Source organism: Lysobacter antibioticus (assembly GCF_001442535.1).
GTDB classification, from domain to species: Bacteria; Pseudomonadota; Gammaproteobacteria; order Xanthomonadales; family Xanthomonadaceae; genus Lysobacter; species Lysobacter antibioticus.
The window spans coordinates 396399-511490 of sequence record NZ_CP013141.1 but is presented as its reverse complement, the minus strand read 5'-3'; the positions used below and the strand labels follow the sequence as shown (position 1 = coordinate 511490).

General features: G+C 64.4%; 98 protein-coding genes, 1 tRNA gene and 2 pseudogenes (2 of these 101 running past the window's edge). 50 read left to right on the top strand and 51 right to left on the bottom strand.

Annotation, left to right across the window (positions count from 1 at the left end; all coding sequences use genetic code 11):
• Positions 1-194 carry the 5' end (the start) of a glucose-6-phosphate dehydrogenase gene (gene zwf / locus GLA29479_RS02125; RefSeq protein WP_057970639.1) on the bottom strand. The gene continues 1324 nt to the left of window position 1, outside the view, so only the first 194 of its 1518 coding nucleotides appear in the window; the start codon lies at positions 192-194; the stop codon falls past the left edge of the window.
• A 149-nt stretch (positions 195-343) separates the two neighbouring features.
• Here zwf and GLA29479_RS02120 point away from each other — a divergent pair, with 149 nt between their 5' ends.
• Genes GLA29479_RS02120 through nagA form a run of 3 tightly spaced genes read left to right on the top strand, consistent with a single transcriptional unit; the run spans position 344 to position 3284 of the window.
• A complete protein-coding gene (locus GLA29479_RS02120; protein WP_057970638.1) occupies positions 344-1096 on the top strand; it encodes a GntR family transcriptional regulator in 753 nt (250 codons plus the stop codon).
• Positions 1097-1131: 35 nt separating this feature from the next.
• Entirely contained in the window at positions 1132-2142 is a 1011-nt protein-coding gene (locus GLA29479_RS02115; protein WP_057920262.1) for an SIS domain-containing protein, read from the top strand.
• Positions 2143-2150: 8 nt separating this feature from the next.
• Positions 2151-3284, top strand: coding sequence for an N-acetylglucosamine-6-phosphate deacetylase (gene nagA, locus GLA29479_RS02110; RefSeq protein ID WP_057970637.1), 1134 nt, complete (start codon positions 2151-2153; stop codon positions 3282-3284).
• A gap of 77 nt (positions 3285-3361) precedes the next feature.
• Here the strand turns inward: nagA and GLA29479_RS02105 are convergent, their stop codons facing one another.
• A complete protein-coding gene (locus GLA29479_RS02105) occupies positions 3362-4252 on the bottom strand; it encodes a DMT family transporter (protein WP_057970636.1) in 891 nt (296 codons plus the stop codon).
• Positions 4249-4860: a class I SAM-dependent methyltransferase gene (locus GLA29479_RS02100; RefSeq protein ID WP_057970635.1), complete on the bottom strand. Its 612-nt coding sequence runs from the start codon at positions 4858-4860 to the stop codon at positions 4249-4251. Before GLA29479_RS02100 ends, GLA29479_RS02105 begins: the two co-directional genes overlap by 4 nt.
• A 359-nt stretch (positions 4861-5219) precedes the next feature.
• Here GLA29479_RS02100 and GLA29479_RS25145 point away from each other — a divergent pair, with 359 nt between their 5' ends.
• Positions 5220-5774: a hypothetical protein gene (locus tag GLA29479_RS25145; RefSeq protein ID WP_169795602.1), complete on the top strand. Its 555-nt coding sequence runs from the start codon at positions 5220-5222 to the stop codon at positions 5772-5774.
• Between the two features lie 13 nt (positions 5775-5787).
• Here the strand turns inward: GLA29479_RS25145 and GLA29479_RS02095 are convergent, their stop codons facing one another.
• Positions 5788-6363: a GNAT family N-acetyltransferase gene (locus GLA29479_RS02095; protein ID WP_057970634.1), complete on the bottom strand. Its 576-nt coding sequence runs from the start codon at positions 6361-6363 to the stop codon at positions 5788-5790.
• A gap of 135 nt (positions 6364-6498) precedes the next feature.
• Positions 6499-6852 carry a hypothetical protein gene (locus GLA29479_RS02085; RefSeq protein ID WP_144436313.1) on the bottom strand — a complete coding sequence of 118 codons (354 nt, stop codon included), beginning with the start codon at positions 6850-6852 and terminating at the stop codon, positions 6499-6501.
• Between the two features lie 283 nt (positions 6853-7135).
• Between GLA29479_RS02085 and GLA29479_RS02080 the strand changes: the two genes are divergently transcribed.
• On the top strand, positions 7136-10843 hold the full coding sequence (locus GLA29479_RS02080) for an indolepyruvate ferredoxin oxidoreductase family protein (protein WP_057970632.1): 3708 nt from the start codon (positions 7136-7138) through the stop codon (positions 10841-10843).
• Between the two features lie 87 nt (positions 10844-10930).
• On the opposite strand, the gene GLA29479_RS02075 is transcribed toward GLA29479_RS02080, so the two are convergent.
• From GLA29479_RS02075 to GLA29479_RS02065, 3 genes are read right to left on the bottom strand one after another with little or no spacing between them, the layout of a single operon-like run.
• A complete protein-coding gene (locus tag GLA29479_RS02075; protein ID WP_144436312.1) occupies positions 10931-11179 on the bottom strand; it encodes a hypothetical protein in 249 nt (82 codons plus the stop codon).
• A gap of 18 nt (positions 11180-11197) precedes the next feature.
• Entirely contained in the window at positions 11198-11968 is a 771-nt protein-coding gene (locus GLA29479_RS02070) for an anti-sigma factor family protein (RefSeq protein ID WP_057970631.1), read from the bottom strand.
• A complete protein-coding gene (locus GLA29479_RS02065; RefSeq protein ID WP_057970630.1) occupies positions 11965-12504 on the bottom strand; it encodes a sigma-70 family RNA polymerase sigma factor in 540 nt (179 codons plus the stop codon). The genes GLA29479_RS02070 and GLA29479_RS02065 overlap by 4 nt, the downstream gene beginning before the upstream one ends.
• Before the next feature lie 142 nt (positions 12505-12646).
• Here GLA29479_RS02065 and GLA29479_RS02060 point away from each other — a divergent pair, with 142 nt between their 5' ends.
• Both GLA29479_RS02060 and GLA29479_RS02055 read left to right on the top strand, forming a co-directional pair.
• On the top strand, positions 12647-13741 hold the full coding sequence (locus tag GLA29479_RS02060) for a catalase family peroxidase (RefSeq protein ID WP_057970629.1): 1095 nt from the start codon (positions 12647-12649) through the stop codon (positions 13739-13741).
• A complete protein-coding gene (locus GLA29479_RS02055) occupies positions 13738-14322 on the top strand; it encodes a cytochrome b (protein WP_057970628.1) in 585 nt (194 codons plus the stop codon). Before GLA29479_RS02060 ends, GLA29479_RS02055 begins: the two co-directional genes overlap by 4 nt.
• A 6-nt stretch (positions 14323-14328) precedes the next feature.
• Here GLA29479_RS02055 and GLA29479_RS02050 read toward each other — a convergent pair whose 3' ends face one another.
• The 3 genes from GLA29479_RS02050 to GLA29479_RS02040 all read right to left on the bottom strand — a co-directional run bounded on the left by GLA29479_RS02050 (position 14329) and on the right by GLA29479_RS02040 (position 18663).
• Positions 14329-14625, bottom strand: a complete 297-nt coding sequence (locus tag GLA29479_RS02050) for a putative quinol monooxygenase (RefSeq protein ID WP_057970627.1) — start codon at positions 14623-14625, stop codon at positions 14329-14331.
• Positions 14626-14669: 44 nt separating this feature from the next.
• A complete protein-coding gene (locus GLA29479_RS02045) occupies positions 14670-16568 on the bottom strand; it encodes a M61 family metallopeptidase (protein WP_057970626.1) in 1899 nt (632 codons plus the stop codon).
• 418 nt (positions 16569-16986) lie between these two features.
• Positions 16987-18663: an NAD(P)/FAD-dependent oxidoreductase gene (locus GLA29479_RS02040; protein ID WP_057970625.1), complete on the bottom strand. Its 1677-nt coding sequence runs from the start codon at positions 18661-18663 to the stop codon at positions 16987-16989.
• Positions 18664-18901: 238 nt separating this feature from the next.
• On the opposite strand from GLA29479_RS02040, the gene GLA29479_RS02035 reads away from it, so the two are divergent.
• Positions 18902-20491, top strand: coding sequence for an OpgD/OpgG family glucan biosynthesis protein (locus tag GLA29479_RS02035; protein ID WP_057970624.1), 1590 nt, complete (start codon positions 18902-18904; stop codon positions 20489-20491).
• A gap of 201 nt (positions 20492-20692) precedes the next feature.
• Here the strand turns inward: GLA29479_RS02035 and mnmG are convergent, their stop codons facing one another.
• The 3 genes from mnmG to GLA29479_RS25915 form a co-directional block, all read right to left on the bottom strand.
• On the bottom strand, positions 20693-22582 hold the full coding sequence (gene mnmG / locus GLA29479_RS02030; RefSeq protein ID WP_057919558.1) for a tRNA uridine-5-carboxymethylaminomethyl(34) synthesis enzyme MnmG: 1890 nt from the start codon (positions 22580-22582) through the stop codon (positions 20693-20695).
• A gap of 602 nt (positions 22583-23184) precedes the next feature.
• Positions 23185-23724 (bottom strand): hypothetical protein, encoded by a 540-nt coding sequence (locus GLA29479_RS02025; protein ID WP_057919559.1) that lies wholly within the window; start codon positions 23722-23724, stop codon positions 23185-23187.
• Between the two features lie 84 nt (positions 23725-23808).
• Positions 23809-23931, bottom strand: coding sequence for a hypothetical protein (locus GLA29479_RS25915; protein WP_257720581.1), 123 nt, complete (start codon positions 23929-23931; stop codon positions 23809-23811).
• 14 nt (positions 23932-23945) lie between these two features.
• Between GLA29479_RS25915 and GLA29479_RS25140 the strand changes: the two genes are divergently transcribed.
• From GLA29479_RS25140 to GLA29479_RS01980, 10 genes are all read left to right on the top strand, one after another.
• Positions 23946-24110, top strand: a complete 165-nt coding sequence (locus GLA29479_RS25140; RefSeq protein ID WP_169795601.1) for a hypothetical protein — start codon at positions 23946-23948, stop codon at positions 24108-24110.
• Positions 24111-24459: 349 nt separating this feature from the next.
• Positions 24460-25134 carry an ABC transporter ATP-binding protein gene (locus GLA29479_RS02020; protein ID WP_031373636.1) on the top strand — a complete coding sequence of 225 codons (675 nt, stop codon included), beginning with the start codon at positions 24460-24462 and terminating at the stop codon, positions 25132-25134.
• Entirely contained in the window at positions 25118-26122 is a 1005-nt protein-coding gene (locus GLA29479_RS02015) for an HlyD family secretion protein (RefSeq protein WP_082638215.1), read from the top strand. Before GLA29479_RS02020 ends, GLA29479_RS02015 begins: the two co-directional genes overlap by 17 nt.
• Positions 26119-27102, top strand: coding sequence for an HlyD family secretion protein (locus tag GLA29479_RS02010; protein WP_057970622.1), 984 nt, complete (start codon positions 26119-26121; stop codon positions 27100-27102). Before GLA29479_RS02015 ends, GLA29479_RS02010 begins: the two co-directional genes overlap by 4 nt.
• Complete coding sequence (locus tag GLA29479_RS02005) at positions 27099-28439, top strand: efflux RND transporter periplasmic adaptor subunit (protein WP_211265025.1); 1341 nt, start codon at positions 27099-27101, stop codon at positions 28437-28439. Before GLA29479_RS02010 ends, GLA29479_RS02005 begins: the two co-directional genes overlap by 4 nt.
• Entirely contained in the window at positions 28436-29686 is a 1251-nt protein-coding gene (locus tag GLA29479_RS02000) for an ABC transporter permease (protein WP_248842783.1), read from the top strand. The genes GLA29479_RS02005 and GLA29479_RS02000 overlap by 4 nt, the downstream gene beginning before the upstream one ends.
• Before the next feature lie 122 nt (positions 29687-29808).
• Positions 29809-30798 (top strand): pyridoxal-phosphate dependent enzyme, encoded by a 990-nt coding sequence (locus GLA29479_RS01995; protein ID WP_057970621.1) that lies wholly within the window; start codon positions 29809-29811, stop codon positions 30796-30798.
• 234 nt (positions 30799-31032) lie between these two features.
• Entirely contained in the window at positions 31033-31833 is an 801-nt protein-coding gene (locus GLA29479_RS01990; RefSeq protein ID WP_057970620.1) for a V4R domain-containing protein, read from the top strand.
• A gap of 116 nt (positions 31834-31949) precedes the next feature.
• Positions 31950-32699 (top strand): MHYT domain-containing protein, encoded by a 750-nt coding sequence (locus GLA29479_RS01985; protein WP_057970619.1) that lies wholly within the window; start codon positions 31950-31952, stop codon positions 32697-32699.
• Between the two features lie 222 nt (positions 32700-32921).
• Positions 32922-33350 (top strand): ketosteroid isomerase-related protein, encoded by a 429-nt coding sequence (locus GLA29479_RS01980; protein WP_057970618.1) that lies wholly within the window; start codon positions 32922-32924, stop codon positions 33348-33350.
• Between the two features lie 44 nt (positions 33351-33394).
• On the opposite strand, the gene GLA29479_RS01975 is transcribed toward GLA29479_RS01980, so the two are convergent.
• The 6 genes from GLA29479_RS01975 to bioB all read right to left on the bottom strand — a co-directional run bounded on the left by GLA29479_RS01975 (position 33395) and on the right by bioB (position 38988).
• Positions 33395-34387 (bottom strand): multidrug resistance efflux transporter family protein, encoded by a 993-nt coding sequence (locus GLA29479_RS01975; protein ID WP_057970617.1) that lies wholly within the window; start codon positions 34385-34387, stop codon positions 33395-33397.
• Positions 34384-35295, bottom strand: coding sequence for a malonyl-ACP O-methyltransferase BioC (gene bioC, locus GLA29479_RS01970; RefSeq protein WP_057970616.1), 912 nt, complete (start codon positions 35293-35295; stop codon positions 34384-34386). The genes GLA29479_RS01975 and bioC overlap by 4 nt, the downstream gene beginning before the upstream one ends.
• Positions 35296-35301: 6 nt before the next feature.
• Entirely contained in the window at positions 35302-36105 is an 804-nt protein-coding gene (gene bioH / locus GLA29479_RS01965) for a pimeloyl-ACP methyl ester esterase BioH (protein WP_057919569.1), read from the bottom strand.
• A 160-nt stretch (positions 36106-36265) separates the two neighbouring features.
• Positions 36266-36709: an ACT domain-containing protein gene (locus GLA29479_RS01960; protein WP_057919570.1), complete on the bottom strand. Its 444-nt coding sequence runs from the start codon at positions 36707-36709 to the stop codon at positions 36266-36268.
• Positions 36706-37938, bottom strand: coding sequence for an 8-amino-7-oxononanoate synthase (gene bioF / locus GLA29479_RS01955; RefSeq protein ID WP_057919571.1), 1233 nt, complete (start codon positions 37936-37938; stop codon positions 36706-36708). The genes GLA29479_RS01960 and bioF overlap by 4 nt, the downstream gene beginning before the upstream one ends.
• 18 nt (positions 37939-37956) lie before the next feature.
• Entirely contained in the window at positions 37957-38988 is a 1032-nt protein-coding gene (gene bioB / locus GLA29479_RS01950) for a biotin synthase BioB (RefSeq protein WP_057919572.1), read from the bottom strand.
• 97 nt (positions 38989-39085) lie between these two features.
• Here bioB and GLA29479_RS01945 point away from each other — a divergent pair, with 97 nt between their 5' ends.
• Positions 39086-39952, top strand: coding sequence for a ComF family protein (locus GLA29479_RS01945; RefSeq protein WP_057970615.1), 867 nt, complete (start codon positions 39086-39088; stop codon positions 39950-39952).
• A 164-nt stretch (positions 39953-40116) separates the two neighbouring features.
• Complete coding sequence (locus GLA29479_RS25135; RefSeq protein WP_169795600.1) at positions 40117-40254, top strand: hypothetical protein; 138 nt, start codon at positions 40117-40119, stop codon at positions 40252-40254.
• A 673-nt stretch (positions 40255-40927) separates the two neighbouring features.
• Here GLA29479_RS25135 and GLA29479_RS01940 read toward each other — a convergent pair.
• From GLA29479_RS01940 to ubiA, 4 genes are all read right to left on the bottom strand, one after another.
• Entirely contained in the window at positions 40928-42652 is a 1725-nt protein-coding gene (locus GLA29479_RS01940) for a M64 family metallopeptidase (protein ID WP_057970614.1), read from the bottom strand.
• Positions 42653-43513: 861 nt separating this feature from the next.
• On the bottom strand, positions 43514-44941 hold the full coding sequence (locus tag GLA29479_RS01935) for a short-chain fatty acid transporter (protein ID WP_057919575.1): 1428 nt from the start codon (positions 44939-44941) through the stop codon (positions 43514-43516).
• A gap of 139 nt (positions 44942-45080) precedes the next feature.
• The gene (locus GLA29479_RS01930) at positions 45081-45626 is read right to left on the bottom strand and encodes a Rid family hydrolase (RefSeq protein ID WP_057919576.1); all 546 of its coding nucleotides are present in this window, start codon (positions 45624-45626) and stop codon (positions 45081-45083) included.
• Positions 45627-45767: 141 nt separating this feature from the next.
• Positions 45768-46679 carry a 4-hydroxybenzoate octaprenyltransferase gene (ubiA, locus tag GLA29479_RS01925; RefSeq protein WP_057919577.1) on the bottom strand — a complete coding sequence of 304 codons (912 nt, stop codon included), beginning with the start codon at positions 46677-46679 and terminating at the stop codon, positions 45768-45770.
• A 276-nt stretch (positions 46680-46955) separates the two neighbouring features.
• Between ubiA and GLA29479_RS01920 the strand changes: the two genes are divergently transcribed.
• A tRNA-Arg gene (locus GLA29479_RS01920) sits at positions 46956-47032 on the top strand.
• A gap of 308 nt (positions 47033-47340) precedes the next feature.
• Here the strand turns inward: GLA29479_RS01920 and GLA29479_RS01915 are convergent.
• On the bottom strand, positions 47341-48096 hold the full coding sequence (locus GLA29479_RS01915) for a hypothetical protein (protein WP_144436311.1): 756 nt from the start codon (positions 48094-48096) through the stop codon (positions 47341-47343).
• A gap of 293 nt (positions 48097-48389) precedes the next feature.
• Between GLA29479_RS01915 and GLA29479_RS23435 the strand changes: the two genes are divergently transcribed.
• The 8 genes and pseudogenes from GLA29479_RS23435 (at position 48390) to GLA29479_RS01885 (ending at position 58608) form a co-directional block, all read left to right on the top strand.
• Positions 48390-48848, top strand: coding sequence for a hypothetical protein (locus tag GLA29479_RS23435; RefSeq protein WP_237051707.1), 459 nt, complete (start codon positions 48390-48392; stop codon positions 48846-48848).
• Positions 48845-52630, top strand: coding sequence for a peptidoglycan-binding protein (locus GLA29479_RS24225; RefSeq protein WP_144436310.1), 3786 nt, complete (start codon positions 48845-48847; stop codon positions 52628-52630). Before GLA29479_RS23435 ends, GLA29479_RS24225 begins: the two co-directional genes overlap by 4 nt.
• Positions 52631-52818: 188 nt before the next feature.
• Positions 52819-53766 carry a hypothetical protein gene (locus GLA29479_RS24220; RefSeq protein ID WP_144436309.1) on the top strand — a complete coding sequence of 316 codons (948 nt, stop codon included), beginning with the start codon at positions 52819-52821 and terminating at the stop codon, positions 53764-53766.
• A 536-nt stretch (positions 53767-54302) separates the two neighbouring features.
• A pseudogene (locus GLA29479_RS01900) lies at positions 54303-55470 on the top strand (IS3 family transposase).
• 86 nt (positions 55471-55556) lie between these two features.
• Positions 55557-55919: a hypothetical protein gene (locus tag GLA29479_RS24215; protein ID WP_144436308.1), complete on the top strand. Its 363-nt coding sequence runs from the start codon at positions 55557-55559 to the stop codon at positions 55917-55919.
• Positions 55920-55953: 34 nt separating this feature from the next.
• On the top strand, positions 55954-57039 hold the full coding sequence (locus GLA29479_RS01895) for an IS30 family transposase (RefSeq protein WP_082638210.1): 1086 nt from the start codon (positions 55954-55956) through the stop codon (positions 57037-57039).
• 387 nt (positions 57040-57426) lie between these two features.
• Positions 57427-58134 carry a hypothetical protein gene (locus GLA29479_RS01890; RefSeq protein WP_144436307.1) on the top strand — a complete coding sequence of 236 codons (708 nt, stop codon included), beginning with the start codon at positions 57427-57429 and terminating at the stop codon, positions 58132-58134.
• A gap of 165 nt (positions 58135-58299) precedes the next feature.
• Complete coding sequence (locus GLA29479_RS01885) at positions 58300-58608, top strand: hypothetical protein (protein ID WP_057919664.1); 309 nt, start codon at positions 58300-58302, stop codon at positions 58606-58608.
• Between the two features lie 174 nt (positions 58609-58782).
• Here the strand turns inward: GLA29479_RS01885 and GLA29479_RS01880 are convergent, their stop codons facing one another.
• Entirely contained in the window at positions 58783-60318 is a 1536-nt protein-coding gene (locus GLA29479_RS01880; RefSeq protein ID WP_057970611.1) for a hypothetical protein, read from the bottom strand.
• A gap of 439 nt (positions 60319-60757) precedes the next feature.
• Here GLA29479_RS01880 and GLA29479_RS01875 point away from each other — a divergent pair, with 439 nt between their 5' ends.
• On the top strand, positions 60758-61480 hold the full coding sequence (locus tag GLA29479_RS01875) for a hypothetical protein (RefSeq protein ID WP_057919666.1): 723 nt from the start codon (positions 60758-60760) through the stop codon (positions 61478-61480).
• A gap of 712 nt (positions 61481-62192) precedes the next feature.
• Here the strand turns inward: GLA29479_RS01875 and GLA29479_RS01870 are convergent.
• Entirely contained in the window at positions 62193-63422 is a 1230-nt protein-coding gene (locus GLA29479_RS01870; RefSeq protein WP_057919667.1) for a DUF4189 domain-containing protein, read from the bottom strand.
• 1356 nt (positions 63423-64778) lie between these two features.
• On the opposite strand from GLA29479_RS01870, the gene GLA29479_RS26230 reads away from it, so the two are divergent.
• The 3 genes from GLA29479_RS26230 to GLA29479_RS01855 all read left to right on the top strand — a co-directional run bounded on the left by GLA29479_RS26230 (position 64779) and on the right by GLA29479_RS01855 (position 67161).
• Positions 64779-65411, top strand: coding sequence for a YbbD-related protein (locus GLA29479_RS26230; RefSeq protein WP_486624443.1), 633 nt, complete (start codon positions 64779-64781; stop codon positions 65409-65411).
• A 176-nt stretch (positions 65412-65587) separates the two neighbouring features.
• The gene (locus GLA29479_RS01860) at positions 65588-66655 is read left to right on the top strand and encodes a serine hydrolase domain-containing protein (RefSeq protein ID WP_169795599.1); all 1068 of its coding nucleotides are present in this window, start codon (positions 65588-65590) and stop codon (positions 66653-66655) included.
• 119 nt (positions 66656-66774) lie between these two features.
• Positions 66775-67161: a hypothetical protein gene (locus GLA29479_RS01855; RefSeq protein ID WP_144436306.1), complete on the top strand. Its 387-nt coding sequence runs from the start codon at positions 66775-66777 to the stop codon at positions 67159-67161.
• 225 nt (positions 67162-67386) lie between these two features.
• Here the strand turns inward: GLA29479_RS01855 and GLA29479_RS01850 are convergent, their stop codons facing one another.
• Complete coding sequence (locus GLA29479_RS01850) at positions 67387-70089, bottom strand: CshA/CshB family fibrillar adhesin-related protein (protein WP_169795598.1); 2703 nt, start codon at positions 70087-70089, stop codon at positions 67387-67389.
• 518 nt (positions 70090-70607) lie between these two features.
• Between GLA29479_RS01850 and GLA29479_RS01845 the strand changes: the two genes are divergently transcribed.
• Both GLA29479_RS01845 and GLA29479_RS01840 read left to right on the top strand, forming a co-directional pair.
• Positions 70608-70982: a hypothetical protein gene (locus GLA29479_RS01845; RefSeq protein WP_057970606.1), complete on the top strand. Its 375-nt coding sequence runs from the start codon at positions 70608-70610 to the stop codon at positions 70980-70982.
• 135 nt (positions 70983-71117) lie between these two features.
• On the top strand, positions 71118-71885 hold the full coding sequence (locus GLA29479_RS01840; protein WP_057970605.1) for a hypothetical protein: 768 nt from the start codon (positions 71118-71120) through the stop codon (positions 71883-71885).
• Positions 71886-72027: 142 nt separating this feature from the next.
• Here GLA29479_RS01840 and GLA29479_RS01835 read toward each other — a convergent pair whose 3' ends face one another.
• Positions 72028-72765 carry a hypothetical protein gene (locus GLA29479_RS01835; RefSeq protein WP_057970604.1) on the bottom strand — a complete coding sequence of 246 codons (738 nt, stop codon included), beginning with the start codon at positions 72763-72765 and terminating at the stop codon, positions 72028-72030.
• A 108-nt stretch (positions 72766-72873) separates the two neighbouring features.
• Positions 72874-73044 (bottom strand): hypothetical protein, encoded by a 171-nt coding sequence (locus tag GLA29479_RS25675; protein WP_248842782.1) that lies wholly within the window; start codon positions 73042-73044, stop codon positions 72874-72876.
• Between the two features lie 663 nt (positions 73045-73707).
• Between GLA29479_RS25675 and GLA29479_RS23420 the strand changes: the two genes are divergently transcribed.
• Positions 73708-75960, top strand: coding sequence for a prealbumin-like fold domain-containing protein (locus GLA29479_RS23420; protein WP_169795597.1), 2253 nt, complete (start codon positions 73708-73710; stop codon positions 75958-75960).
• Between the two features lie 1301 nt (positions 75961-77261).
• Here GLA29479_RS23420 and GLA29479_RS01825 read toward each other — a convergent pair.
• The 5 genes and pseudogenes from GLA29479_RS01825 to GLA29479_RS01810 form a co-directional block, all read right to left on the bottom strand.
• Entirely contained in the window at positions 77262-77462 is a 201-nt protein-coding gene (locus GLA29479_RS01825) for a hypothetical protein (protein WP_057970602.1), read from the bottom strand.
• A gap of 5 nt (positions 77463-77467) precedes the next feature.
• On the bottom strand, positions 77468-77821 hold the full coding sequence (locus GLA29479_RS01820) for a YkgJ family cysteine cluster protein (RefSeq protein ID WP_057970601.1): 354 nt from the start codon (positions 77819-77821) through the stop codon (positions 77468-77470).
• 52 nt (positions 77822-77873) lie between these two features.
• Positions 77874-78083, bottom strand: a pseudogene (locus tag GLA29479_RS01815) (alkylphosphonate utilization protein); the annotation flags it as partial.
• 77 nt (positions 78084-78160) lie between these two features.
• Positions 78161-78403, bottom strand: a complete 243-nt coding sequence (locus tag GLA29479_RS23415; protein WP_082638207.1) for a hypothetical protein — start codon at positions 78401-78403, stop codon at positions 78161-78163.
• A 25-nt stretch (positions 78404-78428) separates the two neighbouring features.
• On the bottom strand, positions 78429-78809 hold the full coding sequence (locus tag GLA29479_RS01810; RefSeq protein ID WP_057919679.1) for a hypothetical protein: 381 nt from the start codon (positions 78807-78809) through the stop codon (positions 78429-78431).
• A 285-nt stretch (positions 78810-79094) separates the two neighbouring features.
• On the opposite strand from GLA29479_RS01810, the gene GLA29479_RS01805 reads away from it, so the two are divergent.
• Positions 79095-79358 (top strand): helix-turn-helix domain-containing protein, encoded by a 264-nt coding sequence (locus GLA29479_RS01805; RefSeq protein WP_057919680.1) that lies wholly within the window; start codon positions 79095-79097, stop codon positions 79356-79358.
• Here GLA29479_RS01805 and GLA29479_RS01800 read toward each other — a convergent pair.
• The 4 genes from GLA29479_RS01800 to GLA29479_RS01785 all read right to left on the bottom strand — a co-directional run bounded on the left by GLA29479_RS01800 (position 79344) and on the right by GLA29479_RS01785 (position 83640).
• The gene (locus GLA29479_RS01800; RefSeq protein WP_144436304.1) at positions 79344-79940 is read right to left on the bottom strand and encodes a hypothetical protein; all 597 of its coding nucleotides are present in this window, start codon (positions 79938-79940) and stop codon (positions 79344-79346) included. The two genes, GLA29479_RS01805 and GLA29479_RS01800, sit on opposite strands and share 15 nt — an antisense overlap.
• 106 nt (positions 79941-80046) lie before the next feature.
• Positions 80047-80526, bottom strand: coding sequence for a hypothetical protein (locus tag GLA29479_RS24210; protein WP_144436303.1), 480 nt, complete (start codon positions 80524-80526; stop codon positions 80047-80049).
• 617 nt (positions 80527-81143) lie between these two features.
• Entirely contained in the window at positions 81144-81365 is a 222-nt protein-coding gene (locus tag GLA29479_RS01790) for a hypothetical protein (RefSeq protein ID WP_057919686.1), read from the bottom strand.
• Positions 81366-81840: 475 nt separating this feature from the next.
• Positions 81841-83640 (bottom strand): S8 family serine peptidase, encoded by a 1800-nt coding sequence (locus GLA29479_RS01785; RefSeq protein WP_169795596.1) that lies wholly within the window; start codon positions 83638-83640, stop codon positions 81841-81843.
• A gap of 878 nt (positions 83641-84518) precedes the next feature.
• Here GLA29479_RS01785 and GLA29479_RS01780 point away from each other — a divergent pair.
• Entirely contained in the window at positions 84519-84971 is a 453-nt protein-coding gene (locus tag GLA29479_RS01780; RefSeq protein ID WP_057970597.1) for a PA2169 family four-helix-bundle protein, read from the top strand.
• A gap of 348 nt (positions 84972-85319) precedes the next feature.
• Here GLA29479_RS01780 and GLA29479_RS01775 read toward each other — a convergent pair whose 3' ends face one another.
• Entirely contained in the window at positions 85320-86276 is a 957-nt protein-coding gene (locus GLA29479_RS01775; RefSeq protein ID WP_082638205.1) for an alpha/beta fold hydrolase, read from the bottom strand.
• A 1092-nt stretch (positions 86277-87368) separates the two neighbouring features.
• Between GLA29479_RS01775 and GLA29479_RS01770 the strand changes: the two genes are divergently transcribed.
• Complete coding sequence (locus tag GLA29479_RS01770) at positions 87369-89075, top strand: putative bifunctional diguanylate cyclase/phosphodiesterase (RefSeq protein ID WP_082638204.1); 1707 nt, start codon at positions 87369-87371, stop codon at positions 89073-89075.
• Positions 89076-89853: 778 nt separating this feature from the next.
• A complete protein-coding gene (locus GLA29479_RS01765) occupies positions 89854-92646 on the top strand; it encodes a winged helix-turn-helix domain-containing protein (RefSeq protein ID WP_057970596.1) in 2793 nt (930 codons plus the stop codon).
• A 130-nt stretch (positions 92647-92776) separates the two neighbouring features.
• On the opposite strand, the gene GLA29479_RS01760 is transcribed toward GLA29479_RS01765, so the two are convergent.
• Positions 92777-93340 carry a hypothetical protein gene (locus tag GLA29479_RS01760; protein WP_057919691.1) on the bottom strand — a complete coding sequence of 188 codons (564 nt, stop codon included), beginning with the start codon at positions 93338-93340 and terminating at the stop codon, positions 92777-92779.
• A 387-nt stretch (positions 93341-93727) separates the two neighbouring features.
• The gene (locus GLA29479_RS25130) at positions 93728-93901 is read right to left on the bottom strand and encodes a hypothetical protein (protein WP_169795595.1); all 174 of its coding nucleotides are present in this window, start codon (positions 93899-93901) and stop codon (positions 93728-93730) included.
• Between the two features lie 253 nt (positions 93902-94154).
• Between GLA29479_RS25130 and GLA29479_RS01755 the strand changes: the two genes are divergently transcribed.
• The 6 genes from GLA29479_RS01755 (at position 94155) to GLA29479_RS01735 (ending at position 103092) form a co-directional block, all read left to right on the top strand.
• Positions 94155-96275: a right-handed parallel beta-helix repeat-containing protein gene (locus GLA29479_RS01755; protein WP_057970595.1), complete on the top strand. Its 2121-nt coding sequence runs from the start codon at positions 94155-94157 to the stop codon at positions 96273-96275.
• Positions 96276-96774: 499 nt separating this feature from the next.
• Positions 96775-99618: a TonB-dependent receptor gene (locus GLA29479_RS01750; RefSeq protein ID WP_082638203.1), complete on the top strand. Its 2844-nt coding sequence runs from the start codon at positions 96775-96777 to the stop codon at positions 99616-99618.
• 450 nt (positions 99619-100068) lie between these two features.
• The gene (locus GLA29479_RS01745; RefSeq protein WP_057970593.1) at positions 100069-100527 is read left to right on the top strand and encodes a hypothetical protein; all 459 of its coding nucleotides are present in this window, start codon (positions 100069-100071) and stop codon (positions 100525-100527) included.
• Positions 100524-100877 carry a hypothetical protein gene (locus GLA29479_RS24205; RefSeq protein WP_144436302.1) on the top strand — a complete coding sequence of 118 codons (354 nt, stop codon included), beginning with the start codon at positions 100524-100526 and terminating at the stop codon, positions 100875-100877. Before GLA29479_RS01745 ends, GLA29479_RS24205 begins: the two co-directional genes overlap by 4 nt.
• 520 nt (positions 100878-101397) lie before the next feature.
• Positions 101398-102018, top strand: a complete 621-nt coding sequence (locus tag GLA29479_RS01740; RefSeq protein ID WP_144436301.1) for a flagellar basal body L-ring protein FlgH — start codon at positions 101398-101400, stop codon at positions 102016-102018.
• 306 nt (positions 102019-102324) lie between these two features.
• Positions 102325-103092, top strand: coding sequence for a class I SAM-dependent methyltransferase (locus GLA29479_RS01735; protein WP_057970591.1), 768 nt, complete (start codon positions 102325-102327; stop codon positions 103090-103092).
• Between the two features lie 265 nt (positions 103093-103357).
• Here GLA29479_RS01735 and GLA29479_RS01730 read toward each other — a convergent pair whose 3' ends face one another.
• The 4 genes from GLA29479_RS01730 to GLA29479_RS01715 form a co-directional block, all read right to left on the bottom strand.
• Positions 103358-104635, bottom strand: a complete 1278-nt coding sequence (locus tag GLA29479_RS01730) for a clostripain-related cysteine peptidase (RefSeq protein ID WP_057970590.1) — start codon at positions 104633-104635, stop codon at positions 103358-103360.
• Between the two features lie 822 nt (positions 104636-105457).
• A complete protein-coding gene (locus GLA29479_RS01725; protein ID WP_169795594.1) occupies positions 105458-105934 on the bottom strand; it encodes a DUF4019 domain-containing protein in 477 nt (158 codons plus the stop codon).
• Between the two features lie 73 nt (positions 105935-106007).
• A complete protein-coding gene (locus GLA29479_RS01720; protein WP_057970588.1) occupies positions 106008-106847 on the bottom strand; it encodes an OmpA family protein in 840 nt (279 codons plus the stop codon).
• Positions 106848-106926: 79 nt separating this feature from the next.
• Positions 106927-108603: a YadA family autotransporter adhesin gene (locus GLA29479_RS01715; RefSeq protein ID WP_082638200.1), complete on the bottom strand. Its 1677-nt coding sequence runs from the start codon at positions 108601-108603 to the stop codon at positions 106927-106929.
• On the opposite strand from GLA29479_RS01715, the gene GLA29479_RS24200 reads away from it, so the two are divergent.
• The 3 genes from GLA29479_RS24200 to GLA29479_RS01705 all read left to right on the top strand — a co-directional run bounded on the left by GLA29479_RS24200 (position 108589) and on the right by GLA29479_RS01705 (position 110135).
• Positions 108589-108960 (top strand): hypothetical protein, encoded by a 372-nt coding sequence (locus GLA29479_RS24200; protein WP_144436299.1) that lies wholly within the window; start codon positions 108589-108591, stop codon positions 108958-108960. The two genes, GLA29479_RS01715 and GLA29479_RS24200, sit on opposite strands and share 15 nt — an antisense overlap.
• A gap of 526 nt (positions 108961-109486) precedes the next feature.
• Entirely contained in the window at positions 109487-109807 is a 321-nt protein-coding gene (locus tag GLA29479_RS01710) for a hypothetical protein (RefSeq protein ID WP_057919702.1), read from the top strand.
• Between the two features lie 97 nt (positions 109808-109904).
• The gene (locus tag GLA29479_RS01705) at positions 109905-110135 is read left to right on the top strand and encodes a DUF6289 family protein (RefSeq protein WP_057919703.1); all 231 of its coding nucleotides are present in this window, start codon (positions 109905-109907) and stop codon (positions 110133-110135) included.
• 177 nt (positions 110136-110312) lie between these two features.
• On the opposite strand, the gene GLA29479_RS01700 is transcribed toward GLA29479_RS01705, so the two are convergent.
• The 4 genes from GLA29479_RS01700 to GLA29479_RS01685 all read right to left on the bottom strand — a co-directional run bounded on the left by GLA29479_RS01700 (position 110313) and on the right by GLA29479_RS01685 (position 113597).
• Positions 110313-110987, bottom strand: a complete 675-nt coding sequence (locus GLA29479_RS01700) for an SRPBCC family protein (protein ID WP_144436298.1) — start codon at positions 110985-110987, stop codon at positions 110313-110315.
• Between the two features lie 93 nt (positions 110988-111080).
• Positions 111081-111644, bottom strand: coding sequence for a hypothetical protein (locus GLA29479_RS01695; RefSeq protein WP_144436297.1), 564 nt, complete (start codon positions 111642-111644; stop codon positions 111081-111083).
• A gap of 298 nt (positions 111645-111942) precedes the next feature.
• Positions 111943-112809 carry an MBL fold metallo-hydrolase gene (locus GLA29479_RS01690; protein ID WP_057970584.1) on the bottom strand — a complete coding sequence of 289 codons (867 nt, stop codon included), beginning with the start codon at positions 112807-112809 and terminating at the stop codon, positions 111943-111945.
• Complete coding sequence (locus GLA29479_RS01685; protein WP_248842881.1) at positions 112806-113597, bottom strand: MBL fold metallo-hydrolase; 792 nt, start codon at positions 113595-113597, stop codon at positions 112806-112808. The genes GLA29479_RS01690 and GLA29479_RS01685 overlap by 4 nt, the downstream gene beginning before the upstream one ends.
• Positions 113598-113763: 166 nt before the next feature.
• Between GLA29479_RS01685 and gcvA the strand changes: the two genes are divergently transcribed.
• On the top strand, positions 113764-114690 hold the full coding sequence (gene gcvA, locus GLA29479_RS01680; RefSeq protein ID WP_144436296.1) for a transcriptional regulator GcvA: 927 nt from the start codon (positions 113764-113766) through the stop codon (positions 114688-114690).
• Between the two features lie 81 nt (positions 114691-114771).
• On the opposite strand, the gene GLA29479_RS01675 is transcribed toward gcvA, so the two are convergent.
• Positions 114772-115092 carry the 3' portion of a cupin domain-containing protein gene (locus GLA29479_RS01675; RefSeq protein WP_211265024.1) on the bottom strand. The gene runs 96 nt beyond the window's last position, so 321 of the gene's 417 nt are visible here — the last part of the coding sequence; the start codon falls outside the window, past its right edge; it ends in the stop codon at positions 114772-114774.

Below are 115092 nucleotides of genomic sequence, written 5' to 3'. Positions count from 1 at the left end.
CTGCGCTCGTCGCGGGCGATCGCGACGATGCGGGTGCCGGCGACGATCTGGCCGTCGACATAGCGGTGGAACAAGGCGGGCAGGAGCTTGCGCAGGGCCAGGTCGCCGGTGCCGCCGAAGATCACCAGGTCGAACGGGGCCAGCGGCGCCAGATGCGGGGCGTGGGAGGGGGTCGGCACGGAGTAGACACTCATGGGCGGGCTCGGACAGGTCTCGTTAGGAACCATACCAGTAAAGATACCAGTAAGATACCACTTCGACAAATTATCCATTTTTCAATCATTTACGCAGGCGAATCAGACACTTGTTGCCGCCAGTGGTCTGCGACTGGTATCTTTTTGCCATGCAGCCCTATTTGGTCAGCGAGTTCCGCCGCCAGAGCGACGCCCGACGCGCGCCGGCCTATCAGCACCTGCGCCGGTCCCTGCAGCACGCGATCGAAAACGGCGAACTGACCGCCGGCCAGGCCCTGCCGGGCGAACGCGAGCTCGGCAAGCTGCTCGACCTGTCGCGGGTGACTGTGCGCAAGGCCATTGCCGGGTTGGTGGCCGATGGGCTGTTGGTGCAGCGCCAGGGCGCCGGCACCTTCGTCGCCGAGCGCATCGTCAAATCGTTCTCGCGCCTGACCAGCTTCACCGACGACCTGCGCGCGCGCGGGCTCGACCCGCGCTCGACCTTCCTCGAACGCAGCCTCGGCGAGGTCACGCCGGAAGAAGCGATGGCCTTGAACCTGTCGCCGGGCGCGGGCGTGATCCGTTATTACCGCTTGCGCACCGCCGACGGCGTCGCGCTCGCGCTCGAACGCACGGTGGTGCCAGCTTCGGTGATCGCGCATCCCGACTTCGTCGAGAACTCGCTGTACGAAGCCTTCGCCAAGCTCGGCATCCAGCCGGCCCGCGCCCTGCAACGGCTGCGCGCGATCGCCTTCGACGCCGAACAGGCGCGGCTGATGAACCTGCCCGAAGGCGCCCCCGGATTGTTCATCGAGCGCCGCACCTTCCTCGACGACGGCCGCGTCGTCGAGTTCACCCGATCCTTCTACCGCGGCGACGCTTACGACTTCGTCGCCGAACTGCAGAGCGAACCCACGCCGTGACCACAGACACCCTGCTCGACGCCACCAGTACGCGCATGTACGCCGAGGCGCAGGAAGCCGGCGATGCCGTCGCCCGCCAGTTCGCCGCCAACGCCGACATCGTCGACGACCTCGCCGAGCGCCTGCACAAACATCCGCCGCGCTTCATCGTCACCTGCGCGCGCGGCAGTTCCGATCACGCCGCGACCTACGGCAAGTACTTGTTCGAGACCCAGCTTGGCTTGGTCACCGCCTCGGCCTCGCCTTCGGTCGGCTCGGTCTATGCGATCCAGCCCAAGCTCGACGGCGCCCTGTTCGTGACCGTGTCGCAATCGGGCAAAAGCCCGGACCTGGTGCGTAACGCCGAGATCGCCAAGGCCGCCGGCGCCCATGTCGTCGCCCTGGTCAACGTGACCGACTCGCCCCTGGCGCAGATCGCCGACACCGTGCTCGGCCTGCACGCCGGCCCGGAAACCAGCGTCGCGGCGACCAAGAGCTATCTGTGCTCGTTGGCCGCGCTGCTGCAACTGACCGCGCGCTGGAGCAACGACGCCGCCCTGTTCAACGCCGTGCACGCCCTGCCCGACGGCCTGCGCGAGGCTTGGCGCCAGGACTGGTCGCCGCTGGTCGACGGCCTGGTCGATGCGCACAACCTGTTCGTGGTCGGCCGCGGCCTCGGCCTCGGCGCAGCCCAGGAAGCCGCGCTCAAGTTCAAGGAAACCTGCGGCCTGCACGCCGAGGCCTTCAGCAGCGCGGAAGTGCGGCACGGGCCGATGGCGATCGTCGGCCCCGGCTTCCCGGTGCTCGCCTTCGCCCAGGACGACGGCACCGGCGACGGCACGGTGGCGGTGGCGCGCGAGTTCCGCTCGCGCGGTGCGCCGGTGTGGCTGGCCGCGCCGGGCGTGCCCGGCGGCGACGTGTTGCCGACCGCGCGCTCGGTGCATCCGGCACTGACCCCGCTGCTGACCGTGGCGAGCTTCTACAAGGCGGTCAACGCCTTGTCGGTGGCGCGCGGGCACAACCCGGACCTGCCGCCGCATCTCAACAAAGTCACCGAAACGGTCTGAGGCCCAGCATGTCCGCCACCGCGTTCGTCAACGGCCGCGTGCTCAGCGAGCGCGGCTTCGAGTCCGACCTGACCGTCATCGTCGAAGAAGGCCACATCGTCGCGGTGTTGCCGGGCCCCGCGCCGAGCGGCGCGCAAACCGTCGACCTGCACGGCCAGTACCTGGTGCCGGGCTTTATCGACACCCAGGTCAATGGCGGCGGCGACGTGCTGCTCAACGACACGCCCACGGTCGACGGCATTCGTCGCATCGCCGGGGCTCATCGCCAGTACGGCACCACCGGCCTGCTGCCGACCCTGATCAGCGACGACGTCGAGGTGATGGTCGCGGCGATCGACGCCGTGCGCGCAGCGATCCAGCAAGGCGTACCGGGCATCCTCGGCATCCATCTCGAAGGCCCCTACCTCGCCGCCGCGCGCAAGGGTGTGCACAACCCGGACAAGTTCCACACCCCGGACGAGGCAGAACTCGACCGGATCGCCTCGCTCGGCGTCGGCAAGACCATGCTCACCCTCGCGCCCGAACGCTTCGCCAACGCCACCCTGCAGGCGCTGGCCGCGCGCGGCGTGCTGGTCTGCGCCGGCCACACCGCCGCCGACTACGAGCGCCTGCGCGACGCCTTCGCCCACGGCGTGCGCGGCGTGACCCATCTGTTCAACGCCATGACCCCGCTCGGCAGCCGCGAACCCGGCGGCGTCGGCGCCTGCATCGAAGATCCGCACAGCTGGTGCGGCGTGATCGTCGACGGCGAACACGTCCACGACGCCTCGCTGCGCATCGCCATCGCCGCCAAACCGCGCGGCAAGATCATGCTGGTCACCGACGCGATGCCGCCGGTCGGCGGCACCCAGGAAGACTTCGTCCTCTACGGCGAAACCATGACCTGTCGCGACGGCAAGTGCACCACCGCCACCGGCACCCTCGCCGGCTCCGCGCTCGACATGGCCAGCGCGGTACGCAACACCGTGCAGCGCCTGGGCCTGCCGCTCGACGAAGCCTGCCGCATGGCATCGACTTATCCGGCCGAGTTCCTCGGCCTGGAGCATGAGCTGGGGCGCATCGCACCGGGCTATCGCGCCGATTTAGTCGTGTTGGACGACGAGTTGCGGGTGACCGGCAGTTGGATCGGCGGGTTGGCGTAACCGCCGCGCGCCCGCGTCGCTAGAACCGAACCCGCCGCAGCGATGCGGTACGTCGGCGATGCACTCGACGACACCCCTCAGTCGCCCTGCTCGATCGGATCGGCACGCGATGGCTCGCCAGGCGGGCTGCGCGTGGTGGCCAGGAACGAGCCCAGCAGCACCAGCACGAAGCCTGCGCACATGCCGTAGGTGAGCGGCTCGTGCAGCAGAGTCACGCCCAACAGCAAGGCCACCAGCGGATTGACATAGGTGATGACGGTGGCCCGCGCCGGCCCCGCCTCGGCGATCAGTGCGAAAAACAGCAGGAACGCCAGCGCGGTGCAGACCACACCCAATATCGCTACCGCTCCGGCCGCCTCGATCGTGATCTGCGCCGGCCATGCGCTGAGCATGAAGGGCAGGTAGGCCATCGCCGCCAACGCCAGCGAAGCGGCGATGACGCCCAACGGCGGCACATCGGACAGGTAGCGGCTGATGATGATCGGGCCCAGGGCATAGCCCAATGCGGTCGCGAGTGCGGCCGCCATCGCCCAACCGTTGGACACGTCGATGTCCAGGCCCACCAAAGCGCCTACGCCCGCCAGGCCGACGGTAAGCCCCACCAGCCGGCGGCCATCCAGCTTCTCGTGACCGCTCAGGGCCATCAGGCCGGCGGTCATCACCGGCACGGTGGCGATCAACAAACCGGCGGTGGAACTGTTGATGCGGGTCTCGGCATAGCCCAGCAACCACCACGGGATGCTGATCTCCACCACGGTGAATGCGAGCAAGGGCCGCCAGTGAGACAGCAGCGGCCGCAACGCGCCGCGTGCCGCCGCTATCGGCAGCAACAGCGCCGCGCCGATGAGCGTGCGCCCGAACGCGACCGACACCGGCGACACGTCGGCGACGGCGATCCGGATCAACAGATAGGGCACACCCCAGATCACGCCCAAGGCGAGGAACAACCACCAGGCGCGCCGGCTCATCGCGTCCTCCGGGCGAGCACGGTGCGCCAGGGGCCGTCCCTGCCGTCGAAGCGCGACGCCCAGTCGATCGCGAAGCCCGCACGACGCAGACGTTCGTCCAGCCCCGCCTCCGACCACAGCACCACCCGATAGTCGCCCGAGTCGCCGTGCTCCCAGAACTCGCCTTCGCCCAGCGGGTACGACAGCAGCAAAGCCCCCTCGGGGACCAGGGCCTGGGCCAGCTTGCGCAGCACGCCATCCATATCGCCGCGTTCGAAGTGCTGCAGCACGCACAGCATCAGGACGCCGGCATAGCGCCCCTCGATTGCGTCGGTGAGCAGATCGAACACCTCGGCCCGGCGGCCGCGCTGCACCTGGAATTCGCAGAAGGCCCGGGTCACGTCGGTGCGATGGACCGGCACCGCGAGCCCCTCCAGGAAATCCGCATCCCATCCGGGCCCCGACCCGATCTCCAGCACGCCGTCGCCGGACGGCAGCGCATCGGCGAGCCGCCGCAGCGCCTCCGCCCCCGCCACCGACGGCTGCCGCGACACCGAGGCGGCATAGTCGTGCGCGCATTTTTCGTAAGCGGCGACGGTACGGCGGTTATTGGGCTGAGACGATGCCATCGGAACGTTCTCCTGCGGTCGAGCCGTGTTGCCGACGCGCCATATAAACATACGGCGAGGCCGCTGGTTATGCCGACCTTATCGAAAGGCGCCGGGTCGCCATCGCGGTCTGCGCCGCGGGCATGGAGGGGTGCGGTCGATATCGACGCGAGACCGAAGCGGCGCGGTCGCGACTTGCGTCGCTCCTACCCAAGAGCGGGCGCGAACCACCAACCGTTGCCGTTGCCGTTGCCGTTGCCGTTGCCGTTGCCGTTGCCGTTGCCGTTGCCGAGATTTTGATCCGCTTTGCCGCTTTACCGGTTAAGTGGAGACCCGGAGGGCGCCGCACAGGACGTGCGGCGTTTTCCGATAAGACAGGGATGTCTTATCGGAAAATCCCGGCGCAGGCTGCGCGCTCGCAGGGGAGCTTCGTCAAGGAAGGCCTTTTCTTTGGTTATCTTTCTTTTGGGCCAGCAAAAGAAAGTAACCCGGCCGCGTCAGCGGACGGAAGCTTTGCTTCTGCTTCAGGCTTTTCAAAGACCAAGATCAAACGCCTAAAGCTTCCGCCACTAAAGCGGCGGGTTACTTTCTTTTGTCATAAGCAACAAAAGAAAGGTAACCAAAGAAAAATGCTTTTCTTTGAATCAAGAGCCCGCACGAGCGTTGCCGACGCAGGGATTTTTCATACGGGACATCCTTGTCCCGATGAAAAACGGCCTGCATCCATGCAGGCCGCCCTCCGGGTCTTCGGTTGCCTTCGCGAGCGCGAAGCTGCGCACAGCAACAGCAACAGCAACGGCAACGGCAACGGCAACATCTACGGCAACGACTTCTGTCGCTTGGCCTCGCCTCGCACGCCGACCGCGTGGACGAGCGCGGTCGCGACTTGCGTCGCTCCTACCCTGGGGTTACATGGGGCGACGACGCGAACATGAAACAACGCGCTTCCTACCCTGAAGCCACCTTGCGCCGCTGCGCCTGCCAATCGCTGCGCAACAACGCATACAAAGCCGTATCCGAAAATACGCCCTGCACGATCCAGCGCTCGCGCAGATAGCCCTCGCGCACGAACCCCTGTCGCTCGATGCTCTTGGTCGAGGCGGTGTTGCGCGGGTCGATGTCGGCCTCGATGCGGTTGAGGTCCATCGCCTCGAAACCGAAATCGATCAGCGCCGGCAGGGCTTCGCACATGTAACCGCGCGACCAGGCCGACACGGCCAGGGCATAACCGATTTCGGCGCGGCGGCAAGGCGGGTCGAGATTGAACAAGGTGCAGGTGCCGATCAGCGCGCCGTCGTCGACCCGCTGCAGGCCGAGGCGGAGGAAGTGGCCGGCGGCCATCGCCTCGCGGTCGCGGACGATCTGCGCATCGGCTTTCTCGATCGAATCCCACGGCGGCGAGCTGCCGTAACGCATCACCTCGGGATCGGCATAGATCGCCATCAAGGCGCCGGCATCGGCGGCGGCGAGCGGTCGCAACAACAAGCGTTGCGTGGACAGGACGACTTGGTCGAAGGCGGTCATGACGCAACTCTACCTGCTCGGCGATGCGGCTCCCAAACGCGGTGCAGTGTCTTGCGACTCAGCGCTCAGCGGCGGCGATCATCGCGATCCGCTCATCGAAATCGACGCGGTCGCGACATCCGAACCGATCCGGCCCTACTCGACCGCAGCCTCGGCCCGCATCGCGCCGCAAGCGGCGCAGTGACTCGCGCGCGGCGTGCGCAGCGGCTTGCCGCAATGCGCGCACGGCGGCCCGTACAGGGACAGACGATGGTGACGGATGGCGTCGGGCTTGGTTTCGAGCTGCCCGGTCATCCGGTAATACAGCTTGAGCGCGCCGCGGCCATGCGGCCGGGCCAAGGCAGTCTGCAGCGAGCTCGCCGTCGAGACACGGTAACGCTGCACTTCGGCGACGGCCTCATCGAGGGCCGGCGCCATCCGCTCCCATTCGGGTTCGGTCAGCATCGGCACGACGCGATCGCAGCGCCAGCAGTAAAGGTCTTGAGCCACAGGCTCTCCGGAGGGGCGCCCGACAACGAGGCTCGAAGCCGCGCGATGCTGCTGAACGGCGCGGCATCCGTCAATCTCCCCGGCAATACGCCCTGGTACGCCGGCACGGCGGCCGCGCCGACCGTCACACTCGACCGGGCTCACCGCCCGGCTCACGGCGCGATTGGGCCCAAAGGCTATAATTCCGAGTCTTTGCTCGGGCCCCGGCGCGCCACCGCCGTCCCGGCCGGGATGCCGTCCCGCCCCGCCAGCCAACCCGCGGCACCGCCGCGAGAGCCCGCCCATGACCAGCACCGCAGAACTCAGCTCGCCTTCGTCGGCTGCATCTCAACTCAATGCAGCCGACCTGACCAACAGCGTCCTCGATCCGGACTATTCGCTCGATCACAAGTACACCCGTCAGGAAGGCCGCATCTACCTGAGCGGCGTGCAGGCGCTGGTGCGCCTGCCGCTGATGCAGCGGCTGCGCGACCAGGCCGCCGGCCTCAATACCGCCGGCTTCATCTCCGGCTACCGCGGTTCGCCGCTGGGCGGCTTCGACCTGGAGCTATGGCGCGCGCGCAAGTACCTGGAAGCCTCCGGGGTGAAGTTCACCCCGGGCCTCAACGAGGACCTCGGCGCGACCATGGTCTGGGGCACCCAGCAGACCAACCTGTTCCCCGGCGCCAAGGTCGAGGGCGTGTACGGCATGTGGTACGGCAAGGGCCCCGGCGTGGACCGCACCGGCGACGTGTTCAAGCACGCCAATGCCGCCGGCACCAGCAAGTACGGCGGCGTCCTGGCCCTGGCCGCGGACGACCACGCCTGCCGCTCCTCGACCCTGCCGCACGGCTCGGAAGGCGAGTTCACCAGCGCGATGATGCCGATCCTGAACCCGGCCGGCGTGCAGGACATCCTCGACATGGGCCTGATCGGCTGGGCCATGTCGCGCTTCACCGGGCGCTGGGTCGGCTTCAAGACCATCGCCGAGACGGTCGAATCCTCGGCCTCGGTCGACGTCAATCCGCTGGCGCTGCAGATCGTCACCCCGGACGACTTCGTCATGCCGCCGGGCGGCCTGAGCATCCGCTGGCCCGACCCGCCGATGGACCAGGAAATGCGCCTGCACCAGTACGCGGTCAAGGCCGCGCAGGCCTTCGCCCGCGCCAACGGCATCGACCGCACGGTGATCGATTCGCCGAACGCGCGCCTGGGCATCATCACCACCGGCAAGAGCTATCTCGACGTGCTGCAGGCGCTGGAGTACCTGGGCCTGGACGAACGCGCCTGCTCCGACCTCGGCATCCGCGTCTACAAGGTCGGCATGACCTGGCCGCTGGAACCGGTCGGCCTGCGCGCGTTCGCGCGCGGCCTCGACGACATCCTGGTGGTCGAGGAGAAGCACGCCTTCATCGAAAGCCAGATGAAGGAGTCGATGTACAACTGGGACGGTGAGCGCCGTCCGTCGATCGTCGGCAAGTACGACGAGAGCGGCGAGTGGATCCTGCCCTCGACCGGCGAGCTGACCCCGGCGCGCATCGCCGGCGTGATCGCGCGGCGCATCCAGCGCTTCCACAACTCCGAGCACATGGAAAACGTGCTGCGCTGGATGGCCGAGAAGGAAAGCGAACTCGCCCTGCCGCGCGCCTCGTTCCCGCGCGTGCCGCATTACTGCTCGGGCTGCCCGCACAACACCTCGACCGTGGTGCCGGAGGGCTCGCGCGCGCTGGGCGGCATCGGCTGCCACTACATGGTCACCTGGATGGACCGCGACACCAACACCTTCACCCATATGGGCGGTGAAGGCGTGACCTGGTCGGGCCAATCGGCGTTCACCGACACCGAACACGTGTTCCAGAACCTCGGCGACGGCACCTATTTCCACAGCGGCTCGCTGGCGATCCGCCAGTCGGTCGCCACCGGCGTCAACATCACCTACAAGATCCTCTACAACGACGCGGTCGCGATGACCGGCGGCCAGCCCGTCGACGGCACCTTGTCGGTGCCGCAGATCGCCCACCAGGTGCGTTCGGAAGGCGTGCACACCATCGTCCTGCTGTCGGACGACATCGCCAAGTGGAACAAGCGCGAGATCTTCCCCAGCGACATGGAGTTCCATGACCGCAAGGAACTCGACGCAGTGCAAAAGCGCCTGCGCGAGGTCAAGGGCACCAGCGTGCTGATCTTCGACCAGACCTGCGCGACCGAGAAGCGCCGCCGCCGCAAGCGCGGCAAGATGGTCGACCCGCAGAAGCGGGTCATGGTCAACACCCTGGTCTGCGAAGGCTGCGGCGATTGCGGCAAGAAGTCGTTCTGCGTGTCGGTGCTGCCGAAGGAAACCGAGTTCGGCCGCAAGCGCGAGATCGACCAGTCGAACTGCAACAAGGACTATTCCTGCGTCAACGGCTTCTGCCCGAGCTTCGTCACCGTCGAAGGCGGCGGCTTGAAGAAGAAGAAAGGCTCCTCGGCCAAGGACCGCCTGCAGAACCTGCCGGCGCCGCAGCTGCCGGCGCTCGACACGCCCTGGAACATCCTCATCACCGGCGTCGGCGGCACCGGCGTGGTCACGATCGGCGCCCTGCTCGGCATGGCCGGCCATCTGGAAGGCAAAGGCGCGAGCGTGCTCGACCAGACCGGCCTGGCGCAGAAGGGCGGCGCGGTCACCACCCACATCCGCATCGCCAAGACCCCGGCCGACATCCACGCCGTGCGCATCGCCGCCGGCGAGGCCGACCTGGTGCTCGGCTGCGACATGGTCGTGGTCAACGACTACTGGGCGCTGTCGAAGGTGCGTGCCGGCCGCAGCGCGGTCGTGCTCAACACCTACGAAGCGATGCCGGGCACCTTCACCACCCGCCCCGACATGCAGTTCCCCGCCGCCGACATCGTCGCCGCGGTGCGCCAGGCGCTGGGCGGCGAAGAGCCGCTGCTGGTCGATGCGACCCAGCTCGCCACCGCCCTGCTCGGCGACGCCATCGCGACCAATCTGTTCATCCTCGGCTACGCCTGGCAGCGCGCACTGGTGCCGATCTCGTTCGATGCCCTGATGCGCGCGGTCGAGCTCAACGGCGCCGCGATCGAGATGAACAAGACCGCGTTCGCCTGGGGCCGCCTGGCCGCGATCGACCCGAAAGCGGTCGCCGAAGCCGCCGGCCTGGTGCGCAACGCACCGACCGCCGCCGAAGCGACGCCGCACGCCCTGCCGCACCTGGCGCCGGGCGAATGGGAAGGCAACGAATGGGGTGCGACCTCGGCCCCGCGCGCGACCCGCAACGAAGACGAACTGCGTCATGTGCCTGCGAATGCCGACAGCGACAACGTCGCCTTCCTGCCGCTCGACGACCTGCGCCTGTCGCGTTCGCTCGACGAGTTGATCTCGCGCCGCGTCGCCTTCCTCACCGAATACCAGGACGCAGGCTACGCCAAGCGTTACGCCGACTTCGTCGCCAAGGTCCGCGCGGCCGAGCAGGCCAAGGCGCCGGGCTCGACCGATCTGGCCGAGGCGGTGGCGCGTTATTCGTTCAAGCTGATGGCCTACAAGGACGAATACGAAGTCGCGCGCCTGTACACCAGCGGCGATTTCCAGCGCAAGCTGGAGCAGCAGTTCGACGGCGACTACAAGCTCAAGTTCCACCTCGCGCCGCCGCTGCTGGCCAAGAAGGACGACCAGGGCCGCCTGATCAAGCAGGAATTCGGCCCCTGGGTGTTCACCGCGTTCAAGTGGATGGCGAAGTTGCGCAAGCTGCGCGGCAGCAAGCTCGACATCTTCGGCTACACCGAAGAGCGCAAGATGGAGCGCCAGCTGATCGCCGACTACGAGCAGACCGTGACCGGCCTGCTGGCGACCCTGGACGGCGGCAATGTCGATCTCGCCGCCGAAATCGCCAGCGTCCCGGAACACATCCGCGGCTACGGCCACGTCAAGGAAGCGCACCTGCACAAGGCCAAGGAGCGCGAGGCCGAGTTGCTGAAGGAATACCGCAACCCGCTGCGGATCGTACAGGCGGCCTGAGCCTCGCCGGCGTCAAACAAAAAGCCCCGCATGCGGGGCTTTTTGTTGCGCGCGAAGTTGATCGCGCCGATCGGGGTTCAGCGCGTTTCAGCTGCTGAAGCGGCGATCGATCTCGCTCGCCAGATCCTGCACTTTCGACGACTCGGTCGGCATTTCCGATTCGTGCTGCGAGGCGCGGACCAGTTCGATCCGCGCGGCTTCCAGGGTGGGATCGTGGTAGTGCGCGATCGTGAAGCGGCGCCAGTCCTGCTGCGTCGCCATGCCTTCCGCCAACGAGCGTAGAAACGTTCCGAACGCGTTGCGCGTTTCCTGCATATCCGTAGAAATCATCGTCATGGCCTTTCCTGAGTTCTGTCAGATCGCGCCATCCAGCGCGCGCCTGACGACATCCGCCGATTCCCCACTGCTCACCATCGCATAGTTGTACCCCCCGCGCGACCAGTACTGTGTGAGCAGGTCGCCGTCGCGGCGGTCGCCGCGCGCCAGCAGGTATCGGCGCGGCCCCGGCGGCCGGATATAGAAGCTGATTGCGTTACCGCCGGCGTCTTCGTAGACGACCAGGGCGGCCGCGCCCTGTTCAGTCGCAAGCAGGCGTGCGCCGACCTGGCGGAACCCGGCCCCGCTCAGATCGGGCAGGCGCATCGGTTCGCGGAAATTCGCATCGAGCCAGCCTTGCAGATCGCCGCCGCGCGCCGCCCGATCGGGCCGCAGATCGTGGCGCGAGGCGAACAAACGGTGCGCCGCGATCGCATCGCCCATCGGCGCCATCGAGGCGTACGCCGCCGCGGTGCGATTCGATTCCTGGCCGCGCCATTCGCGTATCTGCCATCCGCCGATGCCGCCGGCGCCGAGACTCAGCAGCACCGTCGCCGCGATCGCGTAGCGCGCGTTGCGCCTGCGTGCGAGACCCGCGCGCAGGCGCGCCGGATCGAGTTCGCCCGGCGGCGCCAAGGCGTCGCCCACCAACGCCGCGCGCAGCAATTGCGCGTCGCGCTGCCAGGCCTGTATTTCGGCGGCGCGTCCGGGATGGCGCGCGAGCCAATCCTCGACCGCCTCGCGACGCTCGCCGTCGAGCAAGCCGTCGACATAGGCGTGGAGGTCGTACTCACTCGGTGTCGTGGTCATGGGGTGGACTTCGCTCCGGAAGGCGTCTTCAACAATCTCAGCGGCGGAACCGGGGTTTCGCCATCGCTGAGCCGGCGCAGGGCGTCGCGTGCGCGCGACAAACGCGACATGACCGTGCCGATCGGTATCTGCAGGATATCGGCGACCTCCTGGTAACTGAGTCCCTCGACCGAGACCCACAGCAGCAGGCTGCGTTGCTCGACCGTCAGGCCTTGCATCGCCTCCAGGGTCGAGCGGGCGACGACTTCGCGCTCGGCCGACGGCTGGCTGTCCTGTGATACGCCGAGCCGCGACAACAGACCGGCATAGCGTTGCGAGCGGCGTTGGCCATCGAGGAACTGGCGGTACACGATCGCGAACAACCACGGCCGCAGCGCCTGCGCGTCGCGGCGCTTGCTCCAACCGGAAATCGCCCGTTCCAGCGCGGCCTGGACCAGGTCGTCGGCGGTATGCGGATCGCGGGCGAGCCAGCGCGCGAACCGCCGCAATGAGGGCAGCTGTTCGCGCAGGGCGCTGTCGAGGTCGCTGGCGGGCATGAGCGGTCCGTGGACGCAGGTCGGGGGATCTCTAAGTGGGACGCCGCTGGCCGCAGTTTATTCCGCGAGCTCGGGAATAAACCTCGCCGGCGTGCGTCGTACCCACACAACCCCGCCCCGCGTCCCCAACCCGAGCGCCCGCATGTCCTCGCCCACGCCACCGCCAGACCCGACCGACCGCCCCCTTCGACCGCCCTTCCCGCTCGCACGCTGGGCCCTGATCGCCGCCGCCGTGACCGGCGTCACCGCCGCGTTCGGCTATGTCGGTGGTTGGCTCGACCCGCACCGTCTTACTCCGCAGCGCATCGTCGACCGCCTGCAGGTCAACGGCGGCCTGCATCCGGGCTATCGCCGCAACCACGCCAAGGGCGTCTGCGTGATCGGACATTTCGACAGCAACGGCCAGGCCGCCCGCTATTCGAAGGCGGCCTTGTTCGCGCCTGGCCGCACCCCCTTGGTCGGCCGCTTCGCGATTCCCGGCGGCAACCCGCATGCGCCGGATTTCGGTGTGCCCATCCGCAGCCTCGCCCTGCGCCTGACCCAGGCCGACGGCCAGCAGTGGCGCACCGGCATGAACAGCATGCCGGTGTTTCCGGTCGCCACGCCGCAAGCGTTCTACGAACAACTGGCGGCGGGGCGGCCCGACCCCGCCACCGGCAAGCCCGACCCGGCCAAGCAAGCGGCGTTCTTCGCCGCGCACCCGGAAACTTCAGCGTTCCGCGCCTGGGCCAAGAATCACAAACCGTCGGCGAGCTACGCCACCGAGACCTACTACGGTCTCAACGCGTTCTACTTCGTCGATGCCGCAGGCACTCGCCACGCGGTGCGTTGGCGTGTCGTCGCCGACAACGGCCCCGAAGGCGTCGCGCCCGCGCCGCCGCCCGAGGATCTTCTGGAGAGCGAACTCAGGCGACGGCTGGCGCAAGCTCCGCTGCGCTGGCGCCTGCTGGTGACCCTCGGCCAGGCCGACGACCCGACCGCCGATGCGACCCGCATCTGGCCGCAGGACCGTCCGGAGATCGACGCGGGCAGCGTCGTGCTCGAACGCAGCGAGCCGCAGGCGCAAGGCGCGTGCCGCGATATCAACTTCGATCCGCTGATCCTGCCGGCGGGCATCGCCGGGTCCGACGACCCGCTGCTGCCGGCGCGCTCGTCGGCCTATGCCGAATCCTATCGTCGCCGCACCGCCGAGCAGGCCGGCGGCGCCGCCGTTCACGCACAGGAACCACATCGATGAATCGCGATACCGAATTGTTCTGGTGGCCGGCCCGCGTGCTGCATTGGCTGATGGCGGCGATGGTGCTGACGATGCTGTTCGTCGGCGTGGGTATGGTCGCCAGCGTCTCGGCGCGCCACAGCTGGCTGCTGGCGCTGCACAAGCCGCTCGGCGCGGCGATCCTGGTGTTGGCGGTGCTGCGTTTGATCCTGCGCCTGTGGCGCGCGCCGCCGTCGTTGCCGGCCGATCTGCCGGCGTTGCAACGCATCGCCGCGCAGGCCTCGCATTGGCTGTTGTACGCGTTGATGCTGGCCTTGCCGCTGGTCGGCTGGGCGATGCTCTCGGCCGGCGGCTATCCGGTCATGCTGAGCGAGAGCCTGCGCCTGCCGGCGATCGCGCCGTTCGATGCCGACTGGTTCGCGGTCCTGCGCGGGCTGCATCGGGTATTGGCGTATTCGCTGTTCGGTTTGATCCTGCTGCACGCCGCGGCGGCGCTGTACCACGGCCTGATCCGCCGCGACGGCGTGCTGCGCAGCATGCTGTGGCGACGGCGCGCGGCGACGCCAACCGCGGAAGCGCCGACGAAGCAGGACTCGACCTGATCAGTGTCAGCCGCCCAGACCGTGGCCGCCGACCGGCTCGGTCTCGTGGTGTTCCTCGAAACCGGCGATGATCGGCTTCGCCTTCGCGATCGCGGCCTGCACCGACGGCAAGGCCAAGGAGGCGCGATGACTGTCCTGGCTGTCCCAGACTTCGCTGATCCAGATCGCATCGGCGTCCTTGGGGTCGCGCGCGACCACATAGCTGAGGCAGCCGGGCATGGCATCGATGCCGTCGAGCAGGATCGCGATCAGGGCATCGCGCTGGCCGGCGGCGGCTTTCATCTTGCCGATCAATCCGTACATGGTCCGGGTCTCCTGTTGAACATCGACGATGACGAAGTATCGCTCTACTTCGGCGCGTAGATCTTCGACAGACGATCCGGCGTGCCCTCGATGCGTTCCAGCTTCGGGTACTTCAGGCCTTCGCGGTAGTCGATGCGCACGGTCTTGATGGCATCGCCGTTCTTGATCAGCAACTCGATCGGGTGCTGACCGTCCTTGGCCGCGGTGATCGCGTCCTTGAGCCGTTCGCCGTTGCTCGCATAGCCGTTGACCGCGAGCACGGTGTTGCCCGGGGCGATGCCGGCGTCGAAGGCCGGGCCGTCCCAGCGCACGCTGTTCACCGAGGAATCGCCGTTCGACACGCTCATGCCGAGCGAATAGGTGAGATCGACCGCCTTGCGCTCGCCCTCGGCGAGTTTCTGGAATTCGCCCGGCGTGTCGGTGAACACCAGTTTCCAACCGCTCGCGGCCAGGCCGTCGACCGGCGGCGCGTTACCGTCGATGCGCTCGCGCAAGAACGCGGCCCAGTCGAAGGCGGCTACGCCGTTGAGCGCGGCGACCACGTCCTCGAATTCGTAGGGCTTGACCCGGTAGTCGCCGTTCTCGCCGGCGAAGAACACGCGGGCGAAATCGTCGAGCGAACGCTTGTCGCCGCTGAGCGTGCGCAGCTTGGCGTCGACCGCCAGCCACACCAGCTGCCCGCCCTGATAGTAATCCTCGCTGAGCTGATAACTGGCATACGACTTGGGCCGGCGCTGGGCGATCACCGGGTCGTAGGTGGTGTCTTGCAATGCGCGCCAGGCCAGGCCGGGACGGTCGTGGCTGTAACGCGCGGCGACCTGCGCCAGCGCTTCGCGCGCGAGTTCCGGCTTCCACAACCCCGAACGCGCGGTCAGTACATAACCCCAATACTGGGTCTGGCCCTCGTAGACCCAGAGCAGGCTGTCGCTGAGCGGGACATTGAAGTTGGGCGCGGCGATACCGCCCGGGCGACGGTACTTGCCGTTCCAGGAATGGGCGAATTCGTGCGCGAGCAGATCGCGGTTGATGGCGCTGCCGCCGTCCCAACCGGTGAAGTAGTCGACGTCCAGACCGTTCTCGCTGGAGCGGTGATGCTCCAGGCCGATGCCGCTCATCTGGCCCGACAGCGAGAACAGGAAATCGTAGCGATCGAACGGACGCGAGCCGAACAATTTGAACGCCTGGCTGACCAGTTCGCGATGCAGCTTGATCTGCTCGGGCTTGGCTTCCAGGTACTTGGCCGCATCGGCGACCACGTTCAGGCGCACCGGCGTCTTCGCATCGGCAGCCAGATCGATCTGCTTGAAATGGCGCCCGGCGAAGACCGGCGAATCGAGCAGAGTGTCGAACGGCACCGCGCGGTAACGCAGGCTGTCGCCCTGGCGCGAGTCGAGCTCGAGCGCGGTGCCCGCCTGCCAACCCGCCGGCAGTTTCAGGCTCGGCACGATCTGGATGCCGCGCGCGTAATACCCGGCCGGATACAGCGCAACCTGGTTCCATTGCACGTTGAGCATGTCCGCGGTCATCACCACCCGGCCCTGGTTGCCGCCGGTCGGGGTAAGCATGTCGAAGCTCGCTTCCAGCTCGCTCACGCCCTCGGGCACGACCAGCTTGAAGGCGTAGACGTCGAGCGGATCGCGCTGCCAGGCGATGGTCTGGCCGTTGCCGCGCAGGCGCAGGCCGGCGAGCTTGTCGATCGGCCCGGTCGGCGAATGGTTGCCCTGGATCCACTGCGGAAACAGCAGGGTCAGCGCGCCGGGCTGCACCGGAATGCGTTGGCGCACGTGCAGTACGCGCCGCGCCAGGTCGGTCGCATCGACGTCGAGCTGCAAGGTGCCCGGATAAGGCAGGTCGCGCGGCGCGACGGTCTGGGCGCCCGCGTTCGAGAACGGCAGGAGCGCGGCGATCAGCAGGGGCAGGACGGCGTGGATCGTACGAACCATGGAAGACTCCGGCGACGCGACACGGGCGGGATCCCGCATCCTACCCATCGCGTCCGCCCTGCCCCCTGCCATTCGGCATGGCCGGACGCCGTCGGGCGCGGTCGACCGATTGCGCACATGGCTTGCGCAATCGGGGGACAGGACGCGGTGGCGGGACGAAACACGGAATCTTTGGATCCTGCGCGGGCGAGAAGCCAGGGCTTCGCTGAAGCAGAACGCTGAAGTCTCTGGATCCCCGCCTACGCGGGGATGACGGGCTGGGAGGAACATTGCACAGCCCACCTACCGTCGTTCCCGCGAAGGCGGGCTCCGCTTTACTTCGGCGGAGCCGAATACCCAGGGCTTCATCCAGGCCGAACCATCCGGTCTGCGGGCTCGAATCGCACCAGAATCGGACCGCCGCCGCTTTGCGCGCGCCTCAGGCTCGGCCGAGGCCGGCCATGATGCTCAGCGCCACCGCCTCGGCGGTCTTGATGCCGTCCACCGCCGCCGACAGGATGCCGCCGCCATAGCCCGCGCCTTCGCCGGCCGGGAACAGGCCGCGGGTGTTGAGGCTGTGGCCGTCGGGGCCGCGGGTGATGCGCACCGGCGAGGAGGTGCGCGTCTCCACGCCGGTCAACATCGCATCGGGCATGGCGAAGCCCTTGAGCTGCTTGTCGAAGGCCGGCAGCGCTTCGCGTATCGCCGCAATCGCGTAATCCGGCAACGACGCGCTCAAGTCGCTCAGACGCACGCCCGGCGTGTACGAGGGCTGCACCGCGCCGAGCGCGGTCGAAGGCCGCCCGGCCAGGAAATCGCCGACGGTCTGGCCCGGCGCTTCGTATTCGCCGCCGCCCAGGGCGAAGGCCTGCGCCTCCCAGTGCCGCTGCAGGGCGATGCCGGCGAGCGGACTGCCACTGTCGTCGTAGGCCTTGTAGTCCTCGGGGGTGATGCCGACCACGATCGCGGCATTGGCGTTGCGTTCGTTGCGCGAGTACTGGCTCATGCCGTTGGTGACCACCCGCCCGGGTTCGCTCGCCGCCGCGACCACGGTGCCGCCGGGGCACATGCAGAAGCTGTAGACCGAACGGCCATTGCGGCAGTGATGCACGAGTTTGTAGTCGGCCGCGCCGAGAATCTCGTGGCCGGCTTGCGGCCCGAAGCGGGCGCGGTCGATCAGCGACTGCGGATGCTCGATGCGGAAGCCGATCGAGAACGGCTTGGCCTCCATGAACACGCCGCGCTCGTGCAGCATCGCGAAAGTGTCGCGCGCACTGTGGCCGACCGCGAACACGACATGATCGGCGCGCAACTCGCCGCCGTCGGCGAGGGTCACGCCGCGCAACTGCCCGTCTTCGATCAGCACGTCCTCGACCCGCTGCGAGAAACGGATCTCGCCGCCGAGCGATTCGATGGTCTCGCGCATGTTCTCGACCATCGAGACCAGGCGGAAGGTGCCGATATGCGGCTTGCTGACGTAGAGGATTTCCTCCGGCGCGCCGGCCTTGACGAACTCGGTCAGCACCTTGCGGCCGTGATGCAGCTTGTCACTGATCTGGCTGTAGAGCTTGCCGTCGGAGAAAGTGCCGGCGCCGCCTTCGCCGAACTGCACGTTCGACTCCGGATTGAGCACGCGCTTGCGCCACAGGCCGAAGGTGTCGACGGTGCGTTCGCGCACCGCCTTGCCGCGTTCCAGGATGATCGGGCGGAAGCCCATCTGCGCCAGGATCAGGCCGGCGAACAGGCCGCAGGGGCCCATGCCGATCACGATCGGGCGCAGCGGCAGCGCCTCCGGCGTACGGGCGACGAATTTGTAATCGGTGTCGGGGGTCGGCAGCACCTTGCCGGTGTCGCCCGCGCCCTTCTTCGCATCCTCCACCGGCACCGCGGTTTCGGCGGCCTGCAGGCGCTGCAGGATCTCGGCCTCGCGCGGCGTGTCCACGTCGATCGAATAGATCAGCACGATGCCGCCGCGCTTGCGCGCGTCGTAGCTGCGCTTGGCGATGGTGTAGGCGGTCAGTTCGTCCGCGGCGATGCCGAGGCGGGCAAGGATGGCGTCGGTGAGCGCGCTGGCCGGGTGGTCCAGCGGCAATCGGAGGTCGGTGAGTCGAAGCATGGCGATATTCTAAGAGGCTTCGGCCGCGGGCGGTTTTCGGCGGGCGTGGCCGGGCGATGGAAGCCGTGGCGATGCCGACTCTGCTGCCCTCGCCCCAACCCGCTCCAGTCCGCGGAAGAAGGAGCCGAAAGCCGGCCGTCCTCCCTGGCGAGGCGGTGCCTCAACGCCGGCATAACCAACGCCGCGCCGCTATTGGCTAGCATGTTCAGTCCTGTTGCCACGACGTCGCCTTCCCCCAATGATCCGACGCCAGTTCCTCAAATCCGCGGCCGGCACCCTGGCCACTCTCGGCCTGCCGTTACCGGCGCTCGCCTGGGCCGCGCCCGGTACGACCAAGCTCGGCCCGGCCCGGCCCTTCGATTTCGCCGCGCTCAAGGGCCAGGCCCGCGCGCTCGCCGAACGCGCCTACGCGCCGCGCAGCACCACCCTGCCGCCGGCGGTGGAAGCGATGAACTGGGACCAGTACCAGTCGATCCGTTTCCGCCGCGACCACGCCCTATGGGCGCAGGACGACACCCGTTTCCTGGGCCAGTTCTTCCACCTCGGCCTGTTCTTCAAATCGGCCGTGCGCATGTACGAGGTCGACGGAGGCCAGGCCCGCGAGATCGTCTACGACCCGGCGATGTTCGACCGCGCCCGCAGCGGCCTGGACGGCAAGCCGCTGCCGGCCGACCTGGGTTTCGCCGGCTTCCGCCTCAACACCCGCAAGGACCCCGAGCGCGACTTCGCCGCCTTCCTTGGCGCGAGCTATTTCCGCGCGGTCGGCGGCGAAGGCCAGTACGGCCAGTCGGCGCGCGGCCTGGCCATCGACACCGGCACCGGCCGCGCCGAGGAGTTCCCGGATTTCACCGCCTACTGGCTGGAACGCCCGAACCCGCAGTCGGACACCTTGGTGGTCTATGCGCTGCTCGATTCGCCGAGCATCGCCGGCGCCTACCGCTTCGCGATCACCCCCGGGGATGTGCTGTTGATGGACATCGATTGCGCGTTGTATCCGCGCAAGACCATCGAACGCATGGGCCTGGGCCCGTGCACGAGCATGTACCAGGTCGGCGAGAACGACCGCCGCATGGACTGGGACTGGCGTCCGGAGATCCACGACACCGACGGTCTGGCGATGTGGACCGGCAGCGGCGAATGGATCTGGCGCCCGCTGTGCAACCCGACGCAGTTGCGTTTCAACATGTTCGCCGACGACAACCCGCGCGGCTTCGGCCTGCTGCAGCGCGACCGCAACTTCGACCATTACCAGGACGACGGCGTGTTCTACGAGAAGCGCCCCTGCCTGTGGGTCGAACCCAAGCAGGGCTGGGGCGCGGGCTCGGTGCAGTTGGTGGAGATCCCGACCGTCGACGAATCCTTCGACAACATCGTCGCGTTCTGGAACCCGCGCGCCAAGCCGCAGCCCGGGCAGGAACTGCTGTTCGGCTACCGCCTGTACTGGGGCGCGATGCCGCCGGCGACGCCGAAGCTCGCTCACTGCGTCGCCACCCGCACCGGCCTGGGCGGCCGCATCGGCTTCAAACGCGATTACTTCTCCTCGCGTTTCGCCGTCGACTTCGCCGGCGGCCCGTTGGCCGAGCTGGCCAAGCGCAATGCGACGGTCGAGCCGGTGTTGCAGATCGGCCAGGGCAAACTCGAAACCGTGTCGTGCCGGCCGCTGCACGAGATCGGCGGCTACCGGGTGATGTTCGACGCCGTCCCGCAGGGCGACTCGACCGAACAGATCGATATGCGCTTGTTCCTCAAGGACGCCAGCGGTGCGCTGAGCGAGACGTGGTTGTATCAGTGGTCGCCGCCGGCGAAGAGCGAACGCAAGCTGTATTGAGCGGCGGCGCCGCGGAAGGCACAAGCAACAGCAAATCCGCCCTACCCCCTTCTACAAAGGGGGGAACGGCAAGAGCGTCTTGCCGGTCATCGGACTCGACCGCGAATCCGGAACCCCGAATCGGGAATCCCGAATCCCGAGTCCCGAGTCCCGATTCCCGATTCCCGATTCCCGATTCCCGATTCCCGATTCCCGAGAGTCTCAAGCCACCCGGGCCCGCCGCGCTCGCGTCAGGTGCACCAACAGCAGCGAGATCGCCGCCGGGGTCATGCCGGGGATGCGCTGCGCCTGGCCCACGGTCTGCGGGCGCACGCGCTCGAGTTTCTGCTGCGCTTCCGCCGACAAGCCGCGCACCGTGGCGTAGTCGAATTCGCCCGGGATCGGCGTGCTCTCGTTGCGCTGCTGGCGCTCGATCTCGTCGCGCTGGCGGTCCAGGTAACCGGCGTACTTGACCCCGATCTCGACCTGCTCGGCGACCTCGGCCTCGGCCACCGCCGGGCCCAGCGAGGGCACGCTCATCAGCTGGGCGTAGTTGATCTCCGGCCGCTTGAGCAGATCGCGGGCGCTGCTTTCGCGGCTGACCTCGATGCCCAGGGTCTGCGCGATCTCGCGGCCGAGCGCGTTGTTCGGCGCCGCCCAGACCGAGGCCAGGCGCGCGTTCTCGCGCTCGATCGCCTCGCGCTTGCGCGCGAACGCGGCCCAGCGCGATTCGTCCACCAGGCCAAGCCCGCGGCCGGTTTCGGTCAGGCGCAGGTCGGCGTTGTCCTCGCGCAACTGCAGCCGGTACTCGGCGCGCGAGGTGAACATGCGGTAGGGCTCGCTGGTGCCGTGGGTGATCAGGTCGTCGACCAGCACACCGATATAGGCCTCGTCGCGGCGCGGGCTCCAGCCCTCGTTGCCGGCGACGAAACGCGCGGCGTTGACGCCGGCCAGCAGGCCTTGCGCGGCGGCCTCCTCATAACCGGTGGTGCCGTTGATCTGGCCGGCGAAGAACAGGCCGGCGACGGCCTTGGTCTCCAGGGTGGACTTGAGCCCGCGCGGGTCGAAGAAGTCGTATTCGATCGCATAGCCGGCGCGGGTGATGTGGGCGCGCTCGAAGCCGCGGATGCTGCGCACCAGGTCGAGCTGGACATCGAACGGCAGCGAGGTCGAGATACCGTTCGGGTAAATCTCGGCCACGTCCAGGCCTTCGGGCTCGACGAAGATCTGGTGGCTGGCCTTCTCGGCGAAACGCACCACCTTGTCCTCGATCGAGGGGCAGTAGCGCGGGCCGATGCCTTCGATCTGGCCGGTGTACAGCGGCGAGCGGTCGAGGGCGCCGCGGATGATCTCGTGGGTACGCTCGGAGGTGTGGGTGATCCAGCACGACACCTGACGCGGATGGTCGGCCTGCGTGCCCAGGAAGGACATCACCGGACGCGGATCGTCGCCCGGCTGTTCTTCCATGACCGCGTAATCTAGGCTGCGGCCGTCGATGCGCGGCGGCGTGCCGGTCTTGAGCCGGTCGACCACGAACGGGCCTTCGCGCAGGCGCGCGGCCAGGGCGATCGCCGGCGGGTCGCCGGCGCGACCGGCGGCGTAGGTGGTCTGGCCGACATGGACCTTGCCGGCGAGGAAGGTGCCGGCGGTCAGCACCACTGCCGGCGCGACGAAGCGCAGGCCGGTCTGGGTGAGCACGCCGGTGACGCGGCCGGCGTCGAACTGGATGTCGTCGACCGCGGCCTGGAACAGGGTCAGGTTCGGCTGGGCCTCGACCGCACGGCGAATGAAGCTGCGATACAGCGAGCGGTCGGCCTGGCAGCGTGTGGCCCGCACGGCCGGGCCCTTGCTGGCATTGAGCCGGCGCCACTGGATGCCGGCGGCGTCGGCGGCGCGCGCCATGATCCCGCCGAGGGCATCGATTTCCTTGACCAGATGGCCCTTGCCGATGCCGCCGATCGCCGGGTTGCAGCTCATCGCCCCGACGGTCTCGACCGAATGGGTCAGCAGCAGGGTGCGCGCGCCGGCGCGCGCCGACGCCAGCGCGGCCTCGGTGCCGGCGTGGCCGCCGCCGACCACGATCACGTCGTATTGGAAGAAGGATTCGTTCATCGGTTCAAGGCACCACGGTCGCACCGTCGTCGGAAGCGACGCTCAGGACGCAGATTTTAGGCCAGACGGCGGGTCGGCCGTCTTCACCCGGGCTTGGCACACTTCATGCTTGGGTACTAAGTGCACCTTGCGGGGCAGGCGCATGACGCCGGCTGGAATTGGAACAGGGGCTGGCCAAGCGCTCGCGGGGGAAGCTGGGGGGCCGAATGTCGGGGGACATTCGGCCCCTTTTTATTGCCTGTCGTTTGGGCCAGGCATCGGCACCGGCAGCGCCGGTCGCCCTTGGACGCATCGCCGCGGCACTCGCCGGCGGACGACTAAGTTATTGATCAAAAACGAAAAGGCGCGCGTGGATACGCGCGCCTTTCGTGTTTCCCCGGAATCCGGGGGAATGGGCGCCGACGCCTGACAAGGACGGAACAGGGGGGATCCGTGATTCCTCGCCAGGCGCCGACATAGAAGCCTTGCTTACCGAAAACGTCCAAATGCGACGTAAGCGGTCAGTAGCGGTAGATTGCTGTCACTTCCGCCTGAACGCAAGTGCTCGCCATTCCAAATCCAGCGTCTTGCCGGGGCCGGCCTTCACATCGGCTAGATTCCGTTCAGCGTTCGACATCCTTCCAGGCCCGTCCGCCGTCCCGACGGGTCGACGGGGGCGCGTCCGCGCGCGGGCGCATTACGTCCTGCATGGCACGGGGCTGCGGCATGGCCCGGGGCTGCGGCATGCTGCGCGGCTGGGAAACGGCGCCAGGGTTGTTGGGCGCCCAGGCGCCGCCACCGACCGGGTGCGCGTCGCGCCACGGAATGCCGCGCGAGGGCTGGTTGGTCTGCGGCGGGCGGTGGCCCGGCGGACGGTGCGGGCGGTGGTTCGGGTAGTAATAGCGCGGGTAGGGCTGCGGGTAGTAACCCGGGTAGCCATAACCGCCGCCGTAGTAGCCCGGGTAACCGTAGTTGCGATAGCGATAGGCATCGCCGTACGGGTAATAGCCGTAACCGTAGTTCTGGCCGTAGTAGCCGTAGTCGACGCTGGGGCGGCCGTAGTAATACGAGCCGGCACCCCCGCCGCCGCGATAGGCGTAGTCGGACACGCAACCGGCCAGCAGGCCGGCGGCGATGAGCGGAACGATGAGCTTGCGGATCATGTCAGACCCCCTGGTTTTAGGGTCTCAGCTTCGGCCCGATGCGTTGAACTCGGGCTTAATTCGACCCGCCCGCCGCTGTACGGTTCAGCCCTTGCTGTCGACCGAGGAATCGCTTTGCGGCGCCGAGACCATGGTCGGATCGATGCGCGGCGGCAGGCAACCCACCAACAGGACGACGAGCAGACATACCGTTAGTTTGCGGAGCATGTGGATTCCCTGTGGTGGGCGTCGAAGAAGATCGCGCCGTGAGCGGAGCCGATCGCGAACGCAGCGACCGGGTGGATATCGGCTTCGACCTTATCCTGGCTGCTCCCATCAGGGAACTCCAGGCCCGAGTCCGGGTGATGCCGACGCGCGACGACGAGGCCTGGATGAGGATCGTGTAGTTCGCGCGCAACGCCCACGCCCTGCGTCCGGCGGTGGCGATGCGCCTAAGCTAGTCTTCGCGCGGGCGGCGTTTACTGCACGGGTTCACAGAAAAACATGCTGCACTGCATCCGGGTGCAATGCTGCACATGACACATTGTCGCGGCGCCCCCGGGTTAAGGTAGATTGATCGCGATGGTTACGGCCGGGGATCGGTCTACGCCGCGCACGCTGCATGCCTCATCCGATCGGCCCGAAGGCCGCGTCGGGGAACTTTGCCGGCGAGTGCCGGGTCGTTCTCCGTAGCGCGGGCACACGCTCGCGCGGTCGCCGCTGCATCGCCTTCCCCTTCTGGTCTGGCCTGTCCCGATGATCGAACTGGATGCGGTCCATCGTCGCTACGAGATGAATGGACAGGCGGTCAATGCCTTGGCCGGCGTGGATCTGAAAATCGCAGCGGGCGAATTCGTCGCCATCACCGGCGCCTCGGGCTCGGGCAAATCCAGTCTGCTCAACATCCTCGGCTGCCTCGACCGGCCCACGCGCGGGCGCTATCTGATCGAAGGCCGCGACGTCGCCGCGCTCGACGACGAGGCCGCCAGCGACATCCGCAACCGCCGCATCGGCTTCGTGTTCCAAAGCTTCCATCTGCTGCCGCGCCTGAGCGTGATGGAGAACGTATTGCTGCCGCTGCGCTTCAATCGCGAGCCGCCGCCCGGCAGCGTCGAGCGCGCGCGCGAGTTGCTTGCGCGCGTCGGCCTGGGCGAACGCAGCGAGCATCGGCCGAGCGAGCTGTCCGGCGGCCAGCAGCAGCGCGCGGCGATCGCGCGGGCGCTGCTGCTGCGCCCGGCCCTGCTGCTCGCCGACGAACCCACCGGCAACCTGGATTCGAAGAGCGCCGCCGACGTGCTCGACCTGATCGAAGAAGTGCACGGCGGCGGCCAGACCGTGGTGCTGGTGACCCACGACCGCGACCTCGCCGCGCGCGCGCCGCGCGAGGTGCGCCTGCACGACGGCAAGGTCGACCATGACTCGGCCGCCTGAGATGCGCCCCGCCCTGCGCCGCCTACGCTGGCCGCTGATCCTGACCGGGTTGGCCGTATCGCTGATGGCGCTGCCGGCGACCGCGGTGGTGCTGACCGGCGAAGTGCGCTCGGTCGGCGCGCAGGCGATCTACACCCCGCAATCCAATACCGCGCCGGTGGCGATCCGCTACTTCGTCGCCGAAGGCCAGGCGGTCAAGGCCGGCGATGTGGTGCTGCGCATCGATCCGGGCCAGGCCGGCACCCAGATTCCCGACCTCGACGCCAAGATCGAACAGGCGCGCGCCAAGGCCGCCAAGGAACTGGCCGAACTCGAGGTCAAGGCGGTCGACGCCGAAGTCGCGCTCGCCGATGCCGAGGCCGCATTGGCCACGGCCAGGATCGAGGCGGCGATTCCGCGCGGGCTGATCTCGCAGCTCGACTACGACCGCCATCAGGGCGAGCTCGACAAGACCACGCGCGAGCTCACCCTCAAGCGCGAGCAGTTCGCCGCCGCGCGCGCCGCGGTCGCCCGCCGCCATCAGGACGCCAAACTGGAAGTCGACAAACTGGTGGTGCAACGCGAGTACTACGCCGCCCTGCTGCGCCAATCGGAAGTGCGCGCCGAACGCGATGGCATCGTCCTGCACGGTTTCAACAACAACTGGATCGGTGGCCGCATTGACGAAGGCAGCTCGACCATGCCCGGCAGCAAGGCCGGCGAAGTGGTCGGCAGCGGCGGCGGCATGGAGATCCGCGCCTGGGCGCTGGAACCGGACCGGCGCGGCCTCAGTGTCGGCCAGGCCGTGCAGCTCGCGTTCGACGCACTGCCGCGGCAACGCGTGCAAGGCCGCATCAAGGCCATCGCCGGCGCTCCCGACCGCAAGCCCGAATGGGGCGAAGGGCGCTACTTCAGCCTCGACATCGAACTGCCGCGCGGACATGCGCTCAAGCTGCTGCCGGGCATGAGCGTGCGCGTGTCCACGGCCGCCACGGGAGCGGCGCGATGAAGCGGACCATGCTCATCGTGCTGCTGTCCGCCGCGGCGCTGCCGGCGAGCGCGGCGACTTTGCGCGTCGACGGCGAGGTCTATGCCCGCCGCAGCTCGGCGCTGATGCCGCCGAACGTCGAGCGCATGTGGCAGTTCAACATCACCCAACTCGCCAGCGACGGCGCGCCGGTCAAGCAAGGCCAGTCGGTGATCTCCTTCGACAGCAACGACGTGGTCAAGCAACTGGGCGAGAAGCGCAGCCAGCTCAAGGAGAAACAAAGCGAGCTCGACAAGCTCGACCTGGAGCTGGCCGAACGCGAACGCAGCGAACGCCTGGCCACCGCCGAGGCGCGCGCCGCACTCGACAAGGCGCAGCGCAAGACCCAGCAGCCGGCCGAGCTGATCGCCGGCATCGAGTACCGCAAGCTGCTGGTCGCCCGCACCCAGATGCAACGCAAGATGGCCCTGGCCCAACGCCGCGAAAGCTTGTCGGCCGAACAACGCCGCCAGGAGCGGCGCCTGCTCGCCGCCGAACGCGCGCAGTTGCAGGCCGACGTCGAACGCCTGCAACGCTCGCTGACCGCGCTGGAAGTGACCGCGCCGCGCGACGGCCTGATGATGCACCGGAGCAACTGGGAAGGCGAAAAATACGACGTCGGCTCGCAGGTCTGGGTCGGCCAGACCGTCGCCGAGATTCCTGACATGAGCACCCTGGCGGTACGCGCCGAACTGCCCGAGCGCGACCTGCGCCGGGTCGCGGTCGGCGTGCCGGTGCGGATCGTCGTCGAAGGCGGCGCCGGCAGCGTGCTGCGCGGGCGCATCGCCTCGATCGGCAATGCGATCCGCAGCAAATCCCAATTGCAGCCGGTGCCGGTGCTGGACCTGGACGTGCGCCTCGACGACCCGCGCGCGCCCCTGCGTCCGGGCCAGGCGGTGCGGGTGGAGATTCCTTCGGCCAATCCGGCCGCGCCCGCTGCGCCGCGGAGCCTGGCCCGATGACGCGCCGCCCCGCACCTCGCGCGGCATCGCGCTTCGCCGCGTTGACCATCGCACTGGGCTTGCTCTCGGCCTGCGGCTCCGACACCGCCCCGGCCACCGTCGAGACCGTCGCCGCCGCACCGCTGCGCCTGAGCGTGCGCGGCGAAGGCGAACTCAAGTCGGCCAAGGCCACGCCGCTCAACGTCCCCGGCCGCAACTGGGCCTCGCGCCAGGTCGAATGGATGCTGCCGGAAGGCAGCGCGGTCAGGAAAGGCGACCTGATCGCGCGCTTCTCGGCCGCGCAAGGCCAGCAGGAACTCAGCCAGACCCTGATCGATCTGCAGCGCAATCTGCTGGCGCGCGCCGCCAAGCAGGGCGAGCTGGCGACCGCGCAGAGCAAGGTCGCGGTCGACCTGGCCCAGGTCGCGGTGCAGCTCGGCATCGCCGAGCGCTACGCCAGCGCCGACCTCAGCACCATGGCGCGCAACGAAGTGCTCGATGCGGTGCAGGACGCGAGTTACCTCACGGCCAAGCGCGACACCCTGGAATGGCAGCGCGGCCAGGCCGGCGTGCGCGGCGGCGCCGAACTGGCGGTGCTGGATGCGCAGCGCGCGACCTTCGACCTCGCCGCCAAGGCGCGCCAGTCGGATCTGGACGCACTGGAACTGCGCGCGCCCAACGATGGCGTGCTGATGCTGTCGAGCAACTGGTCCGGCGACAAACCCAATGTCGGCGCGACCCTGCGCGCCGGGTTCGACTACGGCAGCCTGCCCGACGCCTCGGCGATGGAACTCGAATTGAGCCTGCCGCAGATCGAGGCGCAGGGCCTGCAGGTCGGCAACGCGGTCGAGATGTTTCCGGTCGGGCGCCCCGAGCAACGCATCGTCAGCCGGCTGTCGTGGGTCGCCAGCGCCGCCAAGGTGCGCAACCAGGACAGCCCGGTGAAGTACCTGACCATGAAGGCGCCGATCCCGGCCGAGGCGATCGCGCGTTACCGATTGGTGCCGGGCCAGCGGCTCGAGGCCCGGGTGATCCTGTTCGATTCGCCCAAGGCGCTCAGCGTCGCCAACGTCGCCATCGACAGCGACGCCGGCAAGGACTACGTGCGCGTCCGCGAAGGCGGCGACTTCCTGCGCCGCCCGATCCGGCTGGGCGTACGCGGGCCGGCGCGTTCGCAGGTGCTGTCGGGCCTGCGCGACGGCGACGAGGTGCTGCTGGCCGAAGCCGGCGCCATCGAGACCGCGGCGAACACCGCCGAGCCGTCGGCCGAGACCGACGATCCGGGCCAGGCCACGTCGGCCGATGGCGGCAAGACCACGGCGGCACCGGCACCCGCCCCTCAGGCGGTGCGTCCTTGAACCGTTTCGCCGGCCTGCTGCCGTCGATCTGGCGCGAGGCGATCGAAGAGCTGTGGCGTCGCCGCCTGCGCACCTTGTTGACCCTGCTCGGCCTGATCTTCGGCGTGGGCGCGATCGTCGCGATGCAGGCGGTCGGCGAAGGCAGCCGGCGCGAAGCGCTGCGCCTGGTCGAAAGCCTGGGCCTCAACAATCTGATCGCCGAAGCCAAGCCGCAGGACGAAAACAGCCTGCGCGAAACCCGCGCGCGCAGCCTCGGCCTGAGCCTGGCCGATGCCGACGCCGCGCTCGCGGTGGTGCCCGGCGCGGAACGCTACGCCGCCGAGAAACCGATCCGCACCCACTCGGTGTTCAGCGACAGCGGCCACAGCGACGCCCAGGCCAGCGGCGTGAGCCCGGACTATTTCGCCCTGTCCTCGCTGCGCATCGCCAAGGGCCGCACCCTGACCGACGCCGACGACCGCGCCCTCGCCGCGGTCGCCGTGCTCGGCCACCAGGCCGCGGCCGATCTCTTCCCCGGCATCGACCCGATCGGCCAGTACCTGAAGGTCAACCATGTCTGGCTGGAAGTGATCGGCGTGCTCGCCGACCGCGACCTCAGCAAGGATCAGTTCGAGGGCGTGCAGCTCGGCCTGGAAAGCAATCGCGTCTATGTGCCCTTGGCCAGCGCGCGGGCGCGTTTTCGTTTCCAGCCGCAGGAGGACGAGATCGACCGTTTCCTGCTGCGCCTGCGCGATCCCTCGCAGCTCGCCGCCGGCGCGCGGGTGCTGTCGACCGTGCTCGGCCAACGTCATGCCGGCATGGCCGACTTCCGCCTGGTGGTGCCGCAGCAATTGTTCCAGCAGCACCAGAAGACCCAGCGCATCTTCCGCGTGGTGATGGGCGCGATCGCCGGCGTCAGCCTGCTGGTCGGCGGCATCGGCATCATGAACATCATGCTCGCCAACGTGCTCGAACGGCGCCGCGAGATCGGCCTGCTGCGCGCGCTCGGCGCGCGCCGGCGCGACGTGATCGCGCAGTTCCTGCGCGAGGCCACGGTGATCTGCGTCGCCGGTGCGGTGCTGGGCCTGCTGTTCGGCGTCGCCCTGGCCTATCTGATCGCCGCCTTCGCCGGCTGGCAGGTCGCCTGGGCGCCGATACCGGTGCTGGGCTCGGCGCTGTTCTGCGCCGCGGTGGGCCTGGCCTTCGGCGTGTATCCGGCGCGGCAGGCCGCGCGCCTGGATCCGATCGCGGCGCTGCGCCACGACTGAACGCGGCGCCGAACGCGCGCTGCGCCACGACTGAACGCGTCCTGTCGCCCGCGCCCGACGATCGTTGCGAATCCGCCATCCGGCGCATGCCAGGCCGGCCGGGCCTGGGCTACGCTTGGGGCATGAACAATCTCTCCGCACCGCCCAGCCTGGCTCCCCTGTTCACCGACATCCTGGCGGCCGCCGCGCGCATCGCGCCGCATGCGCACACCACCCCGGTGCTGCGTTCGCGCGCGATCGACGCACTGGCCGGCTGCGAGCTGCACTTCAAATGCGAAAACCTGCAGCGCGGCGGCGCGTTCAAGTTCCGCGGCGCCTGCAACGCGGTGTTCTCGCTGGCCGAGGACGAAGTCGCGCGCGGCATCGTCACCCAGAGTTCCGGCAATCACGGCGGCGCGATCGCGTTGGCCGCGAGCCTGCGCGGCGGCCGCGCGACCGTGGTCGCTCCGCACAACACCCCCAAGATCAAGCTGGCCGCGATCCGCGCCTACGGCGCCGAAATCGTCGCTTGCGAACCCGACCAGGCCTCGCGCGACGCCATGACCGCCCAGGTCCTGGCCCGCACCGGCGGCGTGTTGGTGCATCCGTTCAACGACCCGCGGGTGATCGCCGGCCAGGGCACCGCCACCCTCGAACTGCTCGGCAGCGCGCCGGACCTGGACGCGGTGATCGCGCCGGTCAGCGGCGGCGGCCTGCTCTCGGGCACCGCGATCGCCGCGCACGGGCTGAACCCGGCGATCGAAGTGTTCGGCGCCGAACCCGAAGGCGCGCGCGACGCCCACGATTCGCTGCGCGCCGGCCAGCGCATCACCGGCCGCAAGGCCAACACCATCTGCGACGGCCTGCGCGCCGAACTGGGCACGCTCACCTTTCCTATCCTGAGCGAACACCTGCGCGACATCCTGCTGGTCGACGACGCCCAGGTCGTCGCCGCGATGCGGCTGATATGGGAACGCATGAAGCTGGTGGTCGAACCCTCCGGCGCGGTGCCGCTGGCGGTGGTGCTGGCGCATCGCGAGCGCTTCGCCGGCCGCCGCGTCGGCCTGGTCGTGTCCGGCGGCAATGTCGACCTGGATCTGGTCGCCGATCTGTTCGCCTCTAAGCCAGTTTGACCGGTTCTGCAATCGCATTTCGTTTGTTATGCGGCACGTTTCTCAACGTTAGCCATTGCCCGCATAAACCCCAGGAAAACTCGCTTTTTCTGTGATCCTGGTTTGTGTTTTTTATGAACACAGCTGCCACTCTGCGCCATCGCGCGCCCGTCCCTGTCATGCCGCGCGACTCTTAACAGTGGGGCTCTTCGACGAGCCGGGGACCACGGACCAGCGCAGGCCAGGGAGTACTACATGGTGGATGTCGAGTTTCGCGTGGTGTCCGACCGTCGCGACGGGCTGCTGCTCGCCCTCGGACAGGTGGTGATCGCCAACGGCTTCACTCTGTTGCGTCAGCGCATGCTCAACAGCGAAGAAGGCGTGGTGCTGAGCATGGTGGTGCGCGGCCCGGCCGACTCGCTGCTGATGCTCGAAGAACGCCTGGGCACCCATCACCTGGTGCAGAGCTTCGAGGCCTCGCCGTACGAAGCCGGCAACGCCGCCCCGGCGCCCCCGCCGGTGGCGCGCAATAACGGCTCGGCGACGGCGCCGACGTCGGTGCCGCCCTCGGCGAGCCCTGCGCCCGCCGCCTCGCCGTCGAGCGCCGCGCCGATCGACACCCAGCGCGTCGAAACCCTGCTGCCGCAGCTGGCCCGCAACTATCCCAACATCCTGCTGCAGTTGGTCGCGCTCGAGCGCGAACTGCCGCCGGCCCAGCGCGAGGCGACCTTGCGCTACATCGGCCAGCGCGTCGGCGCCTGGGTCTACAAGCGCGACTTCGCCCTCGGCGGACAACTGCCGCTGGCCGACTCGGTGCGCCGCATCGCCTTGCCGGCGATGCGCCAACTGGTCCAGGCCGAATTGCACGACGACATCCTGAAGATCCGCAACAGTCCCTTCTGCCATCGCGGCGACAGCGGCGAATGCTGCCATTTCCTGCGCGGCATGCTCGGCGGACTGCTCGAAGGCCAACACGGCGCCGATGGCGTCCGGGTGATCGAAAGCCAATGCCGCAACACCGGCGCCGAGGCCTGCCGTTTCGAATTCGAAGCCTGAGCGTCTCCATTCGCCCGGCAGACAGGGAGCCGAGCCGGGCTTGCGATGCCGCATCGGGGCGGGGATGGCGCCGGTTCGGCCCTTAGCTAATCCAACCCATCCACAGGGGGTTCGTCATGCCGATCGATCACGCCATTCAGTGCATCCATGACCCGGTGCTCGCCATCTTGTCCTATGTGGTGTCGGTACTGGGCTCGTTCACCGCTCTGCAGTTGGCCATCGCCATCCCGACCGCGGTCGGCGCGGGACAGCGGTGGCGCGCGATCACCGCCGCCGGCATCGCCATGGGCGGCGGCGCGATCTGGGCGATGCACTTCATCGCCATGCTCGCCTGCCGCATGAACGTGGAAGTGACCTACGACCTGCCGATCACCATCGGTTCGGCGCTGGTCGCGGTGATTTCGTGCATGGCCGGCCTGGCCATCGCCGGCACCGGCATCTTCAACTGGGGCAAGCTGATCATCGCCGGCGTGCTGATGGGGCTCGGCGTCACCGGCATGCACTACGCCGGCATGGCCGCGATGCTGATGCCGGCCGACACGGTCTACAACAGCAACCTGGTCATCGCGTCCGCGGCGATCGCGATCGTCGCCTCGATCGTGGCCTTGTGGCTGGCCTTCAACCTGCGCGGCTGGGGCCAGATGCTCGGCAGCGCCCTCGTCATGGGCGTGGCGGTGTGCGGCATGCACTACACCGGCATGCTCGCGGCCAGCTTCGTGCCGCAGGAAGCCGGCGCCACGGTGGCGCGCGGGGTCAGCGGCGGCTACCTCGGCATCGGCATCTTCGTGGTCACCACCGCGCTGCTCGCCGCGGTGCTGACCCTGAGCCTGGTGCGCCAACGCCAGCGCGCGACAGTGCGGATTTGAGGGACACCGCTCGATAAGGCCGCGCGGATCCGGGCCACACACCGGCCTCGGGCGCAACGCGCGCCCCGCCACCCGAAAGGCCCGCCCCGTGCGGGCCTTTCTGTTTAATGTGCTTTGTTAACGAGGCTGCCGAGCGCGAGCCCCGCATGGCCGAGCGCGGCTGCGACACGAGGCACGAATGAGCGATCATGGCCCGGCCCCGCATTGCCCGCAGGAATTCCGATGAAGATCGACGGCACCCGCATTCACGATCGCTCCACCGAATTGGTCCTGTCTTACTACGCCGCCTTCAACCGCGCCGACTGGAGCGCCATGCTGGGCCTGCTCGGCGCCGAGGTCGTCCACGATCTCAACCAGGGGGCGCGCGAGATCGGCCGCGACGCGTTCGCCGCCTTCCTGCAGCGCATGGCGCGGCACTACCGCGAGCAGTTGCGCGACATCGTGGTGATGGCCTCGCCCGACGGCGCGCGTGCCGGCGCCGAGTACGTGGTCCATGGCGAATACCTGCTCACCGATCCGGGCCTGCCGGACGCGCGCGGCCAGCGCTACGCCCTGCCCGGCGGCGCCTTCTTCGAGATCCGCGACGGCAAGATCCAGCGCGTCACCAACTACTACAACCTCGAACAGTGGATGGCCATGGTCGGTACTTGAGCCGGCCTATCGACCGCATCGGCGCTTGAGCCGACCTGCGACGCTCAACCGCCGCGATCGCTGCGCAGTTGCTTGACCTTGCGTTCGTTGCCGGCGGCTGCGCGCGCCGCGACGATGCTGAACAAGACGATGCCGACGCCGACCACGCAAGCACCGGCCAGGGCGCGGCCCTGCGGCCAGGCTTCGCCGAGCCACAAGGCGCCGATCACGGTCGCGAACAAGATCTCCGCGGCCTGCATCGCCTCGGCCGCGGCGAGCGCGGTCGGGTCGTTGCGGACCATGCCGGTGGCCTGGAAGAACAACACCGTGGCGATCACGCCCGCACTCAACGCCACGCCGGCGGCCAGCCACACCTGCCCGAGCGGCGGCGCGCCGGCTTCGGCCCCGGCATACACCGCGACCGCCAACCACAGGGGTTGGCTCGCCAGCGTCATGCCGAACACGCGCTGGGTCGCATTGAGCTCGATGCCGGCCTTTTCCAGATGCAGCAGCAAGCCGCGGTTACCGAGCGGATAGGCGAAGGCCGACACCGCCACGCAGATCAAGGCGATCCAGCCGGCGCGATCGAGGCGGCCGCCGCCATGGCCGAACTGCAGCAGCAACACGCCGGCCACGATGATCGCGCCGACCGCAAGCGCCGGCCGCGGAATGCGCGCACGCGCATCGCGGTACAGGAACGGCGCGCACAACATCCCGGCGATCACGGTGAGTTGGAAGGTGCCGGCGATCAGCCACGACGGGCCGCTGGCCGCCGCAAAGCTCAGGCACACGTAGAACAGCACGAAACCGATTCCGCTCCACCACAGCCAGGGGCCGGGATGGCGGCGGATCGCCCGCCACACCGGCGCCACGCCGCCGAGCATCGGCATCGCCACCAGCAGCATCGGCAGGGTAAACAGATAACGCAGCGCCGCGGTCCACGCCCAATGGCCGCCGTCGTTGGCGGCGGCGCGGTTGAGCACGTAGGTGCAGGTGAAGAACAGCGCCGACACCAGCGCGATCAGCACCGCCCACAGGGCGTGGCGGCGTGCGTTCACGGGCGTTGCCGCACGCGGATGCTCGACACCGGCACCTGCACTTCGTCGAAGCCGCCGATGCGGATCGGCGCGCCCGGCGGCGGGCCCCAGGCGTGGGCGTAGATCACTTCCCAGGTCGCCGGCAGTCGGCCGTCGCTGCCGCGCAACGCTTCGTAGGCCTGCGCCGCGCGGGCGAAGCGCGCGCGGCCGGTCAGGCTGCGGCGACGGTCGCTCATCGCATTGGTCGCGCCCAGGGTGCGCAACTCGCGCATCAGATGACCGAGGTCGGGGTGGCCGAGGACGAATTCGTCGCGATCCAGCACCGGGTTCTGGAAACCCGAAGCGATCAGCGCATCGCCGAACTGGGCGATCGACGGAAACAGACTGACGTGCGGCGCGGCGTCGGCTTCGGCGAAGGCACCGCGCAACTCGTACAAAGTGTCGGGGCCGAAGGTCGAGACCAGCAACAGGCCGCCGGGCTTGAGCACGCGGCGGAACCCGGCGAACACCGCCGGCAGGTCCTCGCACCATTGCAGGCACAGGTTCGAGAACAGCACGTCGACGCTGCCATCGCGCAAGGGCAAGGCGCGCGCATCGGCGCAAACCGCGTCGGGACGGCGCGCGCCGCCGAGCAGGCGAGGCCGCCAACCGCCTTCGCCGAAATGGGTGCGCGCCTCGCGCAGCATCGGCAGGGCCAGGTCGAGCGCGATCACCTGCGCGCGCGGCCAGCGCTTCTGCATCGCCGCGCTCAAGTGTCCCGGACCACAGCCGATATCGACCACGACCTCGGGGGTGCGTTCGTCGAGGTAGTCCAGGGTTTCCGACAGGCGCGCACCGACTTCGCGCTGCAAGGCGGCGGCGCCGTCGTAGCCGTGCGCGGCGCGCGAGAACGAGCGGCGAACCTGGCGGTGGTCGAAAAGATCGGTCATGAGGCGTCAGCCATCCAGTACGGCGGTCGGGGCGGTCGCCGGCGCGACGAAGCCCTCGATGAGTTGCGCGACCTGCGCGGTCGCGCCGAGAAACGGCGCATGGCCGGCATTGGCGATAACCACGCTGCGGCCTTGCGGCGCGAGCGCGGCCGCGGCCGGCATCGCCCCGGCCGGCACCAGGCGGTCGCGACGGCCCGAGATCCACAGGCTCGGCACCTGCAAGCGCGGCAGTTCGCCGCGCACGTCGAATCCGTCGAGCAGGGCCAAGCCTTCGTGCAGCGCGCGCTCGGCCGGCTCGCCGCGGGCGAAGGCTGCACTCCTCAGGCTGCGCAGTTCTTCCTGTGCGCTGGCCGAGCCCAAGGCCTCGAGGGCGAGAAAGCCTTCGAGGGTGCCGCGGAAATCGCGCCGCAAGGCCTCGCCGAAATTACGGAACAGATCCGGCGAGACCCCATGAGGCCAGTCCTCGCCGACGACGAAACGCGGCGACGAGGCGATCATGATCAAGCCGCGCACCCGCTGCGGATGATCGAGCGCGGCGCGCAGCGCGACCTGGCCGCCGAGCGACCACCCCAGCCAGTACGCATCGGGAATGCGCGAGACCAGTTCGGCGGCGAGCGCGTGCGGATCGAGCGGCGCCTGATCGTCGCGCGCATGGCCGTGGCCCGGCAGATCGATCAGATGCAGAGTGAAGTGCGCACTCAACTGTCCGACCAAGGGCGCAAACAAACCGCCGTGCATGGCCCAGCCGTGGATCAGTGCGATGACCGGGCGGGCTTCGTCTGCCGCGGCGCCGGTGGTTTCGATGTACATGGGAAGCGGGTCCGTACTGCTTTGGGTCGTCGGGTGTTGCTCGGTGCCGCGCGATGCGCTCTGGTGTCGCCATGGCCCGCGCGTGGCCGCGACGACGGTTACGGCGCGAACGCAGGCGCCGTCGCGATGCACCGCACCGATGCGAGCGCGCGTCTTGTCTTCAATCGCCGCCGGCGGGGTTCGCGCGGCGCAGCGAATGCAGCGCCGCCAAGGCCTCGTCGCGCCGCTCCGACGGCACCAGCAAATGATCGTGATGGAAACCGGCCAGCACGTTGCAGGCGATGCCGCGCTCGGCCAACACCTGCGATACCGCCGCGGTCAGGCCGACCGCCTGCAACGCCGAATGCACGCTCAGGCTGAGCCAGGCGGCGACGAAGTCGTAGCTCAGGCCGTGCGCGTCGGCATCTTCGCGGCGCAGCACACAGGTCAGGCCTTCGGCTTCCTCTATCGTCGCCAGCGCCAGGGCGCGCGGCAAACGCTCGGGCTGCACGGCGGTGACGAAGACGTACTCGCCGGCACGGGCTTCGACCTCGAGCGTCGCCAGCATGCGGGCCAGATCGGTTTCGGGCGGCCGGGTCGGTTGCGGCTCGGCGGCGCGGCTCATCGCGCCACGGTGGCGGGCGCGGCGCGGGCGCCGTCGCTGCCTTCGATCGCCACGCGCTCGGCCGCGCGCGCCAACGCTTCGATCAGGCCGTCGACCTGTTCGCGCGTGTGCAGCGCCGAGAACGTCACGCGCAGGCGCGCGCGCCCTTCCGGCACGGTCGGCGGACGGATCGCCGCAACCCAATAGCCCTGCTGCTCCAAGGCCTGCGCCATCGCCAGCGCGCGGCGGTCGTCGCCGCACATCACCGGCTGGATCGGCGTGCCCGAGGCCAGCAGCTCCAGGCCGAGCTTGCCGGCGCGTTCGCGGAAATGGGCGGTGAGTTCGGCCAGTTTCTCGCGCCGCCAATGGTCGTTGCGGGCCAGCTTGATCGCCGCCCGCGTCGCCGCGGCCTGGGCCGGCGGCAAGGCGGTGGTGTAGAGATGGCTGCGCGCGGTTTCGGCCAGATGACCGATCAGGTCGGCATCGCCGTGCAGCGCCGCGCCGTAGCTGCCGAGCGCCTTGCCGAAGGTCGCCAGCTGCAGCGGCACCTCCTGCACCGACAGCCGCGCCGCGGCGACGGTGCCGCGCCCGTCCGGGCCGAGCACGCCGACGCCGTGGGCGTCGTCGACATACAGCACGGCCTTCTGCGCGCGCGCCACCAGGGCGAGATCGCGCAAGGGCGCGAGATCGCCGTCCATGCTGAACACGCCATCGGTGGCAAGCATCGCCAGGCCGTCGGGAACATTGCGCAGCTGGCGGATCGCGCCTTCGGGATCGGCGTGCGGATACCGGCGCAACCGGCAGCCGGCCAGGCGCGCGGCGTCGATCAGGCTGGCGTGGTTGAGCCTGTCCTGCACGCAGACGTCGTCTTCGCCGAGCAAGCCCTGCACCGCGGCGATATTGGCCAGGAAACCGCTGCCGAACAGCAGCGCGCGCGGCGAACCCAGCCAGTCGGCCAGTTCGCGTTCGAGCGCTTCATGCTGGGCGTGGTGGCCGCAGACCAGATGCGAGGCGAGCCCGCCGGTGCCCTCGCGGGCGGCGGCATCCTGGAAGGCGTTGATCACCGCGAAGTGCTGCGACAGGCCGAGGTAGTCGTTGCCGCAGAAGTTCACCAGCGAGCGCCCGTCGACCTCGCAGCGCGCGCCGTCGCGGTGGCTCACCGCGCGGTGGGTACGGGTACGGGCGGTCGCCACGCGCTCGGCGTGGGCGGTCTGGATCCGGTCGCGCCAAAGGGTTCGCTGGCTGCTCATCGCGGTAGCTCCGCCGCGTCAGGCGGCGCAGGAGTGGGCGGGTTCGGTGGGTGCCTCAACGTGCTCTTCAATACTCGCATGGACGGTGCCCGCGGTCTCGACGATCTGCATCGGGCGCAGGCCGAGACGGGCGAACAGGGCCAGGTCGCGCTCGGTGTCGGGGTTGCCGGTGGTCAGCAACTTCTCGCCGTAGAAGATGGAATTGGCGCCGGCCAGGAAGCACAGGGCCTGCAGCTCGTCGCTCATGGCCTCGCGGCCGGCCGACAAACGGACCATCGACTTGGGCATCATCAGGCGCGCCACCGCGATGGTGCGCACGAATTCGAAGGGGTCGAGCTCGGCGGTGCCGGCCAGGGGGGTGCCCTCGACCTGAACCAGACGGTTGATCGGCACCGAATCCGGGTGCGCCGGCAGGTTGGCCAGGGTCTGCAACAGGCCGGCGCGCTGCTCGCGCGACTCGCCCATGCCGACGATGCCGCCGCAACAGGTCTTCATGCCGACATCGCGCACGTGGGCGAGGGTATCCAGGCGGTCCTGGTACTCGCGGGTGTGGATGATCTCGTTATAGAACTCCGGCGCGGTGTCGAGGTTGTGGTTGTAGTAGTCCAACCCCGCCGACTTCAGCGCCGAGGCCTGGTCGCCCGAGAGCATGCCCAGGGTGGCGCAGGTTTCCAGGCCGAGTGCCTTGACCTCACGGATCATCGCCGCGACCTTCGGGATGTCGCGGTCCTTCGGCGAACGCCAGGCCGCCCCCATGCAGAAGCGCGAAGCGCCGGCGGCCTTGGCCTGGCGGGCCTTCTCGATCACCGCTTCGGTGCTCATCAGCTTGGTCGCGTCGACACCGGTGTGATAACGCTGCGCCTGCGGGCAATAAGCGCAATCCTCGGGGCAACCGCCGGTCTTGACCGACAACAGGGTGCTGACCTGGACTTCGGCCGGGTCGAAATTCTCCCGGTGCACGCTGCCGGCGCGGTGCAACAACTCGGGGAAGGGCAAATCGAACAGCGCACGGACCTCGGCGCGGGACCAATCGTTGCGAAGAAGGGGCATAGACACTAGAGCTGGCTCCACAGCGGGGATTTCACTGACGGCGGGCAACGGGGGATACCGACAGCGCGGGCCGTTCGGAGCGGGCAGTCTGGGAAGCATGTCGACAACTGTCAACCAGGATCGGCCACTCCGGGTTGACAGCATCTGGCGGCGTCTGGGCTGGGCCCTGTGGCCCCCGCGCTGCCTGATCTGCGCCGAACCGGGCCTGCCCGGACGCGATCTGTGCCGGACCTGCGAAGCCGATTGGCCGCGGAGCGGGACGGCCTGCCTGCGTTGCGCGTTGCCGTTGCCGGGGGTGGCGGCCGCCGGAGTTCGCTTCGCAACGATCGACCCGCCCGGCCCGCCCGGCCTGCCCGACCTGCCCCTGGTCTGCGGCCACTGCCTGCGCCGACCGCCGCCGCTGACCCAGGTCCACGCCGCCTGCTTATACCGACCGCCGCTCGACCGCCTGCTGCCGCGCTTCAAGTTTCATCGCGACCTGGCGGCTGGCCGTCTGCTCACGACGATGATGGCGAATGCCTTCGAGCCGCTGCTGACGCAGAGCCCCTCGACTACGGCACCGGGACTCGCAGCGCCCTCGGCATCGGACATCGCCACTGAAGCGCCCGCGCCGGTTCTGGTCCCGATCCCCTTGCATCGCCGGCGGCTGCGCGAACGCGGTTACGACCAGGCCCTGGAATTGGCGCGGCCGCTGTCGCGGCAACTGCGCCTGCCCCTGCTCGATCACGGCCTGATCCGCCTGCGCGACACCTCGGCGCAATCCCTGCTGGACGCCAAACAACGCCGCCGCAACCTGCGCGGCGCCTTCGCCTGGCGCCATGGCCAGCCCCTGCCCGCCCATATCGTCCTGATCGACGACGTCATGACTACAGGAGCGACCCTCCACTCCGCCGCCGCGGCCCTGCGGCGCGCCGGTGCCCAGCGTGTCGACGCTTGGGTGTGTGCGCGAGTGACTGCGGGCTGAGTCGCAGCGAGCCGTCAATCCCACGAGCAAGCTTTCGCTGGCACCCATGGTTTCGCGACTACCCGTGGTATCGCCGCCATCTCGGAGTATCGCGGTCGCGGCTCGCGCCGCTCCTACTCAAGAGCCGGCGCGAATGCCAACCGTTTTTGTAGTTGTAGTTGTAGTTGCAGTTGTTGTTGCGGTGCTGGTTGCTGTTGCTGTTGTTGTTGCTGTTGTTGTTGCTGTTGTTGCTGTTGTTGCTGTTGTTGTTGCTGTTGCTGTTGTTGTTGTTGTTGTTGTTGTTGTTGTTGCTGAGATTTTGATCTGCTTTGCCGCTTTACCGGTCAAGTGGAGACCCGGAGGGCGGCGCACAGGACGTGCGCCGTTTTTCGATAGGACAAGGATGTCCTATCGAAAAATCCCGGCGCGGGCATCGCACTCGTGGCCTGTGCCCTTGCAAGGAGAGCCCTTTTCTTTGGTTACCTTTGACCGAAGGGAATCCAGACGGACTTTTGGGCTTAGCAAAAGAAAGTAACCCGGCCGCGTTAGCGGACGGAAGCTCTGCTCTTGCTCAAGCCTCTAAAGAAACAAGATCAAACGCCAAAAGCTTCCGCCACTAAAGCGGCGGGTTACTTTCTTTTGCCATAAGCAACAAAAGTCCGTCTGGATTCCCTTCGGTCAAAGGTAACCAAAGAAGTTGCTTTTCTTTGAATCACAAGCCCGCACGAACGGTGCCTCCGCGGGGATCTACATACGGGACATCCCTGTCCCGATGAAAAACGGCCTGCATCCATGCAGGCCGCCCTCCGGGTCTTCAGCTGCCTTCGCGAGTGTGAAACTGCGCACAGCAATAGCAACGGCAACGGCAACGGCAACGGCAACGGCATTAGTTTCTGCCACCGGCTACAACGCCGCACCACAGCTATCAAGCCGTCGCGCGCGGCGACGACAACGACTACGACATATGGCTATGCATTCGGTGTTCCACCGAAAAGATCAGTCCACTCGCGCCACCACCACCGGCGCCGCTCCGACCCGGATCGTCCATTTGCGCGAATGCAGTAACAGATTGCCGGCCATGCTGGCCTTCACGAATGCGGTCTTGTCGGTCACCCGCAGCTCCAGGGTGCGTGTCGCCGGTGTGGCCGCATCCTGGCGGAAGTCGTAGCTCGCGGCGGTCGCACCCGAAATAGCCACGCCGTCCAGATACCACTGCACCGCGACCGTGCCCACGCTGGGCCGCAGCAAGGTCGCGCTGAACCGTCGCGTCGTGCCGCGCGCGTAACCAACCGCAGTGGCCGGCGACGGGATCTCGGTGCCCGGCTCGATCAGGTCGATGCCCGCCGCCGGCGAGCCGAAGCCGCCGCGATACAGCATGCGCACGTACTCCTGCCGGCACACCGCACAAAAGCTGGTACCGAGGCTGCGCATCAGGCAGCTGCTGTCGACCGGCCGGAACATGCCGGTGCTGCGATAGCGCGCGCCTTCGAACAGGCCGGTGCCGGCAGTGCCGTCCGGCGTCGGGATCGGCAAGCCCGGGGTGAACCAGCTGCGCCACTTCACCAGGCTGGCGTTGCTCTGGTTGGTGACGTTGGCTTCGCAAGCCGCACTGCCGCTGATGTCGCTGCAGGCCGGGAACCCCGGGTAGGGGCTTTCGTACTCGTCAGCGAGGCCGTGGAAGCTGTGGCCGAACTCGTGGATCGCGATCAGGGCGGCGCTGCTGTGCGCCGAGATCACTGCATAAGAGCCGCCGGCGCCGCCGTAAACCGGGTCGTTGACGGTGACGATGATCTTGTCCCAATTCGGGAAGCTGGCCGCAGCCGCCATCACCTTCGAGGACCGCGCGGTCAGCAAGCGATGGATCTGGCTGGTGCAGAAAGTGGAGTCCAGCGCCGTGTTGACGAACTGGCCGGCACGCGGGTCGGTGCGCGAGGCGACGTCGGCGCAGCAACTGGTGCCGGTGCAGCCGGCCTGGTACGGCGGATGGTCGGCGCCGGATTGCTGCGAGGCGACGAAGCCGGCCTGCCAATTCACGAAGCTCAGGTATTCCTTGTAGGGGCTGACGTTGAACATCGCCGTCTTCAAGGACGCGGCCTGGCTCGTGAACGTGCTCTGTTCGGCCGCGGTGTAGCCGTCGCCGAGCACGAGGATGTCGAGGCGGTTGGCCGAGTTCGCCGCCTTGGCGTCCTGGGCCTGTGCGGTATCCACCATCGCGACCGGCTGCCGCAGCATCTGCGCCAGGGGCAGTTGCGAGGAACGGATCGCCAGCTCGCGCAGGTCGATGCGCTGCACCGCCTTGGCGTTGCCGGCAGGGCCGAGCAGTTCGATCTCGTCGGCCTCGGCCAACGGCACCCGCACGACGAAGGCACGATGCGGGTCGCGCACCAAGGGGTTCAACTGGATCGCACCATCGCCATGGTCGGGATCGCGCGCGAACTCGGCACGGATGAAATTCGGCACCTGCGCTTCGTACAACGCCGCGCTCTTGGCACCGTTACGCGAGGCTCGATACGCCACGCGTTCGACGCCGCGCTCGGCCTGGCGCGCACCTTGCCGGTCGCGTTGACCGTCGGACAGTTGCACCTGGGTGTAGAACACCGGCTCGGCGCGCCCTTGGGCGTCGCGTTCGAACACGATGTAATGCGCCGGCACGGCGGCGAAGGCGCAGGAACTCGCCAGCAGCCACAGGCTGGCGATGCGCAGGAGCGGGGACAGGATCATGGGGGCCTTCCTGGGACACAGCACGACGGGCGGCCACGCCTGAGGCGCGGCCGATTCTCGCCGGAGCTTGCCCGGACGACGACGCTGGACCGTCTTCGATCGACACCCGACGACGACCGCACGCTAACGCAGTCGCGGCACCCGGATCACCGTACCGATCGCACTATTCGGGCGCTTGCGTCCCCTGGATCTGTGACGCGCTTGCGCGAATGCGCACAAGTCATAACGAAGCCGGCGCATCGGCACACGATGCGGGCACACGCACGGCCGGAGAACCGGCCCGCGACGTCCTCCTTTGCGGCCCGGTGGCGGAGTCCTTTCCGCCACGCGCGCCATCCCGGGCGCGTCCCCGATTCCGACCGGCCGCCGTTCCTTGGCGGTCGCTTCCTTTCACGCCGCTTCCGGGCGCACCAGGTCGAATCGAGCGGGTTTTTCGGGCCGGCGCTTCCTTCGCCGTGTCGACCGGGGCCTCGGTCGGAACGCGATCCGCCGACGAGGACGCGATGCCGCATTCCGTTGCCCGAGCCCCGATCCGACTGCGTGGGAGTCCCTTCCCTTTCGCGTGAGTCATTGTCGCTTTCAGGCGTCGCACAGGCTGAGAAGCGATGCCTTCGAACGACGTTTTTCTACGTGTTTTCCTGCGGTTTTCCGCGGAATTCCGCTTGCTTTTTCCTTCTGCTTCCGTGCGGTTTTTAACCATCGTGAGGACCTGCGGCATCCTGGCCGCGCGACGCCGTTCCGTACCGGCCGCGACGCTTCCCACGGACATAGAATCGCCTGCGCCGCGGCCCGGGTCAGTCGGGCATCGGCGCAGGCGCGGGTAGGATTTTGCCGGGGCGTCGTCGGACCTGCCTGCGCCCCTCAGGGCATCACGGGCGGGTGATAGCTCAGGGTCGAACCGAGCAGCCAGAGCAGGCCCAGCACCAACGGGATATGCACCAGCAACTGGATGAAGGTGAAACCGACGATGTCGCGCGCCTTCAGCCCCAACACGCCGAGCAGCGGCAGCATCCAGAACGGATTGATCAGGTTCGGCAAGGCCTCGGCGGCGTTGTAGACCTGCACCGCCCAGCCCAGGTGCACCTGCAGGTCGTTGGCGGCCTGCATCACGTACGGCGCCTCGATGATCCACTTGCCGCCGCCGGACGGCACGAAGAAGCCGAGCACCGCCGAGTACACGCCCATGACCAGCGTGAACGTCTCGGTGGTGGCGATCTGCACGAACACGCTGGACAGATGATGGGCGAGGGTCTGGCCGTCGCCGCCCTTCGCCGCCGTCAGCAAGCTCGCGATGCCGCCGTACAGCGGGAACTGGATCAACACGCCGGTCGTGCTCGGCACCGCACGCGTGACCGCGTTGAGGAAACTGCGTGGGCGCCAGTGCAGCAACAGGCCGGCGGTCAGGAACGCGAAGTTGTAGGTGTTGAGGTTGGCGATCGCGGTGACCAGCGGCTTGTTGGCGAACTCGTAGGCGAGCCAGCCCAGGCTCATCGCCGCCAGCAGGATCGTGATCAGCGGACTGTATTCGAGCCATTCGCCCGGCCGCGAGCGCGGCGGCAGCACCGACGCCGCACGCTCGTCGGCGACGTCGAAATCCCCGGCGCGCCGCACCGAAGCGCCGCGCGGCGCGGTCACGAAACACACGACCAGCGAGACCGCGATCAGCACGGCGGTCAACACGATCGACTGCCACAACAGAATGGTTTCGCTGAAAGGGATCACCCCGGTGGTCGCCAACAGCGCCGGCGGCATGCTGGCCGGGTTGGCCTGCAACTGCGCGGCCGACGAGCTGAGACCCATCGCCCACACCGCGCCGAGGCCGAGATAGGCCGCGGCGCCGGCGGCGCGGTAGTCCATATCGAGATCCTCGCGGCGCGCCAGCGCGCGCACCAGCAAGCCGCCGAATACCAGCGAGAAGCCCCAGCTCAGCAGCGAGGTCAACATGCTGATCAGGCCGACGTAGCAGATCGCGCCGCGGCCGCTGCGCGGCACCCGAGCCAACGCATCGATCACCCGCGCCACCGCCGGCGCGGTCGCGACCACGTAGCCGCCGATGACCACGAAGGCCATCTGCATGGTGAAGGGAATCAGACTCCAGAAGCCGTCGCCGAACGCGGTTGCGGTCGCCGCCGGGGTGGCGCCGAAGCCGAGCGCGCACACCGCAACGATGACCACGCCGAGCGCGGCGAACACGTAAGCATCGGGAAACCAACGCTCGGCCCAAGCTGCACTGTGCAGGGCGAAACGAGCGAGCGGCCCGTCGGCGGGAGGGGCGGAAACTGCGGTCATGACGGCTGTCCTTCGACGAGAGCAAGGCATTGTCGAGGCGGTCACGGCCGCGACCACTTGCACTTTAGTCGCAGGCAGCAGGCGTTGCGATGTTCGTCGACTAAGAGCAATCCCCTGCCCCAAGCCACCGCCGCCTACATCAAGGCGCCGCCGGCTTCGCGATCTCCGCCTTGGACCGGCTCCCCGAGCCGATTACGGCCTCGGCCCGCAGTTCGAAACTCGCGTCCTTCGAGAACAAGCCCGGCGTCGCGACCGCGGTCCAGGCCGGGTAGTGATCCTTGAAGAACTCGCGGTGCACCTTCAAGACCGGATCCATACGCCGCCGAAACTCGGCGTGATCGGCCGCGACATGAAAGCTCTGCAGCTCGACCACGTCGGCCAGACTGGCTCCGGCGCTGCGCAGATGCGCCTCGAGCTGCTCGAACACCCAACGCGCACGGGCTTCGTCGTCCGCACCTTCCATGGCCGGAATGCCGGAGACGATCACCCGGTCGCCGATCTTCACCACCGGCGAGTAATGCAGCCCGTGGTAAGACCCCTCCCAGCCCTTCGGCGCGAAATGTTCGCGGCTCGGCGCCGTCACCGACTGCGCGAACGCCTCGCCGCTGCAACAGGCCAGGGCGCCCAGGACCAGGCCTTGCGACAGCAGGCCCCGCAACAACAGGCCACGCGACAACTCCAACATGACGGCACTCCACTGGGGACGATCCGCCATTGCACGCCAGCGGCGCGCCCCTGTCATTAACCGCGATCACGCACTCGCGGCCCGCTCTAGCCGATTCCCGGGCCGATCTCCGCGGCAATCCTCGTCAACGAGCGCCCGCGATCAGGCCGCGACGCTCGTCGCGCGCAAGGCATAGTCCAGGGCCAAGCCGGCGAAGATCGTCAACCCGACCCAGTGGTTGTGCAGGAAGGCGCGGAAGCAGGGCTCGCGCTCGCGGTGCCGGGCGATCACGAACTCGTACGCCACCAAGGCCGCCGCCACCGCCAGACCGCCGAAGTAGTACACCCCGAGGCCGGCGCGCTGCCCGACCAGGAACAGCGCGACGAACATCAGCGCATACAAGATGCCGATCGCGACCAGGTCCATCTCGCCGAACAGGATCGCCGTCGATTTGGAGCCCATCTTCAGATCGTCCTCGCGGTCGACCATCGCGTACCAGGTGTCGTAGGCGGTCGACCATAGGATATTGGCCGCATACAACAGCCAACCCACCGCCGGCACCTCGCCCTGCACCGCCGCGAACGCCATCGGGATGCCCCAGCCGAAGGCCATGCCGAGGTAGACCTGCGGCAGATAGGTGTAGCGCTTCAAGTAGGGATAGCTGGCCGCCAGCACCACGCCCACGAAGCTCATCAGAATGGTCAGCCGGTTCAAGGTAAGGACCAGCGCGAACGCCGCCAGCATCAAGGCCGCGAACACCGCCAGCGCCTCCCGCCCCCGCACCTCGCCCGTCGCCAAGGGCCGGTGCTTGGTACGTTCGACGTGCGGGTCGAGCCAGCGATCGGCGTAGTCGTTGATCACGCAGCCGGCCGCCCGGGTCAGCCAGACCCCGGCACTGAACACGAACCAGGTCCACAGCGGCGGCACGCCTTCGGCGGCGATCCACAGCCCCCACCAGGTCGGCCACAGCAACAGCAACCACCCGATCGGCCGATCGCCGCGGGTCAGTTTCCAGTACAGCGCAAGCTTGCGCCGCCAGGCCGGCGCAGGGGTGTCGGGGTGAGCGTGATCCATGGCGCATAGAGTAACGCGGCCGTCCCGGCGCTTCGCCGCGGCGAGGCCCGCCGGGCTTTGCGGATGGCGGCGGCGTCGACTGGGACCTATCCAATCGAAGGGGCCGCACCGAAGCGCGACTAACCACGGCGGACAAGGACGAGGGATGCCATGCCACCGCCGGGCGCCCTGCCCTCGCCTGGGCCGGATCGCCGGGCCGGTTCCGACCCCACCACCTTCGGCCCCGGTTTCCGCTAGAATGCACGGCCGCACGATCGCTTCGTGCGTGTCTACCACGCGCCTGTAGCTCAGCCGGATAGAGTAGTGGCTTCCGAAGCCATTGGTCGGGGGTTCGAATCCCTCCAGGCGCGCCATCCCCCTCGATTTTTTCTACGCCCCGTCGCAACGACGAGCAGGCCTTACTCCGAGGCTTTTGGCGTTCCCCATTGGCCGGCGAGTTATCCACAGACAGGTCATTTGGCGATTTTTTTCGCCTCTCTCCAGGCCTTTTTCTCCAAGCCTTTGGTCGGCCGACCATTGCTTGCCCCTTAAAATTCAGGCACTTACGAAGTCCGGTTTTTTGATCTTTTGACATCAAAAGAGTGCCGCAACTTACGATCATTGGCAGAGCGCCGATGTTTCCCCGTAGGTTCGCGGTCGGCCCCTCCAGCACTGGCCAATGTCAAAACGGCGCCGGCTGCGCCGCAAAAGCATCGAGGACGCGAAGCACCCGCCGGAATGGCACGTCCTCCTCCAGCAATTCCTGAAGCTGATTTGGCTGCATTTTTTTGTCCAACGCGACGAACTGCCAGCTGATCCAATCGGGGTCATCGAATTGCGCCTGGGCGAGCACCTCCGGTCCGCCCTTCGCCTCGACTAATGTCCGCAGCAGGCCACGCGCGCAATCGATGTCTTCGTCATGCCGAGATTCTCGCCAACGCACGAAAGCACGCGGAGCCACGACTGTGGTTTCGCCGGGTTGTAGTTTCTCCACCTCGAACCGCCGCACGCCACGTAGCGTTAATCGGATGTGTCCGTTCGCCTCGACGACGAAGTCTTCTACGTGCGCCTCAGTGCCGATCTCGGCAACCACGGGGACACCCTCGGCCGGTCCGACATTAAGGCAGACGCCAAAGCCCAAGTCATGTCGTGCGCGCTCGCGCAACAGGCCGACCCACGTTCCCGGCAAGTTGAGATGAATGATGCCGCCCGGAATCAGCACAACCGGGAGAAGCAGGACGGATAACTCAGTGGCCAAATACGTCTCCCTGGCTCGGCGGCCGGGCCGATTTACGGGATACAGCACGTCTGTTTGAAGCGCAACATCGGGGCTCCACCCCAATGTCACACTTGCACCGTTGCCGGGACGTTTCCACAGAAACCAGTTAGCGGTCTTGACTCCGGTTCGGCACCCGGTACAAGCTGCGCCGAGCTTCATCTATTCCTCGGACGCGCCCAACGTAGGTGCTCCCGCCTGACCCAATCCTTGACTAGCCCCTGTAGCGGGCATCCAGGTGCTTACCGCGCAAGACGTGCGGTGAGAGTGTTTACACGGGTCCAACACGGACAGTTCATGCAACAAACCTGCCAACAATCACTGCCAATTCGCCTCACCCCAGTCTGGGGCGCAAGGCGGCGGGCACAACCTTGGCGTATCGAACGTCGCGACTACATGCGCCTCGCAGCGTTAGTCAGCGCACATGCAATACGCAGCTGACACGGAGCATCGAAATGCCATTTGTAAATGAGTTCATCCCTGCAGAAGATGTCGAGCGCTTCGAACTAGATAAAATTGACGAGAAGGTATTCGTAGGCCGAACCAGAGCGCGGGATTGGACCATCGACCGTGAACGAAATATTTACCTGCGGAATATCGCCTCTGGTGGTGGAGCCGATCCTGAAGTACGCAACCGCACCGAGTGGAATTTCTTCTGGCGCAGCGAACTAAATTTCCTGCGACTTGATCTTGTTTCTAGCGGAGAAGAATCGGACGGAGTGGGCTGGTCGCTATGGAAACTGATATGGCTCAACGGCAGTAGTGGCCTCCCAGCGCACCTGAAAGATCAGAAAGCCCAGTTTCTTGCTGACCTCAAAGAGGGACTGATTGCTTACAGAAGCTTCGGCATCTACTCCCGCGCCTGGTCGGGATACAGAGTCATCCTGGAAATCGACCAGGGTTGCATCGTATGACAGAGACGCTGAGCGCTGATGAAGCGATCGCGCTTCTGCGCGGGAACCCAAGTCAGTACGCAACACCACAGGAGTTACGCGAACTAGCCGCGCAGGTAGATGCGGATAGTTCCGGACGTCTCACAGTTCTCTACAGTGGACCGGCTGCAAAAGACATCTGGTCAACCGACGTTATTAATGCAATGCGGGCCGCTGGCGAAGATGTTCGCGTTATCAATGGTAGTCAGGCCGCTGATTTTTTGGAATCCCGCGACTTTAAGCATGCCGTTGCCGTGGCTCACGGGTTGCCTGACCCGGAGCCTTTAATTACCGGAAATTACCGCGGCCCTGCTACAGATTGGCTCTACCACCCCACCGAGGGCCCGTGGGCCGATGCGTCGGGTCGATTCGCTGACAAGACGATCGGTGAGGTACGCGCCATTGTGAGCGATGCGCAGCCCACTCGCGTCTTCGGCGCGATTGAGGTGCCGCATGTATTAGCCAATCAGAACGTCACCACCATCGAGGGTATTCCGCGGGAAGTGTTAGTAGCACACCAATCCACTCATGGAGATCAAGCTGCCTTCGAGATGATCGTTGCGCGTGCGCGGGAAAACGTGAGTCAGTTGCGAGTGGCCTTTGACGATTCCGGAGTTCCACTGCGAGGAGAGTCACGCGTTATCTTGATGGATAGTCGAGCCTATTTTTCCGGAACTCAGATCGAGGGCAAGACACCAGCATTTACAGAGATATCCCGACCCTTGGCAGAAAGCATGAACCCGCCAACTGAGTACGTACTCGCGGGGCAGAAGCACATTAGTGACTGGCAAGCGCAGCTAGCGCAAAGTGAACGCGCAGCAGAGGCCGCGCGGGCTGGACCCGGCAGACGGATAGGTACCGCTGTTGGTCTTGGCTTAGCCGCCAGCGTGCTGGACGCCACGGCCAGTGCCGACCGCGCCAGTACGCTGCTCTCGCAAGACAATCTGTCGGCCGCACAGTCGGAGCTGACGCACTACACTGCGCGCGGCACAGGTGGCTGGATAGGTGGTGCTTCTGCTGGTTTGGTCGCCACGGCGGCAGCCACTGGCCCCGGTGTCGTTGGCTTTATTGTCATCGGCGGTGCAGCCGTGGCTGGCGCGCATGTGGGCGAGCATGTCGCCACGGTGTTGGACAGCTACGAGACCTACACGCATACCCTAAAGGGCGTCACATGGCATTCCAACGGGCGGCAATGGGTCCGGGAAGATTTTGGCGACTTGATCGATGACGGCAAGAACCTACCGACCAAACAGGATTTCTCTGCAGATCCGGAAACGGCGGACGCGCTGAATTACCACGCGAGTATTTCGGCAACGGAACTGGCGATCGGGAAACTTCCGACGCCGCGAAATCCGTATGCGCAGCCGGCGGCGGAGAACGACCCGGTAAGCATGCGCCGCGCCGATTGGGAGCGGGATCCCCAAACGGGCGCGTGGGAGCGAAAGGTCATCGTGGGCTTTGAACAGGCCGGCGTGCCCATCGTCAGAGTCGACCCGGCCAGCGCTGAGCGCGCAGCCCAACTGGAGCAGGCATCGCAACAGGTGATCCAGGAGAACATCGCCAACGGCCCTGCGCCGATGGCGGCTCGTTTCCAAGTGGTTCACCGCAGCGAAGGCTGGGAGCGGTTCGGCGGGGTGCCGCCCTCTATACAATCCGCGCTTCAGCATGATTCGTTAACCGCGTCGGATGGCAAGTTGTATCAGCGCACTGCGGAAGGGCAATGGCAGCGCAATGGCGAGTCCGTGGTGGCCGCCGGTAACCTTCGTCATGAACTGGATAGCACTCGTGCGGCGTTGCAACCGCAGTTGGCGCAGCATCAAGAACAAGTCGCCGCAATTCCGCCTCGGCAGCCGCCCACCTTGGAGGACATCGAGCGAAAGGATCTGATGTCGACCTATCTAGACCACGGAGTCAAACCAAGTCCAGAGCAATTGGAAGCCGCGCTGGAAGCAGTCAGGCGCACCCAGCAAGAGCTTGGCGTCAACCCACTGACGACATCGCTGCACTTGGAACTCAACGCAGACAAAAAATTTAGCATCGACAGTCCGATTCAACACATCCGCCGCGATGCGGACGGCGCGAATAGGCCGCAAGCTGTAACCAGCCCGTTAGAAGTGCAAATGGCCATGCTGGACTTGCGCTCGCCGCCGCCAACTGCGCCGGAAGCACCAGAACTACGGATTGCAAATCTGTCGCCGCAGCAACGCGAAGCATTGGAGCAAGTCGTGCGCCAGGCGAACCGCTTGGGCCTACAACGAGATGATGTGCAGGCCACTGCTCGCCAGGCCGTCGCCAATGCAACCGATGCTGTTCCCGACATCGTCACGAACACGCTCGACGCCGCTCAACTGCAACCGGCACCCAAGCCCGAGGCATTGCGCGAAGTGGATGCTCCTTCGCCCGTGATCGCCAAGGCTGCGGTTGCGGTCGCCGAACCTGTCGTGGAGAAGAAGCAGGAAAAACTATCGGAACAAAAACGTACGGAGCCTGGGCGCGAGCCGCCCGGAACTCTGGACGGTGTGCAACAAACAGCTACTGTCGCTCCACTCGCGGTTGTGACGCCCCCACCCATTCGCGAAGCGGAGAACGTTCAAGCCTTTGCCGAGCCCGGTTTGCCCTCCGCACCAAAGCAGGCCGAGCCCGAGACGGTCGCCGTGGCACCAGCCGAACCGCCTAAACCCGACGTAGTTGTTGCGAAGCCGCCAGAACAGAAAACACCCGCGCCACAGCCCGCGCCTGACGCGCCCACGCCCGCGCCCGCGCCCGCGCCCGCGCCAGCCCAGCCCGCACCTCACCTCGCGCCGGTAGCGGCCGAGGCCACGCCCACGCCAGACACGCCGACTCCAGCGCCTGCCCAGCCTTTCCCCCAAGGTGCGCCTGTGGCGGCCGAAGCCGAGCCCGCGCCTGATGACGGCACCTTGCGCCGCGGCGACCGAGGCGATGACGTCGAGATGCTGCAATTCCGCTTGCAGCGGATCGGCTATGGCGGATCACCCGCTGCACCTTTGCAGCGGAACGGTCAGTTCGATGCCGCGACCGAGCAAGCCGTGCGCCAGCTACAACGCGACCATGGCCTGCCGGAATCAGGCAGCGTTGACCCCGAGACGGTTCAGGCGCTTGCGATAGCGCAACATGCCAAGATCGAATCGCGGAAGACGGAGAACGCCGCCGTCGAGAGCCCAGCCACCGAAAAGACCGCGAAACCTATTGAACTGGCGGCAGTGGCCAATGGAGAGCGAACTGTCGAAACCACTGCGGCTTCGCTGACATCGCCGCTGTCCGACGCGCGTCCGACCGAGATAGGCCGTCGAGTCGAGCCGTCGAACGCACCCAACGAAGATCCTTCCAAGGAGCGGGAACGGCCCCTTGCGCAGGTCGGCGACAAGGCGACGCCAGCGCCGGCAATGGACGCTCAGGATCTTGCGCGCATGTCTCCTGCGGACCAAGCCATGTTCGCGAAGATTCGTACGGGTGCACCCGGCCACATTTCGGATGAAACCGTAGCTGCGGCCATGCTCGCGGCCAAGCAAAACGAGATTCATGACGCAGGCGGTATCAAGCTGGTCGCCGCCGCCAACGGCAAGCTTTGGGTGGAGACACACACCCCGGGCTTTCATACCGGCGTATCGCTTTCCGAGCCGCCGCCCGCGATGCAGGACACCCTGCGCGAGACGCAGGCGGTCAACCAGCAACGCGAGCAGCAACTGGCGCAGGAGGCATCGCGGCGCAATCCGGATGACCCGAGCCGTGGCCCCTCACGATAATCGGAGGAGCTACTGTGTACTCCAATTAGTCGCCCAGTTGTCGAAGCCTGAGTTCATAGTGAGGGATGAAGTCAGTTGGCGCAGCTGGTGGCGCGCACCTCTGGCTCGGAAAGCAATCCTGCCTGACCGCGTATGACATCCCATCTGCAATGAAATGAGAACCGGCTCGACAAAGGAAAATGTCAACGATGAAAAAAATGCGCATTCGCCTCGCCGCCCTACTTTTTTTGATTGCTTGCTGTGGGGCAGTGCAAGCGGCCTCACCTGACAACGACTCCGACGCCAAACATGCCATCAAGCTTTTTCATGATCATTGCCTTGTGCTTCGATCGAAGCCAGACGAATTTGCCAAGGCGTTGGATAAGGCAGGCACACGCCTGAAAGGAGATGAAGCCAGGCTGGTTGGCATTCGGGAAATAGGTGACAGCTGGCGCACGTTAGACGGAGATTATGTTTTCTTCCGGAACGAGTACTCGCGCTGCTATATGTACATCCTCCCTCGCGAGATTACTGGCGTCCTGGGAGAGTTCGGTGACATGGCAGATCACCCGCCGCGCGGAATGACCAGCCGGGAAATTCTACCTGACAAGCAGCAGAAGTTTGTCAGCTTTGTCTGGGCCGGAGACGGAGCTTTGGTTCCAACGAGAATGATCATATCCCCAAGCATGGACGGGGGTTCACATTGGACTCTCAGTGCCACCGATTACAGTGATGAGCCCGCTCCAATCCTTTGGGATCAGATCGGTCCTGGCATCGATATATCCAAAATGCCACCCGCACGATCACGGAGCGCCAATATCGCGATATATCCGCTAGACGGCAACAAGGAGTTAACCAGCTGGATTGAAACGAATAAAGTAAATCAGCAGGCCGATGGGTACGGAGATGTATGGACTTTTGACCCAAGGAAACCGGACAAAGGCTGGAGTCGCCTGGGCAAAGTCGTATCCAAGGATGGCAGCACCGAGGTTTACACTTTTCTGGCTGGCTACACCTTGACCAACTATTTGAACTACAAGGCAGCCACCCAAGCAACCCAGTTGGCGTTGTCCAGATTCGGAAAGGGCGAGGAACCTCGTACCGATCCTGCCAGTGGCGCTCCCTTGCCGACGAGGAAAACGGGGCCTGGCGGATAAGATCGCTTGGAGAAGTCGAATGCAACGCGGAACCACGGGACCGTACATGGTCTACCTTCTCGCCGATCAGCGCGCCGGCCCGTATGTGGTCGGTGTGGGTGGGGAGCTCGCTGAGGTCGTGCGTGAAGTCCGAGAAGTGCATTTTCAACGAGAGTGTCGTACCGGTGACCGCACTCTGTTCCCTTTCTGCTTGGTTTGGCTTGAGCGAACCCAGACCCACGCGGCGGCATGCGAGCGAGCCGCACAGATCCGAAGTTGGCCGCATCGTTGGCAACGCCGCTTGGTCGAGTCGGTGAATCCCGACTGGCGGGAATGGTCGCAGACGGAATGCGGATTTCCCCGCGCATTTTGGCAATGCATTCCCGAACGGGTTGGTGGACTGCAGCCCGCGTAGATCCCGTCGGTTTTCGATTCAGGCGCGACCCGCTAGACTTGAACCTCCGACCAATGATTGACAGCTAGACGACAGCACGCGGTGAACTGCCCAGGGAAATGTAGACACTTCCGGCCTATGATCCGAGCATAGGAGGAAGACCATGAGCACACAGCGATTTACTCCGGAATTCAAGCAAGAAGCGGTTCGGAAAATCGTCGAGAGCGGCCAAACGGTGGCCGAAGTTTCGGCCCGCACGGGCGTGTCGGCACACAGCCTGTACAAGTGGATTAAAGCGGTTGCGCCGGACAAAGCCGAGAAGCAAGCGGGTGAATTGATCGACGCCAAGAGCGAGATCTTGCGGCTTCGTGCGCAGCTGCGTCGCGTGGAGGAGGAACGCGACATCCTAAGAAAGGCGGCACGGTATTTCGCCAAGGAACCCGAGTTAAATACCGCTTCATCAACGATCACCGCACGACGTTTCGCACGGCGACGATGTGCCGGCTAATGCGGGTGACCCGTGGCGGCTTCTATCAGTGGCTGCGCAAACCTCGATCCGATCGAACGATCGAAGATGATCGACTGCTGGGCCTGATTCGCGATTCCTATACGGCCAGCAGCGGTGTGTATGGATCGCGTCGCGTCTGCGATGATTTGCGCGAAGCCGGCGAGGCATGCAGCAAGCATCGCGTGGCTAAGATCATGAAGAGCCATAAAATCAAGGCGAATCGGGCTACAAGACACCGCGCCGGATTGCCGGGCGTCCATCGATCATCGCGCCGAACCGGCTCAATCGGGAATTCACCGTCGCTGCGCCCGACCGCGCCTGGGTCACCGACATCAAACGAACCTGGCAAGGCTGGCTGTACCTGGCGGTCGTCATCGACCTGCACTCGCGCAAGGTGGTCGGCTGGTCGATGAAACCGACCATGGCACGCGACCTGGTGATCGATGCGTTGATGATGGCCTTGTGGCGGCGCAAGCCCATCCCAGGACGTGATCGTTCACTCAGACCAAGGCTCACAGTACGGCAGCGATGATTGGCAGCGGTTCTGTCGCTCGCACCGTCTCTCGCCCAGCATGAGCCGCCGCGGCAACTGCTGGGACAATGCCGTCGCCGAATCGTTCTTTAGCAGCCTGAAGAAAGAGCGCATCCGCAAACGCGTCTACAAAACCCGCGATTTGGCCCGTGCCGACGTCTTCGACTACATCGAAATGTTCTACAACTCCACCCGCCGCCACAGCCACCTGGGCGGCCTCAGTCCCGAGGCCTTTGAGCGTGCCTCACTTTGAGGCTGGGCAGCGTTTTAATTTGCTGGGCAGCCCACTAAACCCGCTGCCACGCCTGACTCTGGCAACATGCTTTGGGGAGCGACCGTTCAACTTGAGTGCAGTTCGAACCACAGGGGCCTAATCATTGAAACGCGCTATTAACGGATTGCTGTTGGCATTTTTCAGTATCTACTCGGCCTCTTGCCAGAGGCAGGGGCTTGCCGAGGCTGCGACTGAAGGAATTAGAGTCGGAGAGACTCGCGCCAACGTCGAACTTCTACTAAAAGGCCGCGGCATAAAGTTCAAGCCCAACCCTCCGTTGGCCGATACATCGGCATTGCCGGCTGAATTAATTCAAGAGGAGGCACTTGAATCGCCTACCCTCACGTTTTTTGTTTCCGAGCCGCCAGTGAATGCGGTCACGAAAACGACAAGAATCATCGTAGTGTTCGATCAAAATGGCCGCGTTTATCGAATCATGACAAAAGAAAGCAACTGCACTGTCTAACCTCAAGCGCATCACCCACCCTTGAGGTCAGCGCATGGGAACCCAGTACAGCCACTTCAGCGCCGAAGAACGCGGTGTGCTCATGGCCATGAAGCAGCATGGCCATAGCGGCCGCGCTATCGCCCGAATGTTGGGGCGTGCCGATAGCAGCGTGTCGCGCGAATTGGCCCGCAATGGGGTGCGTACGCCGGGGCCCACCCCGGCGCTGGGTCGACCCCGGCGAGGCTATGATGCGGTTCGTGCTGGCGAACGGGCGCGGCGCTTGCGCCGTCGAGCGCGACGCGAGCGCAAGCTGAGCGCCGACAGTGCCTTGTGGCTGGAGGTGCAGCGGCGACTGGCACGTTATTGGTCGCCACGTCAGATCAGCCAGGGACTGCGCGAAGAATATCCTGACCGACCGGAGTGGCGGGTGTCGCACGAGACCATCTATACGGCGATTTATGCCATGCCCCGTGGCCCCATTCGGCGGGAGCTGACTCGTTTACTGAAGCAGCAGCGCGCTGCCCGCCATTCGTCCGCACGGGGCCCGGAGCGGCGCGGTCGGATGCTGGATGTGCAGAGTATTCACCTGCGTCCGCCCGCCGCCACCGAACGCCTGGTGCCCGGCCACTGGGAAGGCGATTTCCTGGTCGGCGCACGCAACGCTTCGGCGATCGGCGTGCTGGTGGACCGCAAGACCCTGTTCACGGTGCTGGCGCGGATGCGTGGTTGCACGGCCGCTGACGCGCTGGAGGGATTCAGCCGGGTGCTGCGTCGTTTGCCGCTATCGGCGAGGCAGACGCTGACCTACGACCAGGGCAAGGAGATGGCGCTGCATCGGGTATTGACCCAGCGCACCAACGTATCGGTCTACTTCGCTGACCCAAGCAGTCCTTGGCAGCGCGGCATCTGCGAGAACACCAACGGTCTGCTCCGGCAATATTTTCCGAAGGGCACCGATCTGTCGGGCTACACGCAACGGCAATTGGATCGAATCGCTCATGAGTTCAACACGCGGCCACGGGCGTCGTTGGGCTATCAATTCCCGGCGGTGGTGTTCTTGCGTGAGCTGGGCATGCCTGAGTTAGCTGCGAAGGTTCGTCAGAGTGTTTTCGACTCGTTTGCTGCACTTAGACGTTGACAGTGCAAACCTCGGCTTGTAGGGAAACAAAGGGACCATAATTAAGTCGATCCCATCACGCAACAAGCCCGCCACTTGGCGGGCTTGTTGCCCGCGATCTGCCGAATCGGCGACACGTGCACTTCCGCGCGGCCCGACAGCGCGGCAATCTGGCAGCGAATCCACTGCCCGGAGCAACAAAATGGCCCACCCCAGCCGCCTGGCCGGTTTCATCATCGATTGCGAGACCGGCGACGCTAGTCGCTGAAGGCGGGTGCAAAAAGGCTGCGGCGGCGATGGCCGGGCTTGGTGTTGAGTTTGATTTCAAGCCGGAGCCTAAGTGACTACTGGGCGCAGGCCTAACAATTCATTCGAGCCAAGGCACTTCCAAAATGCGGAAAACACAATATGAAAATACTTAGTGCGTCATTTTTTGTTTTCCTGGCCCTACCATTCCAGGCAGGAGCCTGCCCGACAGGCATGCTGTACGACGGCAATGGTTGCAGCCCGCCGTACGAATACAGCATGGACGACTGGATTCGCGAGAAGAATGATTACCTGGATTCCCTGGGACCCAGGGATCGCGCGCCGGTGCGCTCCATGACTCCAGAGGAAGTGGAAAATATGAAAAAACTCCAGGCCGAAAAGGACCAAAGGGATGCACGAATCGCCCAGGAAGTGGCCAAGGGCATTTGGTTCTCCGCATCTAGTTCAACGCCTGAAGGCAAGCTATGCACTGCTTCATTCGCCAAATTGACAAGCGCGGACAACGGCACAAGCGGCGGCATCGTCAGCATCATGGGGTTTCAGAAACCCAAGCCCGATGCCTGGCTTATTTTTTACGGCACGGGACTCCCGCAGCCGAAAAAGGTCAGGAAAATAAACATCACGCTTCAGCAAGACAATGAACCTGCTCAAGCCGTCCAGGTGTTCAGCTACAGATATCAAGGCAGGGCCGGAGCGATCGCGTTCGCCGTGCCTGGACTGGCTGCGGCGCTGGACGGCATGCGCGATCAACAGACTTTCAAGTTGTCGATCGATGGGAAAACGGCGATGGCGATCCAATGGGCAGAGGCCGCGCCGGTTATCCAGAAACTCAAGCAGTGTGCCCAGTAACGCGGCGGCGCGAATGGAATATTCCGGCCAACTTGACCAAAACACGGGTCGAAGCTTCTTTCCAAGGCCTTCTGATAGACCGCACACCAGGGCGGACGAAGTATTCAAGCCGAAGCCGCTTCGCGGCTCGACTCAATTCAGGCGTTAGGAGCTACACCGATTTCCATGGAAACTCAGGATTGGACAGAGGCGGAGTACTTCGCGTATTTGGCGCACGAGCGCCGCATGTTCGCCTGGGTTCTCCACTACTACGGATCTCTTTCGGCGACGAATGCTCGTGATGCAGCTCTTGCGTTCTATCCCTACGAGGAGCCTGGCGACCTGCGAGGGCTAATCTTCCATGACGAGGCATGGCACTGGGCTATGCTTCGCATCTATGGGGAGCGCTATTGGCAAACTTATCCTAAGTTCCAGCATCCAACACAGGAGTATCGTGATGCTTGGGTGATGCCGGAGCCAACCGGTGACGCCTGACACTTCATTCAAGCCGAAGCCGCTTCGCGGCTCGGCTTGGAGGTTGAACTGATGCGGCTGAATAGCTGCACGGCATGCCAACGGCGGCAGCTGAATTTAGCGCACCTTGTTGAAGACGCTGAACCTTTACTCGCCGCCAGCTTGCGCCGCATAGGCGCCCGCCGTATCGCGCGGTCATTCAATGCCGCCTGGAGGACGCGGGTCCAGCACCGCTTCGTCGGCCGATACGCGTATAGCAGGGAGCGTATGCACATCGGTCTGAATCCGCGATTGAATAAATTCATCCATCTCTCTGCGCGTGCATGGACACTGGCGGCATGGTTGCGGCGAGGCTTGCGTGGGACCGTATCTACCGTCTGGGGTAAGCCAAGAGCAACCACCGCCGGGAGAGTAGTCCGCATCAGCTCCACCGTAATACGCAGCGATGACTGCGATCGCCCCCGGCAGCGCCAGCACCATCAACAACATCAACACGGGCATGGAGCTGGCGAAACGCGGCCTGTGCGTGGGCAGACTAGTGTGCGGCGATGCGGCCGGCGGCATGCCATAGGACGGCGGCATCTGAGCCGGCGCTTGCGATGGCGCGGGCGCGTAAGCCTGCCGGCCCGTGCGCGAGGCCGCCATCCGATCGACCGGCGGCTGCGGTTTTGGTCGCGACTTGGCGTTACGCGCGGCGCGCGTCAGCAGTTCCTCGCGCACGCACGAAGCGCAGCTCTGTCCAACGTAATGCTGATGTTCGCGATTTCTGTCGCACACCACGATCAGCCCGCGCGAAGGCTGCGCATATAGGCGCAACGCATTGCCCCATTCCCCCGAACTCGGCCGCGCCGCCGGCGCGTCGCTGAACGCGCGGTCGAACAGATCGCGCAACCGTACCGGCATCATCGCGTGCGCGCTGACCGGGTTCGGCAGCATGGAAGAATTGCCGCTGCGTCCGTAGGCATAGCAACGCCCGCGGATACGGCCGGGCACGTCGGTCGGCACGCTATCGTGCGCAGGCCGTCCGCTGTACGGATGGATCCCGAAATTCAGCAGCTGAAAGATCACCACCGCCAGGGCGAAGCGGTCCTGGGTTTCCTCGCCGGTTTCGTCCAGGGAGTGGGTCTGGTATTCCGGCGCCAGATAATCGGGCGTGTACTGCGGCGCGTGGAATCGTCGGCCGCGACCCTGGATGCTGAAACCGTCGCAGTCGAGCAAGGCGATGTGGAGCGAGGCGCGATCGAAACGCAGGTTCACCGGCTTGAGATCGACCACGTAATGATGCTGCGTATGCAAGGCTGCGAGCACCGACGCCAGATTCGCCGCCAAGGTGACTTTGCGACCCAACCCGACCGGCAAACCGGCTGCGCGCGCTTGGCGCTCCTGCAGGACTTGTTCCAATTCCGAGGTCGCATCCACGTCCAATACGGGCATCGTGAAGCCGGCGAAGCGGCCGCGAGCGTCGCGCACCGTCGCGTCGGGCCAGGCGATCTGCACGTAGCGTTTGTCGCCTTCGATCTGGTCCGGCAATTGCGGGCGCAACTGCAGCATGGCTTCGATGCGATCAGTGTAGCTCGGCGGATCGACGCGGGCGTGGTAGATCTTGGCGACGCTATTGGGATAGTCCGGCAGCAGGTACACGCTGCCGGCGCCGCCTCTCTTAATCAAGGGGCCGAGCTGGGTGCGGCGCATCCCGATCACGATGCTGCTGCCGGTGCTCGGGCTGGTCATCGCCGGACTCAGCCCGCAGTGAGATCAACAAGATCTTGTCGTCGGAGGTAGCGCCATGCGTGCGCGGGTCTTGTAACGTAACCGGATCGCTCATGACAATCCTTTGGCAGTTCTTACGGTGAACCACCGTACTGACGCGCCGGATTTTTGCCTGCGGTCGCTGCGGGCCATGTCTGCTGGTGGCGAAACTACGCCGCTCGCGATGGCCTTGATATAGTCGGATGGAGCTAGGTCATCTCGTCGAGTTCCACTCGTAAAATCGAGTCTCGACAACCATGACCAGTTCAGCGGTATGGCATAGGCTCAGCATCATCGTGCCCGATGCAACAACTAATTCATGCCGAGGCCGCTTCACGTCTCGCACTACCAACGCAACATGCCGGCTGAAGATTGACATCTATCGCAGAAGTTCCTCACTCACCCGGAGCGACTCCGTCTCATGCTCAAGTCCGTCCTCGACCTGTTCCGCAAGAAGCCGGCGACACCTGAAACCGCACAGAAGGCCTCATCCGCCGAGACTGCTCCCACACAGGAATCGCAACCTGTACGCTGGTTGGCCAAGGACGATCCGCGTAACCCATTCACGGTGGAGGGCTACGACTGTTTGAGGTTCGTCAGCACCATGCGGTCGACTACTGCGGACGAACGTATCGCGACCTCTTTCGCAAATCTTCGCGCCAGCCTGGGGCAGGAGCATATCGGCGTGCTACCGGAGAATGCGATCGAACTCGAATGTCGCCTCGCGTACCCTTCCGGCGAAGTGGCTGAAGGCGCGCTGTTCAAGGCGCAGCAAATGGAGGATAAGTGGGACGTCTATCTGTATGGCGATCGCATGTACTTTTCCCGCAGTTGGACCGGCGTTTTGATGTATGCCGCCGGCTTCATCGCTACGTCCAATAGTTTGACGATAAACCGGGTATGGGTCCCGTCTGAACTGGCCGGCGATCCAAAATATTTTCTGCGGCAGCTCGACTACCTGGTGAAGAGCCACATTCTTGGTCGTCGAATTCCGCATCCGCTACCGGCTGATTTTGAGCGGGATATGCAAGCGATCGCGCTCTTCTCATTGAGCCAGTACGGACGGCAATGCTGTTTTGGAACGTTCGAAGAAACACTGCGCGAGGACATTACCAAGCCGCAGCCTGTGCCGTCTAAGGCATGAAAACCGCGTCTTCGATCTCGGACTCCGCTGTTGCCTCGCCTGGAAGCCTCGAGCAACGGCCCATGCCGAAGCCGCTTCGCGACTCAATCCTAGCGCATGACAATCGTGACTAAAGTCTTCCCTGCACTCGCACTGTTAGCCCTGCTGCCCAACACGGGACTGGCATGCAGTCTTTACAGGTCGTCGGAATTTCATGTGGATGGCATCGAGCATGCTTCCGCGAAACCGCCTCGGGTCGGCGTACGAGATGTCAATTTCGTCCCCTGGATCTCCGCCGGTGACAGCTGCGACGGGGTTGGCTTCATCACAATTGAGCTTTCCGGCCCTTCCGCCCGCGACACAGATAGCTACGGCGTCTTAATTCAGGCTCAGACGGGAGTCAAGGACGAAGGTTTGCTCCCGAGGTATCCGCTTGCTCCATTGCGAACTTATAAGGGGAGAGTCTCAGTAAGTTTGGCTTGGACAGGTATCTCGCGAGATGCAGATGGCCACGTTCGTTGGAGGTTGAAAATTACGCCGGTGTCACGCTCGGGAGTGCTAGGCGCTCCGGTGTCAGTCTGCGTGGCCTCCGACGACTCCTGCCCTCACCTTGTCCTTGATCCGCCATGATGCTGCTCGGGCGCAGTAGTTGCGGCGACATCGTTGCTTGGGCTGCCTCCGCGGCTGAGACCACACAAGCGATACCGTGCTATGGCGCTTCAGGCAGCGAGCCTCAACGTACGATGTCCGCGCAAACGTCGCCCTCGGTGAAGTAAGAAAAGACTTTATACGCTCGGGTGAAGACCGCCACCTTGCAGGCATGCTCTGCGCCATTCTTGCCGCGATAACCCTTTTCATAGGTCAGCCTCGATTCGCCCTGCAGGATGTCGGTGGTGGCCGACGGCGAACCCCAGTGGGCGCGGAACTCGGCTTCGGTGCGGCCGACCCAAGGTTCGAGCAGCGCCGCGCCGGCTTGACGACTGCGCTCGCTTTCGGCCTTCGCGCCGGCGTGGATGCGCGCATAGTCGTAGTCGAAATATGCGCGGCCGGAGCAATTCGGCGCCGACACCAGACAACCGGCGCCGTTCGCCGCGGCGCACTGGCTCAGCGCATCCACGCGCGCGGCTTCCGGATAGGAGCTTTCGGCCACGAACGGCGGGCCGCCTTTCTTCGGCCACGCCGCCGCCAGGCAGCTATTGCTATGCGCCGCGATCAACTTGCACGCCGGCCCGGTGCAACGATCTTTCGCGGATTTCTCGGCATCGGCCTGCGACAGCGCGTTCGCCGCCGAGTACACGGCCTTACCGTTGCCGGCCAGCGCACCGAAGAACTGTCGATCGTCACCAGCGATTTCAAACAGATGCGCGCGCTGCTGCGCGCTCATGCCGTCGGTTTGCAGCAAACCGCCCGCGATGCCCGAGCACAGCGGCTCGCTACGCAGATTGCAGATCTTGTCCGGACTTTTCGCATTGCAGCCCCTCAGCGCGTCGCGGCTGGCGGCGATCTCGTCCTGGCCCACCGCGCTGGCGAATTGCTTGTCGGCGTTGAACGCCACCGCGATGCAGGCGTTGTTCGCGCTCGCCATGAGCGTGCAGCCTTCGCCGCCCTGATCGGCGCACTGCTTGAGCGCCGCGCTTTCTGCCTTGCGTTGACTGCCCAGATCGCCGGCGATGCCGACCTGCGCCAGCGCCGGCGACGCCGCGATCGCGCCCCACCCCTTGCGCGCTTGTGCGCCGGCCCTGGCCTGCATCGCCTCCATCGGACTCTCCGGCGGGGGCAGCGGTTGATTCTGCGCTGCCGCCTGTATCGCCTGCTGATACGGCACGACTACGTTCTGCACAAAATTCTGCATGCACTGCTGTTGTTGCTGGCCACCGGCCACCGAGCATTGCGCGCGCGCCTGGACGCTCCAGCCCAGAAGCAGCAATGCGGGCAGCACAAGAATCTTCTTCATCGAGTCCATGGGGAATCCTCCGTTTCCTGACTATCGAATGGTCGCAATCTGTGGCGAGAAGTTTCCCAGTTCAAATCCCCGCGCAGCGACTGCATCGGCGATGGAAGCAGGACCATCCGATCCTGCTGGTCCGTCGACCTCGTCGTTCGGTCGGCACTTCAGCCCCGAGACCAAGCAACACGCTCGCTGGCAAAACGACAGGACTTATCGCCACCCATCAAACCGCTGCACTATATCCGCCTCAGACACTCGCTGTTAAGTCTACGCGGTGGCAACGAGAGCTAAGGTCACGAAATCAGCCACTTACCGGGGCCACCGCGCCGGCGCCGCATTCCAACATGCGGTCAGTTGCAGATCATCCAACTGAGCCGCTATGAGCGCCAACAAGCACCCACCCCACGCCGCCACTCTGCTCAACGCGTAAGTCTGAGCCTCGACTGGCTGTCAGAGAATTCCTACTGCGTGCGTGTCAGCGGCTGCGCATGACGTTGAAGGTTCTCGCATTTCGTGTGGTTTCTGCCGCACTAATGAGCAAGGCCTCGGCCGATACCATGACGATAAGGGCGCGCCTCGAAGTTCTAGATGCTCGCCTCCGAAGCAATGGCCAGCTGGTTCATCTAAAGATCGAAGCAGAAGAACCTTGTGTGTCGCTGGCGAACGCTGAAGTTGCAGTGCTGCTGCCAGAAGCGCACGTTTGCCGCGTGGCCGAGGGTGATGACCCTCTCCAGAAAGATGCTCATACCAGCCGAGTCTGGAGCGGGCGCGCCCGGAAGATCCTTGTGCAAAGCCGAAGCGACTTCACGCCTGACTCCCAGCTCATGACTATCGACTGCGAGCGTGCAAGCCTCCGGAACGTCTCTACGACATCGGCATCGCCGTCGGGAATCTCGCATCCGCCAAAGCTTCCCGTTGGCGACGCCGACCGGCCCGAGGCTCTCCGCGTCCGGACATCCCGTTGCGCTTGGCCGCGAGCATCGCTCAAGATGTCCGACAGGACTGGGCCCTCGAATCATCTGGCAACGGCTATCAACACCTTCAAGGAATGAGCAGGTGCTTAACGTTTTTCATCGCTCTGCGTCCCTGCGACTTGGTTGCGCCCTCGGCCTGGCTTGGCCGGTAGCGATGTATGCCCTATTTCTGGCGATTGCCTGGTTTCCCACTGATCCGTACTCGGCTGCTGGCGACCTATCGTGGGTCGACCCAACCATCGTTACGCTCGTGGCTACAGTGGCAACGACTCACATGCTGCTGATAGCAGCGCCGCAGTTTGGCCGGTTGCGCAGGAGATACCGCATGGCAATCATGGTGCCCATAATCTTGGTACTTGCCTCGGCTGCGATCACATTCGTTCGCGCCTGACGGATCATGTGCACCCACTTTCTGTCGGCCCCGCTTCGCAGCGCGGCACGATTCCGGTATCAGGTAGCAATGGACAGTTTCTCGCGATGGGTAATATTTGCAGCTCTCGTCTGGCTGGCATGCTCGTGCACGGACGACGTGCAGGACGTAACTTACGCGACTAGTGCTGACGCAGTGGCAGCTTCTGCCATGGAGAGGAGATGGATCCCTTCGTGGATTCCGCCAGAGGCGTCCCGCCTGAGCGAAGTGCACAACGTCGATACAAACGAGAGCGCACTGGCTTTTAGTCTGCCGGCCAAGTTGCATTGGAGGCCTCCGGCCTCGTCGTGCCGGGCTGCGGATGCGGGTGAGTTTTACGAGCTCGGGTTCAATCGCGAGTGGATACCGGAAAAACTGGTCGACTACGATTTCTATAGTTACCCAGAACGTTCCGCGACGGGAGGAGTTCCGCTGCTGTCGGCTCTTGCCGTACGGAAAGACGGGCAGCACGTACTGTATTGGCGTTATGTTGCCCCCCTGACGGTTCATCCAAGCCGAAGCCGCTTCGCAGCTCCACCTAGTTCAGGCGTTAGGCCTCTTCGAACAGCCAGGTTGCCTGCCCGCTTCTGTTGCAGCAAGAATTCCCATCTATGGTTGTGATCTTCCGCGCCACCAGGTATCCAGCATTAGGCATTCGTCGCCCTTCATGCCCACATCTGGCCATTCGGTCGGCCTCACGCCAGAAAATCGAGCCGTCCGGCATGATGTCTAAAATACGTTAGACCGTGGAAGAACCATCTCCTCCAGCTCATGGAACTCGAATGGGGAACCTGTCTATGCGACGCATCGTGAAGATTTCGGGCTTTGCACTGATCGCAACCATTGCGATATCGCTTGTTGTAATGCTCCGCCCATTCGTCGATCGAGACGCACCTGCAACGAACCCCGTCCCGCTGGCGGAGTCCCCGCTATTGCCGGAACAGGCGGACAGCCTTCGAAAGTACATCGAAACGCAGGCGGATCCAATCGATGCATTCGTTGTATTGCGCGGCGAAAAGATCGTGATGCACTACGGGAAGATCGACGCCCCCATGAACTTGGCCTCCGCACGAAAGAGTGTCGTCAGCTTGTTGTTCGGCATCGCATCCGACCGCGGGTTGATCGACTTAAACGAAACGCTTGGAGAGCTTGGCATCGATGAAAGTCGAACGCCATTGACGAGCACCGAGAAGCAAGCAACGGTCGAGCATCTTCTGCAATCCCGGTCGGGAATCTATCTTCAGTCCGGTGCGGAGACGGTTGAGATTAAAGAAGGCCGTCCTCGTCGCGGCCAGTTTCCCCCAGGGGAGCACTATTTCTATAACAACTGGGACTTTAATGTTCTAGGTGAAATCTTCGAGAAGAAGACCGGCCTTTCGATTGGAGAAGCCCTGGACGCTTGGCTATCGGCCCCTCTGGGCATGCAAGACTTCAACCGTGAGCACGTTCTTTATGATCGAAAGGGATCTGAGTCTGACTACAGAACCTATCGCATCCATATGAGCGCGCGCGACCTTGCTCGGCTTGGGGCTCTGGTGGCTCAAGACGGCATGTGGAATCAGAAAAGAATCATTTCAGCAGCGTGGATCGACAAGAGCACCACGGCATCTTCGGCCGTCGAAAGTCCGTTCTATGACGGGTTTGGCCACTCTTGGTGGTTGAACTCAAAACTCGGAACCGTGAATGCGGACGGCTGGGGTGGTCAGTATTTGTTGATTGATCGCGAGCGCGACCTGACGCTGGTGAATCGTCGCGACACAGGAAATTCAATTCTTGGATTCCTAATATTCAGCGGACTTAAGGAGCAGGGGCATCCCGCAGACATACATAATCTGTACAAGCTCATGCGACAGATACCAAACTGAATCCTCTAGGCCACCACGGCCTAACAATCATTCAAGCCGACGCCGCGTCTCGGTTTAGCTTAATTCAAGCACCGGGCTATTGCTAAAGCCCAGGGGGGACTACGCAAGGAGAAGAAGTCGTGATGCGGATCGTCGGGTCATTGTTGCTAGTGCTGCTGATGTGCGGTGCTAAAGCCACGATTGGCAAGGAGTTCAACGAGGCGAATTTGTCGCAGTTGCAGATCGGCCAGACAACGCTGGCTGAAGCAGCCAAGTTGCTGGGTCGCCCAGCCGACGACTCCCAAGTGGGCCAGAGCGGCGCCGTGGGTCACACCTGGACATACATCCAGAGCAAGTCGAGCATCTGGACGGGCAACGTCAGCAGTTCGACCAAGAGCGTGATGCTGGTGTTCAACACTAACGGCACCTTCCAGCGCATCTTTACGCTGCAAGGAATCGCTCTCCAGCCGGAGGACATGCGACGCCTAGTCGCAGACTCGGCCGCTGCCCACGCGGCCTCGCCATAACCCCCCCAATCTGAAACCCGCCCCACAGTTCTTCTATATGAATCGCCTAGGCCCGTGCGCCAACGTCAATGTTGAGATGGGCGTGGCCATAACAAGCAAGAGAACTCTGGCGACAATTTTATCAGTGGACATAATCGTTCCCCCGTCATTTCGAAACGGTTAGGGTCGGCCAGATGACGAAATCATAATTGGCCGATACAGCTTGTTTTCACGCCACAAGCGGCATTAATTGACGGTGCATGGGAACGAGACTACGACTGTCGCGCCATTGGCTAGCGCACCGAGCGGAACGCCTGCATCGAGTGCCGCCATCGTCAGCCCGCCCGGGCAAGCGCTGCCCGTGCAAACAGGGGCGCTGGCGCACGTCAATCCCACCCGGCTCGCCGCCGGATCACGAAGCATCGCCCCGGTCACCGTGTCGGGGCCGTTATTGGTGACCGCGATGGTGTACGTCGTGGTCGCACCGCGGGTCAGGGTGTCTCCGGCCTGATCGTTCGGACCCGAGACGGGCGTGTTGGTCTTAGTGATGGTCAGGTTAGCAACCTTGCCCGTATTGGTGATCGAACATACGATTGCCGCACCGACATCTGCCGCGCCAATAGTCAGCGTATTGCCGCTCAAACTGCCGCCGGTACAGGCCCAGGCCGAGGCGGTGTAGATTCCGACGTTGCCCACTCCGGCGGTCTCCGACAGGGTGACCGTGTCCCCGATACCAACCCGCTGTGCGCCGCCGTTGTCGGTCTCGTTGGCCGTGTTGGCGGTCGAATCCAAGTTGAAGGCGTAGGCGACGTTGTGGTTCGGTCCGGTGCCGCTCGCGGTCAGGCGATAGAAGTCGTTGACGATCGCGCTCACCCAACTCTTTCGCAACTGCACGGTCGGCGACTTGACGTTGGTGAAAGTACACACGATGTTGGCGCCGAAGGCCGTCGCGGCCGCATTCAGCGTGATCCGGTTCTTGTTCTGCGCTGTGCCGCGCACTGCTATGCCGCCGGCGCCCAGGCCGGTGCAGGTAATATCGGTCAGAGTGAAGGTAGGCACTACGTTTATCGGAACCTGCGCCTCGGTGATCGTCGTGACCGCCCCCGCCGTGGTCAACACCTGCGTGGCGCCGTCGACGGGCGTGCCGGCCACCGTCGTGGTCAGCGTTTGCGCGGCGATGCCGTTATCACCGGTGAAGTCGAAGCTGTCGACGCCGCCCTGGCTTATCTTGCGGACCGTCAGTACCGGCAACTTGCCGTTGGTGAATGCGCAGGTGATGTCCGATGTAGCCGATAGCGCACTGCTTGGGACGGTTGCGCGGCGGTTTGCGAGATCATAGGTTGCCCCGGCCACCGGTGCACCACCCGATTGGGTGCAGGCGATTGCGGATAGAGCCCAGCCCGTCGGCAGTGCGGTCTCGGTTACGGCGACGCTTGTCGCGATGTCGTCGATCGACACCGGCGTTCCGGTCACGGCCGTGTCTGCTGTGACTGTGGTCAGGGCGGCCGGCTGGCTCAAGGTGTTGGTCGTTGAGAAGGCGAACGGACCGCCAACGCCACCCTGAGTCAGCTTAGCGACACGAACTTTCGGATCGGTGATGGTAAGTGCGTAGTCTTCCGCTTCACCCGTGCCTGCAATGCCGGTTGCGCTCGCGATTTCGAGCGCGCTAGTAGCGGTGCGTACACGCAGGTACGAACTCCCGGCTGTGACGTCGGTAGGCACCGTCCAGGACAAGGTTGCGCTGCCGCCGCTGCAGCTCGCGGTCGCCGAGCGTTCGTCGCCGTCGAACGTGCCATTGAGGTCGAAGTCGATCCAGCCCGCAACCGATGCGGTGCCGACGCAAACTACTGGCACGGTATAGCTGTTGCCGCTCAAACCGCGGTACAGCGGCGCCAAGGTGGCTGTATTTACGCTGTCTTCATCGTCCACGGCGCCGTTGCCATCATCCAAGGTGGCCCCGGCCCCGGCCCAAGCCGGGTTTTCCACATCGACACGCGTGCCCAGCAGCGCAGTGGTGGGTTGCGTCAAGGTGGCAGGGCTGAATCCGGCAGAGAAGATATCGGTGTTGCCCGAAGGCAAGGTGCCTCCACTCCAGGCGTACTGTGGCAGATGGCCGGCACTGCCATAACTGCTGGGCGCGTCGCCGTAGTCGGCCACACTCAGCATGACCCCGACGGCCACCGCCTGCAGCCCAGAGGTCGCTACGCCGCCCTGCAAGGTAATAGTGGCCGAGGCAGCGTTGTCCAGAAAGTAAATGCCCATCGGGTTGGGCTGACCACTGCACCCTGTGATGGTCGTGAACTGATAGGTACCGGCGGTCAGATTGACGTTGTATCCGCCTGTACAGCCCGGCTCGCGATAGCGCTCGATTACACGTAAGGTCGCCCCGGCTACCGGCACCGTACGGATGAATTCGCCGGTATCGGTTGTTTCGGCATCGGCAAAAACCAGGCCATCCAACACATAGGGCACACCCCCCAGCGTCGCCGCGCACGCAAACGTAAACGTGGCCTGAGAACCCCCTGTTCGATTTATCAGGCCAATATCCATGCTATTGGCGCCACCGGTACCGCCGATGTTGTAAAGATCGTCCAGGCCATCCCACCCGTAACCGCCCGGCCGATAGATGCGCAGATCCGGGTCAGGGCCATTACCCGAGATCGCGGACAAGGTGCAGGTCACCGCTAGCGGCACCCCGGACACAGAGACGGTATTGGTCACGGTCGTGCCGAGCTGGGGGATATTGTTCGGCGCGGTGCCCCATTCGAACCAGAGGATCTGGCTGCGATATTGGCCGATGCCGCCGGTCGCATACTGAGCCTGTACCGGTGTGGCGGAAAACAATAGAGATAACGAAAGCGCCAGGCCGGCAAGTGGTCTGGGCGTAAAAAGTTTCCGCTTCGCAGTTGGATGCGGCGAGCTCACGCTGCTCGACGCCGCTGTCGTCATGCGCTGAGCCGTTCTCGTCTCCGACGCCAAGCCTGCCTGAAATCTATGGAGCAGATTACTTCTGGCTCTGACGCAGCCAAGTGCCCCGACGCGCGCCTCCAATTGCGGATGTAAAGATAAAGAGGCGTCCACGCCTGGCTTAAAGCTCCCAGATTCCCCCATGTCCCGCCCCTTGCTGGTTGCTTTTCAATTTGTGACAGATATCACAGAAATGATGGCGCATGAACCAACTAAAGCTGAACAGGTCATCAGAATCCGAAGTGAGGCTGAGTGAGCCCGACGAACGGCAGGCAAACCGAGACATCCGGGCTAGATATGGCGCGCAGATGAAGGGGGCTGCCCTACTTGGCAGGCATGATTGACGGGCGCCATCGGCCACAATCACGCACTATCGCCTCGATATGTTCACGGCGCTGCTCAGCCCATCGATCTCTATGGCACAAGCGAGCCCGTGATGAACGCTGTCTCCCTCACCGGGGAGTCGCCGAATACGCAATGAGGCAGGCGCCCGCCAGTAAATGTTTCTTGGCAGTTTCGAGCTGGCGGCTTCCTGCTCGAAAGTCTACGTAGCCGCAGCACTTTTGTCGCTAATTTGGGCGCTCGCTTTATTGCGCCAACAAGCCTCCCGCTCCTTCATGTATGCGGGCCCGACGATCTTTGGCTACTCGCCAGATCGTACGGCCCCAGATTCCGAAGCAGACATTCTTGCGATCGTTGATGGCCTGGCTTACGCGTGCGAAGTGAAGTCTTCATGGCACAGCCTGGGTCGCCAAGATATTGCGAGCTTCGAGGCGCTGGCCAAGAAACTACGGCCAGATATCGCCATGCCCTCCAGTGAAGAGTGGGACAGCTCTTACTTGCCTAGCTATTTGCAGACGCCCGACCACCCGTAAGCCGGACTTCCTCGCGGATCGCGAATCCGCCGACACCGAGCCGTAACCTCCGGCTACGTGTCCACTTCAAATCGCCGCTACGGTCGATTAGGTTACGAAGGGCAAGCAACCCCGTCATTTCAAAGGGACTTCAGAATGACCAGCCTGCCCCCTACCCGTGATCTGCTACACAGATTGAAAGAGATTGAGAAGCAGGAAGCGCTGCTTCGCTTAAGCCGGTTCAACCGCGTCTTTCAAGACATCGCCGCGTTTGTCGTGTGCCTTGGCGCTGTGACCCTGTACGCATGCCTGGGATTGGTTATTACAGGCTGGGTTGAGAAAGAAGCCTTGCGGACGTTCGTTCTTTCTGTCTTCGTCATCATGCTGCTGGCATTCGTTTCCTGGAGCATCACCAGCGCCGCCGAGGGCATCTGGAAGGGCTGGAAAATTACGCGTCGCTTTAGCGCGGTCCAGGCGGACCAAATCGATCGCGACGAAGCCGCCGCTCTTCAGTTCCGGGCATACATTTCGTCCGCCACTGCGGAGGATGTCGAAGAGCGCAAGGCCCGCATAGAGCAGCATCTCAAGGAGGCGAAGGCGAGGGGTGCATTTGCAGGCACCATCACCGCCCTGTTGACAGGTCTAGGATCTTTGAAGAGTTTCCTCTCCACCCCTTCGGCGGACAATCCGTTTGACTTCGCCCTGATGGGCGCGGCACTGGGGCTCGGCGTATCGGTAGGCTTGGCCTTCTGGCTTTATGCCGAGGAGGGCTTCGGTCGGCTAGCGTTCGAACTGGAACGAACTGCTGTGGCGAAGCGGCTGCGCTCGCCGGCCGTGGCCGCACCGGCGCCCACCTTGCAAACAATTCGAGCCAGCGTAGCGCAGTCACCGAAACGGGCCGCAAAGAAGCGCCCAGGCCGATAGACTCAACGGCTCCACCGGCGGCATGTACTTCGGTGGACCAGGGAGTTCCCTGGCGTGAATGGACGGGTTTGAACGCGGGAGCCGCGGACGCAAAATTCGCATCAGCCCCCGTACGCCAAACACGACCTGTCAATGGCCTTCGCTAGTTGCTTCTATACGCAGGCGCGCGCGACCATTGCTCGGGATCTGGTATCCACTCTCCCTCTCCCAATACCGCTTCGACTAAGTGGTGCACGGGATAACCGAGATGTTCGGCCGCAATTTGGCCACCGTCGTCGCGGTTGGCGTTCAGTACAAAGGGGATGAAGGCGTCGTGATCGCGCGCGGCCAGACCAACCATCTTTTTGGCAAGATCATAGGAAAGCAGATTGCCGTCATCGGTCCGGTGAAATGCGGCGCCGGACCAGAACTCCTGGATGTGCTCGGGAGTCCAGAACGCGGCATGCTTCTGGGCGATTTCCTGCGGCGAATAGAGTGCGGCGCGCGGGTCTGCCAGGCGCGGAAACAGGCTGTGCTCCGTGTTGACCGCCATGCCTTCATTAAGCCAAGTAGGGATGCGCAGATGCCCCAATAGGGCGTGAGTGAGTTCGTGTGCAATGGTCGGCTGCATGGTGTCGGTATCGCCCTCGCACAGGGCGAAGTGACCGTACCCTGCGTTTACGAACATACCGGCGGACAGCGCATACTCGCCCCCTTCGGGATAGTAGTGGGCGATGTAGTCGTAGTACTGATCGTCCTCGGCAAACATCAGGCAGACATGTTTGCCGCCGCCAATCGGATGGGCGAGCGAACCGAGGTTGCGCACGACCCAGCGTCGCACGGTCTCGCAATACTTCAGGAAGGGCTGAGCGTCAGCGGGTTCGAGCGCCGTCAACAGCAAGAAGCGCTCAGATGAAAGCACCCGGTAGTCGGGCCCGAGCCCCTTGGCTAGTGCTTCCAGCCAATAGTAGGCGGCGGCGGTCCAGAACGCGTCGCGCTCGGCGTCGGATCAGTCGGGCCGCTCGGCTTCGGCAATGCGCTCCCAATCTGCTAGGGGCTGGCGGGTATCCGCGAGCCAGTGCATGACGATCTCGGGCGTATCCGGCGGCGGGGGCGCGGGATAGTCGGTCGGGTGCGCTACCGAGACTGGTTTGAACAATTGGCGGATGCGATTGAGCATGGTGGCAGTCACTGGGGTGGGCTACATCGAACGCGCGGTACTTCGCTGCCAGCTCGATCACCGGCACTTGCGCGAGTTTGAGCTGGCGCGCGGCAAGTAACCGGCCGTGGCCGGCGATGATGCCGCTGTCTCCATCGACCAAGCTCGGATTGGTCCAGTCGAATTCCACGATGCTAGCGGCAATCTGTGCGACTTGCGCGCCGGAGTGGATTCTGGCGTTCCGCGCGAACGGATAAGCGCCCCGATCAGACGCTGTTCGACTTGCAAGGTCATCGGCCTATGGACATCCCTCCAGGGCAGACGTTCAAGCGCTAGGCGTTGGCGCAGAGGCGGGGACGGCCTGAATTGGCCGATGAACGGCATTTCGACCGTTTGCCGAGAGTGATAAGTAGCTATCGTCAGTTTCAGACGCTTGCCGAGCCGACGGGCTTGATAGGGGCGAGAGAAGAAGGGGGCGAGGGGTATGGGGAGGTGTTCAATAACTCACACATGGCACAAGGGCTGTCGTGTCCATATCCTGGGAACTCATTTGTGCCATTTCATACACTGCCCGCCCGGGCAGAGGGGACACCTATGGCTTGCCTTCCCGCTGCCACAGTAGCGGCCGACCTGAGCACGACCGACGCAACTGTGAGCACTCGAAAGCTAAGTGCGCGGCTATTCTTGATTCTATCGATGCTACTCGCATCAACAGCAGGTGCTGCCGAACTCAATCTGACTCCAACAGGTTTGGGTACAACATTCCCGTCGGGTGTGGGTTTGACTGTCAGTTTCGCCGGCACCAATCCGACCGCGCAGGTGGCTAATGGCACGCCCATCGCGACGGCTAATACATACTGGGACCCGCAGATCCCACTGAGTCAGATTACCTATCGATTCCAGACGCCGGGTACGGCAGGCCCCTTCAGTGCCGGTCAGGAAGCCCAGAATGGGACGATCACGTTTACCTTCACCCGGCCGGTTACAAATCCGCGATTCCACATCTCAGAATGGGCGGCATCCAACGGCACGGGCTTCTACGCCACCGCATGGACCTTGGATACCGCAGTGGCTCCCGGCGGAACTCTCAGCATCCTAGGAAGCGGCGCGGGAACTAGAATGATCCTGGGCACGGCCCCGGTTGGTGCGGGCGGCGCCGGCATGCCTCGTGTCCGTGGCGGCTTCATGAATGGACTCGCAGGCGGCTGCGAGGGATCAACAACGAACGGCTGCGGCACCATTCAGGTCAACGGAACGTTCAGCACCATTCGATTCTTTGTTGCCCAACGAATGAATGCTGCCGCTACCCCACAACCTATAACGCCTGACGTCTATTCCGTCACGGTCACGCTGGACGATGACTTTAGCGATGCGCCTGCCAGCTATGGCGGCGCCGGGCACGCGATAGGCGGGCTGACCCTCGGTGCATTCGTTGCCCCTGCTGCGGGAGCGCATCCCGCCGAAGCGGATATCGTGAACACGCTTCATGCGACGGCCGCGGTCTTCGATACGGCAAATCCACTGGCCAACAATACAGCTGCGGGGGACAGCGACAACGCACTCGCCGCGGTACCTATCGTCGGGATCAACACGTATGCGTTGAACGTGCCCGTCGATGGCGTTCAGGCCGCCTCGACTGCTCAGCTATGCGGGTGGATCGACTTCAATCGCAACGGCACCTTTGAAACTACCGAACGGGCCTGCAACTCGACCTCCAGTTCCGGTTCGGTCCTGTTGAGTTGGCCGATTCCGACCGGCGCCGCATACGTCGCAGGCGAAAGCTATATGCGGCTGCGCACCGGCTATACCCTTTCGGAAGTACAGAACCCGACAGGCGGCGCCGATAGCGGCGAGGTCGAGGACTATACGATCACCCTACTGCCTCGGGTTCGTCTTACTAAGGCATTGGTACCCGCCAGCGCTGCCGGACTCTTTAATCTCAGCGTGGAGCCGCCTTCGGCAACGGCAGTTCAGACCAGTAGCGGCACAGTGACTGATGTCGGGCACGGCGGCACCACTGGCTTCGTCCCGGTGCAATTCGGCACAACAGTCACTGTTAGCGAATCCGCTGGCACCGGCACCAGCCTGTCGAGCTATGTATCCAACATCGCATGCCTCGATCGCTCGGGGGCCGCGGTGGCGCTAGGCGGCATTGGCACCAGCCGAACTTTCACTAGCATGACGAGCGCGCCGACCGGACCGCCAACGACGCCAAATACGGCGAACGCGAATCTGAGCGAGATATCGTGTACAGCGACGAACAGCCTGCTGCCGACCTTGCAGGTCGTTAAAGTCACCCAGAACGGTACCGGAACGTTTTCATTTTCCGGAAGCAACGGCATCGCCGGTCATGACATCACGACAGCAACCGCGAACGTCGGTGTGCCGGGGCCGGTACAGATACTGACCTCCCCGGCAACGGCAACGACGGTCACGGAATCGGCGTTGCCAGCGAACTACCAACTCGACGGCATTGCTTGCGCGGGTATGGGTGCAGGTGGATCAGCGAGCGTTGACCTATCGACTCGCACGGTGACATTGAACACTGCCGCTACATCTTTTGGCAGCTCAATTGTTTGTACGTTCACCAATATCGCGCAAGTTGCGGATCTTACGATCACCAAAACCAATACACCGCTTGCGGGAGACAACGATCAAGTAAACGACACTCTTGTTCGTGGGGCGAGTACTCAGTATACGATCAAGGTTGGGAATAATGGCCCCGTTTCGGTTTCTGGCGCGGTCGTCCAGGACTCGCCAAGCAGCGGCCTCAACTGCCCCCCTGCTTCCACGGTCACATGCAGTAGCACGGTCGCTGGTGGGTGCCCGACATCGCCAACCCCTATTCTGATGTCGGATCTTACGGCCGGATTTCCGTTAGGTACTATCCCGGTTGGAGCATTCGTTACGTTGACCTTTACCTGCTCGGTCCAATAGCAATCTGGCGAGCCCTGCGCCTGCATAAGCTGCGTGTGCAGATCGAAAGCTTTGAATGACCGCCAGCACCCATAAATGAGCGACAAGCCGACGAGCGGTCTACAAGCATCGCTCACTCAACGAGAATATGACTCAACGCCTTGGGAGATCGATCTATGAGGAATAACCTCGTCGTTGTCACAAGAAGCCCTGATCAAGAGCCCTCGGCCGGCAACCTCGGCGAGGCAGCCCGACGCGCTCTCGACTTCGTCGCCGGCATTATCGACTTCAGAGTCCTGCAAGAGACCCCGAGCGAGGCCACGCACCGCGTTGAAACCGAAAGGGCAGAATGGCCGCTCGGATTGGACTTGGCGCCCAATGACCGTGGTGCGACATCGGTCTACACCCGACGATGCGACTGGCGCCCCTAGCTAATCGCTATAAGTATTCCTAGAAGACGAGAGAATCTGCTTGCCACTCTCCAGGCAGCTAGTTGACTAACCTACAGCTTCGGAGCTGAGATGAATCGTCACAGGTTAGTTCTTATCAGAGCCTATCAAGCAAGAAGACCAAAGAACTCCATTGCCGAGCTAGCGCGCTTCGCACTATGTCGTTTAAAGGAAGTGCGATCAATCAGGTTTGAACAGCAGTCCGAGCCCGAGGTGACAGTGACCTTCGAGACTCCCCGCCCCGAATGGCCTAATGGATTGGACGAGATACTCGCTTCGTTTCGGCTTTCAATTCTGGACGGGGAACTTGAAATCCATTGCGACGACCACGTCACATCGCCTCACCATGAATTGGCGGGTAATTCCGCAACGCACCGCGATCAGCATGCCGACTAGGCTGGGGAAAAACCGAGGAATTTTGGACAGGCATTAGCCACCAAGGAAGATATGAACTTTGGACGGAGGCCGGGGGGAGTCCTTCTATCTTCGGCCCCGCTCAGTGCCCTGGCGGCGCGGGCAGCGCCCCAGGCAGATGGTCCCGCGGCGCGCACCGAAAGCGGTCGTCGCTGCGCGGTCCGCGAATACAGCCGACCGCGTTCGGCCAATCGCGGCCATTGGATTCGGCCGGCGAGTATCGCGATAAGGTAGCCATGCACCTCATGAAACCGAACGTCCGCAGAAAGCGGGCCGGCGCTCATCAAAGCTCCTGCGAGCGTCGATGACGGGAGGCTCTAGATCGAACTGCGACCCCGGACGCAAATAGGCCGGGGATCATCCAGATTCGCGGAGTACAGATGCCGCATTTTGCTCGGATTGAATGGATGACTCGGCGGACTTACCTCGGCGTTCGCGCGCATCATTACGCTCGGCCTATCACAGTTTGCGCGCCGATTCCGCGCGACGCCGTCCCTGCTCCGTGACCCGCCATTCCTGCCCGCCACGGAGAATCAGCCCCTTCTTCTCCAAGCTCGCCAACACCAGTTCGGTAAGTACCTCTCGCTCCCACTTGAACAGCGGCTGCCGCTTCAACAGTACGAAGAATGCTGCGCGCTCGGCCGGCGTGAGATCGTTCATGGGCGTCAGACCAGCACTTGCCGGGTTTGCCGAAGGAAGGCATGGACTTCGCGTTCGGTCTGCTCGTCGACCATCTGCTCGGGGCGGCAGCCATTGGGACAGGCAAGACGCGGCGTCGTCCCGAATAGCCGACAGATGAGCGGCCGCTCATCGTACGCGTGGCAGCCACCGGGCCCCAGATGCGGGCAGCTCCATTCGACCAGGGCCGCCGCGTGCTCGGCTTCGGTCTTGATCGGAAGCCTCGCCATTTCTTCCGAGGACGCCGTCACCGGTCCGCAGCAGTCGCGGCATCCGTCTATGCAGCGGAATGTCGGAATGCGCCGCCGTAGGTCATCGAGCTTTCGATCGTTGCGTGTCATCCGCGTCTCCCAAGAGTTACTGCAACGAACGGCGTAACGTGCCCTTCCCGAACTAGGCCTTCTTTAGAAACTCGGTGCGCAGCACCAGGCCTTTGACCTTTTCGACATTGCACTCGATCAGCTCCTCGTCATCGGTCAGGCGGATGTTCTTGCACAACGTCCCGCGCTTAAGCGTGACCGAGGTGCCCTTGACCTTGAGATCCTTGATTACCAGAACCGAATCGCCATCGGCCAGCGGCGCGCCATTGCTGTCTTTCACAATCATCTTCGACTCCAAAGAAATGGGGCAGTGTGGGCACTGAACACCGCGCTCGCGTGCTAACGGGGCTGACGTTCACCTCAGGCTTGATGCGGACGCGCCCCGCAACGGATAGGCGTCTCGTGGGTTAGGAAGAAAGCATCCTGGTATGCACCACGGAACCGCAGTGCGCGAATGGCCTGTCCCCGCGTCAAGCCATTGGCCATGAAATGGGCGGCCAACTCCGCATCGCTAGAGCGATCGTCGTTTGCCAAATAGTCTTCCACAAATGCCAGGACAGGCCAGGGTAACGCGGCCAACTCGAGATCGGGTTCCAACAGCATAGTTACCTCGTACCGACCGCCGACTTCATACAGAGGGGGCGTTCTGTAGGTTCACGCGGGGAGCAATCCAATAACACTGCTTGATCGCTTCCAGGATCAGGGCCAGTACCAAATGGATTCCGGAGGAAATCAGCCCAAGCTTGCGCCGCTCGAGCCCCTCAACACCGCCCGCGGCCTGTCGTAGCGCTTCATGCAGGGCCGCGCACTGCTCACTGTCTTGCGGGTACACGCTGAAATCGCACGCACCCGGCAATACCCGGTCGATTTCCCGAAGCAAGGTTCCTTGCTGGATTGCTCGATAGACCTCCAGGAAAGACAGGTTGCCCCGAAGCTCGATCTCCACGGCGGAGGTGAGCTGGACACCGACAAAGGTCAAAGTGGTCAGCTGGGGCAGTGGCGCCGTCATGCGGGAATCTCCTGAATCGGTGTGTCATGCGCCAAATGGACGCGCACTTGGGCCGCCCGCTCGGAGCTCGACCATGATCAGACTGGATGTATAAAGGATATCAATAGATGTTTTGTACATCAAGATAGATGCTGTAAGAATGATGGGCACCCTGGCGAGGGTGCCGGATCGCACGCAATTGGCGATGATTTGCCGCCCTGGCCCCCTACCGACCACCACGATGACCGCCTGCCCCTGCGTCTCTGCCGCTCCCCATCCGATCGCCCTGCCTGCGAAGTCGTTGCATTGATTACGGCAAGCCAACTTCGTGCTGCCCGCGCCTTGGCGGGCATGGACCAAAAGACGCTGGCCGAGAAGGCGGGGGTTTCGCTACCCACGATTCAGCGCATGGAAGCGAGCCTGGGCAATGTTCGCGGTGTGGTCGACACCTTGACCAAGATCATCAACGCCCTGGATGCAGCAGGCGTCGAATTGATCGGTGAAAACACGCCTAGCTACGGCTCTGGCCGGGGGGTGAGACTCAAGACACCCTCGTCAGACCAGGGATAGCCCAGTTGGGCAACCATCCAAGCCCCTAACGGACCGCGCCGACCGCCCATCCATCGCCTCGCTCGGCCGAGCCGCAACGCATGTGCGAACCAAAGCTAGCGATAGCGCAACCAGCCTTGCGTGAGAGCATGGAAATATCCAGACGAGATCGAACGCCGTTACTACCCCGATCGGACGGTACGCCGTAATCGGCTTTTCCCCATCCGCGCGGGAACGATCGTTCGCGAGTTTGGCCTTGGCGGCATCGAACACCGAATCGACATCGCCTCCCGACTGGAAGTGACGAAGCACCGACGTGGCGACCACTTTCGCCAGTTCCAGCGGCAGCGGTTCCGTGCCAGCCGGCCAGAAATCCAATTGAAGGTCCCGCAATAGGATCGACCCGGGCAGCCGGCCGCGCGCAAGCTTCAACGCATCGCGGTACTCGACTTGGATCGAATTCGCTTGCGAGCTGCTGATGGCTCGCGCGAAGTCGCGCTGCGAAGCCGGACGGGTCTCGCGATCGAACGTCGCCAGGCCCCCCTCAAGACGACTGCCGTGAAACTTCGCCACCGCGACACGATGCGGTTCGACGCCCGTCACGGAGATTGCTACGCGCATCGGAGTCAGGACTAGGCCAGGTGAATGATCCGGGATGAGCTTCATAGCACCGGACAGAAGCTATGCAGCGACGATCGGGCTCATGATGTCAGAGCCGGGAAGGCCGCTCAGTGTGAAGAGCATAGGCATCCGACAGGTACCCTTGTGCGACTCTGCCACCTTCACTGTCGCTCACTACCGGGCCTTTGGGGCTCTGGGTTACGACACAACTGTTCGGGCAGATGTATTCGGCATTGCCTATGGCGATGGCTGTCTGGGGCACTTCTGCCTTCGCGACTGTGGCCCCTGCGATGTCGCGCACCACCGCCCCCCTAGGGCTCTCGGTTATGACGCAGCGGTTCGGGCAGACATACTCGATATTATCTATTTGTATGGTTTCTGCAGTTACTTCTGACACGTACGTCTTTGCCACTCTGGCCCCTGCAATGTCACGCACCATGGCGCCCTTCGGGCCCGCGGTCACGACACAGCCATTGGGGCAGATGTATTCAATGTTGCCCACGACCATGGTGTGTTCGGTAGCCCCATGAAAAGCAGCCGCCCCGGCCGCGATGATCGCAACGGCCACAGAAGCTTGCTTCAATAAAGTTACGATTCCCAAACGGCATCCCTCTCGCGACACATCACACAAATCACAACGGCTGGTGGCCATTAGATCAGGCGGAACTGAAGAAATCCAAACATGTGCCGGACTCTCGCCCGCAGGCCGGGATATCACTCCGCGCGACTTGTGCGCCACTGTTAACAGTCAGGTGCCCACGAGAAGCCTCGTCTCAAGCGCGTCAGTTTCCAGGGCTCCCCTTCGCCATTCGCACACCCTTCCGAAAGCCTCAGTCGTGGCAGCCTTGCTCAAGGGGCGCTTGGCTCTTTGGCAGACGGTAGCAACCTGGCAATCGGCCATCAACAGTTCCGAGCCGAGGCCGCTTCACGGCTCGACTCGGCCCTGGCGATCAGGCCACGCCCACTGAACCATGGCCGCCCTGATCTCAGCTTCCAGCGCCGTGGCGTGGCTGATGCCGGTTACTGGTTCGCTAAGAAACGCGAGCGCGAAGCCGGACTACGGAAGCAAGAGCTCGGCCGCCACGGCGCGACCTGCCTGAGCCCGGACCGCTGTCGCCTCAACCCATCGACCTGGTCGGCAGGCTGATCGCGGCAAGCCCGTACTGAGGACTCCGCTGATGCGGCCTAATCGTTAGAGGTGAAGCCGTGCCGGTTCAGATGCTCCTCGATGCTCTCGTAGCGCGGCTCTTTCCAGTCAAACTCGATCCTCACTGCTTGATCGCTCTGTAACAGCTTCACCGCAGATGTCACACCGGGCAAGGTAAGCACCGCGTTCACTGCGTCATCCTGGAATGCATCAACGGTGCTGCGATCGACTGAGACTCGCCGGATGATCAGCTTCGGCATTTAGGTTCCTGCGCAAGGGACGTCGATGCGCGTAGCCTAACAAACGAATGAGACAGCGAAGTTGTCGAATTCACATGGGAAACGTGCCACATCGCGTGGAACGCATCGCGAGCGACTACGCGCGGTTTCCGCGCTGTTAGGCGGGACATGCGGTACGAGGCGAATCGCGTCAGATCCATGCGATGCCGAATCGCCATGCATCGTTGCAATCTTCGAGGCGACGTCATCGCGACACAGGCTCCGCCAGGCGTGCCAACAGATGCGGCGGAGGCACTACTGCAGCCCGCCGAAGATCCGGCGGAAGCCACCGCGAACAAGCAGGATCCGCCTTAGCGAATGCGCCGCCCAACGTGCGCCCGGATTTGGCTTGGTACGCGTCCTCACCCGAGCCACTCTCTCTCGCGGTCGGTAGGGGGGCGAGACATCCACCGCGCGCGCACTGGCGTGCACGCGCGGTGGATCGGTGCCGCAGATATCAGAAGGTGACGCTCCAGGTATCGATACGACCGGTGTCGAACCAGGCGTTGTCGTTGACCCGCAACTTCCAGGTACCGTTGAGCGGCTCGCTCGACAAATCGAACGTGAAGGTACCGCTGACATTATCGGCGCTGCCGCCGCTGCGATTATGGATGTTGTACAGCGAGCCGTCCGGTGCGACCAAGTCGACCTTCAAATCGCCCTTGTAGGTGTGGACGATGTTCACCGACACACTGGCATTGGCCGGTGCGTTGCCGCTGCGGCCGGATACGGCGATCGGGCTTTCCACCGTGGCATTGTCGCGGATGGCGACGTCGGTACCATTGGTATAGGTCTGGGCGCCGCCGCTGCCGACGGTGACCGTGCCGCTCTTGGTGTGGGTGGCGCCGTCGTCGTCGGTAACGGTCAGACTGACGTTATAGGTGCCGGCCGCGGCGTAGGTCTTGCTCGGGTTGGCCGCGGTCGATGTCGTGCCGTCGCCGAAAGCCCAGCTGCGCGAAGCGATCGTGCCGTCGCTGTCGGTCGAGGTGTCTGTAAAGCTCACCGTCAACCCGCTGACGCTGGAAGTGAAGTTGGCGACCGGCGGGTTGTTGCCCGGTCCGGCAGAGAACAGCGAGTACAACAAACGGTTCGGAGAACCGCGCAGGTCGCTGATCTTGCCGGGGGTGGCGTTGTCGACGATGGCCGCATGCACTTCGGCCGGGGTCGCGGCCGGATGCACGGCCAGGTACAGCGCCGCGACGCCGGCCACATGCGGCGAGGCCATCGAGGTGCCGCTGTTGGAGGCCGAGGCGGTGGCGCTGCCGATGCCGGCCGATACGATCGCGGTGCCCGGCGCGAACAGGTCGAGGCAGGTGCCCCAGCTGGAGGCTTGGCCGAACTGCCAGATCGAACGCGCGTCGTTGCGGTCGCTCGCGCCCACGGTCAGCGCGCGCGGCACCCGCGACGGCGACTCGGTACAGGCGTCGATATTGCCGTTGCCGGCCGCCACCACCGCGACCACGCCGGCGTTGATCAGATTGTTAACCGCGGTATCGGTGGCGGTCGAGGCCGGCCCACCCAGGCTCATGTTGGCCACCGCGGGTTTGACGTGATTGGCGGTGACCCAGTCGATGCCGGCGATGATCTGCGAGTTGGGCGCAGACGAACCGCAACCGAATACGCGCACCGGATGCACGGTGGCCTTCTTCGCCACGCCCCAGGTCGTGCCGGCGACGGTGCCGGCCACATGGCTGCCATGGCCGTGGCAGTCGGTGGTGCTGGAGTCGTCCGGCACCGACGAATAGCCATTGCCGATGCGCCCGGTGAACTCGGTGTGGTCGGCGCGCAGGCCGGTGTCGACGACGTAGGCGTGTACGCCGGCGGCGTCGGTGTCGTAGGTGTAGGTGGTGCTTAGCGGCAGATCGCGCTGATCGACGCGATCCAGGCCCCAGGTGGCGTTGCTCTGCGTTGCCTCCACCGACATATAGCCGTCTTCTTCCACGAAGGCTACCCGCGGGTCTTTGAGCAACTGCGCCAACGACGCGTCGTCTGCGTCGACGACGAAACCACGCAACGCGTGTTGGTAGCTGCGCTGAAGCTTGACGCGGTACTGATGGGCGATGCCCTGCGCGACGGCGGGCACGTTGGCTACGCCGTTGCGGCTGTCGGCCGACAGCGTTGCGGCCTGTTCCTTCAATACGACGATGTAGCGGCCCTCGATCGGCCTGTCGACGGTCAGCAGCTCCGCGGTCAGGCCCGGCAGCGCGACGGACATCAGTGAAGCACCGATGGCGAGCGACAAAATGCGACGATTCATGCACATCTCTCCGTGTGTGGACGGGACCAGGACAGGCACCGTGGACCACCTATTCGGCGCATTGGCGGTGAGAGGCGTCCCACTCCACGCAGCCCGGCGCCCTCTAGTGGTGAGCGCCCGGCGTAGCACCGGATACGGCAGGGCGCTGCGGCTCCGCCGCCAGCGCTTCTACGGCACCGACCGTTGTTGCGTTCCCGATTGAAACCCCAAAGGTGCCGCGGTACGCGGCGGGTAACCGTCCCGGCTTCCGCAATGCGCGACATCGGAAAACGCGGAGACCCGACGGCATTTACGGCCGATGCGCTCGCAGGGCCGTGGCGACCAAGCTAGGTATACGAGCAAGCGGCGTCTACGTGCTGAAAACGGTTTACTGGAGCACAAATCGTGAACGCGGCCCGCATTTCCAAATATCCAAAGAAAGCATCACGGGCGCATAACGAACCGTACGTCGCCGTGCGTGCATCGTCGCAGCTCAAGGTTCTCATGCGCGAGATCTCAAGCCGCATGATCTTCCCTGCCTACGACTAGCACCGGGAGAGTCGGCGGCCTCGCCGCAATCGAGTTCAGCTTTCACACGGCTCGGCGCATCGCCGACCGACAAATCCTTTTCACCGCGAATCGGAGCCATGGCTCATGCGGCATCTCGGCCATGATCCGGCCGTCGTCGCAGGGCTCGTGTCTGCGTTCATTCGACGCAGATCGATATCTGGAATTTGTTCGTAATGCTGTTCGTTCATCCGAACGCTTACTCATATGCAGCCGAGGTTTCGAGCGAGTTGGCATTCGCTTGTTGCGCTAGCGGTAGACGCTGATCACGGGCGCGTCATGCCATGCCCGAGATAGTGCGGGCTCCCCTTGAAGTAGCTTAGGAGTCAGACATGTCAGATCGTGCAACCACGCATAATCTCAACGATCTCATCGAGATTGCCCGCGATGGCAAGGACTTCTACACCGAGGCCTCCGGAGAGGTGAAGAACGCCGAGCTATCCGCCTTGTTCTCCCGCATCGCTTCGACGAAGTCCGATATCGTGACCGCGCTCAGCACGGAAGTCGCGGCGACGGGAGGAAAGCCTGCCGAACATGGGACTTTCGCGGGTTCGATGCAACAACTTTACGGTAAGGTCCGCGCGGCCTTTGGCGATACCGCCTACGGCTATGTTGCCGAACTGGAGGATTCGGAAGATCGTCTGCTCAAGGCCTTCAATGAGGTGGCAGGCGACTCCAAGCTCACGCCGGCCGCCCGATCCGCGGTGGAGCGCTTCTTGCCGATAGTGCGGGGTACGCATCGCGAAATGAGCCAGCTGAAGCACTCGATGAAGGGCGCGGCATAAGCATCCTGTTCGCCGCTGAGCCCTGCGTCTGGGTCGAAGTCGAGAACTTCTTACTGCGATCCGAGGCCTTGGTCTCACTACGCAGATCAACTCGTTGAAACTGACTTTCGATCTCAGTATGGGAGATTCCCATCGGTCAGCATTTCACCACGGCAGACCAGCTTCCCCCCTGTAGTTGTTCTGCCTCGCGCGTCCGGTTCCCCAACCGGGCGCGCTTTTGTTTTTGGAACTTGCCGGCGCCGCCCGGATCGCTCCCGGTTCACACGCGATGGATGGGGCCGCCAGTGACGCCCCCATCCATTGAACGACTACCAAGCGAGGTGACCGGTGATCCGGTCAGCGATCGGATCAAGGAGTGGCTGCGTTAGTCCGTGCCCCTTGCCCTTTCGCCCCTTCTACCGGCCGCCAAGCGGTTTCGGCGGCGGAGTTGAGGTGATCGATGATGCCGTTAGCGACCGCGTCGAGGAGCGGCTGCGGCAGATCGTGCCCCATGCCCTGGACGCCCTTCTCCGGGTCTCCGAGCCACTGAGCCCCGGGGATCTCCTTGCGAGTGGCCTTGCCGCCGGAAATGTGGATGAGCGCGTCCTCGTCGCCGTGGATGACCAGGGTCGGCAGGGCCAGGCCATTGAGTTCCTTCGTACGATCGCCTGCGAGCAGGATCGCGCCGACTTGACGTGCGCCGCCGCCGGGGTGGGCCGGAGCGCCGTTCGAATCGAGCGAACGCTTGTAAGCCGCTTCGGCAAGCGCCCGACGACGTGGCCCCTCGGCGACAGCATGAGTATCCGAGCCGATAAGAGCGTACAGCGCCGCGATATGATTGATCGCGCCTTCCTGGTCGGACGGCGGCTCCTTGATCAACTCCCCAATGACGCCGGGTTGCGCATACCCGACCCAAATATTGCCGGTTGTGCTCATGATCGAGCATAGGCTGCGCGCTCGCGCGGGATAGTTGATCGCCAGTCTCTGCGCGATCATGCCGCCCATCGAAGCCCCGACGATATGAGCGTTGTCGATCCCGAGGTGATCCAGCAACTGGATGGCGTCATCGGCCATGTCCACAAGGCGATAGCCGTCGGCAGGCGGCGCCCCGGTCCGCCAGCGGGTCAGGCCGCTGTCGCGGTTGTCGAAGCGGATGACGAAATGCTCCTCTTTCAGCTTGTCGACGAGGTGCTGCGGCCAATGGATCAGCTGCGAGTTCAAGCCCATGATCAACAGCACGGGCGGATGCGTCGGGTCGCCTTCAACCCGATAGCACAGTTTTACGTCTTCGATCTCGACGAATAAGTCTTCGGATTTCACCGTCATGAGTTTTCTCCGTTACTGGGTTCGCGGATGAGTGTTTATGGATCCTGGAGTTGAACCATCCAATCTGTCTCGATTACAACCAACCGAGCGACTCGCTTCGCTCTGCAGATCGATCAGCCACGCTCAAGTCGCCTTGAAACCGGCAGCAACGCGGTGGTTAGAAGCGCGAGTCGACTGCCCAAGCCCTTGTCGAGGCGGCTTACGGACAGGTGCTGTTGGATATACCGGCCATTCGAATCCGATTCCGAGACGTCGTAGTCGGAGTCCGGCTTCATCACCGAATCTAACGAACAAGCACCGAATCTAACGGGAAGAAATGGGCCCGCTGGATTTTATTTCGTTCACTATTAGTGTGACGTGTCGAGTTCGCAGAGTGAGTCCAAAGCTTGAATACTGCGATGGCTCCGGTGACTCGGCGCACATAAAGAACATGTAACGCCAATAGCGACGATCGGACCGCGCAATTGGAGCCGCGCTGGCTGGCTCCACGCCAACGTGCGCGGAAACCATGGGCTGCCCTTTTCCACCACCGGCACCGGATTCAGCGCCTTCAATCCGCACAACGACAGCGATGGCGCCTTGCCGAGCGCGCCGATCCGATCTCTGCCGACTTCCACTGACCGGGCGCTCCAGGGAAAGATCGGCCCGTACTCGCAAGGGCTCCGAGAACTATCGTTGCCTTATAGATGCCGTCGTGTTCGTTCCTGTGCGCCACCTCCCATGACGCGCGCTTTCTGCATCGAACGACGCTGGCCTACGACCCCACAGAGCGCCACTCAGAAACCGACTGACCGATGTGCGCACTGGTTCTCGTTACGCAAGAGAAGATCGGCTCCTAATTGGATTACCTGCGCCTGAAACTTTATGAGATCCGGAATCTGGAGATGGCCGCGCAAGACTCAACGACTGCACCGCTTGCCGCTCGCAGCTGTCTTGCATCTGGACTTGCGCTTTCCTCGACCGCCGACCCAATGAGAATCTAACCGCTCGAAGACATAAATCGTCCGGCCTCTCCATTGTTCGACGCTCAGGCGTATGGATGTGATGCTGATTGGAATTACGCGGAACTCGCGGCCTTAGAAGGGGCGTTCAATGCGAGACGTAACAATCCAGAGCGTTGCGAGCCCCCCGGGGACCGATGCGAGATATAGAGCCGTAGTGCAGTCGGCTCTCGACGCGATCATCGTCATCGACGAACTCGGGCAAATAACCGAGTTCAATCCAGCCGCCGAGCGCGTGTTCGGCTGGAGACGCGAGCAAGTCATCGGCCTCGAAGTCGCAGAAGTCATCATCCCGCCAGAGATGCGGGACAACCACCGGCGGGGCTTTCGGCGACATTTGATGACCGGCACCTCGACCATCCTCGACCGGAGGCTGGAGCTTGTCGCCATTCGGGCAGGCGGCGAGAGATTCCCGGTCGAGCTGACAGTGACGCGGATCGATGGCGGGACGATGGCGTACTTCACGGCCTTCATTCGCGACCTCACCGAGCAGAAGCGATTGCTTGCCGCGGAGGCCGACCATGCCAGGTATGACATCGTAACCGGCTTGCAGCGCTATTCCGTTCTAGAGCCTCAGATGATTCGGGCGTTCGAGAACGCGGGGGCGTTCGCTGCAGTGGTCTTCATCGACCTGGATCGCTTCCATGGAATCAACGGCTCTCTTGGCCATAAGAACGGCGACGAGGTTCTGAGGGCCGTAGGCGTTCGCTTGCAGTCGCTCGCGAGCGAACAGGTCGCCGTATGTCACTTTGCGAGCGATGAGTTTGTCGTCGTCCAGCAAGGCGGCGATGGGGCCGCGGCCGTACGCCTAGCCGAGAGCATTCGCAAACTGCTTACGTTGCCGTTCGAGGGCAAGGGTTATCGCGTGTTATTGACCGCGACGATCGGCATAAGCTACGCCCCCGCGCATGGCGACATTGCGCTGGATCTGATGCGCCGGGCCCAAGCCGCCGCGGAGCGCGGAAAGGTGCTGGGCCGCAACTGTGTTTGCCCGTTCCAAACCGAGGACATGCAAGACATCGAGGACCGCACCGTAATGGGCGGCCTGTTACGCGAAGCCGTCCAGGCCGGTGAATTGATGCTCCAGTACCAGCCTCAGTTTTCGGCTTCGGATATGCGCCTGAGCGGCTTCGAATCGCTGTTGCGTTGGAGCAGCCCATTGCTCGGCGACGTCGCACCGGACAGATTCATCCCTATAGCCGAAGGCTTGGGGCTGATTAGGGAAATCGGCGACTGGGTGATACGCGAAGCCTGCCGCCAGATCCGCCTATGGCTGGATGCCGGCTATACGGGGTTCACCATCGCAGTCAACGTATCGCCGCAACAACTGCGGCGCGCGGGCCTGCATCGTGCGGTTGCCGACGCGTTGCAGGAATTTCGAGTGCCCGGCCATATGCTCGAAATCGAACTGACGGAAAGCTCGGTATTGGAAAACCTGGTACGGGTGAAAGACGAGCTTCGCAGACTCAAGGCCTTGGGGACCCTGCTGACGCTGGACGATTTCGGCACGGGCCATTCGAGCCTCGCCTATTTGAAGCACTTCGCCTGGGACAAGCTGAAGATCGACCAGAGCTTCGTGCGGGGGCTGCCGCACAGCGTTCTGGACGCGTCGGTATCGCGGGCGATTCTGACGTTGGGACGGGATCTGGGGCTGCGGGTAGCGGCCGAAGGCGTGGAAACCACAAGTCAGGCCGACTTCTTGCGCGACCTCGGATGTGACGAGCTGCAGGGCTATCTGATGGGACAACCGGCGCCCGCCGACGCGGCTCAGGTTCATTTCAAGGCCATCCGAGCCTGAAGGAATGCCGTCGACCGAGCGTAGAAGGCGCGCTGGTAGCGAGCGAATATTTCCGACGAGCCCTCCAGGGGCCCGTGACCGTTCGCTGGTTTGCGCGCAGATACCGGCGGCGATCGCGTTCAAGTCACAGCCTGCATATGTCATCACGGGCGCCACTAGGGCTATGTGGCGGCACGTAGCATCGGTCATAGCAGCTCAGCCCGGTAGGGCGACGGGCCGACACCGCCCTCTGCGTCAAGACATGAGTAGGGCTACGGCATGGAACGTATGACGTCCTGGCCGCGACTGCCGACGATGGTCGATGTCGGCAGACTTGTTCTTTGGCCTGGCGGCGTGGCTTTGAAGCGAGGCCAAGCTGTCACACATACGCCTGCGAATCTAAGCCCGGTTTGGATTGGCTTACCGATACGACTCAGATTGCGGGTCGGCCGCATTGGGGCATAACCGCAGGTACATCGGCGTTGCCGCCGTCGTTTCGCGGGACCGCCTCGCCCAAGCGGATCCTCGACGCCCGGGCAGCGGCGGTCTTCTATGCCGCAGTCATGTTGCCGATGTACGTGTCGAACAGGGCACTGCCCACCCCTGCGCTCGGGAAGGCGGCCGATGCTTGCCGAATATGCCGATTGGTTCCACCATCATTAGCCGCACGCTTTCGGAATATGGCTGGCAGCCTCGCTGGGTCGCAGCGGGTTTCTCGCCCGCCGTCGATTGCTCGGAAAGGCGCGGCCGCACTGGATCGCCTTCCTGGGCGTAATTCGCTTTGCTAGGTGAGATCAAGATGACCGGCTCCTGGCCTCCCGACATCCGCTATCTGCAACTGGCTGATCTGACCATCGATCTGCGTTTTCGCCGACTGATCCACTCCGGGCAGAGCGTGGATGTACCGCAACGGGTATTCGATCTGCTGGTGTTGTTCCTGGCCGAACCGGACAAACTTCACACGCGCACCGAATTGTTCGAACGCCTGTGGCCGGGATTGATCGTCGAAGACACCAACCTGTCGCAGACGGTATGGCTGTTGCGCAAGGCGCTGGGCGAAGAGCGCAAGTCATGGATCCGCACCGTCGCCAAGAGTGGCTACGTCTTCCAGGCGCCCGAGCCCGTACGTTCGGTCCGTGAACTGCCATCGGCGGCGATGCCTGCGGAACCGGCCGCCGAGGCACCCGCGAAATCGGAATCGACTCCCGCGCAGGTCGACGCGCCAGCGCCTTCACTCGAAGCGGTCAAGTCGACGCGCAGTGCGTGGTCGCGCCAACGTATTTGGCTGCTGGCACTGGCGGCCATCGGCTTGGCCGCGATCGTAAGCGCATGGCTTTTCAATAAACTCACCTCGCCTGCCGAGCCGCAACTGACCGTAGCCCTGGTCACGATAGAAGACGATAACCGTGCCACTCGCTGGCCGGCTGAACTGCTCGAACAATGGCTCGGTTGGAAATTGGCCAGCCTGCCCGGCATCAATCTGTTGGACGAGGCGCAACTGGCCGCCGGCGCGCCGGGTTCGGTGAAAGTGCTGTTCCTGTCGTCGGCGACCTCGCCGCGCGACCCGGCAAAGATCAAGGTCTATGTCCGTTTAAGGGACCGCGGCAAGGAGCAGCGGCTGGAAGTCGAAGGCCATCGGGCGGACCTGCCGGCATTGGTCGATTCCTTGTCCCGCCAGATCGTGGCGCGCCTGCAGCCTGATTACGCCGAGCCCTGGCCGGCCCTCGAGCTCAGCGCCGATGCTGCCGAGCGTTACGTGCAGGCGGCGCAGGCGTTCAAGCACGGCGACTGGATCGCGGCGGTGCATGTTGGCGAGGAAGTGATCGCCCGCGCTCCGCGTTTCGGCTTGGCGCGCATGCAGTTGGCCCTGGCACAGGCTCGTCTCGCCCAAGCCTCAGCGGCAAAGGCGCAAATGGACGAGGCCGTCAAGCTGCTGGCCGGATCGCCGGCGCCGGTTATCGAACTGCTGCAAGCTCAACGCCTGGCGATCGACCCGACCCGCGGTGCCGAAGCTCTGGCGGCGTACGCTAAGTTGGCCGATCGCTCCCCTGAGACAGTGTCTCTCCAGCTTGAATATGCGTGGCAGCTCATCAGGGCGGGCGAACCGCAACGAGCGCTCGAGCGACTGGCGGATCGCCCTGTCAACAACGACACCACTTGCATTTGCGTAGGCAAATGGTTGCTGCGGGCGAACGCTTACGCTGCGCTCAGCGATCCGGAGCGCATGCGCGCAGCCGCCAAGGAGGCGGTGGAGCTTGCGCGAAAGGCCGGTCCGGCATGGAATCTGGAGCAGGCCGATGCACTTATGGTGCTGGCAAGCGCGAATGCCGGGCAGTTCCCGGAGCGCGGCACGCCGCCCGAATTCGAGCAAGCCGCGGTGCTGTATGAGAAGGGAGGCAACGCCACCGGCGCATTGGAGGCACGCGTGCTGGCGCGGCTATCCGCCCCGTTGCCGGCCGACGGCGCCGACCCGGCTTTGGAGGCATTGCTCGCACGCGCCAACGCCGCCGGCTACCGCGGCCTGGAGATCCATATTCTGATCGCCAGCGCGAACCAACATGCGCGGGCCGGCGACATCGCCGGTTATCGGTCGCGGCTGACCCAGGCGGCGGCGATCGCGAGCGCTACCGGCGATCTGATTCCGCTGACCGACTTGAACCTATGGTTGATGGCCGACGATTTGCTCAGCGCCCGCCTGAGCAGCGCTTCGGCCCGATTCAAGCAGCTCTCCGAGATGAAATTGCCCAGCGCGCAGCGTATGTCTTCCAGCCTATACGCTGCGGACATGAGCCTGGTGCGTGGCGAGTACGCGCAGGCCTTGAAGATCATCGACCGCGCCGAGGACATCTTTCCGCCGACTCCCGCCGGGCAGCCCGACTCGGAGATGCTCACGACATTGACCTGCATGCGTTCGCAGGTCTTGTTGACCATGGGGGAGCCGGCCCAAGCGCGCGCGAACCTGGACCGATGCGCAAAAGGCGACCGAGAGAGCTTGCGCCACATGGCGTTGAGCCTTCGCAGTCGGGTCGAAATGCTCGCTGGCGACCGGCCCCAGGCCAAGGCCTTACTGGAGCAAGCTGAGCAGGCACTGCCCTCGAGCGCAACCGATCGATGGGTCGCGTCCTTGGAAGACGCCAGCTTGGCGACGCGTCTGGGCGAGTTCGACCGTTCGCAGCGGCTCTACACGCAAGTACTGCAGCCGATCCAGTCCGCGGGTTATGCGTTGTTGCTGGCCAGAGCCCTGGCCGGCCAGGCCGAGAATGCCGCCGCGCGCGGTGATTGGGCGCGCAGCCGCGACCTGGTCGCGAGCGCGCGTCGCCTGATACCGAACGATGCCTGGAACGTGATCGCTCGGCTCAATCTGCTCGAGGCCGCCGATGCGCTCGAACGCGGTGACCGCGCCAAGGCGACGGCGCTGGGCAGTGCCCTGCACCGCGAGGCGCGGCGAAGGGGCGACGCCGTCCTGGAGCTCGAGCTGCATCGAATATTCGAACCGGGGTCGATGTCCGGCGACTGCAGTCCAGCCGAGCGCGAAGCCTTGATTGCACGCACCGGCATGCGCGGTGCCGACGGGAATTGGCTCAATCTTTAGCCTACGACTTTCGATCGCGGTAAGACAGAGATAGCCGAACGGGTGAAGGCCGGGCCTAAAGAAAAAAGGGCCGCGACGATGTCGCGACCCTCTCCTTACTCACTCGCGAAACGTCTCGCCCTAGTGGCGATCAGAGGAAAACATATCCCAAAATGCCTTCCTTGACCGCATTGCTGTTGCCGCAGTTGTCGCCGACGGCATCGTAGTGATTCATCTGCCCCGTGCCTGGCGTAGTGATGAGGCAGCGAATGAGCGGAACGGTGCCTTCGATCTGAGTGGAGCTGACGTAGCCGAGCGTAGGGTGCGCCGTGAACTTGGTCCTGCCCTCGCAGTTTTCGTCGGTCGAGGTGAAAAAGTCGGCGTAAATGCTCGGGTCCGGTGCGGGAAGAATGCAGCTGTACATCAAATGCGAGTTGGGGAACCAGGTAGACGAAGTGAAAGCAAGCGTCCCTTCGAGCTTGTAGTGGTAGTCGTACCCATACGGCAAATACTGCCCACTCATGTGGTCGCCTTGCGCGCCGACGACCTTTCTGAAATATCGCTTCAACTCCTGCAGTTGCGCTCCAGGAGGAAGTGCCGCCAGCGAAACAGCGTTCTCTTGCGCAGTGTGGTCCGAAGCAACAGCTGCCGTCGTACCGACGAACGAGAGCCCGATCAGAAACAAGGTTAAAGCGGATTTCTTCGCGATGCGCATTTGAAATTTATCTCCATATAAGGTTTTGACGAGTCATCTCAGCTGGAAGCTGTTACGTCAACGTCACGAATCATCGATGATTGCTCGTATGGCGCACCCGCAGGAGTAAAAAGGTCCGGTCACTCCATGGGCACGGCATTTAAGAACATGTTTTTTGGTCTAACAAGGGCAGCGACCGTGCGCTTCGTCCGCTTCTGCAAGAGCCGCGCAGCGATACACTTTGCCGAACCTGGCGAAAGCTGCGCGAGCTCGCATCGCAAGGTTCTGGCTACGCTTGTCGCAGCGCGTTGAGCACATGACACACTGCTCGTTGCGCCAGGCCCAGAACGCGGACGGGGATGAGGCGATACCGGCGAAGGTGCGAATCAAAAGGCCGCGAAGTTGGCTTCAGAATTCGACGCCGGCAAATTTCGCCGCTTGCTTTGCCGTGGAACCTTCGCGACTTGCGCAGGTGCCGCCGCGATCGAATCCGCAATGGCCGGCCTCATTGGGCGAGGCACGAATCCCTGCCGAGCGGACACCGGTTTCGGCGCGGATACCGGTATTTACCGCGATAGACATCACAGACTTACAGATGCCATGACGGCTGCCACTACGCCTGCATGACGGCGCATGGCATCAACGTCCGGTCCGATCTGCCAGCAGTCCGGGCGGAGCCCATTGAGGTTCCGTCCGCCGGCCGCCGTGGCCAGAGCGGACCGGTCGCGTTGTCTGCGATCGCCACCGACTACTTTCACACCGTCATCGTCCAGGGACTTGCGCAGTGGCTATCGACTCTCGTAACTCATCGTCCCGGTGTAGGCGCGTAACGCGCATGCTGCCGGTTTTGTTCTTAAGCGGGCTGGTCATCGCCCCGGCGGTCGCGGCGCAACCGCGTATCGGCGGCCAAGGCCAGGCCCACGCGGGTTTGATGTGGCCGAGCGAACCGCCGGCGAACTATTGCCAGGCCGGCGTTATGCCGAGCGGCCCGGCGACGGCGCCGCAGGGCGCGATCGTGGTTCCGGCCGGCGACAACAGCGGTTTCGACTTCCGGCGCGCCGGCGTGACCTTCTGGTTCGAGCCGGGCGTACACACCCTCGGCACGGACAAGTACAGCCAGATCATCGCCCAGGACGGCAATACCTACCTGGGCGGTCCCGGCGCGATCATCGACGGCCAAAATCGCAACCACTACGCCTTTACCAATACGGCACAGAACGTCGTGGTGCGCTACTTGACCATCCGCAACTTCGGCCGCTACAGCGACGACCCCGCCGAAGACTACGGCAACTTCGACCAGGGCGTGGTCAACCACGACGCCGGCGACCATTGGACGATCGAGTACAACACCATCGTCAACAATCGCGGCGCCGGCGTGTTTCTGGGCAGCCACAACAAGGTCAGCTTCAACTGCCTGAAGGACAACGGCCAGTACGGCTTCAGCATGTACAAAAGACCGTTGCAAAGCGAGGGTCCGGCGACGCCGGAGCAACCGGCGCCGGGCCGTTCGGCTATCGTCGATATCGAGCTGAGCCACAACGAGATCGCCGGCAACAACCTCGACGACTGGGAAGCCAGCACCAAGTGCGGCTGCACCGGCGGCGGCAAGTTCTGGGACGTGCGCGGCGCCAGAATCGTCGGCAACTACGTCCACGACAACCGCGGCACCGGCCTGTGGGCCGACACCAACAACATCGACTTCCTGTTCGAGAATAACTACATCCGCGACAACGACGGCGTCGGCATCTGGTACGAGATCAGCTACAACGCCACCATCCGCGCCAACACCTTCATCAACAACGGCTGGACCTCGGGCACATCCGACCTCGGCGCGCCGGCGCCGGCGATCTACCTGTCCGAATCCGGCGGCGACAGTCGCCTGCCCAAGGACGTGAGCGGTTCCGACCTGCTGCGCATCTACGACAACTACTTCGAGAACAATTTCTCGGGCGTGTCGATCTACGAGAGCTCCAACCGCTTCTGCAACTCCAACGGCAACACCAGCCAGGTGTACTGCACGCCCTTCGTCCATCCGGCGCTGATCGTGCGTCCGGACCCGGAGCATCCGACCAAGTACCCCGATCCGGTCAGCAACCTGCATCCGTGCTACACCCAGATCAACGGCGATGCGACCTTGCAGCGCGACTGCCGCTGGCACGCCAAGAACATCGAGGTGACCGGCAACGAGTTCTACTTCGACCCGGCGGTGGTGCCGTGCGGTAGTTCCAGCTTCTGCGGCGCGCAGGCGCTGTACGCCACCGGCGACAACAACCTGAGCTGGTCGCCGTACACCGTGCAGCAGGTGCAGAACGATGTGATGTTCAGCAACAACAACCGCTTCGCCAACAACCACTACTACGGCCCCTGGCGTTTCGCCAAGCGTTACGGCGAGACGATGAGCTTCAAGAGCTGGCAGGCCGCGCCCTATCTGCAGGATGCGGGCAGCACCACCGACGGCTCTTCGTTCAATCTGCTCGATCCGCAAACCGCCACCCTGGAAGCGTCGGCCGGCCTGTGGACCGCGTGGTACGGCAGCCGCATCGCCCGCGCCGACGTCGGCCACGGCGGCGCGCACAGCCTGCAGGTGGTAGCCGAGGACAGCTATTGGGGCGCAGCCATCGCCAATCATCCCGGCTACCTGTCCGACAACGCCGCCAAGCGCCTGAGCTTCTGGATCAAGCATGTCGCCGGCACCCCGCCGCTGCCCGCCAATGCGCGCATGCGCCTGCGCTGGCTCAAAGAGGACGGCACGCCGGCGACTGGCGATGAGGAGACCTCGTTCAGCGACGTATCGCTGGCCGCGGCCGGCGACGAGTGGATCCAGGTGGTCGCTGATGTGCAACCGCCCGCGCAGACGGCGAGCGTGTGGGTGCTGTTGGTGGGTTCGGGTGGCTCGACCAATCACAACGCCAGCTTCTACCTCGACGACATCGTGTTGCAGGACGCGCCGCAGTAAGCACGGCGCACAACGGGCCGCGAACGATGCGTTCGCGGCCCGCTGACTGCCCCGCACACCGGTCCGGCGGGTCGCCCCATGCAGCCGCCTGAATAGCCATCGCACGAAGTCAGTTGACTTACGTCTTCGGGGCGATCTCGTCTTGAACATGATGCGGCGCGGATTCCGAGCGTTACGGCCCGACTGTTGGCACGTCCGATGCGTTGGGGTTCATGCCGGCACGCAGCGGCACCACCATGCCGCAGGCATTCCAGGACATACCGCAACGTCCGCAGAGCGCTCGGACCGGTCATGTGTGACATCGTTCATGTGTGACATCGCCGGCGCGATCTGCGCCGCGCATGAGGGCGATTGCGCATGAGCCTTCAGCCGCCGCACGCGGCGACCGTTGAAGTTCGATACCGCCGAGCCCATCAGCGCATCGGCGATGCTATGGTTCGATTTCGCCATAGAAGCCAGGCGTCCGGAATCCGCTTGGGTCTGATCGATACGGTTATGTATGGCCAGATTTTCTCACGCATTGGGCTTTTTCCTCTCACTGACGGTCCCGCAAGTCGCGGGGGCTTATCAGGCCTCAGTGGGCGCTGTTCCATCCGATGGCCATGGCATTCCGCCCGGCGCCCTGGACGATGCACTCAACGCCTTCGCCTCTCGCAAAGACGTGCAGTTGATCTATTCGCCGGCCTTGGTGGCCAAGCGGCGCAGCGCGGGCCTCAGAGGCCGTCCCGGAGTTCGTGAGGGCCTGGCTCAATTACTGGAAGGGACCGGCCTCACCGCAGTCGCGGTGAAAGCCAATGTCTACTTGCTTCAGCCTACGCCGCGCCCGCGGATCGACGCGCGGCCGACTGCGCCGAAGACGCCATCCTCGCCGAGGTCTCCGACCCAGTTGGACACAGTCCACGTCACGGGAAGCCGGATTAAGCGCGCGGGGCTTGAGAGCGCGCTGCCTTTGACGCTGATCACGCAGGAGCAGATTCGCGCCAGCGGCCATCAGACCTTGTTCGATGTGCTGCGCTTGATGCCGGGCATGACCGGCCACCATCCTCGCAATATCGCCAGCGAGGGCGGCAACAGCCAGGTGCCGACGGCAGCCGCGGCTTCGGCCAGTTTGTACTCGCTCGGCCCGCGCGCGACTTTGTTCCTCGTCGATGGGCGACGCATGGCCAACTACGGCCTGGTCTCGACCGATATGGGTGCGCTGACCGATCTCAACGGCATTCCGTTGAGCATGGTCGATCACATCGAAATCGCTCGCGGTGGAGCGTCGGCCATCTATGGTGCCGACGCGATGGCCGGCGTAGTCAACATCATCCTGAAGAAGGACTACCGCGGAGCCGAGGTCGGCAGCAATTTTGGCGTGTCCCAGCGCGGCGACGCCGAGCAGCAACGCGAGTACGCCAGCTTCGGCGCGCAAACGCGCAGCGGCGGCAACGTTTTCGTCAGCGTCGATCACTTCACCCGTAATCCGCTGATCGGCAGCCAGCGTCCCTGGAGCACGCTCGATCGGCGGCGATTCGGCGGAACCGATCGGCGGATCGCACTGGGCTTCCTGCAGGACGACGGCAGCGTGCTCCCGATCGCAGGCTGCCGCGATCGCGATCCCACGCCATCCGGCGTCGAGTGCGGTTTCGACGCTCCGCGCTACAGCAGTCTGCAACCGGGTATCGCCAGCAATGCCTTGTACGCTCACCTGCGCCAGCCGATCGGCCAGAACCTCGAGGCCTACGCCGATCTGCGCCTGTCCCGGGTCTCGCTGGAACTGCGCAACGCGCCGAGCCATGGGGTGATGCCGCTGTCCGGCGATCACCCGGATAGCGAAAAAGCTCGCGACTATTCGTTCTTGAATTATTGGTTCTCCGATGTGGGGCCGATCGGCAATCGCGTCGTTACCGCCAACAGGGACTACACCCTCGGCATCAACGGCTACCGCGGAGCCTGGAACTGGGATCTGAGCCTGTCGCGCCGCGACAACGAGGTCGCCAATCGCATCAATGGCTTGATCTGCCTGTCGGCGCTCGGGTCGGTCGTCGATGATCGAAGCTATCGCTTCAATCGGGTAGACAGGAATTCCGATGCCGTGCTCGCCAAGCTTTCGCCTCCCATCGTATTGGGCGGGAAGATGTCGCTGGAAACCTTGTCCGGCAGCGTGGACGGTCCGCTGTTCGCGCTACCCGCTGGCGAGGTCCAGGTCGCTGCCGGATTCGAAGCGCGCCACGAGCACCTGAGCAACCGGCCGGACCCCTTGCTGGCGAAGGGCGATATCGCGCTGGCGATGGACTTCCAGGGCCGAAGCGACTTCCGCGATGCGGCAGCGGTCTACGCCGAGCTCAAGGCGCCGCTGCACGACAAATTCTCGATAGACGCGGCCTGGCGCCTCGATCGCAACCGGGGCTACGGCGATCAGATCTCGCCGATGTTCGGTCTGCATTGGCGAGCTTTGCAGTCCCTGAGTCTGCACGCTTCGGTTGGAGAGGGTTATCGCGCGCCGACATTGGCCGAGTTGCGCGGCCCGCTGCTGATCAAGCAACAGGCGACATCCTACGTCCCCGCCGACGATTCGACCCGGCCTTGCCGCACCGAGTTCGACGATTACTGCGCCGTCGATCTGCGCGCACGAGTCAACCCGAAGCTGAAACCGGAGACATCGACCAACCGCAACCTTAGTTTGATCTGGACCCCCGGCAAAGACTTCTCGCTGACCGGCAGTCACTATCGCATCCGGCGCAAGAACGAGATTCTGCCGATCAATGCACTGGGCCTTGAAGAGCTGTCCCCGGAAGCCTTGATTCGCGACGACAACGGCGAGCTGATCGCCGTCGCCAGCTATCTCGATAACGTCGGCAACACCGAAGTGCGGGGCTGGGAGATCAAGGCCGAGTACAGTCGCCAGACGCGGAGCTGGGGCGAGCTCGATTTCAGTTTGAGCGGTCACTACACGCATCGCCTGCTCCGGCAGCATCGTCCGACCGCGCCGATCGAAGACCATGCCGGCATCGAAATGCCCAACCGAAGCGTGCTGGGCGATGTTCGCTGGAGCTATCGCGATTGGATCGTAACGCTCAATCTGCACTACATGGGCCCAACGACCGTGTCCGTGCCGGTACCAACCAGCACGTTTACTTACGGCAGCAACGTCGACCACATACGCCATACGCCCAGCACGACCCTGGCCGGCATCGACATTGCTTATGGCGGCTTCAAACGTTGGCTGTTCAGCGTCAATGTCAACAACCTGGGCGACCGCCGTCCTGGCAACTACAACTACAGCAACGGCGGTTACACCATTGCCGACGACGACCCGGTAGGACGCTACTACTCGGTTAGTGCCACACATCAGTTCTGAACCGGACACCCCCTTCCTGGCCGACCTTTGCGTTTCCATACGCCGCGAAAGCTCGGCTCCCTGACCAAAGCGACGAGGGACGGGATCGGAGCGCGGCGGCGTTCGGGACGAGTACTGCAAGAGCGCGTTGGCGCGTCGTATCAAGATAGCGAAGCGGCTCTTTCAATCCCTTCTCCGCTGTCGCCACGGCGCCATGGACGGGCATCTGCAAGGTGATGGCGATAGCCCGCAATCGGCGACTCGTCCCGGCTCAGCGAATGCGGCCCGAGGCCGTCCCGCTCTCCAATGCCGGCGCTCTCCGGACCTGTGCTCGGGCGAGCGTTGTGCAAATATACGAATCAGCGACTTGGCACGCGTTGGAGACGACCGCACTTGCTGTTGCCGGCTCCTGGGCGTTATCCAGGCGCTCCAATCAGATCATCGCGTCTTCAAAATCGAAAGGACTCCTGCTTGAACGAACGGTATCGGCGCTTCACACGGATCGCGGCGCTTTGCCTGGCTCTCTTGGCGTGTATCGGCCAAAGCCAGGCGCAGTTCGGGGCGAGCGGGACCAGCGATCTGCCGCTGCCCCTCGTATTCGGTCCCTGGTTCATTCTGCTCGGCGCACTGCCGGCAGCGTGGTGGTTGCGCCCATCCTGGCGGCCGCGGCTTTGCAAAGCGATGCGTCGTGCGGTGGCCGGCTATCTCTTCCTCGAGTTCGTTCCGCTGCTGGTCTGCATGCTGGCGGCAGGCCTGTTCGATGCGTGGAAAACCGCCGCTTTGATGTTCTGGGCGCTGTCGATGCTGGGCGTTATCTTCTCCGGGCTGGTGCTCCTGGTGTTCGTATCGGTGGCGCTGGCCCTGGATTGGGCGTTTTCCCGTCGGTGCGGGGCACAGACCGACCGACCGCAACACGAGCTGACGCCATGACCGACACAGGGCCGCTCGCAACCAGTCCGCCACCGGTAAATGCACGGCTGGCAAGGCGCCATCGCAGCGCGCGTATCTGCGCCATCGTCTGCCTGATCCTGGTACTGCTGTTGGCGACCGCCTCGGTAGTCTCTCTAAGCACGGGGGCCTTCGGTTGTTGGGGCGGCGCCTATGTGTTCGTGGCCTGCCTGGTGATCCTCGGCATTCCGGCGCTGATCCTGCTGCTGACGATTGCCTATCTGAGAGCGTTCGAATTGATTTGGCTGGGCGTCGCGATATGGCTGATCTATTTTGCGGTCGAGGTGGCCTCGCATATCCTTCCGCCGGTGTTTTGCAGCGGCTCCGGTTGAGGTCGCGAATTCATGCCGCCGGACGATGGGCGTTCGGTTGCCGGCGGAGCGTCGGCCAGCACCGAGCCAGAGTAGTTCAACCGACCGAAGCCGCCCCGCGGCCCGGCTTAATCCGGTATCCGCCGTCAAGATGAAGCCACACCCTGCCGCCGCACCTTCAGCGCTGATCTTGCTCAGCTTTCTGTCCGCATGCGCATCCCCTGCCGGAGAGAAGGCCGCCTGCCTGACTGCCTGACTGCCTGACTGCGAACCAAAGATCGCCGAGAACTGCGCTCTGGGCAAAGAACGGCAGCATCAGTCGGCCATCGACCACTGGTGTCGTGAGCAAGCGCAGGGGAAGTGACTTCGATGGCCGACAGTCATTCGAACCGAAGCCGCTGTACGCCCCCGACACCGGCGGCCTTCGTCGACATCGGTCTTCGTCGACATCAGCGTATGCTTACGCAGGCAGATTCGATGCGGCCGACGACCAGGACTGGCCCGGGCTTCACCGTTACCGTAAGAGAAAAGGATTTTCCAGATGAGTACGCAAGCTGATGCCCGCCACGCGTCGATCCCGGCCCTGCTGATGGTCGTGGCCCTATGCGCCGGCCCCGTCAAGGCTCGGAGCCCAGCGGCGCCTCCGCTTCCGCCCCCGCCTCCGGAACCGTCCGGGGTGGTGCTGGAGGCGCCGCCGATGCCGATGGCGCCGCCGCCGCCATCCTCGCTGCCACTCAAAGGCCCGATCGACGTCAACGACTACGTCGGCCACCCGGCAGTCCACCCCACGCATCATGTCGGCGATGCCGTCAGGGTGTTCGCGCTCAAATCGACCTGGGCCAAACCGCCGGCCGCCAGCAGCCCCCAGGCCGTGCCCAGCGACCTGCTGACCATCATTCCCGCGGAAGTGGTCGCGGTGAAACCGGACGGCAGCGTGCGGATCCAGGGCCTGCTGACGCTCGATGTCAGCGGCAAGCAACAAACCTACCGGGTCTCCGGCCTGGTCCGCCGCGAAGACCTCGATATCGATAACGCGGTGGTTTCGAACCGGATCGCTGATGCCGGGCTGGAATTGGTCGACGACGGCGGAATGGATCCTTCGCGGCGTCAACGCTCGATCGAGAACATGTACAAGTTTCTGAGCCTGCAGCGGGCGCGATGACGGCTTTCATCCAGCCGCCACAGCACTAGCGGGAGGCGACCACTATCAGCGAGGTTCCGCAGGCGATGACGATCGCGATGGCGAACATCGCCCAAAGCCACTTCTTCCTGTTGTTCTCGTTCATCGATCTCCCCTGACTAACCTCGGCTGTTCTTGAATCCTAGCACCGCCCCCCTACGCAGGCGCCGCAGTTCGTACCCAGGCTCTGTTTGAGTTGGTATGAGTCCTCAGCCTGCCAAGTTTCATACCGCCTATCGAGGATGCCTGTCCTCGCCGGAGCCGAAGAACGAACCAGGAGCCGTCCGAATGATCGACTACGACCTCGAGCTGCAACGTCACAACGACCTGTTGCGACGCGCGTATGCGATCCGCACCTCCGATCGGGTCCTCGACATCGGTTGCGGGACCGGGCAGACGACACGCGAAGCGGCGCAACAAGCGACGACGGGGTCTGTGCTCGGGATCGACCGGTCGAATGAGATGATCGAGCGCGCACGGGAACTCACCCGTGCAGCAGGGCTCGGCAACGTCGAATACTCGTGCGCCGACGCCGAACGACATGGGCTGCCGCGCGAATCCTTCGACGTGGCCATCAGCCGGTTCGGCACGATGTTCTTCGAGCATCCGCTCGCGGCCTTCTCCAACATACGAAGCGCACTGCGTCCCGAGGGGCGGCTCGTGATGATGGTATGGCAACCGCGCGACCGTAACGAATGGGCCACCGCCATCGAAAGCGCGTTCCCGCCCGATGACACAAGAGTCGAAAACCCCACCACTCCACCGGCGTTCTCCCTGGGCGCAGCGGATTTCGTAAGGCGCATTCTCGATGCTGCCGGCTTCGCCGCCCCGATATTCGACGAAGTGCATGAGCCCGTCTTCTACGGGACCGATGTCGATGCCGCCTTCGAGTTCGTCTCCGGATTTTCTACCGTGCAAGAGAAGGTCGCCCGCCTCGATACCCGTCAACGCGAGCCGGCGCTCGATCGCCTCCGATCTGTGTTGACCGAGCACCAAAGGGCCGACGGCGTCTGGCTCGATTCGCGTGCCTGGATCGTGACCGCGCGTAGGGGATGAGGCCACCGGCCGATATCGCGAGGGCTGCGAACCTCATGGCATCGCTCTATTGCCAGGTGCGGACACGTCATACGACTCGGCCGTCGTGCGCGGGGCCTCTCTCACTTTCCCGACGAACTTTACGAACCGTCATGACGAATAGCGCCGACGCCCTATGCCTCGTTCGTGAACGGCAAGGCTGTGTCGTCGCCCCGGCACTCACCAACGACGGAAGCGATCGCTCGCTTCCGTCGTGGTATTTACCGGGATCGCCAGGCGATCGCGCTCAGTTGGTGGGCACCGAGAACACCTTCTGCAGGAAGCCCGGCCAGGCCGATTCCTGCACATAGCGGATCGGGCGATCGGTGTTGCTGACCTTATAACCGCCGCTGGAGTAGTCGGCGTTGAACTCCTTGGCGCTCTGCGGGAAGAACACCGCCAGACCGGTGTCGCCGTAGAACTTGTTGCCGATCTTGTTGCCGCTGCTGAAGTTGGCCTTGACCGCCAGCGCCAACGCGTCTTGCGCGTCCTGCACCGCGGCCTTGCTGTCGGCGTCGATGGCCTTGGTCTTGAGCGTGGCCAGCCAGGCGCCGATGTCCACCCCATAGGAGGTTTCGTACGGGGTCATCGCCTTGCGCGCATCGCGCGCAGCCTGCTTCTCGGCGGTGGTGGTCAGGCTTTCGGTCACCGCGTCGAGCGCGTCGGCGACCAGGCCGGTCTTGCTCAGGTCGATCGAGGACAGCGTGGTGTGGCCCGACGGGTTGTTGGTGTAGTAGGCCTTGTAGCTGTCGACCACCCACTTGCCCAACGCCTGCGCCTCGGTCGTGGCCGGTTGCTTGGCCAGGTTGGCGAGGAAACCGTAATCCCAGCCGTCGCCCGGCTCGAGTTCTTCGCTGCCGACCAGGAACTTGGCGCGATCGCGCAGTTCGTAAGCCGGTTCGATCATCGCCATCAGGCAGGCGTCGAAGGAGACGATGTCGAGCTTCTTGCTGCCCAGCGCGGTCTTGATCGCGTCGGCGACGTCGGAGTTGTAGATGATGTTGCCGGTTTCGTCGTCCGAGGACACCGAGCGGTGGGTGTTCTTCGCCCCCGGTGCAACGCGGAAGCCCTGGCCGTGGTTCCAGATCACCAGCATCGTGCGCTTGGCCGGATACTTTTCCGTGCCCCACTTGATGAAGTTGGCGAGCGTTTCCTTATCGCCCATGTCGGTGTTCAACTTGGACTTGCCCAAGTCCATCAGCGCGCCCGCGGCGGTCGGCTTGTCGCCCTTCTTGACCCGGAACCGCTTGACGCCGGTCCAGTTGCCGTTGCTGCTGTCGTAGCCCGCGATGCGGCCGTATTCGACCAGGATGTTGACCTTGTCGGAGCTGCCGACTTTCGCCATCTGGTTCCAGTTGTGGACCGTGAACGGCTCCAGGTTGTTCTTGCCGTTCATAAACACCAGCACGTTCCACTCGGCCTCGGTGGCTTTGGCAACGGGCTTGCTCGGGATTTTCGCGGCGGTCGCAGCGCCGGCGCAGGCGAACAACGCCGCGGCCAGCAGTGATTGGTTTAACAGCTTCATCGATTTGATTCCTGTGTGGGTAGGGAAAGCCGCGCGCGCGGCGCGCTACGTTCGCGCGGCGAAAGCGAGTGCACATTCGCTATAGGTAAAAGCGCAGACAGGCGCATGCCTCCCCCGGCCACCCCAGCCGTTCGCGCAGCGATTTGTGTGATCCGGTTTGAGGAACGCGACGCGGATGCTCGCGACGAGCGCTCACGCGCGATGGGTGCCGACGGGATGCGCAGTGCGGCAACCGATACCGAGTAGGCTGTGCCGACCAGCGCTGTCGCGACGACACCGCCGAGCTCGCGCGTCGACGTCAGCGGCCATGGGTCGGCGAGGAGCGGTTCTTCGATTCAGGTCACGCTATCGCCAGCCGAGTTTCGGTCTCGAGCTCGCCCGCCAGGCAGGCGACTTGGGTCGCGGTTGGACGGGCGCCAAGCGCCCGGCTGCTACTAATCGTCCGCGCGAAGTTCGCTAAAACACCGGATGGTCGGATGCAGTGAGGATCGTGGATGTCGCCGGCGGCCCCGCTCGGTCGAAGCCGAGCCGGCGATGTAACAATCGAACGGCGCGCCGCAGGCTGCTGGAGATATCGGAAGAGTCGACCATCGAGCGCGGCGGTGACCGCACGCCAGTCCGATCCAGGCAATCCAGGCATGATTCGCGCCGGCAAGGGCGAATCAGGGGAAGTAATGTGCGGCAATCCGAAATCCGTATTGCGCCATTGTGTGCGTGATTATTGACACAGTTGCGGATGCGACGACGGCGTTCTTGCCCTGCGCCGCATGCGGATCGAGCAAGCCAAGGAGAGCCTGGCCAGGCTCTCCTCGAACGCGTCGCTTACCGGATCGTATAGCCCACCAGGCGCCACATGCCGTCGGCGTCGAGCGTGAACGAGACCACTTCCTTCACCGCAGCGCTGCCGGACAGGGCAAGCTCGAACTCCACGCTTGCGTACTGCCCCGCAGGCAGGTTGCCGCCGGTGCTGATTTCGCGGTGGATGACGATCCAGCTTCTGCCGGCGGCCGGGCCGAGCTTCTTGCGCATCTCGCCGACCTGCTTGACGAAGTCCTTCTTCTTGAACTTGGCCTGCATCGATTTCGATGCGTTCGCCCACATTTCGGCGATCTTGCCCTCGTCCATCGCGGCGGCGACGCGCATTGCCGCATCGCGCAGTTGGGCCGGATCGGCCGGAGCGTAACGCGAGGCGTAGGCGACCGGAACCGAGGTCGCACCGGGCTTGGCGACGGTCCGCCCTTGTGCCTGCGCACCCCATGCTGCCGCCGACAAGGCCAGAGCGCATATGACTCGTTTCATCGTAAGCATCCTTCGCAGCTGCCGAGGCCACGCCGCATCTGCCGATGCGCGTGTCACAGTCGTCGCCGCCGTTTCAATTGTAGGAGTCGACCGTCAGTTCGACGCGCCGGTTAGGTTGCAGGCATGCGACGAGTCGTTTGCGTCCCAGGCTGTCGGGGCACTCTATCACCGGCGACGAATCGCCGGCACCGCGCGCCGTGATCACGTTCGCGGAAATGCCTTCGTCGATGAGTACCCGCCTGATGGTCTGCGCGCGCTGCGTCGACAATTGCAGATTCGATGCGGCATCGCCGATGCGGTCGGCATGGCCGACCACCCGGATGGTCGCTCCGGACTCACGCTTGATGCCGTCGGCCAGGTGGCGCAGTTCCGAGCGCCCGTCCGGCAACATGTCGGCGAGCCCGGACTTTCCGAACGCGAACAGCGCTTCGCTGGAAAGGCGGGTCGTTCTCGAAGTGACCACCGGCGCGGGAGCCGGCGCCGGCGGTGCCGCCTCGGCCTGACGCACCGGCCCGTCGAGAACAGCGTCGGCGCAACCGTCCGGCGCCCAATGCATGCTGCTGACGCGGTAGTCGCGGTCGTACAGCACTTTGTACTGACAGGTGACGACCTGTCCGTCGACGCGGAATTTCAACAGGTAGTCCCACTCGCGCACGCCGAACACGCCTTCGTCGAAATGCGGCGTACCCACCAGGGCATAGACCTGCTTCTTGCTCAGGCCGTGCGCCATATTGCGCAGGTTGTCGATGTTGGGGAAAGCGCCTTCTTTGACCACCGCCGTTTCGGGCGATGGGAAACGGATGTCGATCGGTCCGTCGCCGCCGCTGCGCGCGTGAACAGTGGCGGGCGCGCTCAACAGTGCCGCGAGCGCGAAAGGGAAGGACAGGGCCTGGAATGTCTTGGGAAATTTCATTTTTTCGTTCCGATGAGAAGTGTCGGCCGATCGGATCCGGCGTAGCGGACCCGCTTCGGCTGCTCGATGGCTCGCTCGTTTACCACTGGATGCCCGCACCCACGGTCATGCCCCAGTCGCCGGTCGTGTTGCTCGATCCTTGCAGCTTGTAGACGTAGCGACCGTTGTCGGAGATGGTGGAGACGCCGACCGCGACGCCACTTTCGCCGTGATAGGTGCTGCCGGCGATCGCCGCCATGCTGCGTCCCGGCAGATAGGCCTGGGGCAGGCCGGCCATCGCCATCGCCGCGGCCGTGCCGCCGCGCGCGTCGCGGTTGGACTGGTGCAGATCCTTGCGCACATCGCCGATGCGCTGGTCGGTGTAGTGGTTGGCCTGGGTGAGCGTCTTGGCCATGCCGTCGTTCAACTGTTTCACGTTCACCGCATCGGTCGGGGCGACGCCGGCGCGCACGTTGTGGATCGTGGTTCCGCCACCGGCCGGATTGAGGCTGATCCGGTTGTAATTGACCGTGCCATCGGGGTTCTTGTCGTATTGCACGCTGCTCGCGCCCACCCGATTGAGCTGGTTCACGTTCACGCCGTCGGTACCGGCCACGCCTTCGGCGACGTTGACGAGCCGGCGCTCGTTGCCGGCGCTGCCGATCGAGACCGTATTGGCTTGGCTCGCGACCGAACCGGCGCCGATCGCCACGGAGTTGGCGCCGGTTGCCGACGCGCCGTTGCCCAGCGCCGTGCTGCGCGCGCCGGATGCGCTCGCGCCCGCGCCGCCGGCGGTGGAGTTGACGCCGCTCGCCGATGCCGCAGCGGTGTCGTCTTGACTGACCTGAAACACGCCCGCCGAGCCGTTGATCAGGTTGGTCACGCTGTTGTTGACCTCGCTGACCCGCGAATCGGTGTACTTCTTGGACTCGTCGATCGCGTACTCGACCCGGGTATCGGTGTACTTCTTCGACTCGTCGATGGCGTAGTCGACACCCGCACGCAGCTGGCTGACGTTGACCGCATCGTCGGCGGCGATGCCCGCCGCTACGCTGCCGACGGTGCGGCCGCCGACATTGACCTGGCCGGTCGAGTTGGAAGCCCCCACATAGGCCGCGTCATAGCCGGTCTGCGCGCCGGCGGTCGTCACGCTGCCCGTGCCGAGCGCGACCGATTGCGCGTGGTTGGCCCTGGCGTTGTAACCGATAGCGACTGAATCTTCGGCTTTGGCCTTCGACGAAGCGCCGAGCGCCGTGGCTCTGGCGCCACTAACTGCGGAGGCATGGCCGAGCGCGGTACCCGCTTCGGCCAGAACCTCCGAGCGGCCGCCCAACGAGGTACCGCTCGCCGCGGAAACATTGGATTCGACGCCGAGCGCGACCGAGTCCAGCGAATTCACCTCGATGCGCGCCTGATTGCCGATCGCCGTGCCGCCGCCGCTGTTGACCAGCGCATCGGCGCCGATCGCCGTCGCGGTGGTGGCATTGGCATTGGCATAGAAGCCGAACGCGGTCGTGCTTCCGTAGCTGGCCTTGGCGTTGTTGCCGCAAGCGGTCGAGCCGTAGCCCTGCGCGACCGCTGCGCTCGTGCCGGACGCCGTCGAGCATGTTTCGCTGCCGGCCGCCTGCGCCGCGGCTTCGGGCAGATGCCCAGCCAGCAACACGCAAGCGAGAGAAACCGACAGGACGCGCAATGGCATCTGCGAGGGACCGGCCTTGGATTCGCTGCGCCCCGGCGAGGTAGCTCCCTCGGCAGAGGCCCGATGAATATCGTTCATTACTGTGTGCTCCACATTTTTTTCGCAGATCTACTGCGTTGGAAAGTTGGCTCCGTGCCGACAAGCACAGATGAATTAGCTGAGTCCCGGCCACGAGCGGTCGCTTCTGGCGGTGCAGCTGCCATCGAAAAGCGAACGAACGCAATGCGCCGGCCCGTTTCTATCGGCCGTCAACGCGCCTTGCTGCAGCACCACGGTTGTCGCCAAAGAAGCGGTCGTTCGCTCGTGGTGGTGGTGGTGGTGGTGGTAGTGGTGGTGGTGACCCTGGGAGTTGCCTCAGGTCCAACTGGTATCGATACCATCGGACGAGCTCAGGTTAGTCAGAAACGTGACGTAATGCTCATTTTTGCGTTATGAAATTTAGAACTGAAGTAAACAAATCACAGTTATCCGCGAGTCGGAATTCGTCCGTGTATCGATCGATGAGTGCGCAGCGCAGTGCTCGTCGATGCGCTCATCGCCGCCGGTGGTCACGCTGCTCAGCAGGGCAGAGACGACGCGCTTGGCGCGACTCGCCAGTAAGCGGTCGCGGGCAGAGGCGGGAATGAATCGAGGTAATTGCCAGGCGCCCTGCGCAGTTGCGAGGTTCCGGGCAGAGGCTCGCGCGGGGGCGCGGGCCACAAGCCGCACGGGCTCGGCCCGACTTGTTCCCGGCATGGCCCGGTTTCGGCCTTGAGCGAGGGCGGGCGCTGCCTAGTATCGATTCGGCGCATCGGACGCGCATGGCGGCTTCGCCTGGAGTGAGTTTCCTACCTGCCCCGCGAACGCGTGGACAGGTTTCCGCTCCGCAGGAACTCGTGCACCGACGTCCTCGCCATTGCCGCGGGCGCGCATGCGCCGCGTCGGCAGGTACCCCATCGGTCTCAACCTACGAGGGAACAAGATGAAGATGCTTTTGAACGTGTTGGTGCTGGGCACTGCGCTGCAGGCCGCGGCGTGGTCGGCAGGCGTCGGTCAGGCCCAGGCGCAGGCAGGCAACGGCCCGAGCAATCCGGATTATTCGTTCTGCGCCGAAGGCGAGATCGCGGTGGATTACCCGCCCTACTGCATCAACCCGAACGACCCGGGCACCGGACCGGGCGGACCGGGCTCGGGCGGCGAGTGCGTGCCGCCGCCTTGCGTGCCGGGCAAACCTTGCCTCGATCCCTGTCCTTCGTTCGACCCTAATCAAACCGTACAAGCCATACAAGCCGTATCGGCTTGACCATCAATGGCGAGGCACGCTGGAAGCCAGCGCCTCGCCGTAGCGGAATCGTGTTTGCCTGTCTGACTGCAACCGTGCCCCATCCCTCGGAGGATTCATGAAACGACCCGTCCGCAGCATTCTGTTGATCGCAGCTTCGCTTTCCGCACTGGCCTTCGGCGCTTCGGTCGCGCGCCCGCCGCCGACCGGTTCCGGTTGGATCGAATACAAGTACTACGACAGTTCCAACAACCTGGTGGGAGCCCGGTTGATCGACTGCACCGGCATCGTCTCGACCTTCGGCGTCTCGCAGGGCCGTGTCGAGGTCGAGCAAGGCCCCTGCTTCTGAAGCGCTCCCCACGGGCTCGGGCGTTTCGATCGCTCATGCGATCGCGAACCGAAGTCTGAATCGTGGGCGGAGCTTCCCACCATTCGGGGGAGTTCCATCACCGACGGCTTGGCTGCCCAGTCAGTCAAGCCGTCCGTGCTCGGCCCCTTGCTGAACTTGTGCCCTCATGAACACCGCTCAGTCGCCGATGCCCCGCGGCAAGGCCAGCCCCGCCGAGCCCGCGACCACTTTGCGTACGCTGGAGACGGCGGCCGACGAAAGCGAACGGTGCGCGAGAAACGCAGGGGTCTGGCCGCCGATGTCGGTCAACGACAAATAGGTCAGTCGCGTCCCTGCGCTGGTCGGTGTCATGGTCCACTCGCCGCGCGAGCGCAGCGCAATGCAGTCGGGCGTGGGTTTCCTGCCGACATAGTCGAGGGACACGAACTTCACCCGCACCTCGCCGCCAGCCAGGGCTTGCCGCTCGAAACGCATGGAGTAGCAGCGATCGCTGGTGACCGGCGTGCTGAGCACGTCGGACCAGATCGCCTGGTCCGGTCCGCGCTGGACGAAGCTGCGGGTGATGTTCTTGTTCTTTTCGTCGAGGTACTTGCCGAGCAGGTAATCCGCAATGGTTTGCGGCGAGGCTTTCAGCGCGGTGGTGACGCGAAGCTCGTCGAAACGCTCGCTGGGAAGTCTGCGGGCTTCAAGGCGGATGCCGTCCTTGTCGCTGACCGTCCGCCACGACGGGGCCTGTGCGCCAGCGTTCGCCGACCAGGCGATCGGCAAGAACGCAAGGCAGGCCCAGTACCGGGCCAGCCTCTCGGGGACGGCGGCGACCCGAGGTGTCGCAAGAGTGTGGAACGAAGCCATGACTCGTCTCCCCGGCACTTGAGCCGTTCCGGGGATTCGATGCCCAGGCCATGACAGGATCAAGACAGGCGAGATCCGATCGGTTGAATCAGGCTAGAGGGGTTGCTCGGTCGCAGCCTCAGTGCCGCAATCGAGATCGGCCGCGCCCAGGTGCTCGAGCCCCTGCAGCATGAGACAGGATTTTCCCAGCGCGCAATCTTGAAGATCTACGGATATGAGGTTCTCCGGCTTCGGGCCATCGATGCGCAGACCGAACATGGCTTCGACCTCGCGCTCGCTCACCTTTCGATCGAATACCACGGATAGGTATTCCAGCTGTCCATGCGACCACTCAAGGTCGACCTCACTGATCGGCGAAGGCAGCGACTTGGAAACGCTGAGCGGAAGTTCCGGCCCGACATTGTAATTAGTTGTAGCACCGAGACAGGCGTCACCCCAGTCCATGCGGTCGAAATCGGCCGCGCAACCGTATTGCTTGTCTTGTATTCCGAAACGCTTCTCGAGCATGCAACCGAAATCGGTCGCCTTCATTCTCGGCCAGGTCGCCAGCTCGGGCGGAATCAGCTTGATAACGAAGGGTTTTTTCGAAGGCGGGGCGGCGAAAACCAGATCCGCGCAGGCAATCATCACGACAGCGACAAGCACTATTTTTCGCACAACTGACACTCTCCTTGTATTCGGATTTCAGCCTATCACGTGCCGATTCGCGAACTTGGACAGGGCAAGCGAGCACCGATCCGGACACCGTCATCGACACCCGCCGTCCAGGCACCGCAGGACGATCGTCCGCGCCGCCCACGACAGCGCTGAGCCAGTTCCGTCGACTTCTCGATGCCGGCCTCGCCCGCAGAAAAAAGAAGCTGCCGTGGTGCAGTCGCTCGGTCGGCACCGATGAGTGAAAGGTCGCTGTTCGTTCGAGCGGTCCGACGTGTGCGGGTCGATCTTTAAGTCGTCCTCACTGTCCCCAATCGACCCAGGCTCCCGGCGTCAGCGGCTGTATGTCGATGGCCTTTCCACGAGCCGCCTTTTTCAGTTGCTCGATCGGGTCGTCGACCTCGACGTACTCGGCTATGCCGGACACACCGTAGTGGATGGGGACCAGGCGTTTCGCACCGAGGATGGTCGCGGCGGCCACGGCTTGCTCCGGCGTCAGCACGCCGGGCTGGCCACTGACCGGTTTGCGCCAACCGAAGCGCGCGCCGTTGACCGGCAGGAACGCAGCGTCGAAGGGGCCGAACTGGCGGCCGATCCGCCACCAATGCCCATGCCAGAGCGTGTCCCCGCCGTGGAAGATGCGGCGCCCGCCTGCCGTCACCACCCAGGACACTTGCGGGTCGCCATAGCCGTCCGAGGCCGGCACGGCCGTCGCGGTGAAGTCGCCGATCAGTTGCGGCTCCCACAGCGCGCTCGGCCGCACCCGCGCCTTGGCGGGCACCGGCAGCGGGTTCGTTCCCGCCGGGTGCGCGAGGACACCGCCGTTGCCGAGCGCATCGGCGACCGCCTTCGCGTCGAAGTGATCGCCATGCGCATGGGTGATGAGAACCGACGCATCGCCCACGGCGTCGCCGACCGGGATCAAGGCATCCTTGAGCGCGGCGCCCCACTCCTGCGGATTCACCAGCGGATCGATGAACAAGGTCGCCTGCGGCAGTTGCAGGCGGATACCGGCCCAGGCCAGCCGCTGGATGCGCAAACCGTCGGCGCGGCCCGCCGCGAACGCGGCACCGCCGGGGATCAAGGTCGCGCCGGCCAGGCCGGCGCAGCCGAGCAGGAACTCGCGGCGCCGGATGCGTCGACCGAACGTCCCGTCGTCGCGGCTCATGCGCAGCGCTCCCGCGAGGCCAGCGCCGTGTCGAGCTCGAACACCGACTGCGCAAGGATCACCTCGAGGTTGCGCTGGTGCCAGTCGCGCTCGAACGGTGTCGCTTCGACCTGGGGTGCCAGGCAGGCTTCGATGGCGATCGCGGCAAGGCCCTGCTCGATGTCCTGTCCTGCGGCTTCGTTGCGAATGCGGATGACCTGGTCTCGCAGCCGATCCAGGTAATGGATCGCGTTGTCGAGTACGGTGGCGGGGAATCGCCCCATGTGTCCGCCGATCACCCTGCTTCGGCCGAACTGGCGTATCCGGCCGATGGCGGCACGGATCAGCGCGGGGTCCGCCTTGGACAGGTAGACGATGTTGCCGACGATGTTGTCGCCAACGCAGACCAGGTCGGCGGTGGGCACGTCGACGCTGACGTGGTCCATGGTCTTGCCGGGGTTATGCAAGAAGCGCAGTTCGTGCGCACCCCAGCGCAGGGTCATGACGCTGTCGAAGACCAGCTTCGGCTCGCGATAGAAATCGTCCGCGCGCCGGTTCTGCGACAAAAAGGTATGGCGATGATGACGATGGGCGAGCGTGAGCGCGTCGGGGAATAGCGGCAAGCCCGCCATGTGGTCGCTCATGTAGTGGGTCGCGGCGATGGCCCGTACCGTCGTTCCAAGGTCCTCGCACAGGACGCTGCGCATCCACTTCGCATCTTCCGCGCTGCTCAGCGAATCGATGAGCAGGACATCGCCGCCATCGAGAAAGGCGGTGGCGACCGACTCGTAGTCGTCGCCGACGAACATCAGCACATCGGAATCCAGGGACTCGACTCTCATGACCGGCACTCACCATTGCGACGGGTCATCATTGCCAGCGCCCCGGACGCCGACAAACGAGATGTTTTGAGTTCCGCATTAGAAAAACTAACTTGATAGGATGCACGCTTCGGTCCGCGAATCCGAGGCGCTCTTGAAGTCCCGCCCCCCTGCCCCGCTCAACGCCCTTCGGGCCTTCGAAACGGCCGCGCGATGCCTGAGTTTCCAGGAAGCGGCCGGGCAGTTGTTCGTCACTCCGGCGGCGGTCAGCCACCAGGTGAAGCGCCTGGAGGCCTACCTCGGCGTGAAGCTGTTCGAGCGCGGCCACCGAGCGGTCGAGCTGACCGCTGAAGGCGCAGCGCTGGCGGTGTCGTTGAGCGAACTGTTCGGCCAGCTCGATCGGGTCCTGGACCGGGTCGCCGTTCCCACGGCAGCGCATCTGCGCGTCAGCACCGTGGAATCCTTCGCGGCGAAATGGCTCGCGCCGAGGTTGCACCGGTTTCACCACGACCATGCCGATATCCAACTGCGCATCGAGACTGGTAACGAGCGCGTCGATTTCGTCCGCGACGGCATCGACGTCGCCATCCGCTACGGGCCCGGCGCTTACACGGGCGTCCATGCCGAGCGCTGGATGGATGCGCCGGTGTTTCCGGTGTGCGCGCCTGCGCTGGCGAACGACGCGCGCCGGCCGCTGGCCTCGCCCGACGACCTGCGCCAGCACACCCTGCTGCATGACGAAGGCGCCACCGGCCGCCCCGGCGTGCCGGATTGGGCGGCCTGGCTGGAAGCCTCCGGCGCGACCGGAGTGGATGCGACCCGAGGCCCGATGTTCGCCAGCATGTACCTGGCCCAGGAAGCCGCCGTCGCCGGGCACGGCGTCGCCTTGGGCGTCGCTCCCTTGGTCGAGGAAGACCTGCAACGCGGCCGCCTGATCAAGCCCTTCGACGATTCCCTGGACAACGCCTACGCGTTCTGGATCGTCCGCCGACAAGGCGCCGACACCGCACCGGCCGTCGATGCGTTCTGCCGGTGGTTGCGGAAGGAAGTCTCGGCAAGCGCGATCCCTTCGTCTGGCTAAGGACGGCCGGCAAAGCGATCGTCGCGCCGCCCCGCGGCCATGAATAGATGAGGATGCGTGCGCAAACGGCCGCGCCCGCCATCAATGCAAGTGAATCGCCAACCACAGCGTGCCCTCGGAAACACGGCGCACGGTATGCGGCGTACCGGCAGGCAGGAACAGGTAGTCGCCGGAACGCAGCTCGACGGCCTCGCCTGCGACCTCGAGCGTCGCCTCGCCCTGCAGCATCGCCACCCATTCGTCCTCGGTTTGCACGTATTGCGTCGGAGTGATCTCCGCCGAACTTACGATGCGCTCGATCACCAGGTTCTTGTGGCTAAGCAATGCTTCGAAGCGCTCGCCTTGCGCAGGCGCCGCGGCATTCGCAAACAGGTTGTCGATTCGCATGAGAATGCTCTCGCT

What these genes read in the sequence shown, in the direction of transcription:
- GLA29479_RS24225 (WP_144436310.1), top strand. Translation starts at nt 48,845, where the DNA reads ATGACAGAGACGCTGAGCGCTGATGAAGCGATCGCGCTTCTGCGCGGG.
- GLA29479_RS01860 (WP_169795599.1), top strand. Translation starts at nt 65,588, where the DNA reads ATGCGACGCATCGTGAAGATTTCGGGCTTTGCACTGATCGCAACCATT.
- GLA29479_RS01750 (WP_082638203.1), top strand. Translation starts at nt 96,775, where the DNA reads ATGGCCAGATTTTCTCACGCATTGGGCTTTTTCCTCTCACTGACGGTC.
- GLA29479_RS01740 (WP_144436301.1), top strand. Translation starts at nt 101,398, where the DNA reads ATGAGTACGCAAGCTGATGCCCGCCACGCGTCGATCCCGGCCCTGCTG.
- GLA29479_RS24205 (WP_144436302.1), top strand. Translation starts at nt 100,524, where the DNA reads ATGACCGACACAGGGCCGCTCGCAACCAGTCCGCCACCGGTAAATGCA.
- GLA29479_RS01775 (WP_082638205.1), bottom strand. Translation starts at nt 86,276, where the DNA reads ATGACGGTGAAATCCGAAGACTTATTCGTCGAGATCGAAGACGTAAAA.
- GLA29479_RS01785 (WP_169795596.1), bottom strand. Translation starts at nt 83,640, where the DNA reads ATGAATCGTCGCATTTTGTCGCTCGCCATCGGTGCTTCACTGATGTCC.
- GLA29479_RS26230 (WP_486624443.1), top strand. Translation starts at nt 64,779, where the DNA reads ATGTGCACCCACTTTCTGTCGGCCCCGCTTCGCAGCGCGGCACGATTC.
- GLA29479_RS01870 (WP_057919667.1), bottom strand. Translation starts at nt 63,422, where the DNA reads ATGGACTCGATGAAGAAGATTCTTGTGCTGCCCGCATTGCTGCTTCTG.
- GLA29479_RS01780 (WP_057970597.1), top strand. Translation starts at nt 84,519, where the DNA reads ATGTCAGATCGTGCAACCACGCATAATCTCAACGATCTCATCGAGATT.
- GLA29479_RS02020 (WP_031373636.1), top strand. Translation starts at nt 24,460, where the DNA reads ATGATCGAACTGGATGCGGTCCATCGTCGCTACGAGATGAATGGACAG.
- GLA29479_RS01895 (WP_082638210.1), top strand. Translation starts at nt 55,954, where the DNA reads ATGGGAACCCAGTACAGCCACTTCAGCGCCGAAGAACGCGGTGTGCTC.
- GLA29479_RS02010 (WP_057970622.1), top strand. Translation starts at nt 26,119, where the DNA reads ATGAAGCGGACCATGCTCATCGTGCTGCTGTCCGCCGCGGCGCTGCCG.
- GLA29479_RS01990 (WP_057970620.1), top strand. Translation starts at nt 31,033, where the DNA reads ATGGTGGATGTCGAGTTTCGCGTGGTGTCCGACCGTCGCGACGGGCTG.
- GLA29479_RS01810 (WP_057919679.1), bottom strand. Translation starts at nt 78,809, where the DNA reads ATGACGGCGCCACTGCCCCAGCTGACCACTTTGACCTTTGTCGGTGTC.
- nagA (WP_057970637.1), top strand. Translation starts at nt 2,151, where the DNA reads ATGTCCGCCACCGCGTTCGTCAACGGCCGCGTGCTCAGCGAGCGCGGC.
- GLA29479_RS02100 (WP_057970635.1), bottom strand. Translation starts at nt 4,860, where the DNA reads ATGGCATCGTCTCAGCCCAATAACCGCCGTACCGTCGCCGCTTACGAA.
- GLA29479_RS01945 (WP_057970615.1), top strand. Translation starts at nt 39,086, where the DNA reads ATGTCGACAACTGTCAACCAGGATCGGCCACTCCGGGTTGACAGCATC.
- GLA29479_RS01915 (WP_144436311.1), bottom strand. Translation starts at nt 48,096, where the DNA reads ATGAAGCTCGGCGCAGCTTGTACCGGGTGCCGAACCGGAGTCAAGACC.
- GLA29479_RS01890 (WP_144436307.1), top strand. Translation starts at nt 57,427, where the DNA reads ATGAAAATACTTAGTGCGTCATTTTTTGTTTTCCTGGCCCTACCATTC.
- GLA29479_RS01715 (WP_082638200.1), bottom strand. Translation starts at nt 108,603, where the DNA reads ATGAACGATATTCATCGGGCCTCTGCCGAGGGAGCTACCTCGCCGGGG.
- GLA29479_RS24200 (WP_144436299.1), top strand. Translation starts at nt 108,589, where the DNA reads ATGAATATCGTTCATTACTGTGTGCTCCACATTTTTTTCGCAGATCTA.
- GLA29479_RS02120 (WP_057970638.1), top strand. Translation starts at nt 344, where the DNA reads ATGCAGCCCTATTTGGTCAGCGAGTTCCGCCGCCAGAGCGACGCCCGA.
- GLA29479_RS01770 (WP_082638204.1), top strand. Translation starts at nt 87,369, where the DNA reads ATGCGAGACGTAACAATCCAGAGCGTTGCGAGCCCCCCGGGGACCGAT.
- GLA29479_RS02025 (WP_057919559.1), bottom strand. Translation starts at nt 23,724, where the DNA reads ATGATCCGCAAGCTCATCGTTCCGCTCATCGCCGCCGGCCTGCTGGCC.
- GLA29479_RS25915 (WP_257720581.1), bottom strand. Translation starts at nt 23,931, where the DNA reads ATGCTCCGCAAACTAACGGTATGTCTGCTCGTCGTCCTGTTGGTGGGT.
- GLA29479_RS01690 (WP_057970584.1), bottom strand. Translation starts at nt 112,809, where the DNA reads ATGAGCCGCGACGACGGGACGTTCGGTCGACGCATCCGGCGCCGCGAG.
- GLA29479_RS02045 (WP_057970626.1), bottom strand. Translation starts at nt 16,568, where the DNA reads ATGGTTCGTACGATCCACGCCGTCCTGCCCCTGCTGATCGCCGCGCTC.
- GLA29479_RS01790 (WP_057919686.1), bottom strand. Translation starts at nt 81,365, where the DNA reads ATGCCGAAGCTGATCATCCGGCGAGTCTCAGTCGATCGCAGCACCGTT.
- GLA29479_RS23415 (WP_082638207.1), bottom strand. Translation starts at nt 78,403, where the DNA reads ATGCTGTTGGAACCCGATCTCGAGTTGGCCGCGTTACCCTGGCCTGTC.
- GLA29479_RS01765 (WP_057970596.1), top strand. Translation starts at nt 89,854, where the DNA reads ATGACCGGCTCCTGGCCTCCCGACATCCGCTATCTGCAACTGGCTGAT.
- GLA29479_RS25675 (WP_248842782.1), bottom strand. Translation starts at nt 73,044, where the DNA reads ATGCTCAATCGCATCCGCCAATTGTTCAAACCAGTCTCGGTAGCGCAC.
- GLA29479_RS01850 (WP_169795598.1), bottom strand. Translation starts at nt 70,089, where the DNA reads ATGACGACAGCGGCGTCGAGCAGCGTGAGCTCGCCGCATCCAACTGCG.
- GLA29479_RS02005 (WP_211265025.1), top strand. Translation starts at nt 27,099, where the DNA reads ATGACGCGCCGCCCCGCACCTCGCGCGGCATCGCGCTTCGCCGCGTTG.
- GLA29479_RS01705 (WP_057919703.1), top strand. Translation starts at nt 109,905, where the DNA reads ATGAAACGACCCGTCCGCAGCATTCTGTTGATCGCAGCTTCGCTTTCC.
- GLA29479_RS01960 (WP_057919570.1), bottom strand. Translation starts at nt 36,709, where the DNA reads ATGAGCCGCGCCGCCGAGCCGCAACCGACCCGGCCGCCCGAAACCGAT.
- GLA29479_RS01725 (WP_169795594.1), bottom strand. Translation starts at nt 105,934, where the DNA reads ATGAAACGAGTCATATGCGCTCTGGCCTTGTCGGCGGCAGCATGGGGT.
- GLA29479_RS02070 (WP_057970631.1), bottom strand. Translation starts at nt 11,968, where the DNA reads ATGACCACGACACCGAGTGAGTACGACCTCCACGCCTATGTCGACGGC.
- GLA29479_RS23435 (WP_237051707.1), top strand. Translation starts at nt 48,390, where the DNA reads ATGCCATTTGTAAATGAGTTCATCCCTGCAGAAGATGTCGAGCGCTTC.
- GLA29479_RS01995 (WP_057970621.1), top strand. Translation starts at nt 29,809, where the DNA reads ATGAACAATCTCTCCGCACCGCCCAGCCTGGCTCCCCTGTTCACCGAC.
- GLA29479_RS02065 (WP_057970630.1), bottom strand. Translation starts at nt 12,504, where the DNA reads ATGCCCGCCAGCGACCTCGACAGCGCCCTGCGCGAACAGCTGCCCTCA.
- GLA29479_RS02060 (WP_057970629.1), top strand. Translation starts at nt 12,647, where the DNA reads ATGTCCTCGCCCACGCCACCGCCAGACCCGACCGACCGCCCCCTTCGA.
- GLA29479_RS01985 (WP_057970619.1), top strand. Translation starts at nt 31,950, where the DNA reads ATGCCGATCGATCACGCCATTCAGTGCATCCATGACCCGGTGCTCGCC.
- bioH (WP_057919569.1), bottom strand. Translation starts at nt 36,105, where the DNA reads ATGTACATCGAAACCACCGGCGCCGCGGCAGACGAAGCCCGCCCGGTC.
- GLA29479_RS02105 (WP_057970636.1), bottom strand. Translation starts at nt 4,252, where the DNA reads ATGAGCCGGCGCGCCTGGTGGTTGTTCCTCGCCTTGGGCGTGATCTGG.
- GLA29479_RS01760 (WP_057919691.1), bottom strand. Translation starts at nt 93,340, where the DNA reads ATGCGCATCGCGAAGAAATCCGCTTTAACCTTGTTTCTGATCGGGCTC.
- GLA29479_RS24220 (WP_144436309.1), top strand. Translation starts at nt 52,819, where the DNA reads ATGAAAAAAATGCGCATTCGCCTCGCCGCCCTACTTTTTTTGATTGCT.
- GLA29479_RS01840 (WP_057970605.1), top strand. Translation starts at nt 71,118, where the DNA reads ATGACCAGCCTGCCCCCTACCCGTGATCTGCTACACAGATTGAAAGAG.
- mnmG (WP_057919558.1), bottom strand. Translation starts at nt 22,582, where the DNA reads ATGAACGAATCCTTCTTCCAATACGACGTGATCGTGGTCGGCGGCGGC.
- bioC (WP_057970616.1), bottom strand. Translation starts at nt 35,295, where the DNA reads ATGACCGATCTTTTCGACCACCGCCAGGTTCGCCGCTCGTTCTCGCGC.
- GLA29479_RS01710 (WP_057919702.1), top strand. Translation starts at nt 109,487, where the DNA reads ATGAAGATGCTTTTGAACGTGTTGGTGCTGGGCACTGCGCTGCAGGCC.
- GLA29479_RS01880 (WP_057970611.1), bottom strand. Translation starts at nt 60,318, where the DNA reads ATGACCAGCCCGAGCACCGGCAGCAGCATCGTGATCGGGATGCGCCGC.
- GLA29479_RS01755 (WP_057970595.1), top strand. Translation starts at nt 94,155, where the DNA reads ATGCTGCCGGTTTTGTTCTTAAGCGGGCTGGTCATCGCCCCGGCGGTC.
- GLA29479_RS02115 (WP_057920262.1), top strand. Translation starts at nt 1,132, where the DNA reads ATGTACGCCGAGGCGCAGGAAGCCGGCGATGCCGTCGCCCGCCAGTTC.
- GLA29479_RS02075 (WP_144436312.1), bottom strand. Translation starts at nt 11,179, where the DNA reads ATGACGATGATTTCTACGGATATGCAGGAAACGCGCAACGCGTTCGGA.
- bioB (WP_057919572.1), bottom strand. Translation starts at nt 38,988, where the DNA reads ATGCCCCTTCTTCGCAACGATTGGTCCCGCGCCGAGGTCCGTGCGCTG.
- GLA29479_RS01735 (WP_057970591.1), top strand. Translation starts at nt 102,325, where the DNA reads ATGATCGACTACGACCTCGAGCTGCAACGTCACAACGACCTGTTGCGA.
- GLA29479_RS02015 (WP_082638215.1), top strand. Translation starts at nt 25,118, where the DNA reads ATGACTCGGCCGCCTGAGATGCGCCCCGCCCTGCGCCGCCTACGCTGG.
- GLA29479_RS25145 (WP_169795602.1), top strand. Translation starts at nt 5,220, where the DNA reads ATGTCTTATCGGAAAATCCCGGCGCAGGCTGCGCGCTCGCAGGGGAGC.
- GLA29479_RS25130 (WP_169795595.1), bottom strand. Translation starts at nt 93,901, where the DNA reads ATGTCTATCGCGGTAAATACCGGTATCCGCGCCGAAACCGGTGTCCGC.
- bioF (WP_057919571.1), bottom strand. Translation starts at nt 37,938, where the DNA reads ATGAGCAGCCAGCGAACCCTTTGGCGCGACCGGATCCAGACCGCCCAC.
- GLA29479_RS02035 (WP_057970624.1), top strand. Translation starts at nt 18,902, where the DNA reads ATGATCCGACGCCAGTTCCTCAAATCCGCGGCCGGCACCCTGGCCACT.
- GLA29479_RS01885 (WP_057919664.1), top strand. Translation starts at nt 58,300, where the DNA reads ATGGAAACTCAGGATTGGACAGAGGCGGAGTACTTCGCGTATTTGGCG.
- GLA29479_RS01730 (WP_057970590.1), bottom strand. Translation starts at nt 104,635, where the DNA reads ATGAAGCTGTTAAACCAATCACTGCTGGCCGCGGCGTTGTTCGCCTGC.
- GLA29479_RS01940 (WP_057970614.1), bottom strand. Translation starts at nt 42,652, where the DNA reads ATGATCCTGTCCCCGCTCCTGCGCATCGCCAGCCTGTGGCTGCTGGCG.
- GLA29479_RS01720 (WP_057970588.1), bottom strand. Translation starts at nt 106,847, where the DNA reads ATGAAATTTCCCAAGACATTCCAGGCCCTGTCCTTCCCTTTCGCGCTC.
- GLA29479_RS02040 (WP_057970625.1), bottom strand. Translation starts at nt 18,663, where the DNA reads ATGCTTCGACTCACCGACCTCCGATTGCCGCTGGACCACCCGGCCAGC.
- GLA29479_RS01825 (WP_057970602.1), bottom strand. Translation starts at nt 77,462, where the DNA reads ATGAACGATCTCACGCCGGCCGAGCGCGCAGCATTCTTCGTACTGTTG.
- GLA29479_RS01935 (WP_057919575.1), bottom strand. Translation starts at nt 44,941, where the DNA reads ATGACCGCAGTTTCCGCCCCTCCCGCCGACGGGCCGCTCGCTCGTTTC.
- GLA29479_RS02080 (WP_057970632.1), top strand. Translation starts at nt 7,136, where the DNA reads ATGACCAGCACCGCAGAACTCAGCTCGCCTTCGTCGGCTGCATCTCAA.
- GLA29479_RS01980 (WP_057970618.1), top strand. Translation starts at nt 32,922, where the DNA reads ATGAAGATCGACGGCACCCGCATTCACGATCGCTCCACCGAATTGGTC.
- GLA29479_RS01820 (WP_057970601.1), bottom strand. Translation starts at nt 77,821, where the DNA reads ATGACACGCAACGATCGAAAGCTCGATGACCTACGGCGGCGCATTCCG.
- GLA29479_RS01930 (WP_057919576.1), bottom strand. Translation starts at nt 45,626, where the DNA reads ATGTTGGAGTTGTCGCGTGGCCTGTTGTTGCGGGGCCTGCTGTCGCAA.
- GLA29479_RS02055 (WP_057970628.1), top strand. Translation starts at nt 13,738, where the DNA reads ATGAATCGCGATACCGAATTGTTCTGGTGGCCGGCCCGCGTGCTGCAT.
- GLA29479_RS01875 (WP_057919666.1), top strand. Translation starts at nt 60,758, where the DNA reads ATGCTCAAGTCCGTCCTCGACCTGTTCCGCAAGAAGCCGGCGACACCT.
- ubiA (WP_057919577.1), bottom strand. Translation starts at nt 46,679, where the DNA reads ATGGATCACGCTCACCCCGACACCCCTGCGCCGGCCTGGCGGCGCAAG.
- GLA29479_RS01685 (WP_248842881.1), bottom strand. Translation starts at nt 113,597, where the DNA reads ATGTTCGTCGGCGACGACTACGAGTCGGTCGCCACCGCCTTTCTCGAT.
- GLA29479_RS01700 (WP_144436298.1), bottom strand. Translation starts at nt 110,987, where the DNA reads ATGGCTTCGTTCCACACTCTTGCGACACCTCGGGTCGCCGCCGTCCCC.
- GLA29479_RS02050 (WP_057970627.1), bottom strand. Translation starts at nt 14,625, where the DNA reads ATGTACGGATTGATCGGCAAGATGAAAGCCGCCGCCGGCCAGCGCGAT.
- GLA29479_RS01845 (WP_057970606.1), top strand. Translation starts at nt 70,608, where the DNA reads ATGTTTCTTGGCAGTTTCGAGCTGGCGGCTTCCTGCTCGAAAGTCTAC.
- GLA29479_RS02095 (WP_057970634.1), bottom strand. Translation starts at nt 6,363, where the DNA reads ATGACCGCCTTCGACCAAGTCGTCCTGTCCACGCAACGCTTGTTGTTG.